General features: G+C 66.9%; 109 protein-coding genes, 1 tRNA gene, 1 other RNA gene, 3 pseudogenes and 1 riboswitch (1 of these 115 only partly in view). Of the genes and pseudogenes, 75 read left to right on the top strand and 39 right to left on the bottom strand.

What is annotated here, in order from left to right; genetic code table 11:
* The 4 genes and pseudogenes from AC1DGI_RS05375 to AC1DGI_RS05360 all read left to right on the top strand — a co-directional run.
* Positions 1-538 carry the final stretch of an RHS repeat domain-containing protein gene (locus tag AC1DGI_RS05375; RefSeq protein WP_476898023.1) on the top strand. Its footprint begins 2,531 nt before the window's first position, so 538 of the gene's 3,069 nt are visible here — the last part of the coding sequence; its start codon lies beyond the left edge, outside the window; it ends in the stop codon at positions 536-538.
* Between the two features lie 727 nt (positions 539-1,265).
* A pseudogene (locus AC1DGI_RS05370) lies at positions 1,266-1,415 on the top strand (hypothetical protein); the annotation flags it as partial.
* 213 nt (positions 1,416-1,628) lie between these two features.
* Entirely contained in the window at positions 1,629-2,570 is a 942-nt protein-coding gene (locus tag AC1DGI_RS05365; RefSeq protein ID WP_476898022.1) for a DUF2599 domain-containing protein, read from the top strand.
* Positions 2,571-3,169: 599 nt separating this feature from the next.
* Positions 3,170-3,361 (top strand): annotated as a pseudogene (locus tag AC1DGI_RS05360) (Tn3 family transposase); the annotation flags it as partial.
* A gap of 283 nt (positions 3,362-3,644) precedes the next feature.
* On the opposite strand, the gene AC1DGI_RS05355 reads toward AC1DGI_RS05360, so the two are convergent.
* The 4 genes from AC1DGI_RS05355 to AC1DGI_RS05340 form a co-directional block, all read right to left on the bottom strand.
* Positions 3,645-4,256: a recombinase family protein gene (locus AC1DGI_RS05355; protein WP_441399815.1), complete on the bottom strand. Its 612-nt coding sequence runs from the start codon at positions 4,254-4,256 to the stop codon at positions 3,645-3,647.
* Between the two features lie 101 nt (positions 4,257-4,357).
* The gene (locus tag AC1DGI_RS05350) at positions 4,358-5,560 is read right to left on the bottom strand and encodes a TniQ family protein (RefSeq protein WP_441399816.1); all 1,203 of its coding nucleotides are present in this window, start codon (positions 5,558-5,560) and stop codon (positions 4,358-4,360) included.
* Positions 5,557-6,474, bottom strand: coding sequence for a TniB family NTP-binding protein (locus AC1DGI_RS05345; RefSeq protein WP_441399817.1), 918 nt, complete (start codon positions 6,472-6,474; stop codon positions 5,557-5,559). The genes AC1DGI_RS05350 and AC1DGI_RS05345 overlap by 4 nt, the downstream gene beginning before the upstream one ends.
* Positions 6,468-8,141 (bottom strand): Mu transposase C-terminal domain-containing protein, encoded by a 1,674-nt coding sequence (locus AC1DGI_RS05340; protein ID WP_476898021.1) that lies wholly within the window; start codon positions 8,139-8,141, stop codon positions 6,468-6,470. The genes AC1DGI_RS05345 and AC1DGI_RS05340 overlap by 7 nt, the downstream gene beginning before the upstream one ends.
* 355 nt (positions 8,142-8,496) lie before the next feature.
* On the opposite strand from AC1DGI_RS05340, the gene AC1DGI_RS05335 reads away from it, so the two are divergent.
* The gene (locus AC1DGI_RS05335) at positions 8,497-9,378 is read left to right on the top strand and encodes a hypothetical protein (RefSeq protein ID WP_476898020.1); all 882 of its coding nucleotides are present in this window, start codon (positions 8,497-8,499) and stop codon (positions 9,376-9,378) included.
* Positions 9,379-9,581: 203 nt separating this feature from the next.
* Here the strand turns inward: AC1DGI_RS05335 and AC1DGI_RS05330 are convergent, their stop codons facing one another.
* The 3 genes from AC1DGI_RS05330 to AC1DGI_RS05320 all read right to left on the bottom strand — a co-directional run bounded on the left by AC1DGI_RS05330 (position 9,582) and on the right by AC1DGI_RS05320 (position 11,612).
* Positions 9,582-10,031 carry an HNH endonuclease gene (locus AC1DGI_RS05330; protein ID WP_476898019.1) on the bottom strand — a complete coding sequence of 150 codons (450 nt, stop codon included), beginning with the start codon at positions 10,029-10,031 and terminating at the stop codon, positions 9,582-9,584.
* A gap of 845 nt (positions 10,032-10,876) precedes the next feature.
* Positions 10,877-11,011, bottom strand: coding sequence for a hypothetical protein (locus AC1DGI_RS05325; protein ID WP_476898018.1), 135 nt, complete (start codon positions 11,009-11,011; stop codon positions 10,877-10,879).
* A gap of 451 nt (positions 11,012-11,462) precedes the next feature.
* Positions 11,463-11,612, bottom strand: coding sequence for an HNH endonuclease (locus AC1DGI_RS05320; RefSeq protein WP_476898205.1), 150 nt, complete (start codon positions 11,610-11,612; stop codon positions 11,463-11,465).
* A gap of 599 nt (positions 11,613-12,211) precedes the next feature.
* On the opposite strand from AC1DGI_RS05320, the gene AC1DGI_RS05315 reads away from it, so the two are divergent.
* The 14 genes and pseudogenes from AC1DGI_RS05315 to ssrA all read left to right on the top strand — a co-directional run bounded on the left by AC1DGI_RS05315 (position 12,212) and on the right by ssrA (position 22,242).
* Positions 12,212-12,844: a hypothetical protein gene (locus AC1DGI_RS05315; protein WP_476898017.1), complete on the top strand. Its 633-nt coding sequence runs from the start codon at positions 12,212-12,214 to the stop codon at positions 12,842-12,844.
* Positions 12,845-12,872: 28 nt separating this feature from the next.
* Positions 12,873-13,220, top strand: a pseudogene (locus AC1DGI_RS05310) (CpaF family protein); the annotation flags it as partial.
* The gene (locus tag AC1DGI_RS05305; protein ID WP_476898016.1) at positions 13,220-14,074 is read left to right on the top strand and encodes a type II secretion system F family protein; all 855 of its coding nucleotides are present in this window, start codon (positions 13,220-13,222) and stop codon (positions 14,072-14,074) included. The pseudogene AC1DGI_RS05310 and the gene AC1DGI_RS05305, both read left to right, overlap by 1 nt.
* Before the next feature lie 8 nt (positions 14,075-14,082).
* On the top strand, positions 14,083-15,012 hold the full coding sequence (locus tag AC1DGI_RS05300) for a type II secretion system F family protein (protein ID WP_476898204.1): 930 nt from the start codon (positions 14,083-14,085) through the stop codon (positions 15,010-15,012).
* A 66-nt stretch (positions 15,013-15,078) separates the two neighbouring features.
* The gene (locus tag AC1DGI_RS05295) at positions 15,079-15,327 is read left to right on the top strand and encodes a hypothetical protein (RefSeq protein ID WP_476898015.1); all 249 of its coding nucleotides are present in this window, start codon (positions 15,079-15,081) and stop codon (positions 15,325-15,327) included.
* An 84-nt stretch (positions 15,328-15,411) separates the two neighbouring features.
* Positions 15,412-15,825 (top strand): TadE family protein, encoded by a 414-nt coding sequence (locus tag AC1DGI_RS05290; protein WP_441401056.1) that lies wholly within the window; start codon positions 15,412-15,414, stop codon positions 15,823-15,825.
* Entirely contained in the window at positions 15,806-16,306 is a 501-nt protein-coding gene (locus AC1DGI_RS05285) for a hypothetical protein (RefSeq protein WP_476898014.1), read from the top strand. Before AC1DGI_RS05290 ends, AC1DGI_RS05285 begins: the two co-directional genes overlap by 20 nt.
* Positions 16,307-16,374: 68 nt before the next feature.
* Complete coding sequence (locus AC1DGI_RS05280) at positions 16,375-16,785, top strand: pilus assembly protein TadG-related protein (RefSeq protein ID WP_476898013.1); 411 nt, start codon at positions 16,375-16,377, stop codon at positions 16,783-16,785.
* Positions 16,786-16,863: 78 nt separating this feature from the next.
* A complete protein-coding gene (gene prfB, locus AC1DGI_RS05275; protein ID WP_476898012.1) occupies positions 16,864-17,979 on the top strand; it encodes a peptide chain release factor 2 in 1,116 nt (371 codons plus the stop codon).
* A gap of 158 nt (positions 17,980-18,137) precedes the next feature.
* Positions 18,138-18,881, top strand: a complete 744-nt coding sequence (gene ftsE / locus AC1DGI_RS05270; protein WP_441402574.1) for a cell division ATP-binding protein FtsE — start codon at positions 18,138-18,140, stop codon at positions 18,879-18,881.
* Positions 18,878-19,792: a permease-like cell division protein FtsX gene (ftsX, locus tag AC1DGI_RS05265; protein ID WP_476898011.1), complete on the top strand. Its 915-nt coding sequence runs from the start codon at positions 18,878-18,880 to the stop codon at positions 19,790-19,792. Before ftsE ends, ftsX begins: the two co-directional genes overlap by 4 nt.
* A gap of 25 nt (positions 19,793-19,817) precedes the next feature.
* On the top strand, positions 19,818-21,224 hold the full coding sequence (locus tag AC1DGI_RS05260) for a peptidoglycan DD-metalloendopeptidase family protein (protein ID WP_476898010.1): 1,407 nt from the start codon (positions 19,818-19,820) through the stop codon (positions 21,222-21,224).
* Between the two features lie 62 nt (positions 21,225-21,286).
* Positions 21,287-21,757 carry an SsrA-binding protein SmpB gene (gene smpB, locus AC1DGI_RS05255; RefSeq protein WP_056738075.1) on the top strand — a complete coding sequence of 157 codons (471 nt, stop codon included), beginning with the start codon at positions 21,287-21,289 and terminating at the stop codon, positions 21,755-21,757.
* Between the two features lie 116 nt (positions 21,758-21,873).
* Positions 21,874-22,242, top strand: a transfer-messenger RNA (tmRNA) gene (gene ssrA / locus AC1DGI_RS05250).
* Positions 22,243-22,370: 128 nt separating this feature from the next.
* Here the strand turns inward: ssrA and AC1DGI_RS05245 are convergent.
* Together AC1DGI_RS05245 and AC1DGI_RS05240 are read right to left on the bottom strand one after the other, a co-directional pair.
* A complete protein-coding gene (locus tag AC1DGI_RS05245; RefSeq protein ID WP_441400484.1) occupies positions 22,371-22,505 on the bottom strand; it encodes a hypothetical protein in 135 nt (44 codons plus the stop codon).
* A gap of 50 nt (positions 22,506-22,555) precedes the next feature.
* Positions 22,556-22,927 (bottom strand): hypothetical protein, encoded by a 372-nt coding sequence (locus AC1DGI_RS05240; RefSeq protein WP_476898203.1) that lies wholly within the window; start codon positions 22,925-22,927, stop codon positions 22,556-22,558.
* Between the two features lie 181 nt (positions 22,928-23,108).
* Here AC1DGI_RS05240 and AC1DGI_RS05235 point away from each other — a divergent pair, with 181 nt between their 5' ends.
* Entirely contained in the window at positions 23,109-24,527 is a 1,419-nt protein-coding gene (locus AC1DGI_RS05235; RefSeq protein WP_476898009.1) for an MFS transporter, read from the top strand.
* Between the two features lie 27 nt (positions 24,528-24,554).
* Here AC1DGI_RS05235 and AC1DGI_RS05230 read toward each other — a convergent pair whose 3' ends face one another.
* The 10 genes from AC1DGI_RS05230 to AC1DGI_RS05185 all read right to left on the bottom strand — a co-directional run bounded on the left by AC1DGI_RS05230 (position 24,555) and on the right by AC1DGI_RS05185 (position 33,961).
* On the bottom strand, positions 24,555-24,926 hold the full coding sequence (locus AC1DGI_RS05230) for a fluoride efflux transporter FluC (RefSeq protein ID WP_441400487.1): 372 nt from the start codon (positions 24,924-24,926) through the stop codon (positions 24,555-24,557).
* The gene (locus AC1DGI_RS05225; protein ID WP_441400489.1) at positions 24,923-25,381 is read right to left on the bottom strand and encodes a fluoride efflux transporter FluC; all 459 of its coding nucleotides are present in this window, start codon (positions 25,379-25,381) and stop codon (positions 24,923-24,925) included. Before AC1DGI_RS05225 ends, AC1DGI_RS05230 begins: the two co-directional genes overlap by 4 nt.
* Positions 25,382-26,095, bottom strand: a complete 714-nt coding sequence (locus AC1DGI_RS05220) for a metal-dependent transcriptional regulator (RefSeq protein WP_441400491.1) — start codon at positions 26,093-26,095, stop codon at positions 25,382-25,384.
* A 10-nt stretch (positions 26,096-26,105) separates the two neighbouring features.
* Complete coding sequence (locus tag AC1DGI_RS05215) at positions 26,106-27,401, bottom strand: Nramp family divalent metal transporter (protein WP_476898008.1); 1,296 nt, start codon at positions 27,399-27,401, stop codon at positions 26,106-26,108.
* Positions 27,402-27,498: 97 nt separating this feature from the next.
* Positions 27,499-28,257: a class I SAM-dependent methyltransferase gene (locus AC1DGI_RS05210; RefSeq protein ID WP_441400503.1), complete on the bottom strand. Its 759-nt coding sequence runs from the start codon at positions 28,255-28,257 to the stop codon at positions 27,499-27,501.
* 95 nt (positions 28,258-28,352) lie between these two features.
* On the bottom strand, positions 28,353-29,771 hold the full coding sequence (locus AC1DGI_RS05205) for an aminotransferase class V-fold PLP-dependent enzyme (protein ID WP_476898007.1): 1,419 nt from the start codon (positions 29,769-29,771) through the stop codon (positions 28,353-28,355).
* A gap of 34 nt (positions 29,772-29,805) precedes the next feature.
* Positions 29,806-29,919: riboswitch (SAM riboswitch) on the bottom strand.
* Between the two features lie 103 nt (positions 29,920-30,022).
* A complete protein-coding gene (gene hisN, locus AC1DGI_RS05200) occupies positions 30,023-30,835 on the bottom strand; it encodes a histidinol-phosphatase (RefSeq protein WP_441400497.1) in 813 nt (270 codons plus the stop codon).
* An 82-nt stretch (positions 30,836-30,917) separates the two neighbouring features.
* Complete coding sequence (rsgA, locus tag AC1DGI_RS05195) at positions 30,918-32,033, bottom strand: ribosome small subunit-dependent GTPase A (RefSeq protein WP_476898006.1); 1,116 nt, start codon at positions 32,031-32,033, stop codon at positions 30,918-30,920.
* Positions 32,017-33,405, bottom strand: coding sequence for a 3-phosphoshikimate 1-carboxyvinyltransferase (gene aroA / locus AC1DGI_RS05190; RefSeq protein WP_476898005.1), 1,389 nt, complete (start codon positions 33,403-33,405; stop codon positions 32,017-32,019). The genes rsgA and aroA overlap by 17 nt, the downstream gene beginning before the upstream one ends.
* A gap of 7 nt (positions 33,406-33,412) precedes the next feature.
* Complete coding sequence (locus AC1DGI_RS05185; RefSeq protein WP_441403398.1) at positions 33,413-33,961, bottom strand: DoxX family protein; 549 nt, start codon at positions 33,959-33,961, stop codon at positions 33,413-33,415.
* A gap of 273 nt (positions 33,962-34,234) precedes the next feature.
* On the opposite strand from AC1DGI_RS05185, the gene AC1DGI_RS05180 reads away from it, so the two are divergent.
* Positions 34,235-35,068 (top strand): sigma-70 family RNA polymerase sigma factor, encoded by an 834-nt coding sequence (locus tag AC1DGI_RS05180; RefSeq protein ID WP_476898004.1) that lies wholly within the window; start codon positions 34,235-34,237, stop codon positions 35,066-35,068.
* On the top strand, positions 35,065-35,337 hold the full coding sequence (rsrA, locus tag AC1DGI_RS05175; protein WP_476898003.1) for a mycothiol system anti-sigma-R factor: 273 nt from the start codon (positions 35,065-35,067) through the stop codon (positions 35,335-35,337). Before AC1DGI_RS05180 ends, rsrA begins: the two co-directional genes overlap by 4 nt.
* A 92-nt stretch (positions 35,338-35,429) precedes the next feature.
* On the opposite strand, the gene AC1DGI_RS05170 is transcribed toward rsrA, so the two are convergent.
* From AC1DGI_RS05170 to AC1DGI_RS05150, 5 genes are all read right to left on the bottom strand, one after another.
* Positions 35,430-35,504, bottom strand: a complete 75-nt coding sequence (locus AC1DGI_RS05170; protein ID WP_369299106.1) for a 50S ribosomal protein bL37 — start codon at positions 35,502-35,504, stop codon at positions 35,430-35,432.
* A gap of 94 nt (positions 35,505-35,598) precedes the next feature.
* On the bottom strand, positions 35,599-36,210 hold the full coding sequence (locus AC1DGI_RS05165) for a PadR family transcriptional regulator (RefSeq protein ID WP_476898002.1): 612 nt from the start codon (positions 36,208-36,210) through the stop codon (positions 35,599-35,601).
* Positions 36,210-37,037 (bottom strand): DUF4097 family beta strand repeat-containing protein, encoded by an 828-nt coding sequence (locus AC1DGI_RS05160; protein ID WP_476898001.1) that lies wholly within the window; start codon positions 37,035-37,037, stop codon positions 36,210-36,212. The genes AC1DGI_RS05165 and AC1DGI_RS05160 overlap by 1 nt, the downstream gene beginning before the upstream one ends.
* A 127-nt stretch (positions 37,038-37,164) precedes the next feature.
* Positions 37,165-37,764 (bottom strand): GDSL-type esterase/lipase family protein, encoded by a 600-nt coding sequence (locus AC1DGI_RS05155; RefSeq protein ID WP_441402671.1) that lies wholly within the window; start codon positions 37,762-37,764, stop codon positions 37,165-37,167.
* 118 nt (positions 37,765-37,882) lie between these two features.
* Positions 37,883-41,686 (bottom strand): multifunctional oxoglutarate decarboxylase/oxoglutarate dehydrogenase thiamine pyrophosphate-binding subunit/dihydrolipoyllysine-residue succinyltransferase subunit, encoded by a 3,804-nt coding sequence (locus AC1DGI_RS05150; protein ID WP_476898000.1) that lies wholly within the window; start codon positions 41,684-41,686, stop codon positions 37,883-37,885.
* A gap of 260 nt (positions 41,687-41,946) precedes the next feature.
* Here AC1DGI_RS05150 and AC1DGI_RS05145 point away from each other — a divergent pair, with 260 nt between their 5' ends.
* The 7 genes from AC1DGI_RS05145 to AC1DGI_RS05115 all read left to right on the top strand — a co-directional run bounded on the left by AC1DGI_RS05145 (position 41,947) and on the right by AC1DGI_RS05115 (position 49,829).
* On the top strand, positions 41,947-43,434 hold the full coding sequence (locus AC1DGI_RS05145; RefSeq protein ID WP_476897999.1) for a GuaB1 family IMP dehydrogenase-related protein: 1,488 nt from the start codon (positions 41,947-41,949) through the stop codon (positions 43,432-43,434).
* A 267-nt stretch (positions 43,435-43,701) separates the two neighbouring features.
* Positions 43,702-45,069 (top strand): hemolysin family protein, encoded by a 1,368-nt coding sequence (locus tag AC1DGI_RS05140; RefSeq protein ID WP_476897998.1) that lies wholly within the window; start codon positions 43,702-43,704, stop codon positions 45,067-45,069.
* Entirely contained in the window at positions 45,066-46,127 is a 1,062-nt protein-coding gene (locus AC1DGI_RS05135; RefSeq protein WP_441401789.1) for a hemolysin family protein, read from the top strand. Before AC1DGI_RS05140 ends, AC1DGI_RS05135 begins: the two co-directional genes overlap by 4 nt.
* A 103-nt stretch (positions 46,128-46,230) precedes the next feature.
* Positions 46,231-47,196, top strand: a complete 966-nt coding sequence (locus AC1DGI_RS05130) for a metal ABC transporter solute-binding protein, Zn/Mn family (protein WP_476897997.1) — start codon at positions 46,231-46,233, stop codon at positions 47,194-47,196.
* Positions 47,197-47,269: 73 nt separating this feature from the next.
* The gene (locus AC1DGI_RS05125; RefSeq protein ID WP_476897996.1) at positions 47,270-48,085 is read left to right on the top strand and encodes a metal ABC transporter ATP-binding protein; all 816 of its coding nucleotides are present in this window, start codon (positions 47,270-47,272) and stop codon (positions 48,083-48,085) included.
* On the top strand, positions 48,086-48,970 hold the full coding sequence (locus AC1DGI_RS05120) for a metal ABC transporter permease (RefSeq protein ID WP_476897995.1): 885 nt from the start codon (positions 48,086-48,088) through the stop codon (positions 48,968-48,970).
* A 79-nt stretch (positions 48,971-49,049) separates the two neighbouring features.
* Positions 49,050-49,829 (top strand): hypothetical protein, encoded by a 780-nt coding sequence (locus AC1DGI_RS05115; protein ID WP_476897994.1) that lies wholly within the window; start codon positions 49,050-49,052, stop codon positions 49,827-49,829.
* A 13-nt stretch (positions 49,830-49,842) separates the two neighbouring features.
* Here AC1DGI_RS05115 and AC1DGI_RS05110 read toward each other — a convergent pair whose 3' ends face one another.
* On the bottom strand, positions 49,843-50,319 hold the full coding sequence (locus AC1DGI_RS05110) for a Fur family transcriptional regulator (RefSeq protein ID WP_441403602.1): 477 nt from the start codon (positions 50,317-50,319) through the stop codon (positions 49,843-49,845).
* Between the two features lie 106 nt (positions 50,320-50,425).
* On the opposite strand from AC1DGI_RS05110, the gene AC1DGI_RS05105 reads away from it, so the two are divergent.
* Positions 50,426-51,082 carry an MBL fold metallo-hydrolase gene (locus tag AC1DGI_RS05105; protein WP_476897993.1) on the top strand — a complete coding sequence of 219 codons (657 nt, stop codon included), beginning with the start codon at positions 50,426-50,428 and terminating at the stop codon, positions 51,080-51,082.
* On the opposite strand, the gene AC1DGI_RS05100 is transcribed toward AC1DGI_RS05105, so the two are convergent.
* A complete protein-coding gene (locus AC1DGI_RS05100; RefSeq protein ID WP_476897992.1) occupies positions 51,083-52,177 on the bottom strand; it encodes a PLP-dependent cysteine synthase family protein in 1,095 nt (364 codons plus the stop codon). It abuts the gene before it with no gap.
* A 48-nt stretch (positions 52,178-52,225) separates the two neighbouring features.
* Between AC1DGI_RS05100 and AC1DGI_RS05095 the strand changes: the two genes are divergently transcribed.
* On the top strand, positions 52,226-53,107 hold the full coding sequence (locus AC1DGI_RS05095) for a sulfurtransferase (RefSeq protein ID WP_476897991.1): 882 nt from the start codon (positions 52,226-52,228) through the stop codon (positions 53,105-53,107).
* Here AC1DGI_RS05095 and AC1DGI_RS05090 read toward each other — a convergent pair.
* Complete coding sequence (locus AC1DGI_RS05090) at positions 53,104-54,585, bottom strand: HNH endonuclease (protein WP_476897990.1); 1,482 nt, start codon at positions 54,583-54,585, stop codon at positions 53,104-53,106. The two genes, AC1DGI_RS05095 and AC1DGI_RS05090, sit on opposite strands and share 4 nt — an antisense overlap.
* Positions 54,586-54,648: 63 nt before the next feature.
* Between AC1DGI_RS05090 and AC1DGI_RS05085 the strand changes: the two genes are divergently transcribed.
* On the top strand, positions 54,649-54,879 hold the full coding sequence (locus AC1DGI_RS05085; RefSeq protein ID WP_476897989.1) for a hypothetical protein: 231 nt from the start codon (positions 54,649-54,651) through the stop codon (positions 54,877-54,879).
* Positions 54,880-55,000: 121 nt separating this feature from the next.
* Here the strand turns inward: AC1DGI_RS05085 and AC1DGI_RS05080 are convergent, their stop codons facing one another.
* Positions 55,001-55,324 (bottom strand): LysE family translocator, encoded by a 324-nt coding sequence (locus tag AC1DGI_RS05080; protein WP_476897988.1) that lies wholly within the window; start codon positions 55,322-55,324, stop codon positions 55,001-55,003.
* Between the two features lie 285 nt (positions 55,325-55,609).
* Between AC1DGI_RS05080 and AC1DGI_RS05075 the strand changes: the two genes are divergently transcribed.
* Positions 55,610-56,779, top strand: coding sequence for an NAD(P)-dependent alcohol dehydrogenase (locus tag AC1DGI_RS05075; RefSeq protein ID WP_476897987.1), 1,170 nt, complete (start codon positions 55,610-55,612; stop codon positions 56,777-56,779).
* Positions 56,776-57,204, top strand: coding sequence for an HIT family protein (locus AC1DGI_RS05070; protein ID WP_441401997.1), 429 nt, complete (start codon positions 56,776-56,778; stop codon positions 57,202-57,204). The genes AC1DGI_RS05075 and AC1DGI_RS05070 overlap by 4 nt, the downstream gene beginning before the upstream one ends.
* A 12-nt stretch (positions 57,205-57,216) precedes the next feature.
* Here the strand turns inward: AC1DGI_RS05070 and hrpA are convergent, their stop codons facing one another.
* Complete coding sequence (gene hrpA, locus AC1DGI_RS05065) at positions 57,217-61,239, bottom strand: ATP-dependent RNA helicase HrpA (protein WP_476897986.1); 4,023 nt, start codon at positions 61,237-61,239, stop codon at positions 57,217-57,219.
* Between the two features lie 87 nt (positions 61,240-61,326).
* Complete coding sequence (locus tag AC1DGI_RS05060) at positions 61,327-61,494, bottom strand: hypothetical protein (protein WP_476897985.1); 168 nt, start codon at positions 61,492-61,494, stop codon at positions 61,327-61,329.
* Between the two features lie 81 nt (positions 61,495-61,575).
* Here AC1DGI_RS05060 and AC1DGI_RS05055 point away from each other — a divergent pair, with 81 nt between their 5' ends.
* Positions 61,576-62,541, top strand: a complete 966-nt coding sequence (locus AC1DGI_RS05055; protein WP_476897984.1) for a GlxA family transcriptional regulator — start codon at positions 61,576-61,578, stop codon at positions 62,539-62,541.
* On the opposite strand, the gene AC1DGI_RS05050 is transcribed toward AC1DGI_RS05055, so the two are convergent.
* Both AC1DGI_RS05050 and AC1DGI_RS05045 read right to left on the bottom strand, forming a co-directional pair.
* Positions 62,538-62,831 carry a protealysin inhibitor emfourin gene (locus AC1DGI_RS05050; protein ID WP_476897983.1) on the bottom strand — a complete coding sequence of 98 codons (294 nt, stop codon included), beginning with the start codon at positions 62,829-62,831 and terminating at the stop codon, positions 62,538-62,540. The two genes, AC1DGI_RS05055 and AC1DGI_RS05050, sit on opposite strands and share 4 nt — an antisense overlap.
* 39 nt (positions 62,832-62,870) lie before the next feature.
* Positions 62,871-63,917 carry a M4 family metallopeptidase gene (locus AC1DGI_RS05045; protein ID WP_476897982.1) on the bottom strand — a complete coding sequence of 349 codons (1,047 nt, stop codon included), beginning with the start codon at positions 63,915-63,917 and terminating at the stop codon, positions 62,871-62,873.
* Positions 63,918-64,028: 111 nt separating this feature from the next.
* Here AC1DGI_RS05045 and AC1DGI_RS05040 point away from each other — a divergent pair, with 111 nt between their 5' ends.
* Positions 64,029-65,006 (top strand): cation diffusion facilitator family transporter, encoded by a 978-nt coding sequence (locus tag AC1DGI_RS05040; RefSeq protein WP_476897981.1) that lies wholly within the window; start codon positions 64,029-64,031, stop codon positions 65,004-65,006.
* A gap of 60 nt (positions 65,007-65,066) precedes the next feature.
* Here the strand turns inward: AC1DGI_RS05040 and AC1DGI_RS05035 are convergent.
* A tRNA-Arg gene (locus AC1DGI_RS05035) sits at positions 65,067-65,139 on the bottom strand.
* 194 nt (positions 65,140-65,333) lie between these two features.
* Between AC1DGI_RS05035 and argS the strand changes: the two genes are divergently transcribed.
* The 25 genes from argS to AC1DGI_RS04910 all read left to right on the top strand — a co-directional run bounded on the left by argS (position 65,334) and on the right by AC1DGI_RS04910 (position 94,417).
* The gene (gene argS / locus AC1DGI_RS05030) at positions 65,334-66,998 is read left to right on the top strand and encodes an arginine--tRNA ligase (RefSeq protein ID WP_476897980.1); all 1,665 of its coding nucleotides are present in this window, start codon (positions 65,334-65,336) and stop codon (positions 66,996-66,998) included.
* A gap of 5 nt (positions 66,999-67,003) precedes the next feature.
* Positions 67,004-68,458: a diaminopimelate decarboxylase gene (gene lysA, locus AC1DGI_RS05025; protein WP_441401844.1), complete on the top strand. Its 1,455-nt coding sequence runs from the start codon at positions 67,004-67,006 to the stop codon at positions 68,456-68,458.
* The gene (locus AC1DGI_RS05020; RefSeq protein WP_476897979.1) at positions 68,459-69,796 is read left to right on the top strand and encodes a homoserine dehydrogenase; all 1,338 of its coding nucleotides are present in this window, start codon (positions 68,459-68,461) and stop codon (positions 69,794-69,796) included.
* Positions 69,797-70,903 (top strand): threonine synthase, encoded by a 1,107-nt coding sequence (gene thrC / locus AC1DGI_RS05015; RefSeq protein ID WP_441403154.1) that lies wholly within the window; start codon positions 69,797-69,799, stop codon positions 70,901-70,903.
* Between the two features lie 2 nt (positions 70,904-70,905).
* Entirely contained in the window at positions 70,906-71,892 is a 987-nt protein-coding gene (gene thrB / locus AC1DGI_RS05010; protein WP_441403155.1) for a homoserine kinase, read from the top strand.
* 309 nt (positions 71,893-72,201) lie between these two features.
* On the top strand, positions 72,202-74,391 hold the full coding sequence (gene rho / locus AC1DGI_RS05005; RefSeq protein ID WP_476897978.1) for a transcription termination factor Rho: 2,190 nt from the start codon (positions 72,202-72,204) through the stop codon (positions 74,389-74,391).
* 66 nt (positions 74,392-74,457) lie between these two features.
* Positions 74,458-75,531 carry a peptide chain release factor 1 gene (gene prfA / locus AC1DGI_RS05000; RefSeq protein WP_441403607.1) on the top strand — a complete coding sequence of 358 codons (1,074 nt, stop codon included), beginning with the start codon at positions 74,458-74,460 and terminating at the stop codon, positions 75,529-75,531.
* A gap of 29 nt (positions 75,532-75,560) precedes the next feature.
* Positions 75,561-76,463 (top strand): peptide chain release factor N(5)-glutamine methyltransferase, encoded by a 903-nt coding sequence (gene prmC / locus AC1DGI_RS04995; protein WP_476897977.1) that lies wholly within the window; start codon positions 75,561-75,563, stop codon positions 76,461-76,463.
* A gap of 15 nt (positions 76,464-76,478) precedes the next feature.
* Positions 76,479-77,195, top strand: a complete 717-nt coding sequence (locus tag AC1DGI_RS04990; protein ID WP_441403006.1) for an L-threonylcarbamoyladenylate synthase — start codon at positions 76,479-76,481, stop codon at positions 77,193-77,195.
* Position 77,196: 1 nt separating this feature from the next.
* On the top strand, positions 77,197-78,108 hold the full coding sequence (locus AC1DGI_RS04985) for a glycosyltransferase (protein WP_441403005.1): 912 nt from the start codon (positions 77,197-77,199) through the stop codon (positions 78,106-78,108).
* 6 nt (positions 78,109-78,114) lie between these two features.
* Positions 78,115-79,050 (top strand): glycosyltransferase, encoded by a 936-nt coding sequence (locus AC1DGI_RS04980; RefSeq protein ID WP_476897976.1) that lies wholly within the window; start codon positions 78,115-78,117, stop codon positions 79,048-79,050.
* 149 nt (positions 79,051-79,199) lie between these two features.
* Positions 79,200-81,068, top strand: a complete 1,869-nt coding sequence (locus AC1DGI_RS04975) for a polysaccharide biosynthesis protein (RefSeq protein WP_476897975.1) — start codon at positions 79,200-79,202, stop codon at positions 81,066-81,068.
* Entirely contained in the window at positions 81,065-82,090 is a 1,026-nt protein-coding gene (locus tag AC1DGI_RS04970) for an MraY family glycosyltransferase (protein ID WP_441401222.1), read from the top strand. The genes AC1DGI_RS04975 and AC1DGI_RS04970 overlap by 4 nt, the downstream gene beginning before the upstream one ends.
* Positions 82,091-82,171: 81 nt before the next feature.
* Positions 82,172-82,657 carry a Cg1360 family ATP-synthase-associated protein gene (locus tag AC1DGI_RS04965; RefSeq protein WP_441401224.1) on the top strand — a complete coding sequence of 162 codons (486 nt, stop codon included), beginning with the start codon at positions 82,172-82,174 and terminating at the stop codon, positions 82,655-82,657.
* A gap of 413 nt (positions 82,658-83,070) precedes the next feature.
* Entirely contained in the window at positions 83,071-83,871 is an 801-nt protein-coding gene (gene atpB, locus AC1DGI_RS04960) for a F0F1 ATP synthase subunit A (RefSeq protein ID WP_441401226.1), read from the top strand.
* A 77-nt stretch (positions 83,872-83,948) separates the two neighbouring features.
* Positions 83,949-84,167, top strand: coding sequence for an ATP synthase F0 subunit C (gene atpE / locus AC1DGI_RS04955; protein WP_211882710.1), 219 nt, complete (start codon positions 83,949-83,951; stop codon positions 84,165-84,167).
* A 53-nt stretch (positions 84,168-84,220) separates the two neighbouring features.
* Positions 84,221-84,772: a F0F1 ATP synthase subunit B gene (locus tag AC1DGI_RS04950; RefSeq protein WP_441401228.1), complete on the top strand. Its 552-nt coding sequence runs from the start codon at positions 84,221-84,223 to the stop codon at positions 84,770-84,772.
* On the top strand, positions 84,772-85,596 hold the full coding sequence (locus AC1DGI_RS04945) for a F0F1 ATP synthase subunit delta (RefSeq protein ID WP_441401230.1): 825 nt from the start codon (positions 84,772-84,774) through the stop codon (positions 85,594-85,596). The genes AC1DGI_RS04950 and AC1DGI_RS04945 overlap by 1 nt, the downstream gene beginning before the upstream one ends.
* Positions 85,597-85,683: 87 nt before the next feature.
* The gene (gene atpA / locus AC1DGI_RS04940; protein ID WP_441401232.1) at positions 85,684-87,321 is read left to right on the top strand and encodes a F0F1 ATP synthase subunit alpha; all 1,638 of its coding nucleotides are present in this window, start codon (positions 85,684-85,686) and stop codon (positions 87,319-87,321) included.
* Positions 87,322-87,396: 75 nt separating this feature from the next.
* Positions 87,397-88,290, top strand: a complete 894-nt coding sequence (locus AC1DGI_RS04935; protein WP_476897974.1) for a F0F1 ATP synthase subunit gamma — start codon at positions 87,397-87,399, stop codon at positions 88,288-88,290.
* Positions 88,291-88,372: 82 nt separating this feature from the next.
* A complete protein-coding gene (atpD, locus tag AC1DGI_RS04930; protein WP_441401326.1) occupies positions 88,373-89,827 on the top strand; it encodes a F0F1 ATP synthase subunit beta in 1,455 nt (484 codons plus the stop codon).
* A gap of 1 nt (position 89,828) precedes the next feature.
* Positions 89,829-90,113 (top strand): F0F1 ATP synthase subunit epsilon, encoded by a 285-nt coding sequence (locus tag AC1DGI_RS04925; RefSeq protein ID WP_104172348.1) that lies wholly within the window; start codon positions 89,829-89,831, stop codon positions 90,111-90,113.
* 10 nt (positions 90,114-90,123) lie between these two features.
* Entirely contained in the window at positions 90,124-90,555 is a 432-nt protein-coding gene (locus AC1DGI_RS04920; protein WP_476897973.1) for a DUF2550 domain-containing protein, read from the top strand.
* A gap of 5 nt (positions 90,556-90,560) precedes the next feature.
* The gene (locus AC1DGI_RS04915) at positions 90,561-91,931 is read left to right on the top strand and encodes an alpha/beta hydrolase (protein WP_476897972.1); all 1,371 of its coding nucleotides are present in this window, start codon (positions 90,561-90,563) and stop codon (positions 91,929-91,931) included.
* Positions 91,928-94,417 carry a rhomboid family intramembrane serine protease gene (locus AC1DGI_RS04910; RefSeq protein ID WP_476897971.1) on the top strand — a complete coding sequence of 830 codons (2,490 nt, stop codon included), beginning with the start codon at positions 91,928-91,930 and terminating at the stop codon, positions 94,415-94,417. The genes AC1DGI_RS04915 and AC1DGI_RS04910 overlap by 4 nt, the downstream gene beginning before the upstream one ends.
* 114 nt (positions 94,418-94,531) lie before the next feature.
* Here AC1DGI_RS04910 and AC1DGI_RS04905 read toward each other — a convergent pair whose 3' ends face one another.
* Both AC1DGI_RS04905 and nucS read right to left on the bottom strand, forming a co-directional pair.
* On the bottom strand, positions 94,532-94,735 hold the full coding sequence (locus AC1DGI_RS04905; RefSeq protein ID WP_011692441.1) for a cold-shock protein: 204 nt from the start codon (positions 94,733-94,735) through the stop codon (positions 94,532-94,534).
* A gap of 328 nt (positions 94,736-95,063) precedes the next feature.
* Positions 95,064-95,759, bottom strand: coding sequence for an endonuclease NucS (gene nucS / locus AC1DGI_RS04900; protein ID WP_441401317.1), 696 nt, complete (start codon positions 95,757-95,759; stop codon positions 95,064-95,066).
* A 112-nt stretch (positions 95,760-95,871) separates the two neighbouring features.
* Here nucS and AC1DGI_RS04895 point away from each other — a divergent pair, with 112 nt between their 5' ends.
* Together AC1DGI_RS04895 and AC1DGI_RS04890 are read left to right on the top strand one after the other, a co-directional pair.
* On the top strand, positions 95,872-96,252 hold the full coding sequence (locus AC1DGI_RS04895; protein WP_476897970.1) for an ATP/GTP-binding protein: 381 nt from the start codon (positions 95,872-95,874) through the stop codon (positions 96,250-96,252).
* Positions 96,253-96,287: 35 nt separating this feature from the next.
* Positions 96,288-97,088: an alpha/beta hydrolase gene (locus tag AC1DGI_RS04890; RefSeq protein WP_476897969.1), complete on the top strand. Its 801-nt coding sequence runs from the start codon at positions 96,288-96,290 to the stop codon at positions 97,086-97,088.
* Positions 97,089-97,130: 42 nt separating this feature from the next.
* On the opposite strand, the gene AC1DGI_RS04885 is transcribed toward AC1DGI_RS04890, so the two are convergent.
* On the bottom strand, positions 97,131-98,309 hold the full coding sequence (locus AC1DGI_RS04885) for an AI-2E family transporter (RefSeq protein WP_476898202.1): 1,179 nt from the start codon (positions 98,307-98,309) through the stop codon (positions 97,131-97,133).
* A 348-nt stretch (positions 98,310-98,657) separates the two neighbouring features.
* Between AC1DGI_RS04885 and AC1DGI_RS04880 the strand changes: the two genes are divergently transcribed.
* From AC1DGI_RS04880 to AC1DGI_RS04845, 8 genes are all read left to right on the top strand, one after another.
* Positions 98,658-100,472, top strand: a complete 1,815-nt coding sequence (locus AC1DGI_RS04880) for a hypothetical protein (protein WP_476897968.1) — start codon at positions 98,658-98,660, stop codon at positions 100,470-100,472.
* 35 nt (positions 100,473-100,507) lie between these two features.
* Positions 100,508-101,506: a co-chaperone YbbN gene (locus AC1DGI_RS04875; protein WP_476897967.1), complete on the top strand. Its 999-nt coding sequence runs from the start codon at positions 100,508-100,510 to the stop codon at positions 101,504-101,506.
* Positions 101,506-102,606: an NADH:flavin oxidoreductase/NADH oxidase gene (locus AC1DGI_RS04870; RefSeq protein WP_441400346.1), complete on the top strand. Its 1,101-nt coding sequence runs from the start codon at positions 101,506-101,508 to the stop codon at positions 102,604-102,606. The genes AC1DGI_RS04875 and AC1DGI_RS04870 overlap by 1 nt, the downstream gene beginning before the upstream one ends.
* Positions 102,607-102,734: 128 nt before the next feature.
* Positions 102,735-103,565 (top strand): ABC transporter ATP-binding protein, encoded by an 831-nt coding sequence (locus AC1DGI_RS04865; protein ID WP_476897966.1) that lies wholly within the window; start codon positions 102,735-102,737, stop codon positions 103,563-103,565.
* Positions 103,547-105,118 (top strand): transporter, encoded by a 1,572-nt coding sequence (locus AC1DGI_RS04860; RefSeq protein WP_476897965.1) that lies wholly within the window; start codon positions 103,547-103,549, stop codon positions 105,116-105,118. Before AC1DGI_RS04865 ends, AC1DGI_RS04860 begins: the two co-directional genes overlap by 19 nt.
* Before the next feature lie 24 nt (positions 105,119-105,142).
* Positions 105,143-105,925, top strand: coding sequence for a glucosamine-6-phosphate deaminase (gene nagB, locus AC1DGI_RS04855; RefSeq protein ID WP_476897964.1), 783 nt, complete (start codon positions 105,143-105,145; stop codon positions 105,923-105,925).
* Between the two features lie 60 nt (positions 105,926-105,985).
* Positions 105,986-106,297, top strand: coding sequence for a DUF3039 domain-containing protein (locus tag AC1DGI_RS04850; RefSeq protein ID WP_476897963.1), 312 nt, complete (start codon positions 105,986-105,988; stop codon positions 106,295-106,297).
* 143 nt (positions 106,298-106,440) lie between these two features.
* Positions 106,441-108,228 (top strand): DEAD/DEAH box helicase, encoded by a 1,788-nt coding sequence (locus AC1DGI_RS04845; RefSeq protein ID WP_476897962.1) that lies wholly within the window; start codon positions 106,441-106,443, stop codon positions 108,226-108,228.
* A gap of 64 nt (positions 108,229-108,292) precedes the next feature.
* On the opposite strand, the gene AC1DGI_RS04840 is transcribed toward AC1DGI_RS04845, so the two are convergent.
* The 3 genes from AC1DGI_RS04840 to AC1DGI_RS04830 form a co-directional block, all read right to left on the bottom strand.
* Positions 108,293-108,640, bottom strand: coding sequence for a hypothetical protein (locus AC1DGI_RS04840; RefSeq protein ID WP_476897961.1), 348 nt, complete (start codon positions 108,638-108,640; stop codon positions 108,293-108,295).
* Between the two features lie 79 nt (positions 108,641-108,719).
* On the bottom strand, positions 108,720-109,364 hold the full coding sequence (locus tag AC1DGI_RS04835) for an isochorismatase family protein (RefSeq protein ID WP_476897960.1): 645 nt from the start codon (positions 109,362-109,364) through the stop codon (positions 108,720-108,722).
* Positions 109,365-110,693: a nicotinate phosphoribosyltransferase gene (locus AC1DGI_RS04830; protein ID WP_476897959.1), complete on the bottom strand. Its 1,329-nt coding sequence runs from the start codon at positions 110,691-110,693 to the stop codon at positions 109,365-109,367.
* Positions 110,694-110,787: 94 nt separating this feature from the next.
* On the opposite strand from AC1DGI_RS04830, the gene clpS reads away from it, so the two are divergent.
* From clpS to AC1DGI_RS04810, 4 genes are read left to right on the top strand one after another with little or no spacing between them, the layout of a single operon-like run.
* The gene (gene clpS / locus AC1DGI_RS04825; protein ID WP_441403104.1) at positions 110,788-111,171 is read left to right on the top strand and encodes an ATP-dependent Clp protease adapter ClpS; all 384 of its coding nucleotides are present in this window, start codon (positions 110,788-110,790) and stop codon (positions 111,169-111,171) included.
* Positions 111,164-111,724: a DUF2017 domain-containing protein gene (locus AC1DGI_RS04820; RefSeq protein ID WP_476897958.1), complete on the top strand. Its 561-nt coding sequence runs from the start codon at positions 111,164-111,166 to the stop codon at positions 111,722-111,724. Before clpS ends, AC1DGI_RS04820 begins: the two co-directional genes overlap by 8 nt.
* Before the next feature lie 53 nt (positions 111,725-111,777).
* Positions 111,778-112,848, top strand: a complete 1,071-nt coding sequence (gene murI / locus AC1DGI_RS04815) for a glutamate racemase (RefSeq protein WP_476897957.1) — start codon at positions 111,778-111,780, stop codon at positions 112,846-112,848.
* Positions 112,845-113,642 (top strand): MBL fold metallo-hydrolase, encoded by a 798-nt coding sequence (locus AC1DGI_RS04810; protein ID WP_476897956.1) that lies wholly within the window; start codon positions 112,845-112,847, stop codon positions 113,640-113,642. The genes murI and AC1DGI_RS04810 overlap by 4 nt, the downstream gene beginning before the upstream one ends.
* The last annotated feature ends 271 nt before the right edge of the window (positions 113,643-113,913 follow it).

Genomic DNA, 113,913 nt, shown 5'->3' with positions numbered 1-113,913 from the left:
CGACAGCGCACAGGCCCCGGCTGYGACCTACGCCTACGACTCCTGGGGCCAAACCACCAGCACCGGCGCCCAGGCAGCCACCAACCCCTGGACCTACGCCGGCGGCTACAACGACACCGCCAGCAACCGCATCAAATTCGGCGCCCGCTACTACAACCCCTACCGCGGCCGCTTCACGCAACCCGACCCCTCCGGACAGGAAGCCAACAGGTACCTTTACGCAGGCTGTAACCCCATCAACGCAACAGATTCCACCGGACTCGCGTCCGAGGGCGGCACCATATTCGGCGCAGTGGTCGGTGCGCTCGTGGGGGCTACTTTTGGCATCATTGTCGGTGTGGCCGTCACACCGTTCACCTCACCTTTGGGTGGGATCGCAATAGGGACGGCGGTGGGAGGTTGCACAACTGCTGCCGTTGGCGTTGGTTCAGCGAACGCCTTTGACGGATCAAGCACCTCTGCATCCAGTATCGGCGCGAGTTGCCTGGGCGGTCTCACCGCTGGGTTGGGCCCGATCATTCGAAACGCGATTACCTGAAACAAGGCTGATCCGTGAACGATTCCGCTGCACTGAAAGGTACGAGATGCCCCGAGCCCAAGGACTTCGCAAGTTAGCTGCTGCAACAGGCCTAATATTCCTGGCTAGCGTCGTTTGTGCCGTCATAGTGCGAATGATGCTTCCGCAGACAGGGCCAGTAATCCATCTAATTCCCGTGATACTGGGCGTTGCCATCATAGTGCCGATGGTGCTGGGCTACCTACGAAAAGGGTAGATGACTAAGGAGGAAGCGCAGTTGAAACGCGCGATGCGGCGCCTGCTGTGTCATCTCGTGCGCAGTAAGCTGACGCCTTTTACAGCTTCACGTGGCCCAGCCCAAGATTCTCTCGGATCCGGCCCGTCACGAACAATGGAACAGGATCCGGCGCTAACGGCCCTCGCTCATGTTGGGGGCGTAAAGACGCCGTTGATGGCCGGCTGAACGGTTCCCGTGTTTTCGAAGCGGCATTGACACTTGAGATGCCCCGGCCCCGGGAAGTGTCAGCCGCCGGTCACGAGTCCGGCCAGAGCCTGCCGGAGGGAGTGTGGTGCTAGTTGCAAACGGAAGTGCTTTCCGGATAGGGCCGCTATCTGGGGTGGTTTGTGAAAAAGTTAAATTTCCGACGCTAGCGCGGTTTTCCGCAAAAATGGGCATCCACCGACTTGCAATCTGGACAGTTTGTGCTTGGCAGGTGAGATCCCGGAACTTCACCAAAGAATGATTCCCGTGAACGAACTCGTCGAAGCCGCCGACGAAAAGATGCTGCCTAAGACTATCTTCCGCTACGGGCGCGTGGACCTGCTCACGTTCAACGGCACTATCATCGAAACCGGCACAGACTCCTACCGACTTGCACACAGCCTTAGATCGAACTGATAGACCGCTAATAAGTCACGAACTTGCTGAGGACGAACCAGAATAGGCGGACTGCAAGTTCCGGCGAAGGAATTCCGGTCCTAAAAATGACTCGTCTGAACCGGAAATCCAGCAGATCTGAGACGGCCATTCGGTGTGACAAGTCCTCGTCAAACAAACATGTTATGGTGACTCGACTCGGCACAGGGGGTGCCGAGTTCAATTGGGGGAACTATGACATTACGAAGGAAAATCACGTCACTGACCGTTGGAGCCATAGGCTTCGCGCTGTTGCTCGGGCAAGCCGGACCGGCCGGCGCCGCTCCCGACGACAACGCTCTTAGGGCTATTGCAGCTGTTTCTCCAAACGTCCAGTCCCTTGGCAAACAGGGCATTCGCGATAAGAAGGTGGAGGTGCCGACCGATTCGTCGGGTGTTGTGAAGATAACTGGCCAGAAGGGCCAGTCCCTTTCGATCGGGCTTCCCTTTGCAGAGAAGTCGGCGACAGCGCGACCCATTGGAAACGGGGTAGTGTCCTACGACAATGGCAACGGCTCAGCTACGGTCCCCATCCCACAGGACGACAATTCCGTCGCCATTCACACAATTATCGAATCGTCGGCAGCGCCCTCCCGATACCAGTATCGAGTCGACATACCCGCGGGAGCCGCGATGAAGCCGAATGAGGATGGAAGCGTTGCGATCTCGAGAGCGGATGGTACGTTCTTCGGTGGCTTTGCCAAGCCATGGGCAAAAGATGCGGCTGGCGTCGCTCTGCCTACTCACTACGAAGTCCAGGGACGGCAACTCGTACAGGTCGTCGACCATTCCTCCCCAACCGTCAAGTATCCGGTGGTGGCAGACCCCTGGGCTGGCGTGGACCTGATCGACGGACTCCCGTGGATCACCTACGCTTCACAAGGAGGAGTGGTAAATCTCAACCCAACGGGCTGGGGGCGGTTCTACAACGGATTCGCAACCCACAACGCACACGTGGACGAGTTGCGCACCAAATTGGGTCGAATTGGTTGGAACCTCACGGGTACAATCCAGGAGCAATACCTGTGTCACGTAGTGGGCAATGTCTTCGAACCCGGCACCTACAACCTCGAGTCATGGCGACCGTGGATGTACTGGGGCGACCAGTTGAACCTGACGTACCGTTGTAACCCCTAAGCAGGATCAAGAGTAAGCAGGAGTTGCGAAAATGTCCAAGGCTGCGAAGGTACTTTTCATAGTCGCCGGAGTGTTAGGCGCAATCATGCTCCTTGTGGTTGCCTACATCTGGATCGGCTCGCAAGTGTTTGGGATAAACACCTCCCGACTTGATCCATCGCAAGGGCCGTCCTGGCCTATGGAAGTGATTGTTTGGTCCTTCGTCGGCGCGGTAATAGCCGCTGCCGCCGGAATCAGCCTGTCCATCGCCTCACGGCGAGCGTCGGCTAAGTCGAGGGCTTAGTCTGGGCGAACCATACTGAGCGGATAAGCCTGCGGGCGGTGTTCCAAGGCGGGACACCGCTCGCGGCTAAGCACGGAGGCATCAGGCACAGCTTCTGCAAAAACTGAACCAACCTCCGAGGACTGGGGCTGGGCTGTGGTCGGCCTTCCTGCCCGTCTACGCCAGCGCTTTTCTCGCTACACGCTAACTCCTACCAATTAATCGCTGAGCGCCACGAGCAGCTGCCACCCGACGGAAGACTGTCGCAACGTCCTTGGCCCTGCTTTCTGGACCGCATCAAGGCCGCACCTGGGTACCAGTCGGGCCGTCTCGGTGGGCTCCAATCAAGTTGACACAATCGGTCTACCTCGACCGCACCGTCGCCACCCTGACCAGCAACAGCGGTGACATCGACCCGGACCTCCTGCGGTTCCTTTCACCGCTGGGCTGGGAACACATCAACCTCACCGGCGACTACATCTGGCCCCGCGCCAAATACAGGCCACTACGACGCCCGGCAAAACCTTAGCGTCGCATATTTCACTTTTTCACAAGCCTGTGAGCCCCTATCTGAGGATGCCGCCGGGGGTGACGGTGAGACCTGCCGGCCGAACCGCAGACGTACTGTGGAGGGTTTATCCAATAAGACCGTTCGAGCGTTCGTTGATCATCAGCGGTTTCTGCGGCGGAGCCGCCTAGCAATTTACGGCCCCCAGGGCTGGGTCGCCTTGGTGGGTATTAGGGCTCCAATCGTTCTATTCGGCGCGATCGCATTGTGGACTGCCAGGGAAAAGTGTTGACGTCCACCTGCGCTAGCGCGCCAGCAGCTTCTGCCCGTCCGGGCGCAGTTCGCCGGTTGGTGAGACGTGTCGGTAGAGGGTTTGGCGTGTGATGCCGAGTTCGGTGCAGAGCTCGCTGACTTTCGTGTCCAGTTTTCCCATTGAGGCCATGGCGAGCCGGAGTTTGGCGGGGGTCATCTTGTAGGGCCGGCCGCCCTTACGGCCGCGGGCACGGGCGGCGGCGAGTCCTGCGATGGTCCGTTCGGAGATGAGTTCGCGCTCGAACTCGGCGAGGGCAGCGAAGATTCCGAAGACGAGCTTTCCGGAGGCGGTGGTGGTGTCGATGGCAGCGCCCTGCCCGGTGAGGACCTTGAGCCCGATGCCGCGTTCGGTGAGGTCATGGACGATGTTAACCAGGTGCCGCAGGTCCCGGCCGAGCCGGTCGAGCTTCCACACCAAAAGGGTGTCCCCGGCGTTCATGCCCTTCAGGCAGGCTGCAAGTTGAGGACGGTCGTCCTTCTTGCCTGAGGAGTGGTCCTCGTAAAGTTTCAATGGGTCGACGCCCGCGACCAGGAGCGCGTCGCGCTGCAGATCAGTGCTTTGCGACCCGTCCGCCTTGGACACCCGCATGTATCCGACCAGCATGGTCCAGACCCCTTGTCATTTATACGTTCGTTTAAGTGACAACGTGATTCCCGATTCGACCGGAATCGAAATATGTCACAAAACCCGTTATTTATTCTATGTCAGGCAAAGGGCCCCCGCTCATCAATGTGTGACAGGAAGTCGAGGGGTATCTGAAGCTCGGTGAAGGTTTGCCGGAGACCGCGCACGGATTCTTCACTCCGGCATCCGTAGCGTGCGAAGTTGAAGAGCTGCTGCGCGACGGCCGGCTCTTCTTTGGCTGCCTTGATGCAGACTTCCAGTGCGTCCGTTGCTTGTTTCCAGAGCTCATCGAGAGTGGGCTTCTCTTGAACGGCGGCGGTTGCTGTCAGTGGGCCGGGCCGGGTTCCGTCGCCGATCCGGGGGTTCGGTTCGGGGCGCAGGAGGTGCGCGGAGGTTCCCAAGGCAACCAGTGAGCCGGCTTCGATCAGTTCCATTGCGGCGGCTGCTGCTTCGAGCAGCTGCTGCTGGACCGGCCAATGGAGGGTTTCGAACGGTTGCCACGAATACAGGCCGGCCCGGAACGGGTGTCCGCAGTGTTCCCAGACACGACGCACGTCGTCCAGTTGTCGGCCATATCGTCCCTGGGCTGTGGTGAGTTCGTCCAGGAGGGTCCGCAGCAGCCGGAACCAGGTGCCCGCGTGAACCGGATACCGGGGCAGATTGACGGAACCGGTGGTTATCGCCTGCCAGGTCCGCCGGTCCATGAGGGACAACGACTCCGGAAGCCCCCGCTCGCCATGGGCTGGGGTTTTCCACAAAACGTAGTCAGGAGGGTGTCCTTCGTAGGTTTCAAGCCGGCGCCCATGTACCGGGCAGCTGGCCATGAGCGGCAATTGCCAGAAGAGCAGTAGCGTCGGGCCGGATTCCAGGCAGTCCGGGCATCCCCGCCGCGCCCCGGAGTCCGGGAGCCATGGCAACCACTTCCGCGGAGTATAGATAATGCGCCGCTTGGGCGGCAGGAGCACCGAGAGCTGGTGCGCATAGGTTTCGTAGGCGTCGGGGGCAGGGGCGAGTCCGTCGAAGAGCCATGGCACCCAGCCGGCCATGGTCATGGCGTTTACGCGGTGTTGGTCAAGACCGGTGCGCTTGGCGAGCTCTTCGAGCAGGTGCATCGGAGGGTTCAGATCCAGCTCGGGGTCGCTGAGTTCGCGGTGGCCGAGTCCGTGTTCGAGCAGCTCGTAGGAGTACATCCCGTAGCTGGCTGCGATCCGCCGGAGCCAGGAGGACAACGATTCCGTTTCTGCAGGGGCCGGGTGCAGAGGCCAGCGTTCCGGCGGCCTCATCTGAGTTCGCGTTCGAACTTCCGGCGCCGCACGCTGGGACCGTCGTATTCGGCCAGGGTCAGCGTCCGGTGGTTGATGGATTCTTCGCCGCTGTCCACGGCGGCTACTGCGGCTTCGGTCAGGAGCGAGGTGAGCTCCCCGATGGTGCCCTCGCTGCGGGTCAGGAGGTAGCGGGCCATGTCATCGGTCGCCAGATTCGAGCGAGTGCGCAGCGGGAAGGAGGAGCCGAAGCTGGCCAGCAGGGACGACAGGTCTGCGTTGGCCTCCCACAGGGGCAGGGTCATGGGCTCAAACCGGTTTTCGAGCTGGTCATCGGAGCGGACGGCGAGATAGGCCTCCCGGGTCCCGACCCCCACCAGCGGGATCCGCAGCTCGTTTCCCAGGAAGCGCAGCAGGTTCAGGAATTCGCGCCGGACATCGGCGCGGCCGGCCAGCACATTGTGCAGTTCGTCAATCACCAGGATCCGCACACCGACGCGGCGCAGCACGGCGAGGGTGAGCTGTTCCAGGTCAGCTACGCGCCGGCGCGGTCCCGTGGGCGCGCCGAGCGCGGCGAGGACGGCCGTGTAGAACCGCGGGATGGACGGTTCGGAGGGCATCTGGACACACAGGACGGGAATGTGTTCCTGATCCGCGGTGGAGTGTGCCGGGTGCTGCCGGCGGAACCGTTCGATGATCATGGACTTGCCGTTGTTGGTCGGTCCGATCAGCAGAAGGTTGGGCATGCGCTGTTTGCCGGGCCAGTCATAGAGTGTTTCGAGCCTGGTGAGCGTCTGGACCGCCAAGGGGTAGCCGATCCAGCGGTCCGCCCGGATGCGCCGGATCCGTTCCTCCGCCGGCAGTCGAGCCATGGCTTGGGCCCAGGGCTGGAGATGGGAGAGATCCGGCGGCGGGTAGTCATCGATATTCACCACTGCTCGACCTCGTCAAAAGGACGGGCTGGCGCCACATCATTCGTGGGTGGGAGCATTTCATCAGGTGGGGCCGTCGGGTTCTTCACGGGTCCGGAGGCCTGGAGGTGGCGCCGCCGCTGCAGCTCCCGGCGTGATCTGCGGGTTGCCCGTTGCGCCGTTGAAGTGATCTCACGCATCTGATCAACCATGCGGAACAATGCTTCCTCGTTGACCTGGTCATGTCCCTGCTGACGGAGCCGCGCCAGCGCCTGCCGGTGTTCCCACAACGTCACCGCCGGGTAAGAAACCGTGCGGTACGGGACTTCCGCATAGGCCGTCCCTTCCGGTTCCAGCACCCAGACCCTGCTGATGTCCCGCGGGTCCCGCCGGATGATGAACGTTTCCTCCCCGTCCCGCCGCGCGATCCATGGCTTGAGCACGTTCGCGAAGTAATGGACATGGTCGATGACGAAACCGGTGCGGGTGATTCGGCGCCGGATGACCGGCAGGAAATCGATGAGAAACGCTGCGGGGTGCGCAACAACAGGCTGCGCGCCGAACTCTCTCACGCCCTCTCCCCAGCGCCCGGCGGGTGTCTGGTTCAGGGATCCGTGAATACTGCCGTGGTAGCCGGCGACCGCTAAGGCCAGCCAGCGTTCCAGCTCCGTCAACGTCAGGGCGGCCATTCTGTCGGCATCGTAACCGCCCCGCTGTCCCGGGTTAGAGAAGGTTGTCCCGGGCAGTTCATGGACCCGCTGCATCACCGTGCCGACGATCCGCTCCACGATGCCGCCGTAGTGCGGGCGCCCAAGTGGCCGGTAGCTGAGTTTGATCCCGTGCTGCTCGCAACCGCGGCGCAACGCCTTGCTCTTGAACTCCGCAGCGTTGTCCAGGAACAACGCCTTGGGCTTGCCGCTCATCGGCCACGCCGCGTCCACGCCCAGGGCTTCCAGCCACGGCCGCTTGTCGCAGGCCATGTGCGCAATACACAGGCCCACCGACACCGCAGACGGTGCCTCCAGGGTCACGACCATTCCCAGCAGGCACCGGCTATAAACATCGATGGCAACCGTCAGGTAGGGCCGGCCGATGGGCTGCCGGTCCCGGTCATCGACGATGATCAGGTCAATCACGGTGTGGTCGATCTGGACCTGGTCCAACGGGGCCACGATGTCCGGAACCTTTCCGCCGGCCGACTGCAAGGCCCGGGCGGCCTCGCTGCCCTCACGCCTGCGCCTGACTTCCACCGGATGCAGCGCCTCGATCCGGTGGGCGACAGTATTCCTTGCCGGCGCGGCCAACCCCAGCGTCTTGCATTCGCGCACAATTTGGCGATGCACAACCGCCAAGGACGGCTTTTGCTTCGTCAGGTAAGTCTTCCGGATGACTTCACGAATTACGGCCTCCACAGGCTCCGGCAGGCGCCCGCCTCCCCGGCCGCCGGCGGACCGGCCCGGGGCCAGGTCCGTCAGCAGACCGGTGCCCTTTCGGCGCCGGCCGATCAGGGTGTAGACCTGCCGTCTCGACAATCCCAACTCTTCGGCCGCGCTGTCCGCCGCCCCGTGGGTGACCGTGACCATGGCCGCCAAAGGTGCAATGACCTCGTCCTGCCGGCGCAGGCGCTCCCACGCCTCATCCGACATGCCCACCAGACCCCGTTCCAAGATCTGGGGGTCATCCGATGTCATGACTGGCGCCGACGGTGCAGACGACTGTTGACCATGATTCAGGCTAGTGCAGGCGACTTCTGATGGAAATGCCAACAGTGCAGGTGACTTCTGACAAACGGATGTCAACAGTCCTGTGCACCCGGGCCATACTTCCGCATGAAGTGGTGCATGCGAGTTCTGAAAACGACAGATGTGTCTCGCAACCGAAGTGTCTTTTATCCCATGGGTTGAGAGACATTGTGCGAGACCTATGCATATCGCAGGACAAAGATGGGGGTTCTCACTGCCCTGGCCGGCCTAGCAGCTAACTGGACGGAGTCTTTAGGAGGATCAGAATGATGGGCATTTGACCCGCTACTGATTAGATGGAGCGATGACCACGCAACCTGCTAATAACGACGGTAAATCTCAGGACAATAATCCCGACGGCCAGGGACTAACTCTGTCTTGGGGTTGGCTTTCAATTGCCCTCGGAGTTTTGGCCTCTGGCTCCCTTGGAACTTTGGTGGTCGTGACTAGCATCAAGAATTTGGACACATTGTCCACTGTGGCCCTTGCGCTAGCTGTTATATCTTTTGCTGCTCAGCTGATCGTTACGACTGTGCAGAGTTATCAGTCCTCGCAGGTGAATGCGGACACGAAGTCGGCATTGGCTGATATGCGCGCTACGACCTCATCGCTGCTGACGAACCAGCGGGACCAGTTCGACAAGGTGCTACACGCAGCTCTGACAACCGCCATACCGGCGGCGGTTCAGGACGTGGAGCAAAATGACGATTCCGTTAGTGATGACGCCCTGTCGGCTGACCGCATCAGCGAACTGGAAGATCGCCTCACTGTCCGGTTCAACGAAGCGCTGGGATCATTCAAGGGGATTTCGTCGGTCAAAGCGCAGGTGCCCGCGCCTTCACGGGATTCAAAATTCTCGGAGCTGTTGAGTACTTACCCTGATCAGGAAGAAGGTGAGCCGGTAGTGGAGTCGCTGAAGAAGATGAGTGCGAGGGCCCTAGCTGCTATGGGTCAGGTCGGCAGTATTCTACAACGCAGTCCTCGTGCCGATCTCACTCTTCGGTTCAGGCGCACCCCTGCGGGACTCGGTCCGGGGCTGAGGGAACTTGTCGGCGCCGGGATGCTGAGGGAGGGGGAGGAAGAGGGCATTAGCCGGGCTGTGGTCCTCCAATTGACACCTGTAGGACTCATAGCCCTTCGGCTTCTTATGGGCGCTGGTGACAAACCGGACTGGGTAACGGTATGAATTGCCGGAAAGGGCTACTGGCGGCGCAGCCGCCACGCTCAAGGTTGTCCTTCCCGGATAAGAGCTGATAGGCGCGCTGCTTGTGGTGGCCGCGTGCTGTCGTAAGAAGAATGAGAGCGGCAAGGTCTCCTAGGCAAACCAAAGTGAGACCCGGGGGAGGGACCCCTGTCTTTATTCCGGTCCGCCCCGGTGGTCATAGCGCGTTACTCCGCGTACGGGTTAGAAGGCTTGCGGTTCTTCGCTCGGGAGGTCAGCGGCTTTCTCTTCATGGCTTGACCACCAAACAGTTCAGCTACCGCCGGAAATGCTGCCGGTCCAAGATCGTGTTCAAAGGGCTTTCCATCCAGCCCATAAGCGAAGGGTTGGCCGCCCGGTTCAGCGCGGCCCACAGGGAGGCCATTGAGCATGGCCCATGCCATCACACCCGGCTGCATGTGCGGTATGCGGGACAGATCTTGAAGAATGGTAGTGGGGTTGTCTTGAGACCTCCAGTGCTCAAGTTCGCTGTTTCGCCGTTGGGTCATCGGCATCAGGTGGTCCGGGCGCACACACAGGGAGTTCCGGCAGACGTGGTCCAGCGTTAGGCCAGGGCGGTGGCCTCCAACGAAGTAGCCGTATGAAAACCGGTGGGCAAGCCACTCAGGGTTGCCCACTGTGATGAGGCCATAACCGGGGCGTGGCCGGCTGTCAGGCCCTGGCTTTGCCTTGTTGCGGCGTCCGGTCCACGGCCAACACCCGAGGAAACCTGCATGGCCCTCCTGGGTAGGTGTGATCTCGGAGCGGAACTTCTCCAACGTGCGCGCTATAGCTTCCGGTGTGCGAACGGGTTCCCTAAGTAGGAGGGGCTCGTGCCAGCGGCAGTACCCCTGGCGCGAGTGGCCCCGGTCAAGGCGAGCGGTACAGTCTGACGCTTTGCACTTCGGCTTCTTCCTTCGCTGTTGCCGGTAGTGCTTCTCGCATAGGCCATTGGCGTAGTGAGCGGGTGGAGTTACATGCCGAGGGAGTGTGCTGAGGCAGATGGTGCAACGTCTGGGGTACTTCGCTTTCGGCCTAGCCACTGTCCTACCGATCTGTCCTATATAACTCCGACCAACGATCTTACCCGCACCTCGCTTAACCCAAGAACTGGGCGATCTTGAGAACGAAGCCCACTTTTTGGCGGGGATGGAGTTAGGGCATCCGGGTCTTTTTTGTTGCTGTCGTTACGGGTGGCCCCGGAGCCCCCAGCGGAGGGGCTGACGTGGGGTTGGCCGGGCCGGGCACCGTCCCGTGGCCGACCCGCTCTGTGACCGCTCGACCGGGCACTTCCCGTTACCACTGAAACGGCAGAGCCCCGCACCGAAGATGCGGGGCCCTGTTGGTTGAGCTAGCTACGATTGGTTGCGTTTCCAGCTCCGCGATTCAACGCTATAGATCGCCGTGAACGGGCGGGGGTGCTCTCTGGAGCCCCAGAAGAATCGCTCCTCGCCTTCCATGGGCTCGTCGTCCCGGATGCCCACTACTTACCTTTGCCCTTCTGGGCAAGGGCACTCGCAGCGGCGGTCTTGGAGGCGGCGCTGGTGCGCCCATCCCTCAGGACCTTGCTGGCAGCGGTAGCGGCTTTGGAACTGGTCTGCTTCGGGTTGGAAGCCATTGGTACTATCCCTTCACAAGCGGGATGCACAACACACCGGGGCCGACACGCCGTTCGGTTTTGAACCGACGCGTTCAACCCCTGTAGGGTTCTTGTTATATCTTCCGGATATTTCAAGCCCTCAGTCGTGCAACATTGAAACCTTACTCAGGTGCCGTGTTGCACCTGAGGTCGCTTGTTACCTTTATTCTATCGACTGGAACCGACACTTCCCATCCCGGGATTACATCCGTGTAGTTTCCCGGCGGGTTCCCGTAGGTAATCCACAGGGGCCACCCTGTCAATGTCTTGATTTCTGGGGCTAGGTGGATAAGCTGTCCACACCCTGTGGACTGCTCATGCACAAAATAAACCCCGGCGTGTCGCGTGTGCTCGGCGTGTCGTTTGCCAAGAGAGTGCTCGCATGCCTACCGCCAGGGAGCTTGGCGAAGATTCAACGCACGTGAGCGGGTCATCGACGCGTAGTCAGTCCTGAGGATTTGGACCTGTTGCAGGGGCCGCAAAGAATCTGAAGGTTCTCGGCATTGCTGCTGCCTCCCATTTTCAGGGGGATGATGTGGTCGTACTGTAGCTCCGCTGTCGAGCCACAGGCTCGGCACATACCCTCATCGCGAGTCCAGATGTACTGCTTGAGGTCGTCGGGGATCGCCCTCCGAACCGAGGAATTCCGGGGCGTCGCGCCCACAGCGACCGTAGCCTGTGCTCGGTCGATGTGCAGTCGAGAACGCTGCTCTCGCGACACCAGCAAGGCGTAAACCTCGTCTCCTGTGAGCCTATCGTTCTCCCAGTACATCCTGTTCCCAAACATCCAGTAGCACCTACCGGCCAGGGTGGTGACTTTCAGCGGGCGTCGGCGTTGGAAATCCATACGCTCTGCGAACTCTTCTCGCGTCCATTTGCCTAACTCATAGACGCTCTTGCCGATGGTGAGTATTGCTCGCCCTCGTCCCGTAAAGAAGCTCACCCGCTCCTGCGAGTACGTGACGTTATCGGCCCTTCGAAGCATCCCCAAATACCTGTCTGATCAGTCAGCCGGAGAGGCTGACTGCCACCGGTCTGAATGAAGTTGAGCCTACTACTCGGCCTGAGAAAGTCACGAAAGTTCTGAACTGTGCCTGAAGCTGGTCCGGTAGATCGAAGTTTAGGGGACGCAGCAAAGTTGCTTCCGCCACCACGAACGCCGTGTGCTTTGCTATGTCTATGGCCGACCTTCTCGCACTGCTTGCAATCATCGTGACCGTCCTAATCGGGCTCGGGGCTATCGCGGTCACTATATGGCTGGATAGGAAACGACATCCCAAGCGTGAGTTCGCGTACTCCGTACAAGCAGCTCCACTTGTTAGCTCCGGGGCAAAGGGACTTGAGGGGTTGACTGTTTCCTACCAAGGGGAGCAAATCGACCGACCATATCTCGTTAACCTGGAGATCAGTTCCAGAGGTCGAGCTGACATATCTTCGTCAAGCTTCGATGCCGGTAAGCCCGTCCGCATAGACCTGCAAGTCCCGATCTTGGCTGAGATTGACCAGCGGGCAACCCTGCAGACCGTTGACGCACGTCTGGAACTGGTGGACGAGTCTCTTATTGAACTGGCACCTTCACTCCTGCCCAAGGGTATGACCCTGCGGGCGTCTTACATCTGCGAAGGTAAGCCAAGCCCGAAGTACAAGATTCCTTTGCCAGACATAACTATTCGCGAGGGGCAGGCCAACACTTTTCTAGGCTATTTTGCCTCCGATCAGCCCCACTGGGCTGCTACAGGGGCCCTGGTTTCTGTGGTCAGCTTCTTGGTCTCGGTGCTCATCTTTGTCTTCTCGCCGTCCCTCCACCCCTGAGCTATGGAGTGTGCATGAACATGTTCCGGGAATGCCTGGCATGTGTACCGTCCATGCGAACTCGGCCCACGACGCGGTCACCAAGATCTGCACGCTGCCGTTACTCGCCGGGGAAAACATCTCATCCGCCTTCGTTGTCCCCACCGTCGCCTCCTGCATCGACCTGGTGGTCCACTGCAGCCGGCAGGCGAACGGACGCCGGCAGGTCACGGAGATCCTCTCGCTGGGTCGCCGGGTGGAAAACGGTGTGATCGAATCGTCCATGGTGTTCGACATGGCCGCCGGTCAGCTCGAACCGAGGGCGAATTCAATGCCTGCCGCGGAGAAGTTCGCGCGCTCCGGGTACGACGTCGCGGCGCTGCTGGAGGCGCGCTAATGGCGCCGCTGTTGGGGGTACTCGGGGGTGCCGGACTCCTGCTGGTCTGGTGGTCGGCCTGGGAACGGCCACCGGCGCCTGAACGCCGGCACAGAGCCGGCCGGCTGGAGGACCTGCTGCGGGCCGCCGGCATCGAAAAAGTCAGCAGGCTCGGCCTGATCGCAACATGCTGCGGGGTGGGTGCCTTCGTGACGCTCGTGTTCTTCGCCGGCACCAGGTCCTGGCCGATCTCCGGCTGCTTCGGTCTGTTTAGCGGCTGGTTGCCGCTGGGCATCGTGAAGTGGCGGGCCCGGAAGCGCATGGCCGTGCTCCGCGAGTTGTGGCCGGACGTCGTGGACCACCTGCGCTCGGCGATCCGGGCGGGCTTGTCGTTGCCGGAGGCGCTGATCCAGCTGGGTGAGAAGGGGCCCTCCGAGTTGCGCCCGCTGTTCCGTGACTTCGGTGCCGACTACCGGTCCGGAGGCCAGTTTGACCCGGCATTGAACCGGCTGAAAGAACGGCTCGCCGATCCCGTGGCGGACCGGATCGTTGAAGCGCTCCGGCTGACCCGGGAGGTCGGCGGCTCGGACCTTGGCCGCCTGTTGGGGACCCTCGGCGAATTCCTGCGCGAGAACGCGCGTACCCGCAGTGAGCTGGAGGCTCGGCAGTCGTGGACAGTCAACGCAGCCCGGCTCGCAGTGGCCGCGCCGTGGATTGTCCTGGTGCTCCTGGCGAGCCGGCCCGAAGCTGTGGCGGCCTACGACTCGCCTGTCGGCGCCGCAGTCCTGGTCGGCGGATTGCTCGTCTCGCTTTTTTCCTACGCCGTCATGCTGCGTATCGGGGCCCTGCCGCAGGACGAGCGGGTACTCCGGTGAGCGGGCTGATGGCGAGCGCGGTGGCCTGCGGAGCCGTCCTGGGCGGCGGTCTCTGGCTACTATTGGTGCGCTTGCCGTTCCTTCGTCCCATTAGCTTCGCGGAGCGGATCGGACCACAGCTAAGATCGCACGCCACGGAATCCCGTCTGTTGCGCCCGGCTCCCGCAAACGTCACGCCCTTCGGCCCACTGGAGCGGATCCTGCGTCCGGTGTTCCGCGACTGGGGCCGGGCGGTGGGCAGGCTTAGCCCTGGTTCCTCGGCACTGAACCGGAGGCTTGCCCGGGCCGGCGGCACGAAGTCCTCGATGGACTTCCGCGCGGAGCAGCTGATTTGGGCGGTCGGCGGATTCGTGGCCGCCGCGGTGGCCGTGTTGTTGGGAGGAGCCGTCGGACGGTTCAATCCGTTGTTTGCGGTGCTGATCGTGCTGGGCGCAGGCCTCGCCGGATTCCTGCTGCGCGATTACACGCTCGGTGGCCAGGTCAGGAAGCGGGAGGCCCGCATGATGGCGGAGTTCCCCAGCGTGGCCGAACTCATGGCGCTGGCTGTCAGCGCGGGCGAGAGCGCTACCGGCGCTCTGGACCGGGTCTGCCGAAGGACCCAGGGGGAACTGTCAAAGGAGTTCGCCAAGGTGCTGGCCGATACCCGAGCAGGCAAGCCGCTGGCCGATGCCCTGCAGGAATTTTCGTCCCGCACCGAACTCGGACCGCTGGTGCGCTTTGTGGACGGGCTCATCGTGGCCGTGGAACGCGGGACTCCGCTGGCGGAAGTCCTGCGCGCGCAGGCCCAGGACGTTCGTGATACGGCGAAGCGTGACTTGATGGAGTCCGCCGGAAAGAAGGAAATCGGCATGATGGTGCCGCTCGTCTTCGGTGTGCTGCCGCTGACAGTGGTGTTTGCCGTCTTCCCGGGGCTGGCGGCAATCAGCCTGGGACTTTGAGTATCCGCATAAGGGAACGAGTAGAAAGCGCAACGTTTAGACAAACATTTAAAAAAAGGGGAAACAGTGAAGACACTTGGTATCCGCACGATATTAATGGCCAGCCTGGCGGGCCTGCTCTTCGGGCGCTCCGGCAGCCCCGGCACGCGAGACCGGGGGCCGACCCGAGGCCAGGACCCTGGCGAGCGCGGCGACGTGCCGGGCTGGGTGATGATCACGCTGATGTCGGCCGTCCTCGTCGCCGCGTTGCTGGCGCTCGCGGGACCGGCACTGGAGGGGCTCTTCAACCAGGCCATGCAAAGAGTCGGGCAGTAGGCGGTGGCTGCCGCCGGCGCGTCCGCGCGGGAGGCGGTGGAAGGACCGGCCGGACCCGTCGTGGAAGTTGCGGCCTGCCCGGACTTGGAGCGTGCGGACGGGCCTGATCCGGGTGCGCCCGTAGTCCCCGGCCGGGAATACGGCTCCGCGGTGGTGGACTTCGTCCTGGTCGGCGCCCTGCTTACGCTTTTCTTCCTGGCCGTTGTCCAGCTCGCCCTCGTCCTGCACGTCCGCAACACGCTGATTGACGCCGCCGCCTCCGGCGCCCGGTACGGCACGCTGGCCGACCGCGGTGCCGCCGACGCCAAAGAGCGCACCACGCAGCTGATCGGCGTCGCCCTCACCGCGGAGTTCGCCCGGGACGTCAGCACCACTGAGACGACCTACCGGGGCATCCGCACCCTCGAGGTGACGGTCCGCGCCCCGCTGCCGGTCATCGGACTGATCGGCCCGCGCGAAATGCTGGAGGTGAAGGGCCATGCCGCCATCCAACCCTAGATCCAGCCCAGGCGCCGCCCACGGCGCCCACGGCGTCCACGACCATGACGCCGGCCCAATCGGAGACGACGCCGAACGGGGGAGTGCCGTCGTCGAATTCACCTTCCTTTCACTCCTCCTGATGGTGCCGGTGGTCTACTTCATCATCACGGTCGGCCAGCTCCAGGGCGGTTCGTTCGCGGTGGTCGGCGCTGCGGAGCAGGCCGCCAAGGTCTACGTCGCCCAGCCCGACGCGGCCAGCGGCCGGGCCGCCGCCGAACAGGCCGTGCAACTGGCGCTCGCCGACCACGGGCATCCGGCGGAGAATGCCAGCCTGGAGACCAGCTGTGATCCCGCCGACTGTTCCGCGGCCGGGACCGCCGTGACCGTCACCGTGCACCTCACGGTGCCGCTGCCGTTCGTGCCCTTCGGCGACGCGCTGCGGCTCGACGCCGGACACCTCAGGGCCAGCGCCACCCAGATCGTCGGGCGGTTCCGATGACCGCGGGACCACCCGGTTACAAAAGTACCCGCCAACGCCGCAGTCGCCGTTCTGAGGACGGCCAACTGATGGTGCTGATCATCGGCTACGTACTGCTGGCCCTGCTGATCACCACGGTGGTCACGGCCGCGTCCAGCGTGTACATCGAACACAAGAAGCTGCTGTCGCTCGCCGACGGCGCCTCGGTGGCCGCTGCGGACAGCTTCACCCTGGGTCAATTGGAGAGCGCCTCCGGCCGCCCCACCGCCGTCCTCAGCGCCGGCAGGGTGCGCAGCACCGCGGCGGACTACCTGAACCGCGACGGCGCGTTCGCCCGGTTCAGCGCCCTCTCCGTCGCCCCGGCGACGGGCAGCCCGGACGGTTCCACCGCCGTCGTCGTGCTCAGCGCCGCCGTCCACCCGCCGATCGTCAGCTTCCTGGTCCCGGACGGCATCCGGATCGAGGCGACGTCGACGGCGCGGTCCCGGCTCACACGCTGACCGGGCCCGCTCCGCCCCCGCACTCCGAATACCCGCGCTCCTGGTGGCCCGCCGCGGATAGCGTAGGCTTGAAAAACCATGGCAAACATTGATTTTCCCGCAGAAATCCGCGCGCTGCGCTCCACCTACACCTCGATCGAGAACGTTTCCAACGTCGAGGCGCTGAAGGAAGACATCGCCGAATTGAGCGAACGCGCGGGTGAGCCGAACCTCTGGGACGACCCCGCGGCCGCGCAGGTCATCACCTCAAAGCTCTCGCACAAGCAGTCCGAACTGGAACGGCTGAACAGGCTGGCCGCCCGGATCGACGACCTGGAAGTCCTCGTGGAACTGGGCCAGGACGAAGACGATGCCGCCTCCATGGGGGAAGCCGCGACGGAGCTGGAATCGATCCGCAAGGCGCTGACCGACCTCGAGGTGGTCACCCTGCTCTCCGGCGAATTCGACGAGCGCGAAGCCGTGGTAACCATCCGGGCCGGCGCCGGCGGTGTCGACGCGGCAGACTTCGCCGAGATGCTGCTGCGGATGTACCTGCGCTGGGCCGAACGCCACGGCTACCCGACCACCATCATGGACACCTCGTACGCCGAAGAGGCCGGGCTGAAGTCCGCCACCTTCGAGGTCAAGGCCCCCTACGCCTTCGGCACGCTCAGCGTCGAGGCCGGCACTCACCGGCTGGTGCGGATCAGCCCGTTCGACAACCAGGGCCGCCGCCAGACCTCGTTCGCCGCCGTCGAGGTCATCCCCCTGATCGAGCAGACCGATTCCATCGACATCCCGGACAATGAAATCCGTGTCGACGTCTTCCGCTCCTCCGGCCCGGGCGGTCAGTCGGTCAACACGACAGACTCCGCCGTGCGCCTGACCCACATCCCCACCGGCACCGTGGTGTCCATGCAGAACGAGAAGTCGCAGTTGCAAAACCGTGCGTCCGCCTTGCGCGTGCTGCAGTCCCGGCTCCTGCTGCTGAAGAAGGAGCAGGAAGACGCCGAGAAGAAGGCGTTCGCCGGCGACGTCAAGGCGTCCTGGGGCGACCAGATGCGTTCCTACGTGCTCAACCCGTACCAGATGGTCAAGGACCTCCGCACCGAACACGAGGTCGGCAACACGTCGGCGGTGTTCGACGGCGAAATCGACGACTTCATTGACGCCGGCATCCGCTGGCGGACCGACAACCGAAACGCCGAGAAGTAACGGCCCAATCCCGCGACACACCCCCGGGTTCCTGCGCCGGCGTTGTTACCCGTGCGTATAGTCGAGAGGCCGGTGCTCTACTTCCCCCAAAAGAAAGCCCGCGCCCCGGCGGCAGAACTGGTCTGAAAAATGCCCGGCCCTGCAGGGCACTTAGGGCCATGATCCGTTTCGAAAATGTCACCAAGGTCTACGACCAGAAGGCGCGGCCGGCGCTGGATTCGATCAACCTGGAAATCGACCGGGGCGAGTTCGCCTTTCTCGTGGGTGCGTCCGGCTCCGGCAAATCGACCTTCCTGCGCCTCGTGCTGAAGGAAGACCGGGCCTCCTCGGGCACCGTCTATGTCGCCGGCCAGAACGTGGCCAAGATTTCCAGCTGGCGGGTGCCGCGGCTGCGCCGGGGGATCGGCGTCGTCTTCCAGGACTTCCGCCTGCTGCCCCAGAAAACGGTGTTCGCCAACGTCGCCTTCGCCATGCAGGTCATCGGCCGGAGCCGCAGCGTCATCCGCGAGACCGTCCCGGAGGTCCTCAAGACCGTCGGCCTCGAAGGCAAGGAGAACCGGCTGCCGCACGAACTGTCCGGCGGCGAGCAGCAGCGCGTGGCGATCGCCCGCGCCGTCGTCAACCGTCCCGGCATCCTGCTGGCCGACGAGCCCACCGGCAACCTGGACCCGACCACCTCCATGGGCATCATGGGCGTCCTCGACAAGATCAACCAGAACGGCACCACCGTGGTGATGGCCACCCACGACGACGACATCGTCAACGAGATGCGCAAACGCGTGGTGGAGCTCAAGAACGGCGTCGTGATCCGTGACGAGGCCAAGGCCCTGTACACCTCGATGATCCCGGTGGTGGGGCAGTCCCGCCGGCTGCGGGACGCGAGCGGGGAGGGCCAACTGTGAGACTCGCCTTTGTCCTGTCCGAAATCGGCAGCGGCCTGCGCCGCAACGTGTCCATGGTGGTCTCCGTCATCCTGGTCACCTTCGTGTCCCTCACTTTCGTGGGCGCCGCCGGCATGCTGCAGCTGCAGATCAACCAGATGAAGGGGTACTGGTACGACAAGGTCCAGGTGGCCATCTTCCTCTGCAGTGACGGCTCGACGGCGCCCGGCTGCGCCACCGGTCCTGCCACCCCGGAGCAGCAGGACAACCTGCGGAAGCTGTTGCAGTCCCCGTCCGTGGCCCAGTACGTCAACGACTTCCAGTTCGAATCAAAGGACGAGGCGTACAAGCACTTCAAGGAACAGTTCTCCAACTCGCCAATCGTGGACTCGGTCACCCCGGACCAGCTCCCGGCGTCGTTCCGGATCAACCTGAAGGACCCGGAGAAGTACCAGGTGATCAGCGAGAACTTCTCCTCGCAGGCCGGTGTGGAATCCGTCATCGACCAGCGGCAGTTGCTGGAACGGCTCTTCTCCGCGATGAATGCAGCCTCCCTGGTGGCCGTCAGCGTCGCCGGGGTGATGATTGTCTGTGCCATCCTGCTGATCGCCACCACCATCCGGCTCTCCGCCTTCAGCCGCCGCCGGGAAACCGGAATCATGCGCCTGGTGGGCGCGTCCAAGACCGTGATCCAGCTGCCCTTCATTCTGGAAGGCGTGATCGCGGCCGTGATCGGCGCGGCCCTGGCGTCCGGCACCCTTTGGGCCGTGGCGCACTTCTTCCTGGGCCAGGTCCTGTCCCAGCAGTATCCGGACACCGCCTTCATTTCCCCCGCCCAGACGCTGATGCTGGCACCGGCCCTGATCGGCCTGGGCGTCCTCTTGGCAGGGACATCATCACTCCTGACACTCCGCCGCTACCTGAGGGTTTAGCTTTGCGCAACGAAGAGGAATGCTCATGACACCGATGGACCGACGCACCGCCCCGGCACGAAACACGGCGACGGTCCGGCAGGCCGTCCGCCGCAGCCGTCTGATCGGTGCCGCCGTGGTGCTGGTCCTGGCCGCAAACCTGTGCGGTTTTGCCCCGGCGGCTTCGGCCGACACCCTCGAGGACCAGCAGGCGGCCCTTAACGCCGAGGCAGCGCGCGTCCAGCAGTCACTGGAGTTCGTGGATGCGAAGATCGCCAAGGCCGCCGGCGACCTGGTGCTCTACCAGGGGCAGCTTCCGGGCGCCCAGCAGGCGCTGCTTGACGCGCAGGGCCGCGTGGCCGGTGCCGTCAAGGAGGTGGAGGCCCTCGCCGCGCGCGTCGATCTGGCGCAGCAGAACAAAGCCAAGATCACCCAGCAGCTGGAAACCGATCAGCAGAAAATCACCGACACCAAAAAACTGATCGGGCAGATCGCCACCCAGGCCTACAAGTCCGGCGGCGTGCCGTCCAACCTGGCGCTCTTCTTCGGCTCAAACAAGGGCGGCAGCCTGACCGACACCATTGACCTGGCGGACCAGGCACTACGCAGCCAGAACTCCGCGATGGACAAGCTCACCCAGCAGAACGCCACGAACGTGAACTCGCAGGCCCGCCTGCAGGCCGTTGAAGCCGAGATCACGGACCTCAAGGCCAAGGCCGACGCCGCATTGGCCCGCGAGAAGGCGGCCCGCGACGAGGCCGAAAGCAAGAAGGCCCAGGTGGACAAACTCATCGCCGACACCACCCGCCTGAACGGTGAACTCCAGGCCGCCAAGCCGGGCATCCAGAGCCAGCTTGCCCAGGTCAAGGCCCAGCAGGACGCGGTCGCGGCTGAAATCGTCGAACGTGACCGCAAGCTGCGCGAAGCCTGGGAGGCCGAGCAGAAGCGGATCGCCGAGGCGGCCGCCGCGGCGGCGCGTGCCCAGGGGCAGGCCGCCCAGCCGTACGTTCCTGCGCCCCCGGGCCCGGTGTCCGCCTTCGGCCTGCGCAGCCCGTTCAACGGCATTCCGATCACCTCGGGCTTCGGCTGGCGCGCGACGCCGCCGGGCACCATCGATTTCTACGGCCAGGGCGGCTACATGCACACCGGCATCGACTTCGGTGCCCCGTGCGGTACCCCGGTCTACGCTCCGGCCGCCGGCACCGTCTTCTCCGCCGGGTGGGGCAACGACGGCGGCGGCAACCACGTGAAGATCTCCCACGGCGTCGTGCAGGGCAACTCGCTGACCACGATCTTCTACCACAACACCTCGGTGGTGGTCTCGGCGGGCCAGCAGGTCAGTCAGGGCCAGTTGATCGCCTACTCCGGTACCACCGGCAATTCCACCGGCTGCCACTCGCACTTCGAGACGTGGGTCAACGGCAAGGCAGTGGACCCGATGGGTCTGCTCTAAACTTGAGTACTCCGCGCCACCCCGGCCGGAGCCAGCCATCAACAGATCCGAGGAGTTCTACAGTGCCGAAAGAAAGTGGCCGGAAGGTAGTGGCCACCAACCGCAAGGCCCGGCACGACTACCACATCCTGGACACCTACGAAGCGGGCATCGCGCTCATGGGCACCGAAGTGAAGTCCCTGCGCGAAGGCCACGCCTCCATGGTGGACGGCTTCTGCACCTTCTACAACGACGAGTTGTGGATGGAGGGCATCCACATCCCCGAGTACCACCAGGGCAGCTGGACCAACCATGCCGCCCGCCGGCGTCGGAAGCTGCTGCTGCACCGCGAGGAGCTGACCAAGATCTCGCATAAGATCCGCGAATCGGGCTTCACCATCGTGCCGTTGCAGCTCTACTTTGTGGACGGCCGCGCGAAGGTGGAAATCGGCGTCGCCCGCGGCAAGAAGGAATACGACAAGCGCCAGACCCTGCGCGAGCAGCAGGACAAGCGCGAGGCCCTGCGCGTCATGCGCGAGCGGAACCGGGCCTGACGTTCCGCCCTGGCGCCGGGAAGATTTCCGGCAGTCCGTGCGTTATGCTTAGTGATCCGGGAAGGAACCGCAAGGTTCCAGTCCGGCTTGATTGAAAGTGTTTGACAACAAAATACGGGGATGATCGGTTTCGACGATGTTAGTCGCGACAGGTGAAGCGGGCCGAGGATGCAGAATTATCTCGTAAACGCTGTCTGCAAACCAATAAGTGCCGAATCAAAACGCACTGACTTCGCTCTCGCTGCCTAAGCAGTAAGACAGTCCGTCAGCCCGAGGTTGCTATTGCCCCGGATCCTGGCGTCATTTAGATAGCCACTGCTGTTTACCTCCGTCATCGGGGTGAACGGGACTCTTAGATGACTGGGCCCGGATCAGCCACCTGTTCGCAGGATGGCTGGGGCCGAGAAAATCCGACGCGAACTGCGCCCGGAGAAGCCCTGACAACACGACATCGGACGGGGGTTCAATTCCCCCCATCTCCACATACGGAGCCCCGGCAACGAGGCTCCACCCCGTAGCAAAAAGGCCGGAAGCATCAGCTTCCGGCCTTTTTGCTGCGCTCTGCCCGGCGCGCCGGGCGCCGCCCCGCCGGGCACGGCGTCCCGCGGGGCCGTCAGCGCTTCTTGATGTGCGCCACCGGGTCGGTGTGCTCATCCACGATGTGTTTAGCCTTTTTATCGGCCCGTTTTTCCTTGATGGTTTTGATCGGCTTCTTGGTCAGATGCCGGTGCGGCGACTTGTCAGGCATGGCGCGCTCCCTAAAAGATGGGGGCCCGGGATGAGCCCGTGCTTTTAAGGCTACGCCTCGGGTACCGCGACGTCCACGATGCCGACGAAGCGGCTCCCCACACCCTCATATTCACTCCGGACCAGCCCCGCGCCGGGGGTTGGCAGCTCGTATGGGGCGTGGTGGGCGCAGCAGACATGGGTGAATTCCGGCCACCACTTCTTCGGCCTCGCCATTTCGGAGAATCCGCACACGGCGCAGGTCAGCTGGACCCAGACCGGTCGTTTGCCGGTCCGGTTGGCCCTGGACTGGAGGAGCCAGGCCGGCGGAGTGTCCAGCAGTTCGCCAAGTTCGGCGTCGGACAAGCGGGATGGAATACCGTGACGGTGGGCCATTTCCAACGGAATATCAAGGGCCTGGGCAGCTTCACGTCTCGTAACCATCATTCAATTTTACGGGATCCCCGGCGCGGGCCCGGCCGCCGCCGGACCGGTCAGAGCCGGTGCTAGGCTCATTCCAAACCCGGCGCCCCCGCCAGGCAGACAACCAGACGGACAGCCTCCAGGAAAAAACAGGCAGCGGGCCAGGCGGACTGCCGGGTCGGCACTGAGGAAGGCAACAGCCATGCCCCGCACCCCCGCCGCGGCCTTAACCGGCCTCGAGAAGCGCGTGCTGTACGTGGCCATCGTTGCGTCCTTTATCGCCTTCCTGGACGGCTCGGTGGTCAACCTTGCTCTCCCGGCCATTGGGCGTGAACTCGGCGGCGGCTTGGTGGTCCAGCAATGGGTGGTGGACGCTTACCTGCTGACCCTCGGGGCGTTGATCCTCGTGGCCGGCTCCCTCTCCGACCAGTTCGGCCGGGTACGGATCCTGCAATGGGGCCTCGCCGGCTTCACCGCCACCTCCGTGCTCTGCGGCCTCGCCTGGAGCGGCGAGTCGCTCATTGTGGCGCGCGGCCTGCAGGGGGTAGCCGGCGCCCTGTTGGTACCCAGTTCGCTGGCCCTGATCGTCACGGTGTTCAGCGGCCCGGCCCAGTCCGCGGCGATCGGCAAGTGGTCCGCGTGGACTTCCGGAGCCATCATCGCAGCCCCGCTCCTCGGCGGTATCTCCGTGGACGTCTTCACCTGGCGGCTGATCTTCTTCCTCAACATCATTCCGGCCGTAGCGGTGTGGCCGGCGCTCCGCCGGCTGCGCACCCAGGACCTGGAACGCGCACCCGGCAGCACCATCGACGTCACCGGCACGATCCTGGCGATCATCGGCCTGGGCGGGATCGTGTACGCGTTCATCGAGCGCGGCGCGCTTGGCTGGGGCTCACCCCAGGTCTGGGTGCCGCTGGTCTTCGGCGTGGCCGGCCTGGCCGGTTTCCTGCTGCATGAGCGGCGCACCCCGGCGCCGATGATGCCGCTGCGGCTCTTCGCCATCCGCAACTTCGGCTGGGGCAACATCGCCACCGCGGTCATCTACGGGGCGCTGAACCTCGGCTTCTTCGTCCTGGGCCTCTTCCTGCAGCAGGTCGCCCATCTGGGTGCGACCGCCGCGGGCTTCGCCCTGCTGCCTTCGACCCTGATCCTGCTCCTGCTGTCCGCACGGGCCGGCGCCCTGTCCGGCCGCTTCGGTCCGCGCTGGTTCATGACGGCGGGGCCGCTGCTGTGCGCGGCGGGCTTCCTCATGCTGTTGGGCATCGGTCTGCCGCTGCAATACTTCGCCCAGGTGTTCCCCGGGCTGGTGGTCTTCGGCGTCGGATTAGCCGTGACCGTGGCGCCGCTGACCGCGGCGATCCTGGGCGCCGTGCATCCGGAAGAGGCGGGGATCGGGTCGGCCGTGAACAACGCCGTCTCCCGCATCGCGGGGCTCGTGACCATCGCCTTCGCCGGGCTCATCACCGGACCGGTGATCACGACGTCGGGCCTGCACGCCACCGCGGCAGTCACCGCCGCGCTGTTCATCGCCGGCGCCGTCGCGTCGGCCGTCGGGATCCGCAACCCGCCCCGGGAAACCGGGCGAACCGGAGCCGGGGGAGCGGACCCCGCAGCCCCCTGACCGGCCGGTCACGCCGGATCGGCCGGCTTACCCGACCAGGACGACGCCGAAGGCAGCGGCGGCGAGGCCCGCCGCCAGGTTGACGCCCAGGTTGAGCGCCGCGGCACGATATCTCGCTTCGCCGATGAGCCTCACGGTGGCCGTGGTCCAGGAGCTGAAGGTGGTCAGGCCACCGGCCAGGCCGCTCGCGACGGCGGCTTGCCATTCCGGCCCGGCGCCGAGGTGCGGTGTGATCCCAAGGGACAAGCCGATGATGAAAGAGCCCGTGACATTGACGGTCAGGGTGGCCCAGGGCCAGTGCGGATGCGGACCGTGCCGGTGTGCGAACCAGGAATCCACCGCAAACCGCAGCAATGCGCCGGCCACCCCGAAAATCCCTACCAGCAGCGCCGTGATCACCGCGCGCCGCCTCGAACGCCGGCCAGTGCGCCGGCCAGGGTCTTGCCTGACTTCCAGCCGGCTGCCGCCGCGCCGAGTCCCATTACCAGCGACAGCGCCAGATAGGCGAGCCAGACGGCGTGGAAGCCGTCCCGGATCTGCTGGTCCAGCGAGAGGGCCAGCGCCGAAAACGTGGTGAAGGAGCCGAGCAGCCCGGGCCCGAGGCCGGCCCGGAGCCAGAAAGCAGTCCCCGGCCGGGCGATCCAGAAGGTGGTCAGGGCGGCCAGCACGAAGCTGCCGGCCACGTTGATCGCCAGCGTGGTCCACGGCACGGTCCCTGCCGATTCAGGGAAGGCCAGACCCGCGCCGTACCGCAGCTCCGTGCCGACCAGGCCGCCCACGGCCACTGCCGCCCACGCCCGCCAGCCCGGAACGCCGGACACCGCGGCGGGGCTTAGCCCAGGCGGTGTTCTCATTCAGTGCCCCGTGACACGGCAGCCGGGGTGGGGGACGTCGCTGTGCACCCAGAGCGCGGCGGCAACCTCGTCGGCGAGGTCAACGTCGCGCAGTTCCCGGCGGTTGCCGACGCGGACGATCAGCGGGCCGCCGAACGGTTTGCGGCCCCTCACCTCGACTTCGGCGTCCAGGTCGATCCGTTCGGCGGCGAGGTAGCGCAGCAACTCCGGATTTTCGTCGCTGATCCGGGTGATCCGGCCGGTGTGGCCGTCGTCGAGTTCACTCATCCGGTAGGCCGGCGGCATCAGCACCGAGCCGTCCGCGGCGGGAATCGGATCGCCGTGCGGGTCCCGGACCGGGTTCCCCAGCTTCGCCGCCATCCGCTCGATGAAGGTCTCAGAGACGGCGTGTTCAAGGAGTTCGGCCTCGTCATGGACCTCGTCCCAGCGGTAACCGAGTTCCTGAACGAGGAAGGTCTCGATCAGCCTGTGCCGGCGGACCATCGAGAGCGCCAGCCGGACGCCGTCGTCGGTCAAGGTGACGGAGCTGTACGGCTTGTGGTCCACCAGGCCCTGGTCCTTGAGCTTGCGGACCATTTCGGAGACGGATGAATTGGCCACGCCCAGACGCTGGGCCAGCTGCGTGGAGGTGATGGGCTTGTCCTGCCACTCCGTGAAGGAGTAGATGACCTTGACGTAGTCCTCGATCGAGGAGGAGGGCGGACTGGTCTTCACAGCCCCAAGCCTACCGTCCGGCTGCGCCGGAGAACGTGAGCCACAGCAGGACCACGTTCAGTACGACCACGAGGATCACACTGACGATTGCGGCGGTGCGCAGCGCCAGGCCGTCCGCGAACCGTCCCATCAGGGGCTTGCTGCTGGTCAGCACCACGAGCGGGACCAGGACGAACGGGATCCCGAAGCTAAGGACCACCTGGCTGAGGACCAGTCCCATCGTGGGGTCGAAGCCCACGCCGAGCAGGACGACTGCTGGAATCAGGGTGAGCAGCCGGCGCATCAGCAACGGAATCCTGATCTTGAGCAGGCCCTCCATGATGGTGCCGCCGGCGTAGCAGCCCACCGAGGTGGACGCCAGACCGGAGGCGAGCAGGCCGACGGCGAAGACCACGCCGACCACCGGGCCGAGGCTGGCGGTGATGGCGGCGTGCGCGCCCTCGATGGTGGCGGTGCCTGCTTCCCCGGCCAGGGTCGACGCGGCCAGCAGCAGCATGCCGATGTTGACGATGCCCGCGACGGCCAGCGCCACGATGACGTCCCAGCGGGTGGCCTTGACCAGCCGGGCCACGGCGTGGGGCGGGACGTGCAGGTGCGGGTTCGGGCGGTGCCGGTCCCGGGAAAGCGCCGAGTGAACGTAGATGGCGTGCGGCATCACGGTGGCGCCCAGCATGCTCGCGGCCAACAGCACCGTATCGGGTCCCTGGAAGCCGGGCACGAGGCCGGACAGCACGCCTCCCGGGTCGGGCGGCCTGATGACGAGCCCGGCCAGGAACCCGACCGTGATGATGCCCAGCAGGAACATGATGACGAACTCAAAGGGTCGCTGCTGGTTGCGGCCCTGCACAGCGAGCAAGGCCATCGACATGCCGCCGACAATGATCGCTCCGAGGGGGAGCGGCAGTCCGAAGAGCAGATACAGGGCCACCGCGCCGCCCACCACCTCGGCGAGGTCGGTGGCGGCTGCCACGATTTCGGCCTGGACCCAAAAGGCGCGGCGCCAGGCCGGCCTGAGCCGCTCGCCAAGGATCTCCGGAAGGCTCTTGCCGGTGACGATGCCGAGCTTGGCGGACTGGTACTGGACCAGTACGGCCATGACATTGGCGACGACCAGGACCCAGACCAGCAGGTATCCGTACTTTGCCCCGGCGGTGAGGTTGGCGGCCACGTTGCCGGGATCCACGTACGCGATGGCAGCCACGAACGCCGGGCCAAGCAGGCCCACGAGCGCGCGGCGTCGGCCCCGGACCTTGCGGGCAGGCGGCTGCCCTGCGGGCGGGGGTTCGTGTCCGGCGACGTCCAGCACTGCGGGCTCCGATGGAAGTTCCTGCTGCCTACACCTGAAAGTTAGGCTCACCGAAATAATAGCCGCGGCTGAATGATCTCCGCAATGCGGTGCGTACTCAGGCCTTGGCGGCGCGCCAGGTCTGCGTCAGGTAGGGCAGCGGCAGAATCTCGCCGACCCCATGCCCTAGGTGCACGTGGAGGTACCAGTCGAGGTTGCCGAGCACCTTGGCGCGGGTGTCCTCGCCGGCGCGCAGGTAGTAGCTGCGGGACTTGGCCAGTTCCAGGATGTCCTGCGTGCTCACGGGCTCCTCCCAACGGGTCAGGTGGCTCTCCAGTCCGGTGAATTCGGGGCCGAGCGGGGGTTTGAAGTGCGGTTTGTGGACGTCGCCGGCGTGCATGATCCGGGACAGCCGGTGGACCCAGGGGACTGAGGTGTCGAGCTGGTTCCAGATCAGGCCCAGAACCCCGTGCGGGCGCAGGATCCGCGCCACTTCGGTGCTGGCCAGGAGCGGATCGCACCAGTGCCAGGCCTGCGCCACGGTAACTAGGTCGTACGACTGCGCGGCCAGGCCAGTGTGTTCGGCGGTGCCTTCGACGGCGGTGACGCCCGGCAGGGCCCGGCGCAGCTGCTCGAGCATGTCCAGGGACGGATCGACGGCGACCGTGCGCAGCCCCCGTTCAACCAACAGCGCCGTGAACTTTCCGGTGCCGGCCCCCAGATCGACGGCGTCGCGGGCCGCGGCCGGGACCAGCCAGTCGGCCGAGTCCTCCGGGTAGCCGGGCCGGACCCGGTCGTAATGCTCGCCGCCGTCCTGGAAGCTCCGGCCGAGCTCGCGCCGCCGGTCATGGTGCAATTTGGGGCCGCCGCGTGCCACGTGCGCTCTCCTTCGGCAGCTGAAGCTGGATACCTACCGAATTTACCGCACGCAGCAGGCGGCGGTGCCCCAGCTCCCGGTGCCGGCCTGGTGTGCTAGTCGAGGGTGCAGGGGGCGGCGCCGGCCGTGCCCGGCGTGTTGGGTGCCCACTGCGGGTAGCTGCGGGTGTCGTTGGCCGGCACCCAGCGGCCGGCGTCGACGACATAGTCCCAGCCGAGGCCGTTCCGCCGCAGCTCCTGCAGCCCGTCGAGCAGCCGCCGGGCGTCATCGAGCCGGGACCCCAGGCCAAGGCTGGCGCGCAGCGACCCCGCGGGCAGCCCGAGCCGCTTCAGCAGCGGGTGCGCGCAGAACCGGCCGTCGCGCAGGCCGATTCCGTGTTCCGCGGACAGATACGCGGCGACCAGGCCGGCGTCGTAACCGGCGACCGAGAAGTTCACGACGCCGATCGTCCCCGGGCCCGCCGACAGGGCGGTGTCCTCGAAGATGTGGTGCACGCTCACGCCGTCGATCTGTCCCAGCCCCTCGACCAGGAAGGTGCGGATGGCATCTTCATGGGCGTGCCACTGCTGCTCGTCGAGTGCCTCGATCACCTGGCCGGCACGGGCCAGCGCGGCGGCGCCGAGGACGTTCGGGGACCCGGCCTCGTGGCGGGCCGGCCCGGTGGTCCAGCTCACGCTGTCCAACCGGGCGTCCCGCACCGCACCGCCGCCGGCCAGGTGCGGCGTTCCGGCGTCGAGCCAGTCCGGCCGGCCCACCAGTACACCGGCGCCGAACGGGGCGTAGAGCTTGTGGCCGGAGAAGGCAAGGTAGTCGACGTCGTCCGCGGCGATGTTGATGCGGCGGTGCGGGGCCAGCTGGGCGGCGTCGACCGCGATCCGGGCGCCGAATTCGTGCGCGAGGGCAGCCAGCTCACGGATCGGCAGGATTTCGCCGGTGACGTTGGAGGCGCCGGTGACGGCCAGCAGGTTTACCCCGCCCCGGGCGAGTTCCGTCCGGAGCCGCGCCAGGGTGAGGGCCAGCGTGGGGGCCGCCACGACGCTGCGGTGCGGGACGCCCTGCCAGGGCAGCAGGTTGGCGTGGTGCTCGATGTCCAGGTAAAGCACCTCGCCCGTGTGCCGGCCGCCGGCGACAGGCAGGCAGCCGGCCAGCAGGTTCAGCGAGTCGGTCGTGTTCCGGGTGAAGATCACCGAATCGTCCGGACGGCCGCCGACAAAGCCGCGGACGATGTTGCGGGCATTTTCGTACACCGAGGTGCTCAGCTGGGACGCGTACCCCGCGCCCCGGTGGACGCTGGCGTAGTACGGCAGGATTTCGTTCAGGTAGGCGGAAACCACGGAGAGTGCCGGGGCCGAGGCGCCGTAGTCCAGGTTCGCGTAGCGGACCTCGCCGCCCCGGATCAGCGGGGCCAGGATTTCGGCACCGGAGACCGCAGACAGCGGCCGGCGGCCGGCGTCGAAGCGTGTCTCCGAAAGTTCCGGGCCGGCGGGGTGGGTGGGGATGGTGGCAGTCGTCATGGGACCTCGCTCGAAAAGGACCCCGCTGACAGGGGATCCGCGCTTGCCGTGTCCGCTCCGGACCGGCCAGGTCGTCACCCGGGGCACCCCGCCGCGAATGGAGGGTTGCCGGCCAGCAAACCGGGGTTTAGCGCTGGCACTCGTGACCTGTGTCGAGCCTAGGACATGGCCGCCGCACGGAAAAGGATGGCCGCAGTGTGTTGCAGTGTGTTACGCCATCCGGCCGCCGGTCCCGCCCGCGGCACGGTCCCTCAAAGCAGGTCGTCGAGTCCCGGGTTCAGGCGCTTGAGGACCTCCGAGTGCAGGATCGAGTTGGTGGCCAGCGCGTTGCCGCCAAAGGGGCCATCCTCGCCCTCAAGCGAGGTGAAGCGGCCGCCGGCCTCCGTCACGATTGGAACCAGGGCCGCCATGTCGTAGAGGTTGAGTTCGGGCTCGCAGGCGATGTCGACAGCGCCTTCGGCTACGAGGCAGTAGGACCAGAAATCGCCGTAGGCGCGGGTGCGCCAGACTTCCTCGGTCAGGCCGAGGAACTCGTCAAGGTTCCCGCGCTGCTTCCAGCCGCCCAGGCTCGAGTAGGACAGCGACGCGTCCGCGAGCCGGGACACGTTGGAGACCTTCAGCCGGGTGGCGGCCGCCAGCGAGCGGCCCATGTACGCGCCGGCGCCCTTGGCAGCCCACCAGCGCTTGCCCAGCGCCGGTGCGCTGACGACGCCGACCACGGGTTCGCCCTCATCAACGAGGGCGATCAGGGTGGCCCAGACGGGGACGCCGCGGACGAAGTTCTTGGTGCCGTCGATCGGGTCGATGATCCAGCGGCGCGAGCCGTGGCCGGAGCTGCCGAACTCCTCGCCGAGGACGGCGTCACGCGGGCGGGACCGGGACAGCTGGCCGCGGATGGCCTCCTCGGCGGACTTGTCGGCGTCTGTCACCGGGGTGAGGTCCGGCTTCGTCTCGATCCGAAGGTCGAGCGCCTTGAAGCGGCTCATGGTCTGGGAATCCACGGAATCTGCCAGTACATGGGCAAGGCGCAGGTCATCGTTGTAGCTCGAAGCGGGTTGACTCATGGTTCCAAACTACCGTCAAAACCGGCCGCGGACGGGGAGGCCACGTCGCCGCCCGCCGCGGAGAAGCTGTGGCGATGTGTTGTTAGGAGACGCTTCCGAGTTCCTTGGATTCCTGGGCTTCCATCCGCGGATCGGTGCCGAGCAGCCGGCGCAGCGACGCGAGCCGGGCCGGACCGGACGGCCCGGCGTGGCCGGACAGCACCCACGCGTCCACCCCACAGTTGACCGCCGCCGCGTCGTGCTTGCAGCCCCGCTCGCAGTCCTCGGTGCCGGGCGCCAGATCCGGGAAGGAGCGCAGAATCCGGTCCGGGTCCACGTGGGCCAGCCCGAAGGAACGGATGCCCGGGGTATCGATGATCCAGCTGCCTGCGGGTGCGTCGTTGACCTTCAGCGCCAGCGCGGAGGAGGACGTGTGGCGGCCACGGCCGGTGACCGCGTTGACGCCGCCGGTGGCCCGTTCGGCCCCGGTCAGCGCGTTCACCATGGTGGACTTGCCGACGCCGGAGTGGCCCAGCATGACAGTGACCTTGCCGTCCAGGCAGGCCCGCAGCTGCGAGACCGCGGCCTTGTCCAGCCGGGCAGACAGGCCGTCGTCGGAGCGGGCGTCGATGCCGGACGCGGCCGAATCCGCAGTCCTGGATATGATCACCGGAAAGTCGAGGTGCTCGTAGTTGGCGAGGAGTTCGGCGGGGTCTTTGACGTCCGCCTTGGTGACAAGCAGCAGCGGCTCGATCCCGGCGTCGTAGGCGGCCACCAGGGCGCGGTCGATGAAGCCGGTGCGCGGTTCCGGGTTCGCCGCGGCCACGACGACGACGAGCTGGTCGGCGTTCGCGACGACGGCACGTTCGATCGGGTCCGTGTCGTCGGCGCTGCGGCGCAGCAGGGTCCTGCGGTCCTGGATCTTGACCAGCCGCGCCAGCGAGTCGGTCTCGCCGCTCACGTCGCCGACGAGCGAGACGAAATCCCCGGCGACCACCGGATTGCGGCGCAATTCCCGGGCGCGGGCGGCGATGACCGTGCGTTCATCTTCGGTGCCTTCGCCCACGACGGCGGTGTAGCGGCCGCGGTCCACGGTGATGATCCGCCCGGTGACGGCGTCGTCATGGCTGGGCCGATCCTTGGTGCGGGGCCGGGAGCCCTTCTTGTTGGGCCTGATGCGGACGTCGGACTCGTCCCAGGAGTCAGTGCTGCGGGCCAACTGCGGCGTCCTTCTGTGCGGTGGTTCCCTGGCCGAGCATGGCTGCCCACAGTTGTGGGAAGTCGGGCATGGTTTTGGCGGTCGTGGCGATGTCCTCGACCTCCACGCCGGGCACGGCGAGCCCGAGGATGGCGCCGGCCGTGGCCATGCGGTGGTCCGCGTAGCTGTGCACGACGCCGCCGTGCAGGGCGGCGGGCCGGATGCGGAGTCCGTCGGCGGTTTCTTCGACATCCCCGCCCAGGCGGTTGATCTCGGCCGCGAGGGCCGCGAGCCGGTCAGTTTCGTGGCCGCGCAGGTGGGCGATGCCGGTGAGCGTCGAGGGAGTCGTGGCGAGGGCACACAGGGCGGCGACGGTGGGCGCGAGTTCGCTGGTCTCGGCGAAGGTGGCGCCCTTGATCTCCGGGCCGCCGGTGACGGTCAGGGTCCCGTCCGCGAAGCTGACGCTGGCGCCCATGGTCGCGAGGATACTGCGCCAGAGGTCGCCGACCTGGGTGGTCTGCGCCGGCCAGTTGGGAATGCGGACGGTTCCGCCGGTGGCGAGGGCCGCGGCCAGGAAGGGGCCGGCGTTGGACAGATCCTGCTCGATCCGCCGGTCGAAGCCGGGGATCGGGGCCGGGGAAACAATCCAGTGGTTGGCGACGGAGTCGTCGATGCTGACGCCCACCTCGCGCAGCACGGCCACGGTCATGGCAATGTGGTCCAGGCTCGGTACAGGCTTTCCGACATGTTCGAGATGGAGCCCCTCGGTGAAGCGGGCACCGGCCAGCAACAGGGCCGAGACAAACTGGGATGAGGCGCTGGCATCGATTACGAGGTGACCGCCGCGGACCGCGCCCGTGCCCTCGACCGTGAACGGCAGGGACGACGCCGGGCCACCGTCGGGCGCGCCGACCGCCACGCCGAGGCCGGCCAGGGCCTCAATGATGGCGCCCATCGGGCGTTTGCGGGCGTGCGGGTCGCCGTCGAACAGGGTCCTGCCGCGGTGCAGCGCTGCCACCGGCGGCACGAAGCGCATGACCGTGCCGGCCAGCCCGCAATCGACGGCCGTGTCAGTGGTGGGGGCGTCCAGGTCAACGGGGGTGATTTCCAGGTCCGGGCCGTAGGCGCCGTCGCCGGGCACCTCGGTAATGGTCGCCCCCAGCTGCCGCAGGGCCCCGATCATCAAGGCCGAGTCCCGGGAGTGCAGTGGTGCCCGCAACCGCGACGGGCCGTCCGCGAGGGCTGCCAGGATCAGGTACCGGTTGGTCAGCGACTTGGAGCCCGGGACGGTGACGGTGGCGTCGACAGGACGATCCGCGAACGGCGCACGCCAGAGCGGGCCGCCGTCGGCCGGGAGGGACGAGGCCGTGGCGGCGGGGGTGGTGCCAGTCATTGCCGTCTTAGGCTCCGACTGCGTGGTCGACGGCCTTGCGGACGGCCTTGTCGGCTTTCTTCAGTTTCTTGCCGGTGGTCTTCCGGGCGTCGGAGGCCAGGTGCGCGGTGGTCTTCCGGGCATCGGCAGCGAGGTGCTCGGCACGCCAGGCCAGCCCCGGCTTGCCGGCAGTGTCGACCGAAGCCAGCAGCACGCCTCCGGTCAGGGAAACGTTCTTCAGGAGCCGCTTGCGCCGGGCGTCGCGGCCCTCCTTGGAGGAGATATCCGCGCTGCGCCATTCGACGAAGCCGTTGAGTGCGGAGATCAGTGCCAGGACTGTGGCGGCGAGGCGGGCGGACTTGCCGAGGGCGAAGCAGACGCCTGCGCCAACCTGCGTCCCGCCGATCACACGGGCCAGGACCTTCTCGTCGGTCTGGAACGGCAGGGCATCAGCGGCACGGCGCAGCAGGGGAGACAACTGGGTGGCAGTGTCATCCGCATTCCGGAGCTTGTCCAAGCCTGCGAGCACGAAACTGGAGGCGAGCATGGGGCGGGCGAGAAAGCGGACAACTGACATGAGTTTCCTCCTGGATGAGTGAACCGCGGACGCTGTGCGGGAGAACCGGTTCTAGTCTTGCACTTTTGCGGAATATTTGCCCATTGTGCGGGGTTGTTCAGGTAGTGCCGAAACGTGGCGCAGAGCCCGCATAGTTGGAGCATGAAGGAAGGCGGAGATTTGGTTCTGCTGAGTGAAATCGGGCAGCTGAAAGCTGTTCCCGCCGACCCGTGGGCTTTGGCCCTGACGGGAGCTTTGAGCGCGCGTCCGCGGGTGACAGTAGACTTGACCGCAATGAGCACCAAGGATCCGGCCACTGCGGCCATGCACCATGTCGCCGGCAACGACGACGGCCAGCGCGCCACGACAGCTGCTGAAATGCGGGCTGCTGCGTCCACCACCGTGGACGATACAGCCGTGGACGATACAGCCGTCGGCGATATCGTCGCGGAACGAACGGCCGCTGAGACCGTGGCGGCCGACGGCACCGGAAAGCCGTTGGACACCGACGCCGAGACCACGGACGAGCGCCGCATCCGCTTTGAGCGGGATGCGATGCAGTACGTTGACCAGCTGTACTCCGCGGCCATGCGGATGTCCCGGAACCCCGCGGACGCCGAGGACCTGGTGCAGGAGGCGTACACCAAGGCGTTCTCCGCGTTCCACCAGTACAAGCCGGGAACGAACCTCAAGGCCTGGCTGTACCGGATCCTCACCAACACGTACATCAACCTCTACCGCAAGCGCCAGCGTGAACCGCTGCAGTCCAACTCGGACACCATCGAGGACTGGCAGCTGGCCCGGGCAGGGTCGCACACCTCCGCGGGGCTGCGCTCGGCTGAGGCCGAAGCGCTGGACCACCTGCCGGATTCGGACGTCAAGCGGGCGCTGCAGTCGATCCCGGAGGAGTTTCGGTTGGCGGTCTACTTCGCCGACGTCGAGGGCTTCGCCTACAAGGAAATTTCAGACATTATGAACACCCCGATCGGCACCGTCATGTCCCGGCTGCACCGCGGCCGGAGAATGCTGCGGGACATGCTGGCCGACTATGCCGCAGAGCGGGGATTCAAGGCCGCGGGCGACCCCGCCGCGGCGGCCGAACGCAAGAATCAGGAGAACAGGAAATGAGCGACTGCCAGGGACTGGGCGACTGCGACGACACCCGGATGCAGCGCATCTACGAGTACCTCGACGGCGCCCTCACGCACGACGACATCGCCGAGATCCAGGATCACCTGGACGAATGCCCGGAGTGCCACGAGCAGTACGACCTCGAATGCGTCATCCGCGTCATGGTCAAGCGCTCCTGCACCGAGGCTGCGCCGGAGAACCTTAAGAATTCGATCCTGGACCGGATCCACTCGATCCGCCCGGTTGAGGCCGACGCCGGGGCCTGAGCGCCTTCGCCCGGCCACGAAACGGCGAAAGACCCCGGAATCCGTGAGGATTCCGGGGTCTTTCGCTTAAAGCTGTCAATCCAAGCCGTGGCTTAGGTGTTGGGGCGCTTACCGTGGTTCGCGCCGCCACGCTTACGGTCACGACGTTTACGTGCACGTTTGCTCATAGCTGGCCTCCTTAATCTTGGTACTCAAAAGAGCTGCCCTCAAGTCTCCCACATCAGCGGACCCGCCGCGAACCGGGGCAGCCGGCGGACCGTCTCATCCGAGCAATGAGTTCCGGATGGAGATCCGGGCCTGGTCCAGCACCGTCTTGACGGTCTCAAGCGTGACCGGGGTGACGGGGCCGGCGCCCGCATGCCGGCGGAGCTCGACGCGGATGTCGTCCCGAAAGGACTGCACCAGCATCTCCGCCTCCCGCAGCCTGCGGTCGCTGTCCTTGGAGTAATGGGATCCAGCCGGGGTGGCGGCGTTCTTGGCGGTGGTCCGGGCGGCCTCGGCCGTCGCGGCCAGGTCCGCGCGCAACCCTTGCATGTTCACCCGGATGTCCTGCCGCAGCTTGTCGGCGAGCCGGCGGACCGAGGCGGAAATGTCGTCCTCGACGCCAGCCAGTTCCTCCCGCCGACCGTTGAGCTCCACCAGGCCCGCAGCTGTAATGCTGTAGTTGGTCCGCCGGCCCTCCGTGCGGGTTGCCACGAGGCCCTCTTCCTCCAGCTTGGCCAGCCGCGGGTAGATGGTGCCGGCGCTGGGGGAGTAGGTGCCGCCGAAGCGCTCGCTAAGGGCCTTGATCAGCTCGTACCCGTGTTTGGGGCCGGTCTCCAGCAGGGCCAGCAGGTACAGCCGCAAGGCGCCGTGGGCAAAGACCGGCGACATCACTGCCCCGCTTCGGTGTCTGCGGCCGGCCCGCCGTGGAAGATCGAGGTTTTTCCGGAGACCGAGTTGGTGCGCACCAGCATCAGCTTGGCGTCGGGTCCGGCGATGGTCTGTACAGTCCCGCCGGGCTGGGCGTACTTCTGGTCGTCGATCACCACCGCGCCGCTGGCCGACTTCGCGATGATGTCCACGCCGACGTCGTGCGGCACCCGGATGGTGACGTCGCCGGAGACCGAGTTGGCGCCGAAATCCCGGGTGAAGCCGTACAGGTCAAAACTCAAGTCGCCGCTGACGGTGTTGGCCCGGACGTTGCTGAAGTCGCCGGACGCCGTGACCTCCCCGGAGACACTTTTGGCCGTCAGCACGCCGTGGTGGTTGCGGGCGATTACCTCGCCGCTGACGGTACTCACCGCGAGTTCGCCGGCGGTGCCGTCCGCCAGCACCGAACCGGAGACGGTGTTCAACCGGGTGTGGCCGGTGACGCCGGAGACCATGCCGTCACCGCTGACGCTGCCGGTCTCGACGTCGACGCCGGCCGGCAGCCCGATGCTGATGACCACGGAGTTGGCCGAGTTGTTGCTGACCGTGCCCATGAGGTTCTTGAACCAGCCCTGCGGGCCGTGCAACTGGTGCCGCACCTCAAGCCGGCCGTCGGTGAAGCTGACCGCCAGCGGGTCTCCTTCGATCTCGGAGACCTCGATACGGGCCACGTCCTCGTCATGGGTGACAATGTCGAAGCGGCCGCGGACAATGCCGAGCTTCAGCGAGCGGACGCCGTCGACGTCGATGGTCTGGGGACCGGTGACGGTCCACGCGTTCTGTTCCATGGTTCCTCCGGATGCGGACGATGCGATCCCGCCGGCGGCCTGCCTGCGATATATCGCGACTATGGAAACACGATATATCGCGCCCATGAAACAGTCAAGATATATCGCGAACCTGTCCCGGCGGTGCTTATGCCGGGGCGTCCATCCCGAGCCACTGGAACCAGCCGCGGTGCAGCACCAGCCATGCCATCAGGCCGTAGCCGGCTTGGCCGGGCGTGCCGCCGTTGGCCGCGAGGTCCTGGCGCCACTGTTCGTGGTTCAGCAGCGGCGAGAAGGTGTCCACGTACAGGTGCTTGCGGCGCGTGGTGACATCGGCGAAGGCCGTGTTGAGCTCGCCCAGCCGCCGGTTCTGGATTGGATCCAGCGTCGGCGGGGGCCCGACCACGAAGACCTCGATCCTGTTCTGGGATGCCGAGTCCAGGATGTTGGCCAGATTGAGCCGGCTGCGCGCCGTGGAGAGCCCGAATTCGATGTCGCGTCCGGACAGGCCGATCACCAGTCGGTTCTCGTGCTGCGGCGCGAAACGCCGCCCCGCTTCCCCGAGCCAGCGTTCGGCGAGGCCCTCGGTGCCTTCCTGCGGGCAAGGCAGCGAGTAGCTTTCCAGGGTCAGGCCGTCCTGCGGCGTGCGGGCCAGCACCCGCCCCAGCCAGCCCAGCGCCCGGGGGTCGCCCAGGCCGGCCAACAGCTCATCTCCAACGGCTGCGATCCGCAGCTTCCGATCTTCCACGAGTACCTCTTCATTCCCAATGCCGGTTCTGTGCCGTGCTCCCGGACTCGGCCGCTGACTTAAACAAAGCTGCCCGGCCGGAGTCGTGATGTTCGACGTCCGGCCGGGCAGCCTGGCGCTACTTACGTGCGAATGCCTGTTTGAGCAGGGTATCCTGCTCGGCGGCATGGCGCTTCATCGACCCGGCCGCGGTGGCCGCCGAAGCCGGCCGGGACACGAGGCGCACCCGGCGGTCCAGCGCATCCGGCAGGTTCAGGCCGATGAACGGCCACGGACCCTGGTTGGCCGGCTCGTCCTGCGCCCAGACCACTTCGGCGTTGGGGTACTTGGCCAGCTCGGCGGCGATCTCGGCGGCGGGCAGCGGGTAGAGCTGCTCGACCCGGACGAGCGCCGTCGTCGTGTCGCCGGTCTTCTGCCGGGTGGACAGCAGATCGTAGTACAGCCGCCCGGAGACCAGCAGCACGCGTTCGACGGCGCCGGCATCGAGCTGCTCGTGCTCGGGGATCACCGGCCGGAAGGTGCCCGTGGTGAAGTCCTCCACCGAGGATGCCGCGGCCTTCAGACGCAGGAGCTGCTTCGGCGTGAAGATGATCAGCGGCTTGCGCGGCCTGCTGTACGCCTGGCGGCGGAGCAGGTGGAAGTGCGAGGCCGGCGTCGTGGGGTTGGCCACGATCATGTTCTCYTCGGCGCACATCTGCAGGAAGCGCTCGATCCGTGCGGAGGAGTGGTCCGGGCCCTGGCCCTCGTAGCCGTGCGGCAGCATCAGTACCAGCGAGGAGCGCTGGCCCCATTTCTGCTCGGCGGAGGAGATGAACTCGTCGATGATGGTCTGCGCGCCGTTGACGAAGTCACCGAACTGCGCCTCCCACAGCACCAGGGCGTCCGGGCGTTCGACCGAATAGCCGTACTCGAAGCCCATGGCCGCGTATTCGGACAGGAGCGAGTCGTAGATCCACAGCTTGGCCTGGTCATCCGAGAGGTTGGCCAGCGGCGTCCACTCGTCACCGTTGGCGCGGTCATGGAAGACGGCGTGGCGCTGCACGAACGTGCCGCGGCGCGAGTCCTGGCCGGCGAGCCGGACCGGGACGCCCTCCATGGTGAGCGAACCGAAGGCCGCAAGCTCGCCGAAGCCCCAGTCGATGCCGCCTTCGCGGGACATCAGCTCACGCTTCTCGAGCAGCTGCTTGAGCTTGGCGTGCACCGTGAAGCCCTCGGGGAACTCAAGGTGTGCCTTGCCGATCCTGGCCAGCACCTCGGCGGAGACCGCGGTGGATTCCGGGACGCGTACGCCCGAGTCGGACTGCTGGGCAGAGGGGCGCTCAAGATCGGAGACCGCGGCGGAATCGGCGGTGATGATCGGGATCGGCGACGTCTGCGCGGCGTGGGTTTCGGCGAAGACGCGCTCGAGGCGTTCCTGGTAATCGCGGAGCAGCTGCTCGGCTTCTTCCTCGGTGATGTCCCCGCGGCCGATCAGCGACTCCGTGTAGAGCTTGCGGACCGAACGCTTGGCTTCGATCAGGTTGTACATCAGCGGCTGGGTCATCGACGGGTCATCGCCCTCGTTGTGGCCGCGGCGGCGGTAGCAGACCATGTCGATGACGACGTCCTTGTGGAAGCGCTGCCGGAACTCGTAGGCGAGCTGGCCGATGCGGACCACGGCCTCCGGGTCATCGCCGTTCACATGGAACACCGGCGCCTGGATCATCTTGGCGACGTCCGTGGAGTAGGTGGAGGAACGCGAGGAGGACGGTGCGGTGGTGAACCCGACCTGGTTGTTGACGACAACGTGGATGGTGCCGCCGGTGCGGTAACCGCGCAGCTGCGAGAGGTTCAGGGTTTCCGCGACGACGCCCTGGCCGGCGAAGGCAGCATCGCCGTGCACCATGATCGGCAGCACGGGGAAGGCCTCACCCTGGTCCAGGCGGTCCTGCTTGGCCCGGACGATGCCTTCGAGGACGGAGTCGACGGCTTCCAGGTGCGAGGGGTTGGCGGCGAGGTAGACCTTGGTCTCCTTGCCGCTGTCCGAGGTGAAGGTGCCCTCGGTGCCGAGGTGGTACTTCACGTCGCCCGAGCCCTGGACGGAGCGCGGGTCCTGGGTGCCCTCGAATTCGCGGAAGACCTGCGCATAGGTCTTGCCGGCGATGTTGGTGAGGACGTTGAGCCGGCCGCGGTGGGCCATGCCGATGGCGACTTCGTCGAGCCCGTCGTCGGCGGCGTCGGAGATGATGGCGTCCAGCAGCGGGATCAGCGATTCGCCGCCCTCCAGCGAGAAGCGCTTCTGACCGACGAACTTCGTCTGCAGGAAGGTCTCGAAAGCCTCCGCCGCGTTGAGCTTGGAGACGATCCGGAGCTGTTCGTCACGGCTCGGCTTGGAGTAGGGGTGCTCAAGCTGGTCTTGGAACCACTTGCGCTCGGCCGGGTCCTGGATGTGCATGTATTCGATGCCGGTGGTGCGGCAGTACGCATCGCGCAGGACGCCCAGGATGTCGCGGAACTTCAGCATGGGCGCACCGCCGAAACCGCCGGTGGGCCACTCGCGGTCCAGATCCCAGAGCGTGAGGCCGTAAGTGAGGACGTCGAGGTCCGGGTGCTTGCGCTGGACGTATTCGAGCGGATCCGTATCCGCCATCAGGTGGCCGCGGACTCGGAAGGAGTGGATGAGCTGCTGGATCCGGGCGACCTTGTTGATCTCGTCCGCCGGGTCCACCTGCAGGTCGAGGCTCCAGCGTACGGGCTCGTACGGGATGCGCAGCGACTCGAAGATCTCGTCGTAGAAGTTCTGCGCGCCGAGCAGGAGCTGGTGCACCAGCTTGAGGAACTCGCCGCTGCCGGCACCCTGGATGACGCGGTGGTCATAGGTGGAGGTCAGCGTGAGCACCTTGCTGATGGCGTTCTGCGCGATGATCTTCTCGCTGGCGCCCTGGAACTCGGCCGGGTAGTCGAGTGCGCCGACGCCGATGATGGCCGCCTGGCCCTTGGAGAGGCGGGGGACCGAGTGCACGGTGCCGATGCCGCCGGGGTTAGTCAGCGAGACCGTGGTGCCGGCGTGGTCGTCGGCGGTGAGCTTGCCGGCACGGGCACGCTTGATCAGGTCCTCGTAGGTGTGCCAGAACTCGGAGAAGTTGAGGGTCTCCGCCTTCTTGATGTTCGGGACCATGAGCAGGCGGCTGCCGTCGGGCTTGGGCATGTCGATGGCGATGCCGAAGTTCACGTGCGCCGGCTGGACGGCGACAGGCTTGCCGTCGACGACGTCGTAGTAGACGTTCATCGAGGGGAACTGGGCCAGCGCCCGGATGACGGCGTAGCCGATCAGGTGCGTGAAGGAGACCTTGCCGCCGCGGGCGCGGGCCAGGTTGGAGTTGATGACCACACGGTTGTCGATCAGCAGCTTGGCGGGGATGGCCCGGACGCTGGTCGCGGTGGGCACCTCGAGGCTGGTCACCATGTTGGCGGCAATGGCCTTCGCCGGGCCGCGCAGGACGGAGACAACGTCCTGCTCCGGGGCGGTGGGAGCCTTGGTGTTCTTGGGCAGCTGGGCCGGGATGGGCTGGGTGCCGGCGCCGGGTTCGGCGTTCTTCGAGCCGTCGCGGGCCACGGTTGCCGGGGCCTTCTGGGGAGCGGCGGCGGGGGAGGGTGCGGCTGCGGCGGGGGCTGCCGGCGCGGGCGCCGGGGCGGCAGGCGCGGCAGGCGCTGCGGCGGCGGGGGCCACCACCGGGAGCTCACGGGTGGAGGGGTTCGCGACGGCAGTAGCCGAGGCGCCGTTGGTCGAAGAACCGTCACTGGCATCGAAGGATTCGAAGAGCGGCCACCACTTGGCGTCTACCGTGTTCTTGTCCTGCTGGTACCGCTCGTACAGTTCGTCAACGAGCCACTCGTTTCCGCCAAATTCCTCGGGTAGACGGTGGCTAGGCTGCTCTGGCACTTGAAATACGCCTCTTCCATGAGTTTGATTCCCGCTGGTTTCCACGGTGCCGCAGCACGTCAATCGAACCAGTTCTCCGCGTCCAGTGAACCCAGACCTTTGCCAGTCTAGTGAGGATTCCGGCCAAACTGCCAATAAGGGTGACTCAAATCATCGAGCTGCCGTGAAGGCGTACCGTCCGGGCCGCCGGGGCCGCTGCGGGGCCGCCGCCGGGCTCGCCTAGAATCACTCCTGAGAACCCCCTTTATCGAGGAGTTGCCGTGCGTTTCCTGAGTGAGCCGACCACTGATCTGACCTATTCCGACATCTTCCTGGTGCCGTCCCGCTCCGACGTCATTTCGCGGCACGACGTCGATCTGGCGGCGGACGACGGGACCGGTTCCACTGTCCCGTTGGTCGTGGCGAACATGACGGCGGTGACCGGCAAGCGGATGGCGGAGACGATGGCGCGCCGCGGCGGCCTGGCCGTGTTGCCGCAGGACGTGCCGCTGGACGTGCTTCGGAGTGTTACCGCCTGGATCAAAGCCCGCCATGCCGTGTTTGAAACACCGGTCAGCCTGCTCGCCTCGAATACCGTCATCGACGCCCTGCACTTGATGGGGAAGCGGCCGCACGGCGCCGTGGTGGTGGTCGACGACGCCGGGGCCGTTGCCGGCGTCGTCCGCGCCGCCGACTTCGAAGGTCAGGACCGCTTCGCCTCGCTTGCCTCCGTGATGCGCCAGCAGCCGCTCATCCTGGACGCCGCGGAGTTCGACGCCGCCCCGGACACCGGTCTGGAGGCCGGCGCTGCGGCCGGCGCGGTCGCGCCGCTGCGCCGGGCCTTTGATGCCATGGACGCGGCCGGCACCGACTTCGCCCCCGTCCAGCGGGACGGCGTGCTGGCTGGCCTCCTGACCCGCAAGGGCGCCCTGCGCTCCACCCTGTACCGGCCCGCCCTCGATGCCGGCGGGAAACTGAAGGTGGCGGCCGCCGTCGGCATCAATGGCGACGTGGCCGGCCGGGCGGCCGAGCTGCTCGCGGCCGGCGTCAACGTGCTGGTCCTGGACACGGCCCACGGCCACCAGCAAAAAATGTTCGATGCCCTGGCCGCCGTCCGGAGCCTGGACCCGGGAGTGCCGGTCGTGGCCGGCAACGTGGTTACCGCCGACGCGACCCGCGAGCTGATCCACGCCGGGGCGGACATCGTCAAGGTCGGCGTCGGGCCCGGCGCCATGTGCACCACCCGGATGATGACTGCGGTGGGACGGCCCCAGTTCTCCGCCGTGCTGGAATGCGCTGCCGCCGCGCGCGCTTCCGGCGGCCGGGTCTGGGCCGACGGCGGGGTCCGCTATCCCCGCGACGTCGCTCTGGCGCTCGCCGCCGGCGCGAGCCAGGTCATGATCGGCTCCTGGTTCGCCGGCACGCACGAGAGCCCGGGTGACCTGCAGGTCGACGCCACCGGCCGCCAGTTCAAGGAGAGCTTCGGGATGGCTTCCGCCCGGGCCGTGCAGAACCGCAACCAGCGCGAGGGCGCCTTCGAAAAGGACCGGAAGGCGCTTTACGAGGAGGGGATTTCCACCTCGCGGATGTATCTGGACCCCGCCCGCCCGGGCGTGGAGGACCTGCTGGACATGATCACCGCCGGGCTGCGCAGTTCCATGAGCTACGCCGGCGCAGCCGATCTGGCGGTGTTCCGGGAGCGGGCCGTCGCCGGCATCCAGTCGGCGGCCGGGTACGAGGAGGGCCGCCCGGTCCCGCAAAGCTGGTGACCGGCCCTCCTGTAGACTGACATTCTTATGGACAGTAAATCTAGGTGCCGGCCTGGGGGCTGTCAGCGAGGAACGCAAACCGTTCCCGCCCAGTCCACCCGCAGCGCCGGCAAACCCCGTTCACGCGCCCATTACTCCCCGGCTGCACGGCAGCGTTCTTTCCACGAACACGGAGCCTTCCCGAAAACAGGGTCCGCCGCGGCAGACCACCCTCCGCCGGAACGCTCTCACCGGCAGGAACCTCCGCGTTCCGAAGCGGGCCGCTAAATGGAGTGGCTACTGCTCGGAGCTGGAATGCTCCTCATCTTCGGTACCGGCTTCTTCGTTGCCGTCGAATTCTCCCTGGTTGCGCTCGACCAGGCCACGGTGCAGCGCGCCGTGGACAACGGCGATACCGCCGCCGGCCCGTTGCTCAAGTGCCTCAAATCCCTCTCCACCCAGCTCTCCAGCTGCCAGCTCGGTATCACCCTGACCACGCTGCTTACCGGCTACGTGATTGAACCGTCAGTGGGCAGCCTCCTCCGGGGCCCGCTGACCGTCGTCGGCCTGCCCGAAGCCGCCGCGGCGTCGGTCTCGCTGGTACTGGCCATGGCGCTGGCCACGCTGCTGTCCATGCTGATCGGTGAACTGGTCCCGAAGAACATGGCCATCGCGCTGTCTTTTCCGATCGGCAAGGCCCTGGCCCGGCCCCAGCTGGTCTTCACCGCGATCTTCAAGCCGGCCATCATCGTGCTCAACGGCTTCTCCAACAAGGTCCTGAACGTCTTTGGCCTCGAGGCCAAAGAGGAGATTTCCGGTGCCCGCACCCCGGCCGAGCTGGCCTCGCTGGTGCGCCGCTCGGCAGCGATGGGGACGCTGGACGAACGGACCGCCAACTTCATCTCCCGCACCCTGAAATTCTCCGGCCGGACGGCGGCGGACGTGATGACGCCGCGGATCCGGGTGGAGACCATCGACAGCCACCAACCGGTTTCGGACATCGTGGAGGCCGCCAAACGCACCGGCTACTCTCGCTTCCCCGTGATCGGTGAGTCTTCGGACGACATCCGCGGCGTAGTGCACATCAAGAAGGCCATCGCGGTGCCGGCCGACCGGCGGCCCAAGCTGGAGGCCGGCGCGATCATGACCGAGGTCCTCCGCGTACCCGAAACCATTCATCTGGACGGCCTGCTCGCCGAGCTGCGGGAAGGAAACCTGCAGCTCGCCGTCGTGCTGGACGAGTACGGCGGCACCGCCGGCATCGCCACCCTCGAGGACCTGGTCGAGGAAATCGTCGGGGAAGTGGCCGACGAACACGACAAGGTCCGCCCCGGGCTGCTGCAGAGCGCCTCGGGGGACTGGTACTTTCCGGGCCTCCTGCGGCCGGACGAACTCTCCGAACAAATCCCGGGCCTGTCCGTGCCTGACGAAGCGACGTATGAGACGGTCGGCGGCTACGTCATGAGCCAGCTCGGTCGCATCGCGGCCGTGGGCGACACCGTCGACGTCGCGGGCGGAAGGCTTAGTGTGACCCGCATGGACGGCCGCCGGATCGACCGCATCTGCTTTACGCCTGCCCCGCCGGAGCACGAACAGCACCAGCAGCCGGGCGGCAACGGCGGCCGCATCGACGCCGGAAAGTCCGGTGCCGCATGAACGACTGGCTAGGAATCTTCTGGCTCGCCGTGCTGCTGGTGGGCAACGCGTTCTTCGTGGCGGCCGAATTCGCCGTCATGTCCGCACGCCGCAGCCAGATCGAGCCGCTTGCCGAGTCCGGGTCCAAACGGGCCCAGACCACGCTGCGGGCGATGGAAAACGTCTCCCTCATGCTGGCCTGCGCCCAGCTCGGCATCACGGTCTGCTCCCTGTTGATCCTGCAGGTGGCCGAGCCGGCCATCCACCACCTGCTGGCGGTCCCGCTGGGGGCGCTCGGCGTGCCGCTGGAAATCGCCGACGTCGTGGCGTTTGCCATCGCGCTGCTGGCCGTCACCTTCCTGCACGTGACCTTCGGCGAGATGGTGCCGAAGAACATTTCGGTGTCGGTCGCGGACAAGGCCGCGCTGCTGCTCGCCCCGCCGCTGATCTACATCGCCCGTGCCGTCAAGCCGGCGATCGTGGCGTTGAACTGGTCCGCGAACCATATCCTGCGACTGATGCGGATCGAGCCGAAGGACGAGGTCACCTCGTCCTTCACGCTCGAGGAGGTCCAGTCGATTGTGCAGGAATCCACCCGGCACGGCCTGGTGGACGACGACGCCGGCTTGATCACGGGTGCGCTGGAATTCTCCGAATACACTGCGTCCCAGGTCATGGTTCCGCTGGAGAAGCTGGTGATGCTCAAGGCCCCCACCACCCCGGTGGAGTTCGAGAAGGCCGTGAGCCGGACCGGCTTCTCCCGCTTCCCGATGCTTGACGAGGAAGGCATGCTGTCCGGCTACCTCCACATCAAGGACGTGCTGTCGATCCCGGAGGCCGGCTATTCCCACCCTATTGCCGAGAGCCGGATCCGCTCGCTGGCCAACCTGGCAATGGAGGATGAGATCGAAGAGGCGATGTCCGTCATGCAGCGCACCGGCTCGCACCTGGCCCGGGTGATCGGCCCTGACGGGCACACCCAGGGCGTGCTCTTCCTGGAGGACGTGATAGAGCAACTGGTCGGGGAAATCCGGGACGCGACGCAGGCCACCGGCTACCGCAGGTTCGGGCAGGAGTAAGGCAAGACGGCGGTGCTCGGGGCCCTAAATAGGAATGATTCCCATTTAGGGTTAGACTCGTCATATTGCTAACGCTTCTCAATAACAGATCCGAGGTCTTTCCGTGCGCCGTTCCGCCGCCGCAGTTCTCCTCGCCGGCCTCAGCAGCCTCCTGCTGACGGCCTGCGGTCCGACGTCGACGGCGGGCGGCGAGCGGTCGGGCGCCAACGGCGGGGTGGTTGAGGTTGTCGCCTCCACCAGCGTCTATGGCGACATCGTCAGTGTCATCGGCGGCGACAAGGTGCACGTCAGCTCGATCATTACCCGCCTCAGCCAGGATCCGCACTCCTACGAGGCCACCACCCAGGACAAGCTGGCTGTCTCCAAGGCCGCGCTGGTGCTGGAAAACGGCGGCGGCTATGACGACTTCCTGCACAAGCTCGCCGAGGACACCGGCCTGGACCAGAAGAACCTGCTCAACGCCGTCGACGTCTCGGGGCTGGCCACCGCGCCTGCGACGCCGGCAACGTCCGGCACGGAGGGGCACAGCCACGCCGCCGCGGGCTTCAACGAACACGTTTGGTACAGCCCGGCCGCGATGAGCCGGCTGGCCGACGCGCTGGCGGAGAAGCTGGGCACCCTGGAGCCGGCATCGGCCGGGGAGTTCCGGACCAATGCGGCGGCCCTGAAAAAGGAGTTTGCCGGCCTGGACGCCCGGCTCTCGTCGCTGAAGGCAACGGCGGCCCACAGCGGCGTGGCCGTCACGGAGCCGGTTCCGCTTTACCTGCTGGAAGAGGCGGGCCTGGAGAACCGGACGCCGCCGGAGTACACCGCAGCCATCGAATCCGGCACTGACGTGCCGCCCGCCGTGCTGCGGTCCGCCATCGACGTCGTGAAATCCGGCGGGATCCGTCTGCTGGCCTACAACCCGCAGACGGAAGGACCGCAGACGCTCGCACTCAAGAACGCAGCAGCCGCCGCCGGCGTCCCCGTGGTGGACTTCAGCGAGACGCTGCCGGAGGGCAAGAGTTACCTGCAGTGGATGTCCGGCAACGTGGACAACCTGGCCAAGGCCCTCGGCCAGCGCTAGCCGGGCCTAGTCGGGCCTAAGACAAATCGGAACCGCGCGGCCGTCCGGCCCGCAGAAATTGAGGAAGACCCAGTTGACACCCGTAGTAAGCCTGCGCGGGGCCGCCCTGAAGTTCGGCAAACGGACGCTCTGGGAGAACCTGGACCTGGACATCAACCCGGGCGAATTCTTCGCCGTGCTCGGCCCCAACGGCAGCGGCAAGACCACGTTTCTCAAAGTTCTGCTCGGCCTGCAGGAGCTGACCTCCGGCACCGCCTCCCTGGACGGCGAGCCCATCGCCCGAGGCAACCGGCGGATCGGCTACATTCCGCAACAGGAATCTTTTGATCCGGACACGCCGCTGCGCGCCCGGGACCTCGTGGGCCTCGGCGTCGACGGCCACCGCTGGGGGATCCGGATCGGGGGCGCCAAGGTGAACCGCAAGATCGACCGGCTCCTGGACCAAGTAGGCGCCCTGGATTACGCCAAGGTGCCGGTGGGCCAGCTCTCCGGCGGGGAACAGCAACGGCTGCGGGTGGCCCAGGCCCTCGCGACCGAGCCAAAAGTCCTGCTCTGCGATGAACCGCTGCTGTCCCTGGACCTGCAGCACCAGCAGGCCGTCAGTTCCCTGATTAACGCACAGTGCCACCAACAAAAGAGTGCCGTGGTGTTCGTGACGCACGAGATCAACCCGATCATGGAATACGTGGACCGGGTCCTCTACCTGGCCGGCGGCCGCTTCCGGGTCGGGCCGCCCGCCGAAGTCATGACCACAGAGGTCCTCTCCAAGCTCTACGGCAGCCCCGTTGAAGTGATCCACGCCAACGGCCGGATGATCGTGGCGGGCATTCCCGACGCCGTCACACATCACCACGAGGACGCGCACGCCGTCGCCGGGGAAGTGGGCTGAATGGACCTGGACAACCTCCTGCATTCAATCTTCAATTTCGAGAACTACGGCGAACTGCTGGCCCTGGTACAGAACTCCATCTGGGCCGGCGCGGTGCTGGGCCTGCTGGGCGGCTTGGTGGGCACCTTTGTGATGAAGCGCGACCTGGCCTTCGCCGTGCACGGTATTTCCGAGCTTTCCTTTGCCGGCGCGGCCTTTGCCCTGCTGGTCGGCGCCGACGTGGTCCTCGGTTCACTGGCCGGCTCGGTGGTGGCGGCGCTCCTGCTGGGACTGATGGGGGTCCGGGCCCGGGACAAGAACTCGACCATCGGCGTGATCATGCCCTTCGGCCTTGGCCTGGGCATCCTTTTCCTCTCGCTCTACGAGGGCCGCGCGGCGAACAAGTTCGGCTTGCTCACCGGGCAGATCGTGTCCGTCGGCACCGTGCAGCTGCAGGTGCTCGCCGTCGCTTCTGTGATCGTCATGCTGGCTCTCGTGGCCATCTGGCGGCCGCTGACCTTTGCGAGCGTGGACCCCGCCGTCGCAGCCGCCCGCGGAGTTCCGGTGCGCGGCCTTGCCCWGGGCTTCATGGTGCTGCTGGGCGTGAGCGTGGCGCTGTCCATCCAGATTGTCGGCGCCCTGCTGGTGCTGGCGTTGCTGATTACCCCGGCGGCTGCGGCTTTGCGGGTGACGTCGTCGCCGCGGCTGGTTGTGGCCCTTAGCGTGCTTTTCGCCGTTACGGCCACGGTGGGCGGCATCCTGCTGGCCCTCGGCGGCAGGCTCCCGATCAGCCCGTACGTCACGACGCTGTCCTTTTTGATCTACGTGGTGTGCCGGGCGATCGGCGGCCTCAAGGCCAGGCGCGGCCTGAACGGCCGGGTGCTGCCGCCGGCGCTGGCCGCCTAGACGCCCGCCTAAACGGCCGCCGGTCCCGGGGCCCGGGTTACCGCCCGGGTTGTTTGCTCGGAGCGTCATCGCCGCGGCCGTGTCAGGCTCAGTGGAGCGCATCGAGGGTCTGGTCAATCCCGTGTTCAGCAATGCCCGGCCCGAGGCCGAGCAGTTGGTGGAATCCACCCGCGGCTGGACCTCGGGCTCATGGCAGCTCGACCTCAGCACCGACTTCCCGGAGATCGCCAACGTCACCGCCTCACAGCATGGACAAGCCCCCACGGCCCGCTACCGAATCTCGTGGAGCGACGCGCGCTGGACCCTGGTGATGGGCGAGCCGAAGAACCCGCCAAGCGGCGGCGCGAAACCCGCCGGCCCGGGCGCACAGCCCACCGGCCCCGACGCCGACCCGATAATTGTGGCGGGGGCGTCCAGCCTGCCGACGACGTCGACCCCGGCGCCTGCGGTGTGTCCGGCCAGCATGGCTGGAGCGGGGGTAGCGCCTGGACCCGCGTACGGGGCCGTTGCACTGACCTGCCGCACCTTTACCTCAACGTGGGGCACTGTGCGCGGCCAAAACATGTACTGGCTGACGGCCACGCCGGTCCACCTGGGCTTCGACCCGATGCACGGCGCGTTGACCATGGTGGTCCGGATGCCATGCGGCGTGCTGAACGTGCCCGTCGCCGTGGACGATTTCGGACTGGTTCCCGACCCTGCCAGGATGACGGACTCGGCGGACGGCTGCGCCGGCCCGGACGCGGACCACCGAAACTGGACCAGCGCCTATTTCAAGGAACCCGTGGTGTACCACCTCGACTCCTCGGAGCTGGTGCTCACCAATCAGCTCGGCCAGATCCGGTTCAAGCAGGACTGAGCCGTAAGCGCCGCTAGCGTCCGGCCTGCAGCGCCGTGCACTCGGGGCACAGCCCGAAGATCTCGACGGTGTGCTCGACGGCGGTGAAGCCGTGCTCGCTGGCGATCCGCGCCGCCCAGGCCTCCACGGCGGGCGCTTCGACTTCGACGGCCTTGCCGCAGTTGCGGCAGAGCAGGTGGTGGTGATGCCCGGTGACCGCGCAGCGCCGGTAGACCACTTCGCCGTCGGCGTTCCGCAGCACGTCCACCAGGCCGTCATCGGCGAGGGATTGCAGGATCCGGTAAGAAGTGGCGAGGGAAACCGAGGTGCCACGCTCCTGCAAGATGCGGTGCAGCTCCTGGGTACTGACGAAGTCGTCGAGCTCATCCAGGGCGGCGCTCACTGCCAGCCGCTGCTTGGTGACCCGCTGTTCCTTGCCCGGCAGTTCCTTCGTGCCGGCGACGGCCTCGGCCGGCGCCTGGCTGCCGCCGGTTGTGGCGCCGTTGGACATTGGGAGAACTCGCTTCGCTGGGGGTCATGTTGCGGGTAGTGGCAGGGTCCCAGATTACCAGCCGGGCACCGTGGACGCCGCGTCGGAGGGACCATAGGCTAGCCGGATGAAGCTGACAAAATTCACCCACGCCTGCATCCGCCTCGAAAAGGACGGTCGGGTGCTGGTGCTGGACCCGGGAACCTTTTCCGAAACCGAGCAGGCCCTCGCCGGTGCGGCCGCCGTGCTGATCACGCATGAGCACGCGGACCATATCGACGTCGACGCCGTCTCCGGCGCCCTGCTGGCCGACCAGGAGTTGGAGCTCCACGCTCCCGGCGGGGTGGCGGCGCAGCTGCGCGAAAAGGGACCCGCGGCCGCGGAGCGGATCCACACGGTGGCCGCCGGTGACACTTTCGATGCGGCCGGCTTCGCCATCCGGAGCTTCGGCGGCCAGCACGCCCTCATCCATCCGCAGATCCCGGTGGTCGCCAACGTCGGCTACTTGGTCGACGCCAACGTGTACCACCCCGGGGATTCGTTCGCGATCCCGGACGGCATCGACGTGCAAACCCTGCTGGTCCCGATCCATGCCCCGTGGAACAAGGTGGGCGAAGTGGTGGACTTTGTGATTGGGGTCCGCGCGCCGCGGGCCTTCCCGATCCACGACGCCCTGCTGAACGATATGGGACGCGGCCTGGTGGAGGCACACGTGACCCGGATCGGCGCCAGGTACGGCACGGAGTACCGGCACCTTGCCAGCGGCGAGTCAGTGGAGGTCTAGCTACCCGGGCCAGACCCCGCTGGCAAAGAACTCGCGGATGGTGTCCTCGTGCGGGGCCGGATCAAGACCCTGCGACTTCAGCCACTCGGGGCTGTAATAGTTGCCGGAATAGCGGTCGCCGGCGTCGCACATCAGCGAGACGACGCTACCGCGGCGCCCCTCGGCGATCATGCCGGCGATGAGCTGCCACACGCCCCAGAGGTTGGTGCCCGTTGACGGGCCGGCGTGCAGCCCGGCATGCTCGCGCAGGTGGCGCATCGCGGCCACCGAGGCGGCGTCGGGCACCTGGATCATGTGGTCGATCACGGACGGCACGAAGCTCGGCTCCAGCCGCGGCCGGCCGATGCCTTCGATCCGTGACGGCTGGGCTGGGGCGTGCGGCGCTGTGCTGCCCTCCCGGCTCGCCAGCCAGCCGGGAAAGAACGCGGAATTCTCGGGGTCGACGACGGCGAGCCTGGTCTCGTGGCGCTGGTAGCGGAGGTAGCGGCCGATCGTGGCGCTGGTCCCGCCGGTGCCGGCCCCCACCACGATCCAGCGCGGGATCGGGTGCTCTTCGAGCGCCAGCTGGCCGAAGATGGACTCGGCGATGTTGTTGTTGCCGCGCCAGTCGGTGGCCCGCTCGGCGTAGGTGAACTGGTCCATATAGTGACCGCCGGTGCTCCGGGCCAGGTCCTCGGCAGCCGCGTAGACCTCGGAGGCGTGGTCTACCAGGTGGCAGGTGCCGCCGTACTCTTCGATCAGCGCGATCTTCTCGCGGCTGGTGGTACGGGTCATCACGGCGATGAACGGCAGTCCGAGCCGTTGGGCAAAATAGGCCTCGGAGACGGCCGTGCTGCCGCTGGACGCTTCCACGATGGTGGTGCCCTCGCGGATCCAGCCGTTGACCAGCCCGAAGAGAAACAGCGAACGGGCCAGCCGGTGCTTGAGGCTGCCCGTGCGGTGCGTCGATTCGTCCTTGAGGTACAGCTGGACGCCCCAGCGCTCCGGCAGGGGCACCGAATAGAGGTGGGTGTCGGCTGATCTGTTGTATTCGGCGTTGATCCGGCGGATGGCTTCGTCGGCCCAAACCCGGTCCTGCTGGCGCACATTTGTCACTGCACCAGCCTACCTGCGGCGGCGCAGGCCCACGATTAGAGTGGGCGGATGGACACCCTAATGACTGTTGCCGAACTCAAGGACCGGATGGACTCCGGCGCACGGACGGTGTTGTTGGACGTCCGTTGGGCGCTAGGCGACCCGTACGGCCGGGAACACTACCTGGAGGGGCACCTCCCCGGGGCGGTTTTTGTGGACCTCGCGGCCGAACTTGCCGGCCCGGCGGATCCAAGCCGCGGACGACACCCGCTGCCTCCGCTGGAAGAGTTCCAGCTGTCCGCACGCTCCTGGGGGCTCCGGAACGGCGACGTGGTGGTGGCGTACGACGACAGCGGCAACCTTGCGGCCGCCAGGCTTTGGTGGATGCTGCGGGATGCCGGGTTCCCCGCGGTCAGTCTGCTCGACGGCGGTCTAGCCGCCTGGCGCGCCGCCGGCTTCGACGTCGACAGCGGCGAATCGGCCGTGGAGCGCGGCGACGTCGTCCTGGCCGAAGGGTCCATGCCGGTGATTGGTGCCGTCGAGGCAGCCACCTGGTCCGGGCGGGGCCTGCTTCTGGACGCCCGTGCCGGCGAACGGTACCGCGGCGAGATCGAACCCGTGGACCCGCGCGCCGGACACATCCCAGGCGCCGTCAGTGCCCCGACGGCCGCGAACCTGGCGGATGACGGGCGTTTCCTCCCCGCAGCGAGCCTGCGCGAACGATTTACCGGCCTGGGCGTGCAAGCGGGGCTGCCGACAGCCGTGTATTGCGGCTCTGGGGTGACCGCGGCCCACGAGATCGCGGCTCTGGAGATCGCTGGCTTTCCTGCAGCCCTCTACCCGGGGTCGTTCTCGGAATGGTCAAACAACGCAGCCAATCCCGTCGTGACCGGCGCGGGCCCTGAGGGGGACGGGTCCGAGGGCGGACGTCCGGAGGGGAGCCCCTCCTAGGCCGCAGGCCTCGCTGTCAGTCGTGCGCCCATCGCCAGCTTTGCCCGATGTCTTAGTTTCCACTTGAGTTTCGGCCCCTCAGGCGGCGCCAGCTGATCAGCCGCTTCGCCCCGCCCGACCCATTGTGGAGACGGTCGTTCGGCACCAGTTCCGGGGAGGGGTGGTGCGGTGGAGTGGTAGGTGTGGCCGGTGGGGGTGGTGAGTTGGAGGGTGTGTCTTCGGTGTCCGCGCGTCGGTACTAGGGGCCGGGCGGTCCAGCCGGGGGTTTCTTTGGTGTGGTTGCAAGCTTCGCAGAGTCCGGCGCCGTTGCCGCCGCTGGTGGTGCCGCCGTTCTGCCAAGACACGATGTGGTCCAGGTGCCGGATCGGGGCGTCGCAGTACGGGGTCCGGCAAGTGTGGTCGCGGGCCTCGATGAACCGGCGCAGCCCGGGCGGGAAGATCCGGGCGCGGGAGTCCATCCTTACGAGCTCGCCGGTGCCGGGGGCGGTGTAGAGCCGGCGCAGCCAGGTGTGAAAGCCGCCCTCGTCGCCGGCACCTCCGTTGACCTCATCGCCGCCCGCGCCCGCGTCGCGGAGCAGCGTCCGGGCCCAGCCGGCGGGGACGATGCCGTAGCCGGGGAGCCGGGCGGGTTCGCTGTCGGCCTGGAAGAGGGTGCAGTCGGTCATGACGAGCTGGATTTCGATGCCGCTGATCCCGCCGGGTGTGCCCGTGGTGCGTTCGACCAGCGCGTCGGCCATCAGCTGGCCCCGGGTGCGCTTGTCCCCGGCGGAACGTAAAGCGTCGGCGTGCCGGGTCAGGGCAGCGTGCACGGCGACGCCGGCCGCGACCGGGAGCAGGGCGGTGAGGTAGCACATGGTGTCCGGGGCCGGGCGGAGGCTGACATGACGTTCGGCCTCGGCGTGGGCGGCACGCTGGGTGACGGAGCGCGGGTCGCGCCGGTAGGCGGCGGCCCGGGCTGCGGCGACGATGGCACGGTCGCCCGCCCCGTCGAACCCACCGGTGTCGGGGGCGAGTTCGTCGTCGACGGCGGTCCGGTCGGCGGCGGTCAGGCACGCGGTTTCGCGGACCAGGAGCGTGGCGCGCCATTCGTTCAGCTGCCCGGTTTCCAGGGCGGCCAGGGTGTGGGGCATTTCGGTGACGAGGGCTTTCGCCAGGCCCAGGAGCCGGCCACCCCGGGCCGGGGATTCGCGCCGGGCCAGGGCGAGCTGCGCCCCGACCCCAGTCCCGAGCTGCTCGGCGGGGATCCCGGCGTCGGCCTGTTCACGCCGCTGGGCCAGGTCGAAAGCGACCGCGTGGCAGGCCTGCCGGGCGGCGAGGGCGGACTTCAGGTCCTCGAGTTGGCGTGTTTCGTCGATGAGCGCGGCGGCGCCGGCCGGGGCGGGGAGGCCGGCCAGGACCCGGGCGAGCTCCGCGACCGTCACGGCGCGTGCCGGTGCCGTGTTGGCCGAATCCATGTCCTGCGGCTCAATGACCTCCATACCTCAAGTGTCCCTGCGGGCTATGACATTAATGGCTCGGCGGAGTCGTTCTAACGCTTTGGGATGCACCGGGCCCCCTTCAGGGCCGGACACAACGCCCCGAACGCTGCCGAGGATCACGGCTACCTCAAGACGGGTCCGCACGGTGGCCAGCGCAGAGCCGAACTCGATAAGCCGACGGTCCAGTCCGGCGGTCCCGGCAGGGTCCTGCGCCGTACGAACTTCCAGGAGCGTGCGGTCGCACAACGCGAGCACGTTCCGGAGTTCCTCGTTGCCGCGCCCGACTACCGATGAAGCCGCTGATGAAGCGAGGTCTCGCCGCTGCTTGCCGTCCATGCATCAAGTCTCGTCGAGGGGTCTGACAATAACGGCTGGCCGACCCCGGCGTACTCCCGCAGGCCGACCGCAGCAGGGCTTAGTGAACCGGGTCCAGCGCAAGTTTCAGGCCAAAGCCGGCCAGGACGGTGCCGGTGATGCCGTCGATTATCCGGACGGTGCGCGCCCCCTTCAGCGATCTGGAAAGGAAGCCGGTCGCAAAGACCAAAGCGCTGAACCAGATCATGGCCAGAATGCAGTGCACGCCGGCCAGCAACATCCCCATCAGCAGGGGAGAGGTTCCGGCGGGGATGAACTGCGGAATCGTCGCGATGTAGAAGACGCCGACTTTCCGGTTGAGCAGGTTGGTTCCAGCTCCCGTCAGCCAACCCCTCAACAGCTGATGTCCCGCCGGGTTGGCCACCTGAACCCCGGCTACGGACGCCCCGACTTCCGGCTGCGTAGGTGCGTCGCTGTGCCGCCAACTCTTCCAGCGCAGGGAGCGGCCCAGCCAGACCATGTGATGGACGAACGCAGCACCAGGCCGTGTCGATGCCCGGCACCAGGGTCAGTAGTCCCGCGACGACGGCGAATGCGAGCAGCTTGATAGACGGTCAACCTCCAAGGATAGGACGGCGCCCGCCGGCTAATTCCCCACGCAAGCCCCGCCAAGTGGCCTAGTGCCCGGTCCCGGGGGTAGCGTCGGACCATGACCCCAGGACGCCCCGTACCGCCGCCCCTCGCCAAGCCGCTTCCCGACGTGAGCAACTCAAACGACGTCGGCAACTCCGCAACAGCCGCCCCCACGCTCGCGGCCGCCTACGGCGCCACATCCAGTGACAGCACCCTCGTCCCGCTCACAGTGGCCCGGCGCTCGCCTAAGCAGGACGACGTCGAGATCGCCATCGAGTTCTGCGGCCTCTGCCACTCGGACGTGCACGCGACCCGCGGCGAATGGGGCGCACAGAACTACCCCCTCGTCCCCGGACACGAAATTGTCGGTCGCGTCGCCCGGGTCGGCTCGGCGGTTGACGACTTCGCTGTCGGCGACCGCGTCGGCGTCGGCTGCCTGGTCGATTCCTGCCGCGAATGCGACAGCTGCCTTGACGGCCTCGAGCAGTATTGCGAAAACGGCGCAACCGGCACTTACGGCGCCAAGGATCCGCGCAACGACGACGCCATCACCCAGGGGGGCTACTCCACCTCGATCGTCGTGGACCGCAACTACGTCCTCCGCGTCCCCGAGGGCATGGACGCGGCTGCCGCGGCACCCCTGCTGTGCGCCGGCATCACCACCTACTCGCCGCTGAACCACTTCGAGGTCGAGGAAGGCGACGTGGTCGGCGTCGTGGGCCTCGGCGGCCTCGGCCATATGGCCGTCAAGATCGCCAAGGCCATGGGTGCGCAGGTCACCGTCTTCACGACGTCGGAGCGGAAGTTCGCGGCGGCCCGCGAGTTGGGCGCGGACCGCGTCGTCCTCTCCACGGACCCGTCCGCGATGGAAGATGCAGACCGCACCATCGACGTCATCATCGACACCGTTGCCGCGTCGCACGACCTCAATCCGTACTTCCGCACCCTGCGCGTGGACGGCGCGCTGTTCCAGCTCGGCCTGCCGTCGGAAGCGATGCCGCCGGTCAATCCCGGTTCGCTGATCCGGCGCCGGCTCGCATATGCCGGTTCGCTGATCGGCGGCATCGCCGAGACCCAGGAGATGCTCGACTTTTGCGCCGAGCACGGCGTGGTGTCCGACGTCGAGGTGGTCCGCGCGGACCAGCTGAACGAGGCCTTCGACCGCATGGTGGCCGGCGACGTGAAGTACCGTTTTGTCCTGGACGCCAGCACCCTGGGGTCACCGGCAGAAAAGGCGGATGTATGAGCACCCTGTTTACCAAGATCATCAACGGCGAGATCCCGGGCCGCTTCGTCTGGCGGGAGGACGACGTCGTTGCCTTCCTGACGACGGGGCCGCTGGCCGACGGGCACACGCTCGTGGTCCCCACCGAGGAAGTGGACCGCTGGACGGATGCCCCGCCGGAAGTACTGGGCCGGGTGATGGAGGTGGCCCGCAAGATCGGCGCCGTCCAGGTGCAGGTGTTTGCCGCCGCCCGCGCCGGCCTGATTGTGGCCGGCTACGAAATCAACCACCTGCACGTGCACGTGTGGCCCTCCAATTCGATGGCGGACTTTGATTTCGGTTCGGCGGACCAGCACCCGGACCCGGCCCGGTTGGACGCGAATGCGGACAAGCTGCGCGAGGGGTTGCGGGACGCCGGCCACGCGGCGCACGTACCCGAGGCCTAGCGTCGGGGAAGGCTAGACCGGCGCCAGCGCCTTGTTCAGCACGGCCCGGATCCGCTTTTCGGACACCGAATAGGCGGTTCCGAGCTCGACGGCGAAGAGGCTCACCCTCAACTCCTCAATCATCCAGCGGACGTGGGTTAACTCCGTGCCAGCGCGCCGGCCAGGCAGCAGCGCGGACACCGCGTCGTCGTAATCGTCCTCAAGGGCCTGGATGACAGCCATGTGTTGCGCGTCGCGCTGGACGTTGCCGGGAAGTTTTTCCAAACGTTTCTCGATGGCCGCGAGATAGCGGGGGAGCTGACTGAGCTGGGCGTAACCCGTGCGTGCCACAAAACCGGGGAAGACCAGCTGCCGGAGCTGACTTCGGACGTCGTTGAGCGCACTGATGAGCGCCAGGCTGGTGGTGCCCGTGAGCTGCTTCTCAATCCGCCGCGTGCTCGCCAGGATGCGCTCGACGACGGCAGTCACCGTGAAGACCGTGTCGATCAGTTCGGCGCGGACCTGCTCGTACAACGCCCTGAACGACGCCTCGTCCCACGGGAGCGCTGCCGGGGTGAGCTTGTCGATCGCGGCCAGGGCACAGTCCGCGATCAGGGCCGAGACGGAGCCGTGCGGGTTCTGGCTGAAGGTCAGTTTCTCGGTGTTGTTCAGGTGCTCCAGGACATAGCGGTCCGGCGGGGGCACCTTCAGTGCCAGCAGCCGGATGACCCCGCCACGCATGGCCTGTTCCTGCTCGGAAGCGGTCTGGAAGAGCCGCAGCGACACGGAGGCTCCGTCGTCCACCAGTCCGGGATAACCCGTGACGGTGTGACCTTTTACGGTGCCCTGGACCTGGCGCTGCACCGTGCCGAACGTCCAGTCCTTCAGTCCGGACACCTCGGTGAAGCCCGCCGGTGAAGCTGCGGCCGGCCCGGCAGCGGCCGACGCCGCGCCGGTCTTACCGTTAGATGTGCCGCCAGCGTTCGCCTTGCCGCCGGCTTTCGGCGCCGCCGGACCCACCGTGGACGGGGTGGCGCCGAGGGATTCGGCGATGGCGCGGCGGGTGGCCGGTGCCAGCTTCTCCTGGAGGGCCGAGAGGTCCTTGCCTTCGTCCAGCACCTTGCCGCGGGAATCGACCACGCGGAAACTCACCCGCAGGTGCGGCGGGACGGCCTCCCAGTTCCAGGAGCCCGGCGGGATGACCTGGCCGCGGATCCGGCGCAGAACCAGTTCCAGGGAGGGCTCCAGTTCGTCCGCGGCGGGGTCGAAATCGGCCTCCAGCGCCGCGACGGCCTGGCGCGCGACGTCGGGCGCGGGGACGAAGTTCTTCCGGACCTGCTTGGGCAACGACTTGATCAGCGCCGTGACCAGCTCGACCCGCTGGCCAGGGATCAGCCAACGGAAGGCGGCGTCGTCCAGCTGGTTCAGGAACAGCACCGGGACCTCGGCGGTGACGCCGTCGGAGGGATTCGGCGGCGACCCGGGCGCGACGGGATGGAACTCGTAGCTCAGCGGCAGCTCAAACCCCTTGTGCAGCAACGTCTTCGGGTATGCCGAATCATCCAGTGCAGCGGCGTCCTCGCTGATCAGCAGCGACTGGTCGAAGTCCAGCAGCGTGGGGTCCTGCTGGCGGGCTTCCTTCCACCATTTGTCGAAGTGGCGCTCGGAAACCACTTCCTTGCCGATCCGGGCGTCGTAGAACTCGAACAGGGTCTCGTCATCCACCAGGATGTCGCGGCGCCGCATCCGTGCCTCAAGCTCCTCGACCTCCTGGAGCAGGGCGCGGTTGCGGTGGAAGAACTTGTGATGGGTCTGCCAGTCGCCCTCCACCAGCGCGTGCCGGATGAACAGCTCACGGCAGAGCTCCGGATCCACCCGGCCGTAGTTGACCCGCCGGTTGGGGATGATGGGCACGCCGTAGAGGGTGACTTTCTCATGCGCCATCACCGAGCCCATCTTCTTGGACCAGTGCGGTTCGCTGTAGCTGCGCTTTATCAGGTCCGGCGCCACCTGCTCGGCCCAAAGGGGATCGAACTTCGCGGCGACGCGGGCCCAGAGCCGGCTGGTTTCGACCAGTTCGGCGGCCATCACGAAGGTAGGGGATTTCTTGAACAGGGCGGAGCCGGGGAAGATCGCAAAACGGCTGCCGCGGGCGCCGGCGTACTCGCGCTTGCGTTCGTCGAGGATGCCGATGTGGCTCAACAGCCCGGAGAGCAAACTGATGTGGATGCCCTCGTGGTTGCCCACCGGGTCCGTCAGGCGCTTGTTGTCCAGGCTGATGCCCAGCGGCCGGGCCAGCTGGCGCAGCTGGGCGAAGAGATCCTGCCATTCCCGGACGCGCAGGTAGTTGATGAACTCGTTGCGGCAGAGCCGACGGAAGGCGGTGGAGGAGAGCTCCTGCTGCTTCTCCTGCAGATAGTTCCAGAGGTTCAGGAACCCGGTGAAATCCGAGTTCTCGTCCCGGAACCGCGCGTGCTTCTCCGCGGCGAGCTGCTGCTTGTCGGTCGGGCGCTCGCGCGGGTCCTGGATGGTGAGCGCCGCCGCCAGGATCATCACCTCGCGGACACAGCCGCGTTTGCCGGATTCGACGATCATCCGTCCAAGCCGCGGATCCACCGGGAGCTGAGCGAGTTGCTGTCCGACGGCGGTCAGGCCGCTGCCGCTCCGGCCGGAACCAGGCCGGCGGCCGTGGCGGCCCTCGGCGTCGTCGGTCTGCCCTTGCGGGCGCGCGGGGCTGAGGGCGCCGAGTTCGCGCAGGAGGTTGACGCCGTCGTTGATGGCTCGGGAATCCGGCGGTTCCACGAAGGGGAAGTTTTCGATGTCCTTCGGATTGCGCGCCACGCCCATTGCGGTCATCTGCAGGATGACGGCGGCGAGGTTGGTGCGCAGGATCTCCGGATCGGTGAACGGCGGCCTCGACTCGAAGTCCTCCTCCGAGTAAAGCCGGATGGCAATGCCGTCGGACACGCGGCCGCACCGGCCCGAGCGTTGGCTGGCCGAAGCCTGGGAGACCCGTTCGATCGGCAGGCGCTGGACCTTGGTGCGGTGCGAGTAGCGCGAAATGCGGGCGGTGCCGGTGTCGATGACGTACTTGATGCCGGGCACCGTGAGTGAGGTTTCGGCGACGTTGGTGGCCAGCACGATCCGGCGCTTGTTGCCGGGGTGGAAGACCTTGTGTTGCTCCTGCAGGCTCAGCCTGGCGAAGAGCGGGAGGATCTCGGTGCCGGCCAGCCGCCGGTTCGTCTGGATCCGGGCGTGGAGTGCGTCGGCGGCGTCGCGGATTTCGCGCTCGCCGGAGAAGAAAATCAAGATGTCGCCCGGAGCTTCAAGGGCAAGTTCGTCGACGGCGTCGCACACGGCGTCCAGCGGGTCGCGGTCCTCTTCGAGCTCGTCGTCGGAGGCAGTGCCTTCTCCTCCGTCGTCGCCGGCGCCGGCACCGCCGGCCGGCTGCGAGAGCGGCCGGTAGCGGATCTCCACCGGGAAGGTGCGGCCGGATACTTCGATGATGGGGGAGGGCTTTTCCTCGCTGCCGAAGTGCTTGGCGAAGCGCTCGGGATCGATGGTGGCCGAGGTAATGATGACCTTCAGGTCCGGGCGCTGCGGGAGGATCCGTTTGAGGTAGCCGAGGATGAAGTCGATGTTGAGGCTGCGTTCATGCGCTTCGTCGATGATGATCGCGTTGTATTTGCGCAGCAGCTTGTCGCGCTGGATCTCGGCCAGCAGGATGCCGTCGGTCATGAGCTTGACCTTGGTGGAGCGGCTGACTTCGCCGGTGAATCGGACCTGGAAGCCGACTTCCTGGCCAATCTCGACGCCGAGTTCTTCGGCGATGCGCTCGGCGACGGTGCGCGCGGCGAGCCGGCGCGGCTGGGTGTGGCCGATCAGGCCGTTATCGCCCAGGCCCAGCTCCAGGCACATCTTGGGGATCTGGGTGGTCTTACCGGAACCGGTCTCGCCGGCGATGATGGTCACCTGGTTGGCGGCGATGGCGGCCATCAGGTCCTCGCGGCGCTCGGAGACCGGCAGCTCGGCGGGGTAGGAAATATGCAGTGTCATGGCTGGAAACAGTCTACGGGCCGCGCGGCAGGTCATAGGGTTGCCCGGTCCCTGTGCGGGGCCGGGCAGCGTGTGGGGTGGCGTGGTTTAGAAAATCCGCAGGGTGTAGCTGGTGCTGGGAAGGTCGCGGGCCATCCAGTACTCATGCGAGCGGACGGGGGGATTGTGGCCGAGCCCGTCTTTCGTGAGGCTGCGCAGGGTGGCGGCGACGGCGGCGAGGACCAGGACGATGAGGGCGATTCCGATGAGTTCCATACCTCTATGGTTCGCCGGTGGAAGAGGCAAAAGAAGTGGCAGAAATGCCCAAAAGGCTATAATTTCTGCCACACTGGAAGCATGATCAAATCAGTGGCGATGATCGTGGTCCCCAACTTCTCGATCTTCGAGTTCGGGACCGCCTTCGAGGTGTTCGGTATCGACAGATCGGACCGCGACGCCGGCGTGCCCGCCTTCGATTTCCGCATCTGCACTCCGGTGCCGGGCGATATTCCGATGAAGTCGGGCCCGTCGATGCAGGTGGAACTCGGGCTCGAGGCGGCGGCGGACGCGGACTTGGTGATCATGACCCCGTTCGGCAAGGACGCGGATGTTCCCGAGTCTGTCCTGGATGCGTTGCGGGCGGCGCATGCCCGGGGCGCCTGGGTCATGTCGATTTGTTCCGGGGCTTTCGCACTGGCCCGGGCCGGGCTGTTGGACGGCCGCCGCTGCACCACGCACTGGCATTACTCGCAGGAGCTCGCCGCCCGCTATCCGGCCGCGCTGGTCGACGAAAACGTGCTCTACGTCGAGGACGACCGGATCATCACGAGCGCCGGCACCGCGGCGGGCATCGATGCCAGCCTGCACCTGGTCCGGGTCGAGTTCGGCGCCAACGTGGCCGCGAGCATCGCCCGGGACATGGTGGTTCCGCCGCACCGCGACGGCGGCCAGGCCCAGTACATCGACCGGCCGATGCCGAGGTGCGGTTCGCAGCCAATGGAAGAGCTGCTGGGGTGGATGGTCCGGAACCTGGACGAGGACCACGCCGTCAACGAACTGGCGGCTCGGGTTCACATGTCGCCGCGCACGTTCGCGCGGCGGTTCAGGGCTGAGACCGGTGCCACGCCGGCGGCCTGGCTGAACTCGCAGCGGGTGCTCCGGGCCCAGGAGCTGCTGGAGACGACAGACCTCAATATCGACGAGATCGCCCGGGAGGCCGGGTTCGGCCACTCGGTGTTGCTGCGGCATCATTTCGCCAAGGTGCTCGACACCAGCCCGCAGTCCTACCGGCGGACCTTCCGCGGACACCTGGCCGCGGTCTAATCCGGCTGGCCCTCCCGCCCGGTCGACTCGGAGGCAGCGCGCGTGGTCTCAACGAGGATCCGCCACGGGCCGATGAGGTCCTGCTCCAGCAACGTGGCGCGGCGCTCGCCGGCCCGAATCCGGAAGACGAACCGGTCAGGCTGGGCGGTATCCGGAGTGGGCAGTTCGTCCCAGGGACACGCCTCGACCAGGGGCTGCCACCGGTTCCGGTCATCCGGAGTCACCGCCTGCACGCTCCAGACACGCTCCATCCCGGCGATGCCGCCGGTGCGCTGGACGGTGATTTTCACGGGGTGGTTTTCATTCGGTGATCCTTCGGCCGGTGCCGTCTAGAGCCTCACTTTGACAGTGTCCCACGCCTGCCGCACGGCGTCATGCTCCGCCGATTTGGCTCCGTAGAGCTCCTTGGCGGACGCCGCGGTGGCCTTGGCGAAGGTGCTGAAAGTCGCGGCTGCAGGCAGTGACCCTCCGGTCAGGGTGTCGTACCAGATGCGTCCCGGCGTCTCCCAGGCGTTGCCGCCCAGGGCCGTCGCGACAAGGCAGAAGGCGCGGTTGGGGATGCCCGAGTTCAGGTGCACCCCGCCGCTGTCGGCGCTGGTGTGGACATAGGAGTCCATCGAGTCCGGTTGCGGATCCTTGCCTAGCACGTCGTCGTCGTAAGCGGTGCCGGGTGCCTTCATGGAGCGCAGCGCCATGCCTTGGACCTGGTCCGTAAAGAGGCCCTCGCCGATCAGCCAGCTAGCCTCCACGGCGGACTGCTGCTTCACGTACTGTTCCACCAGGGCGCCAAAGACGTCGGACAGCGATTCGTTCAGCGCTCCCGCCTGGTTGCGGTAGGCAAGACCGGCGGTGAACTGGGTGACGCCGTGCGTAAGCTCGTGGCCGATCACGCTCAGCGAGGCGGTGAAGCGGTTGAAGACCTGGCCGTCGCCGTCGCCGAACACCATCTGACGGCCGTCCCAAAAGGCGTTGTCGTAGCGCTGGCCGAAGTGCACGGTGGCATCCAGGGGCAGGCCGTTGCCGTCTATCGAGTTGCGGCCGAACGCCTCCGCATAGAGCCGGTGCGTGCTGCCGAGTCCGTCGTAGGCCTCATCCGCTGCCGGATCGCCAGTAAGCGATTCGCCCTCTTTGCGTACCAGCACGCCCGGCAGGTTCTCCGAGGCCTTCGCGTCGTACACGGTTCGCAGCGGCGGCCCCGGCGTGAGCTGCCGCAGCCCCGGCGGCGTGACCGGCGCGGCGGCAACGCGGGCCGCCTGGAAACTCTTGACGTGCTGCAGCGCTTCCTTCGCGGCGCGGGCCGCCAGTTGGAGGCGCGGTTCCTGACGTTGCGCCGCCAGCCGGCGCAACAGGTAGGGAGGGATGATGGAGCAGTACATGTGAGACCCCTTTGCTTCTGCCGATGCGCACAGCCTATGAGAGGGCCCGGACATTTGGCAGGCCCGGCGCCCAAGAGCCTTGCTGGCTGCCGCCGGTTGTACGGTGGGCCAATGGCGCAAACGGAGAAGCGAAAGAAACCCGGCTCGACCCTGCTGACGGTCATCATCGCGTTCGTGGTGAATGTTCTCGTAGCCGCGGCGAAGTCCGCGGCTGCAGTCCTCACCGGCTCGGCCTCGATGACCGCCGAAGCGGCCCACTCCTGGGCTGACACCGGAAACCAGGTGTTCCTTTTCCTGGCTGAGCGACGATCTGCCAAGCCCCGGGACCTGGCCCACCCCATGGGCTATGGCCGGGAAGCGTATGTCTGGTCGATGTTCGCGGCCTTCGGACTCTTTACCGCCGGTGCCGTGGTTTCCATCATGCACGGCGTCCAGCAGATCCTCGCCCCGGAGCCGGCGGCCGACTTCGCGGTGGCCTACGCGGTCCTGGCCGCCGCCTTCGTGCTCGAGGGGATCTCCTTCATCCAGGCGTTCCGCCAGACCCGGGCGGCCGCGCACCAGCTGGAACGGCACACCTTGGAGCAGGTGATGATCAGCTCCGATCCCACCCTGCGCGCGGTTTTCGCGGAGGATGCCGCGGCCCTGATTGGCTTGGTTGTCGCCTTTGCAGGCGTGTTCCTGCATCAGGTCACCGGTTCCCCGTTGCCCGACGCGGTGGGGTCGATCGTCGTCGGCGTGCTCCTGGCGGTGGTCGCCGTCGTCCTGATCGACCGCAACCGCCGCTTCCTGGTGGGCCAGGGCGTGACCCCCCGCATCGAGCGGTCCCTGGCCCGCCGGGTGTTGGAGCACGGGGATATCGCCCGGCTCACCTACCTGCACCTGGAATTCGTAGGCCCCCGCCGGCTGTATCTGGTGGCGGCCGTGGACCTGCAGGGCGATCTCCCGGAACATGAGGTGGCCGTCGCGCTGCGCCGGATCGAGCGCGAGCTGGAAGACCACGAAACGGTGGAAGAGGCCGTGCTGACGCTGTCGACCCCGGACGAACCCGACTTGGACTTCGACGCCGGGGAGACCCGCGCCAGCTCCTGAGCGGCAGCAGCGGAAAACAAAGAACCCCGCCACTTCAATGAAGTGACGGGATCTTTTCTGTGCCCTCGATTGGAATCGAACCAACGACCTTCTGCTCCGGAGGCAGACGCTCTATCCCCTGAGCTACGAGGGCAATCAGGGATCCTGCCGTTTCCGGCGGGACGTCCTAGAGCTTAGCAGGAAGGTGGGCCCCAACGGAAAATCGCGTTGCCCGCGGCGCCCGCGGCAGTCCCGTCGGCGCCCGGGCCGGCACCGCAGCCGGCACCGCAGCCGAACATGACGGCGCCGGAATTCCGCGCTGCTGCGGGCCGCCGGTAGGCTAGAAGCGTGACCCCAGAAGAACTCTCCCTCGCCATATCCGCCTGCCTGAAGGACGCCGTTGCCGCCGGTGAAATCGGACTCGCCGCCACCGACATCCCCGAAGCGGTGCGCGTGGAGCGGCCCAAGAACAGGGAGCACGGGGACTGGGCCACCAACATCGCCCTCCAGCTGGCGAAGCTGGCCGGAACGAACCCGCGTCAGCTCGCCACCCTGCTGAGCGCAAGGCTGGCCTCGATCGAGGGAGTCTCCGCCGTCGACGTCGCCGGGCCCGGGTTCCTGAACATCACCGTCGACGCCGCCGCAGCCGGTGTCCTCGCCAAGGCGATCGTCGAGGCGGGGCCCGCCTACGGAACCAACACCGCGCTCGCCGGCCGCACGGTCAACATGGAGTTCGTCTCGGCCAACCCCACCGGACCGCTGCACATCGGCCACACCCGCTGGGCCGCCCTGGGCGACTCTATTGCGAGGGTGCTCCGGGCCTCCGGGGCGGACGTCACGGCTGAGTATTACATCAACGACGCCGGCTCGCAGATGGACGTTTTCGCGCACTCGGTCCTGTCCCGGCTGCACGGCCGCGGCGTCCCGGAAGGCGGCTACCCGGGCGAATACATCGAGGACCTCGGCCACGAGGTCCTGACGCAGCACCCCGACATCAGGGAACTCACCGACGTGGCCGCGCTGCCGGTGATCCGTGGTGCTGCCTACAAGGCGCAGCTGCATGACATCAAGCAGACCCTCGCGGAGTTCGGCGTCGAGTTCGACGTCTTCTTCTCCGAGCAGGAACTGCACGACGCCGGCGCCATCGCGGACGCCGTCGCCCGGCTTCGCGAGCAGGGCCACGTTTTCGACGACGGCGGCGCGGTGTGGTTGCGCACCACCGACTTCGGCGACGACAAGGACCGCGTGATGATCCGTGCGAACGGGGAGCCGACATACTTCGCTGCCGACGCCGCCTACTACCTCTCCAAGAAGGACCGCGGCTTTACCGAGAAGATCTACCTGCTCGGTGCCGACCACCACGGCTACATCAACCGGCTCAAGGCGATCGCGGCCGCGGCCGGCGATGATCCCGAGGTCAACATCGAGGTACTGATCGGCCAGCTGGTCTCGGTCAACGGCGCCAAGCTGTCCAAGCGGGCCGGCAACATCATCGAGCTCAAGGACCTGATCGCCTGGCTGGGCAAGGACGCCGTCCGGTACTCCCTGGCGCGCTTCCCGGCCGACTCCCCGCTGACCCTGGACCCGGAACTACTCAAGAAGCACAGCAACGAGAACCCGGTGTTCTACGTCCAGTACGCGCACGCCCGATCCCGCGGCGCGGCGCGCAACGCCGTTGCCGCCGGCGTCGAGCGCATGGTCCACGGGAAAGAGGCCTTCGACGCCGCGCTGCTGGACCACGCGACCGAAAACGAGTTGCTCTCGCACCTGGGCAGCTACCCCTCGATCGTGGCCAAGGCCGCCGAGCTGCGGGAGCCGCACCGCGTCGCCCGCCACCTGGAAGTCATCGCCGGGGCCTACCACCGCTGGTACGACGCCTGCCGCATCGCGCCGCTGGGCGGGGAAGACATCACCGACCAGAACCGCACCCGGCTCTGGCTCAACGACGCCACCAGCCAGGTGCTCGCCAACGGACTGGACCTGCTGGGCGTTTCGGCGCCGGAACGGATGTGAATGCCATGACCGCGACCTCGGACAACAGCAAGGCAGCCTCCCCGCTGGCCCCGGACTGGCTCGCCGTCCCGGACGATCTCAACGCCCTGCACGAACCGATGTGGGCTGCCGGCGTGGCGCGCACCGGCGGCGGCGAACTCGCCATCGACGGCATCCCGGTCAGCGAACTGCAGCGGCAGTTCGGCACGCCGCTGTTCGTCATGAGCGAGACCGACTTCCGGGCCCGCGCCCGGGCCTTCCAGGACGCGTTCAACGAGGCGTTCGCGGACATCTGCGGGGGAGTGGACGTCTACTACGCCGGCAAATCCTTCCTGTGCACCGCCGTCGTCCGCTGGGTCGAGGAGGAAGGCCTCCGGCTGGATACCGCCTCCGGCGGCGAACTCGCCGTCGCGGCGATGGCCGGTATTCCCGGCGCTGCCGTCGCCCTGCACGGCAACAACAAGTCCGACGCCGAGATCCACCGCGCCCTCGACATGAAGCTGGGCCGGGTCGTGGTGGACAGCCTCGCCGAACTGGAGCGGGTCGCCGCCATCGCCTCCAACCGCGGCGAAACGGCGAAGGTCATGCTGCGGCTGACCCCCGGCGTGCACGCGCACACCCACGAATTCATCGCCACCGCGCACGAAGACCAGAAGTTCGGCCTCTCGATGGCCGGTGACTCGACCGACCGGGCCGGGCTGTCCGCCGCCGAGGAAGCCGTGGCCGCCGCGGCAGGCCATGACAGCATCGAACTGCTGGGCCTGCACTGCCACATCGGCTCCCAGATTTTCGAACCGGACGGCTTCGCCCTCGCCGCACAGAAGCTGCTCGACTTCCTGGCCGCGATGCAGGCCAAGTACTCGATCGTGCTGCCGGAGTTGGACCTGGGCGGCGGGTACGGCATCGCCTATACCTCAGTGGACACCCCGCGGCCGCCTGCGGAGATCGCCCGGGCGATGGCTGCCGTGGTCCGCGCCAAGGTGGCTGAACTGGGCATCACCGCGCCGCGGATCTCGATCGAGCCCGGCCGGGCGATCGTGGGCACCAGCACGTTCACGCTGTACGAGGTGGGGACCCTGAAAACGGTGCGCGTGGACGCAGCGGAAAACGTTACGTACCCGCGCCGGTATGTGTCGGTGGACGGCGGCATGAGCGACAACGCACGCCCGGTGCTGTACGACGCGGATTATTCCGCGATTCTCGCCTCCCGGGCCTCCGACGCGGCCCCGCAGCTGTCCCGAGTGGTGGGCAAACATTGCGAGAGCGGCGACATAGTTGTTAGAGATGTATATCTGCCCGAGGACGTGGCAGCCGGTGATCTGCTCGCTGTACCGGGGACCGGCGCCTACTGCTGGGCTCTGTCAAGCAACTACAACTATCTGGCCCGGCCGGGCGTTGTCGCGGTGCGCGATGGATCAGCCCGGCTCATCGTCCGCGGCGAAACCGAACAAGATCTGCTCAACCGCGACATGGGAGTCTGAATGACGGAAATGCGAACCCTGAAAGTGGCCCTGCTGGGCTGTGGCAATGTCGGGGCCCAGGTTGCGCGGATTCTGATTGACGACGCCGAGACCCTGGCGTCGCGCGCAGGCGCCCGCCTCGAGCTGAGCGGCATCGCCGTGCGCAACCCCGATGCCCGCCGCGACGTCGACCTGCCCCACGAGCTGTTCACCACCGACGCCGACGCTTTGGTCAAGGACGCCGACCTGGTGATCGAGCTGATGGGCGGGATCGAACCGGCCCGGACCCTGATCCTCACCGCGATCCGGCACGGCGCCTGCGTAGTGACCGGCAACAAAGCGCTGCTGGCGCAGGACGGTCCGACCCTCTACGAGGAAGCCGACAAAGCCGGCGTGCAGCTCTCCTACGAGGCCGCCGTCGCCGGGGCCATCCCGATCCTGCGCCCGATCCGGGACAGCCTCTCCGGCGACCGGATCACCCGGGTGCTGGGCATCGTTAACGGCACCACCAATTTCATCCTGGACCAGATGGACACCACGGGCGCGCAGTTCACCGATGCCCTCGCCGAGGCCCAGCGCCTCGGCTATGCCGAAGCGGACCCCACCGCCGACGTCGAGGGCCACGACGCCGCCGCGAAGGCCGCGATCCTCGCCTCGCTGTCCTTCCACACGCGCTTCGCGCTCGAGGACGTGTTCTGCGAGGGCATCAGCGCCGTCACCGCCGCGGACATCGCCGCCGCGAAGGACGCCGGCTTCGTGATCAAGCTGCTGGCCATCGCCGAGAAGCTCACCAACCCCGCCGCAGGCAAGGAAACAGCCGGGGGTGCAGAGGGTGTTTCCGTCCGTGTCCACCCCACCCTGCTGCCTCGCGAGCACCCGCTGGCCGCGGTGCACGGCGCGTTCAACGCCGTCTTCATCGAGGCCGAGAATGCCGGCGAGCTGATGTTCTACGGGCAGGGCGCCGGCGGCACCCCGACGGCCTCGGCCGTGCTGGGAGACCTGGTCTCGGCTGCCCGCCGGGTCGTCCTGGGCGGACCGGGGCGCACCGAAACGACCACCGGACATGTCCCTGCGCTGCCCATCGACGCGGCGGTCACGAGCTACTACATCGGCCTCGACGTCGCGGACCAGCCCGGCGTCCTGGCCCGGATCGCGCAGCTCTTCGCCGAGCACGGCGTCTCCATCGAAATCATGCGGCAGACCATCCACCGCGACTCCGCCGCCAAGGCCGAGTCGGCCGAACTGCGGATCGTCACGCACCGCGCGAGCGAAGCCGCGCTCGCAGCAACCGTCGAGGCCGTCAAGGGCCTGGACGTCATCAATTCCGTCACATCCGTACTCCGGGTAGAAGGGGTCTAAGTGGCTCACCAATGGCGCGGAGTCATCCGCGAATACGCTGAACGCCTGCCGGTCACCGAGGCCACCAAGGTCATCACCCTGGGAGAGGGCGGCACGCCGCTGGTGCACGCACAGAAGCTCTCCGAGCTCACCGGCTGCACCGTCTACCTCAAAGTCGAGGGGATGAACCCGACCGGGTCCTTCAAGGACCGCGGCATGACCATGGCCATGACCGCGGCTGTCGCCTCCGGGGCGAAGGCCGTGGTGTGCGCCTCCACCGGCAACACGTCAGCCTCCGCAGCGGCCTATGCGACGTCCGCCGGGCTGCAGTGCGCCGTGCTGGTGCCCGAGGGCAAGATCTCGATGGGCAAGCTCAGTCAGGCGATCGCGCACGGCGCCACGCTGCTGCAGGTGGACGGCAACTTCGACGACTGCCTCGACATCGCCCGCAAACTGGGCGAGTCCTACCCGGTGTTTCTGGTCAACTCGGTCAACCCGGCCCGGATCGAGGGGCAGAAGACCGGCGCCTTCGAGGTCGTTGACGTGCTCGGCGACGCCCCGGACATCCATGTGCTTCCGGTCGGGAACGCCGGCAACATCAGCGCGTACTGGAAGGGCTACAAGGAGTATGCGGCGCCTTTCGAGTCCGCCACCGCCGGACAGTTGGCCGCCGTCGCCACGAAGACGCCGGTGATGTGGGGCTTCCAAGCCGCGGGCGCCGCCCCGTTCGTAGCCGGCCACCCCATTACGGAGCCGGACACCATCGCCACCGCCATCCGGATCGGCAACCCCGCCTCCTGGGACACCGCCGTCGCCGCCCGGGACGAATCCGGCGGCGTGATCGAGGCCGTCACCGACGAGGAAATCCTCGCCGCGCACCGTTGGCTCTCCGCCCGTGAAGGAGTGTTTGTGGAACCCGGTTCCGCCGCCGGCGTCGCGGGGCTGATCAAGAAGCACGCCGCAGGCGAGGTTCCTGAAGGCAAAATCATCGTGATCACGGTGACTGGCCATGGACTCAAGGATCCGCAGTGGGCCCTCCGCACCGAAGACGGCAGCGAGGTTCAGCCGGTTAAGGTTGCCAACGACGTCGTCACGGTGGCCGCCGAACTGGGACTGGAAGAAAAATAGCCTTGGAAACCACCCTCACCGTCCCGGCCGAATCTCCCGCCGACACCCCGGCGGTTCCGGCCGGGCTGGCGGTCACCGTCCGGGTTCCGGCCACCAGCGCGAACCTGGGCCCCGGCTACGACAGCCTGGGGCTGGCCCTCTCGCTGCACGACACGCTGACGGTGGAAACCCTGGAGAGCGGCGAACTTGAATTCGAGCTCAGCGGCGAGGGTGCGGACACACTGCCGCGGGATGCGAGCCACCTGGTGGCCCGGGCCCTGACCGAGGCGCTGCACCAGCTGGGCTTCCGGCACGACGGTCTGCGGATCACGGCCGACAACGTCAACCCGCACGGCCGGGGCCTCGGTTCCTCGGCCGCCGCGGTGGTTGCCGCTGTCACCGCCGCGAACGCACTGGTCCCTGCGGCGTCGCGCCGCGGAAAGGACTGGATCCTGCAGCTCACGTCCAAGATGGAAGGGCATCCGGACAACGTCGCACCCGCTATTTTCGGTGGATTGGCGCTGTCCTGGCAGGACAGTGACCAGTACAGCAGCACCTGCGCGCGAGTGGATCCCGCCATCGTCCCGGTGGTCGCGATCCCGGACTTCGAACTGTCCACGGAAGCTGCCCGGGCGCTGCTGCCGGCCTCTGTTGGGCATCACGCCGCGGCCATGAACTCGGGCCGGGCTGCGCTGCTGATCCATGCGCTGACGCAGCAGCCTGAATTCCTGCTGCCGGGGACCGAGGACTACCTGCACCAGAACTACCGCGCACAGGCCATGCAACCGAGCGCCGGGCTGATTGCGGCGCTGCGGGGTGCCGGCCATGCCGCCGTCGTCTCCGGTGCGGGGCCCACCGTGCTGGTCCTCGCCGCCGACGAAAAGGAAGCGGCCGACGTCGTCGAGTTCATCGGAGCTTTCACTGCAGCCAACACGCCGGAGGTCCACTGGCGTGTGATGAAGCTGGCCGTGGACACTGAAGGTGCTAAAGTGGAAATACACCGGCGGTAACACGCAAGCTTTTAGTAAGACCGCGATGTTGGCCAAGTTGCCCTCTCTCATCTTTCACTGCGCAATATTTTCCGGTGCCACCTGCTTTCGGTCTGACGCAGGAAGCTGCAGAACTTCTCTGTACCCCTGAAGTGTCAGCCGACCGTTCATCAATTTCGGGACGCGTCTTGGTGTAGCAGTATCCGGCCCTGCTGGCCGAAATCCATCCGGCAAGGCCACAAATCCCGGCTGTAGATCTGAACTGCAGCCCAGATCAAATCACCGCGTCCAGCTCCTAGCCTGGACGCCGTCGAGGGGGAAGGATCCTTCGTGACCGAAACCACTGAGCTGTCTCCAGCTGTGGAACTATCATCTTCTGCTGCCGAACCGGCAGCACCCGCCAAGAGCAGCGGCCTCGCAGGCCTCAAGCTCGCCCAACTCCAGGCCCTGGCCAGCCAGCTGGGGATCTCCGGGGGTTCCCGGATGCGCAAGGGCGATCTGGTGACCGCCATTTCCGCCCATCGTGCCGGTACCCCGGTCAGCAAGGCCCCCGCCCGGGCCGCCGAGAAGGCTAGCGACAACGGCACGGTTGCCCAGTCGGCTCCGGCCGTAGCTCCGGCCGCCGTCGCGTCCGAGGCTCCGGCCCAGGAAAGCCCGCGGGCCCGGACCCGTGGCCGCAGCCGCCGCGCCGGCAGCGACGGCGTCGTGAGCACCGCCGCTGAGGCACCCGCCGCAGCTCCGATGGAGGCGCCGGCCGCCCCGGTCGAAGCCACCCAGGCCGAACAGGCCGCCGAAGGCAGCGACCGCACCCGCCAGCCGCGAACCCGCAACCGCCGCCGCGGCGAGGCCGCAGGCCAGACCGCAGCCCAGGGGGAGAACGCGGCAGCACCCGCCGCCGAAACCCACACGGAGCAGCCCGCCGCCGAGCAGCGCCAGGAGCGCCAGGAGCGCCACGCCGAACAGGGCAGCGACGACGGCCAGCGCCGCGAGAACACCCGCGGCCGTGGTGGCCGTGAGGACAACGCCACCGGCAGCCGCGACAACAATCGCGACAACGCCGCAAGCAGCCGCGACAGCAACCGCGACAATAACCGCGATAACGACGACAGCGACGGCGGCAGCCGCCGTAACCGCCGCAACCGTCGCGACCGCAACGATCGCAACGACCGCTCCGGCGGCCAGGACAACCGCGACAACAACTCGCGCAACGACCGCTTCCGCGACCGTAACGAACGCCGCCGCGGCCGCTCCCAGGGCCCCGACGTCGACGACGTCGAGGTCACCGACGACGACGTGCTGCTGCCCGTCGCCGGCATCCTGGACGTGCTGGAGAACTACGCGTTCATCCGTACCTCCGGTTACCTGCCGGGCCCGAATGACGTCTACGTGTCCCTCGCCCAGGTCAAGAAGTACAACCTGCGCAAGGGCGACGCCGTCGTCGGCGCCATCCGCGCTCCGCGCGAGGGCGAAAACCAGCAGAGCAATCAGCAGCAGTCCGCCCGCCAGAAGTTCAACGCCCTGGTCCGCGTCACCTCGGTCAACGGCAAGACCCCGGAGGAGCTCAAGGACCGCGTCGAGTTCGCGAAGCTGGTTCCGCTGTACCCGTCCGAGCGCCTGCGCCTCGAGACCGACCCCAAGAAGATCGGCCCCCGCGTCATCGACCTGGTGGCCCCGATCGGCAAGGGCCAGCGCGGCCTGATCGTTTCGCCGCCGAAAGCCGGCAAGACGCTCATCCTGCAGTCCATCGCGAACGCCATCACCACCAACAATCCTGAGGTCCACCTCATGATGGTGCTCGTTGACGAACGTCCCGAAGAAGTCACGGACATGCAGCGCACCGTCAAGGGTGAGGTCATCGCCTCGACCTTCGACCGTCCCGCCGACGACCACACCACCGTGGCCGAGCTCTCCATCGAGCGCGCCAAGCGCCTCGTGGAGATGGGCATGGACGTCGTGGTGCTGCTGGACTCGATGACCCGTCTGGGCCGCGCCTACAACCTGGCGGCACCGGCCTCCGGACGCATCCTGTCCGGTGGCGTCGATTCCGCCGCACTGTACCCGCCGAAGCGTTTCTTCGGTGCAGCGCGCAACATCGAAAACGGCGGCTCGCTCACCATCCTGGCCACCGCGCTCGTCGAGACCGGTTCCAAGATGGACGAGGTCATCTTCGAAGAGTTCAAGGGCACGGGCAACATGGAACTGCGCCTGTCCCGCCAGCTCGCGGACAAGCGCATCTTCCCGGCGGTGGACGTCAACGCGTCCGGTACCCGCCGCGAAGAGAACCTGCTCTCGCCGGAGGAAGTCAAGATCATGTGGAAGCTGCGCCGTGTCCTCTCCGGACTCGAAACGCAGCAGAGCCTTGAGCTGCTGACCAACAAGATCCGGGAGACCCAGAGCAACGTCGAGTTCCTCATGCAGGTGCAGAAGACGACGCTTGCGATCTACGATCGCAAGCCACCCGGCTCCGGCAGGCCCGAAGCCACTCCCGGGGCGGAAAAATCCGTGCGGCTTCGTCGTTAAGTCGCCAGCCGCGGTTCAGTTTTTGTGTCGTAACTAGACTTGGTTCCAAGTCGAAAGAGGTTTGAAATGTTTGAGTCCGTACAGGGGTTGTTGGATGAGCATGCTGCCATCCAGGCCCAGCTTGGGGATCCTGCTGTTTATGCTGACCAGAAGCTGGCCCGGAAATTGGGGCGGCGCTCGGCCCAGTTGAACGGCATTGTCGAGGCTTACCACCGCTGGGAGGCCATCAGCGATGACCTCTCGGCCGCGAAGGAAATGGCGGACGAGGATCCGGAGTTTGCCGCCGAGGTGCCCGAGCTCGAGGCCGCCCTGGACACGGCGGCGGCCAAACTGCGCCGGCTGCTGATCCCGCGCGACCCGGACGACGCCCGCAACGTGATCCTCGAGGTCAAGGGCGGCGAAGGCGGCGACGAGGCCGCGCTGTTCGCCGCCGACCTGCTCCGGATGTACACCCGTTACGCGGAATCCCGCGGCTGGAAAACCGAGCTCATCTCCGCCACCGAATCGGACCTGGGCGGTTACAAGGACGTCCAGATGGCCGTCAAGGGCAGCTCCAACGATCCGGCCGAGGGCGTTTACGCGCGGCTCAAGTTCGAAGGCGGCGTGCACCGCGTCCAGCGCGTTCCGGTGACCGAATCCCAGGGCCGCATCCACACCTCGGCGGCCGGCGTGCTGGTGCTGCCCGAGGTGGACGAACCCGAAGAACTCGAGATCAACCAGAACGATCTGAAGATCGACGTCTACCGTTCCTCCGGCCCCGGCGGACAGTCGGTCAACACCACCGACTCGGCCGTGCGCATCACCCACCTTCCCACCGGAATCGTGGTGGCAATGCAGAACGAGAAGTCCCAGCTGCAGAACCGTGAGGCCGGTATGCGCGTGCTGCGGGCCCGCATCCTTGCCCACCAGCAGGAGCAGATCGACGCCGAGAACTCGGCCCAGCGCAAGTCGCAGATCCGCACCATGGACCGTTCCGAGCGCATCCGGACCTATAACTACCCGGAAAACCGGATTGCCGACCACCGCACCGGCTACAAGGCGTACAACCTCGACCAGGTCATGAACGGCGACCTGGAGCCGGTAATCCAGTCCGCCATCGAGATGGACGAACAGGCCCGCCTCGACGCCATCGGCGACTAGTCCGGCCTGCCCGTCGATGACACCTGACAATGACACCTGAGTCCGGACCGAGCCTCGCCGACGCCGTCCGCGACGCCACCGCCGTGCTGGCCGCCGCCGGGGTGCCCAGCCCCGAGGTCGACGCCGAACTCCTCGCCGAGCACCTGCTTGGCGGGGGCCTCGGCCGGCTCCGCGCGATGATGCTGGGTGATTCCCGGGCACCGGAGGGCTACGAGGAACTCGTGGCCGAACGGGCACAACGGATCCCGCTGCAGCACATCACCGGCGTGGCGCATTTCCGGTACCTTGAACTTGCAGTGGGTCCGGGGGTGTTCATCCCGCGCCCGGAAACGGAATCCGTGGTGCAGTTGGTGATTGACTGGCTCAGGGACCGGGACGCAAGCAGCGACCAGTCGCGCACGGCGGCACGGCCCAGGGTCGTGGACCTGGGCACTGGCTCGGGCGCGATTGCGGGCTCGATCGCGTACGAGGTCCCCGGCGCCGAGGTCCACGCCGTGGAGTTCAGCGAGTTCGCCCACGCCTGGGCGGCCAAGAACCTCCTGCCGCTTGGCGTCCAGCTGGTGCGCGGCGATCTGCGCACCGCACTGCCTGAACTTAACGGCAGCTTCGACGTCGTCGTGTCCAATCCGCCCTACATCCCCGCCGAAGCGGTCCCCAACGAACCTGAAGTGGCGCTGCACGACCCGCCCGAGGCGCTGTACGGCGGGGGAGCGGACGGAATGGAACTTCCGACGGCGGCAGCGGCTTCCGCCGCCCGGCTGCTGGCCCCCGGGGGCTACTTCGTGATGGAGCACGCCGAGGTCCAGGCAGGCTGGATCGCCGCGATGCTGGAGCGCTCCGGACTCTGGACCGGCGTGGCAACGCACCTGGACCTCAACGGCCGGGAACGCGCCACCAGCGCCGTGCGTCGAACCGAACCACACCAGCACTGATGAAAGGATAGGCCAGTGACGACTAGCTACGATTGCGCGGACGCCGAACAGCGTGCCGCCGGACTCGAACACGCCCAGCGGGCCATCCGCGAACACAAGTGCGTGGTCCTCCCCACCGACACCGTGTACGGCATCGCCGCGGACGCGTTCTCCCCGCAGGCCGTGACGCTGTTGCTGGCCGCCAAGGGCCGCAGCCGGAAGATGCCGCCGCCGGTGCTGATTCCGCGGCTGAATGCCCTCGACGGCCTCGCCACCGATGTCCCGGCCGAGGCCCGCCGCCTGGCCGAGGCGTTCTGGCCCGGGGGCCTGACGCTCATCCTGCATGCCCAGCCCTCGCTGGACTGGGACCTGGGCGAGACCAGGGGCACCGTGGCCCTGCGCCTCCCGGCCGACGACGTGGCCCAGGACCTGCTCACCCTGACCGGGCCGTTGGCGGTGTCCTCCGCCAACCGGACCGGCCAGGCGGCCGCGCAGAGCGCCGCCGGGGCCGAGGCGCAACTGGCGGAGTCGGTGGAGGTCTACCTTGAGGGCGGCCACCGGCCGGTCGAAGGAGACGGGGCCGAGCCGTCCACCATTATCGATGCCACCGCCCTGCCGCTGCGCGTGGTCCGCCAGGGCGCTATCAGCCTGGAGCGGCTGCGTGAGGTGGTGCCAGGCGTGCTCGGCGCCGGCGAAGAGGCACCCGGGACCGGTGCGGAACCCGATGCCCCCGACGAATCCCCAAGGAACTGACATGCAGCCCAAAGTCGCCGTCGCGGCAGTAACTTTTGACCGCCACGAGGAGCTCGCCCTGCTGCTGAAGGGGCTGGCCGAGCAGACCGCACCGATCCACTCGATCGCCTTGGTGGACTCCGGCACCGTCCCGGCCACCGACGTCGTCACGTCCGGGGGAGCGGACAACATCAACTACCTGCGGTCCGAGGCGAACCTCGGCGGGGCCGGCGGCTTTGCGTACGCGATCCTTGCGGCGATGGCGAGCGGCGCCGAATGGATCTGGATGATGGACGACGACGGCCATCCCGAGGACGCCAGCTGCCTCGCCGAGCTGCTGAAGACCGCGGGCGAGCACCAACTCGACATCGTGAGCCCGCTGGTGGCCGCCACGGCCGACCCGAACCGGCTGTCCTTCAACTTCAGGATCAACGGCCTGCTCACCAACGACCGCTCGCGGCTGGCACCGATGGGCTACCTCCCGGACATGGTGCACTTCTTCAACGGCGCGCTGATCCGGACCGAGGTGTTCTACAAGATCGGCATCCCGGATGTGAAGTTCTTCATCCGCGGAGACGAAGTCGACTTCCTCTCGCGCGTGAAGAAGGCCGGCCTGAAATACGGCACGCTCGCCACGGTGGCTGTCCAGCACCCCGCCACCTGGACCGAGATGAAGCCGGTCTTCGGCGGGTTCATCACGCCGGTCATCCCCGAGGGCGAGTTCAAACGCTACTGCTACTTCCGCAACCGGGGCTACCTGACCCGCAAGTACCGGAACCTGCGCTGGTTCGGTGCGGACATCATCGGCTTCCCGTACTACTTCCTGAAGACCGGGGACCTCAAAGGCCTGGCGCACTGGTTCCGCGCCTACTCCACCGGTTTCCGCGGCAAGGGCTTCGGCTCACCCGCGGAACTGATGTCCGCCAACAGCTAGGCCGCCGTGGAAGACCTGTACGCCGTCGTCGTCACCTATAACCGTGCCGACTTTTTGGACAATCTGCTCAAATCCTTTGCCCGGCTCGACACCGGTCCCGCCAGGATCATCGTGGTGGACAACGCCAGCAGCGACCACACGGCCGACGTCGTGTCCCAGGCGCGCACTGCCGGCGGCCCGCCGATCGTGTACGAGCGGCTGAGCGAGAACGTCGGCGGTGCAGGCGGATTCTCCCGCGGCGTGGAATTGGCGCTGGAATCAGGTGCGGGCTGGCTGTGGCTGATGGACGACGACGTCGAGGTCCTCCCCGGCGCGGTGGATGCGCTGGAGAAGTTCACGCAGGATTACTCCTGCATCATCGGCCGCCGGTACGACGCCAACGGCAACCCCTTCTTCTGGCAGCACCACTTTGTCGAGGCGCTGGGCGTCTTCCTCCCGGTTTCGCGCGATGTTTTCCGGCATTCGGAGGTCTTCCGCACCAACGTGGGAAATTTCGAAGGCATGCTGATCAAGGCCTCGGTGGCCCGGACCATCGGGCTGCCGGATCCGCGCTTCTTCATCACCTGGGACGACGCGATCTACGGCTGGCTCGCAGCGCTGCAAACCCCGGTGGTCTACGTTAACGCGTTCGTCATCAAGAAGGTCCGGGCGCAGCGCCAGGTGGACCTGGGGCTGCGCCATCTCAACGATTCGTCTGACCTGAGCCGCCGTTACGTGATGCGGAACCGCGGGCACGTCGCCCAGTACCTGAGGGCCCACGGCAGGTTCCACCGGGCCGGTTTCGGCGCCGGGACGGCCCTGACGTTCCTGAAGGAAATCGCCCGGCTCATCCTTGTCGAACGGACCTTGAAGGGGACTGGCGCACTCTGGCAGGGGTGGCGGGAATCGCGCGCGATCCTGGCCGACCGCGGCTGGGAACCCATGCCCGCGCTGCCGGATTGACGCCCGGCCGGGGCCGCAGACCAAGGCTGCTGAGGCTGAAGCGATTACTATCGTTCTAGGCCCCGACGCCGTCCGACAGTCTTGCGGCGGGGAATTTTGTGAATCAGGCGGATGGCCGCCGTGGTACTGGAAGTCGGTTGCAAGCTCTGTTGATTACGAAATCTGAAACGCGCGATGCCGCGGCAGCCCGGGACGAGAAGCCCGCCCTCTGGATCTGGATCCAGCTCTTCCTCGACTCCATGTCGTGGGTGGTGGCGATCGTCCTGGCCTTGCTGCTGCGCTACGAGATGGGGATCCGGGCGGAACAGTTCGCCGGCGCCTTCGTCATCGCCGCGATCGCCGTCGTCGCCCAGATACTCGCCGGCTATGCCCTGGCCCTGTACCGGGGACGCTACCCGTTCGGCAGCTTCCAGGAGGCCCGGGCACTCGTCTTCGTCACCGTGATCGTGGCCGCCTCAATTACCGCGAGCCTGCTGGTGCTTTACGAGGCCATCAACATCGGCCGCAGCGTGGGCTTGATCGCTTTCCCCTTTGCCTGCCTCTTCATGGGCGCGGCCCGCTACGCCAAGCGGCTCTACGTCGAAGGCAGGACCCGGCCAGGCGACGAGGCGCAGAACACGCTGATCTACGGCGCGGGATTCCTGGGCAATTCGCTGCTCACCCGGATGCTGCAGGATCCGGAGTCCCCGTACTTCCCGGTCGGCCTGATCGATGACGACCCGGCCAAGAAACACCTGAGGCTCTCCGGCGTCCAGGTCCTCGGCCGCGGAGACGACCTCCCAGCGATCATCCGCCGAACCCGCGCCACGGTCCTGGTGCTGGCGTTCGCCCACGTCGAAGCCCCCGTGGTCCGCCGCATCTCGGACGCCGTGGCCGGCCTGAACATCCGGGTGCTGGTGCTGCCGCCGCTGCGGGACATGCTGGGCGGCGGCGCACCCGACGGCTTCTCCGATTTCCGCGACGTGGCGGTCGAAGACCTGATCGGCCGGCGGCCCGTGGACATCAAGGTCGACGAAATTGCCGGCTACATCAAGGACAAGCGGGTGCTGGTGACCGGGGCAGGTGGCTCGATCGGCTCGGAACTCTGCCGCCAGATCGTGCAGTTCGCACCCGCGGAACTGATCATGCTGGACCACGACGAGACCGGCCTGCAGCACACCCAGATCTCCATCACCGGCCGCGGCCTGCTGGCCGGCCGGGATACCGTGCTGGCCAACATCCGCGACGGCGAGGCCCTGCTGGACATCTTCGAGGACCGGCGCCCGGAAGTGGTGTTCCATGCGGCCGCCCTGAAACACGCACCGCTGCTCCAGCAGTACCCGGTCGAGGCCTGGAAGACCAACGTCTGCGGCACGCTGAACGTGCTCCGCGCCGCCCAGCAGTCCGGTGTGTCGCACTTTGTGAACATCTCCACCGACAAAGCGGCCAACCCCACCACCGCCCTCGGCCACTCCAAGCGCGTCGCGGAGAAGCTGACCGCCTGGATGGCCGGCCAGACCGCCAGCAAGTTCGTCTCCGTCCGCTTCGGCAACGTGATGGGCAGCCGCGGTTCGATGCTGCCGCTCTTCACCGAGCAGATCCGTGTCGGCGGACCCGTCACTGTCACCGACCCCGACGTGACCCGCTTCTTCATGACGATCCCGGAAGCCTGCCAGCTGGTGATCCAGGCCGGCGCCATCGGCACTGGCGGCGACGTCATGATCCTGGACATGGGGGAGCCGGTCAGGATCCTGGACGTGGCCCAGCGGATGATCGCCATGTCGGGCAAGAAAGTCGACATCATTTACACCGGGCTGCGGCCGGGGGAGAAGCTGCATGAGGAGCTGGTGGGAACCGGCGAATTGGACCAGCGCCCCCTGCATCCGAAGATTTCGCACACCCGCGCTTCCGAGCAGAACCCGGACAAGCTGGACCTCAACGTCTGGCTGGCCCGCTGCGAGGCAGAACAAGGCGCCAACATCGCCGAGATCCCCGACGACGAGGCCGACGAAACCGGACCGATCCGGGTGGCATCATGATTCCGCTGTTCCTGGTGGCGGGAATCACCCTGCTGGCCAGCCTGCTGCTTCCCCTGGCGGTCAAGCCGTGGCTGGTCCGGATGGGCGTGGTGGACATTCCGTCCGCACGGTCCTCGCACCAGAAGGCGACCATCCGCGGCATGGGCGTCGCCGCCGCGCTGGCCACCGCCGTCGGCTACCTGGCGGCCGTGCTCCTGCGCGTCGTCACCGTCGACCGGTCCGTGTTCGCCGTCGTGCTCACCATCATCGGCGCGTGTGCCGTCGTGGGCTGGATCGAGGATCTGCGCGGTCTGTCCATCCGCGGCCGGGCAGCAGCCCAGTTGGGGATCGGCGCCGTCGGCTCCGCAGCGCTCATCGTGCTCACGGCGCAGTCGTTCTGGTGGCTGCCGCTGGCGGCCGTGGCCATCGCGGCGTACGTCAACATCGCGAACTTCATGGACGGCGTCAACGGGATCTCCGGCCTGCACGGGGTCACCGCCGGCGGCGCCTATGCGGTGGCCGGCGTGCTGGCCGAACAGCCCTGGCTCACCGCCGGCGGCGCAGTGCTGGCCATGTCCTTCCTCGGCTTCCTGCCATGGAACCTGGGCCGGGGTTCGGTCTTCTTGGGCGATGTCGGCAGCTACCTGCTGGGCGCCTCGATTGCCGCCCTTGCCGTCGCGGGGTTCTTCAGCGGCGTCTATGTGGAATACGTGCTCACGCCGATCCTGGTCTACGCCGCGGACACCGGCTACACCCTGCTGCGCCGGATCAAGGCGGGGGAGCGCTGGTACGCGTCCCACCGCGAACACGTCTACCAGCGGCTCACGGACGTCGGTTTCTCGCATCTGCAATCGGCAGCCGTGGTCACGCTCTGCACTGTCGCCGTGATCGTTTTCGGCTTCATCGCGGCCACGGCCCCGCTGCCGGCCGTCGTCCTGTGCGTGGCTGGCAGCCTCCTCGTGTTGGGGCTGTACCTCGCGTCCCCGGACCTGATTCGACGGTTCCGGCGCCGGACCAAGGTCACCCGCCTCCCCGTGACCTAGCCGTGTTCTATCTCGTGTAGAATTCAGAGGCGGCCAATCGCCGCCTTCCTGCCCCTGACAGCTTCGACGATTGGGATACCCATGAGCTCCGACGCCGAGTCCGGACACACGTCCGGCACCGGATCCGTTGGTGCCTCTGGGCCCACAAAATCGCTCTGGCTGGGCTTGCTGGCGGTCAGCTCGGCGGCCGCCGCGGGCGCACTGCTGGTGACCGCTGTCATCGCCTACGTGTTCAACGGTGGCTTCGGTGCCCTGTCGAGCCTTTTCGGCGGCGCCGTGGTGATGGCGTTCTTTGCCATCAGCCTGGCGATCGGCCACTTCGTCGGACGCAACAACCCTTCCGGTGCGATCGGCATGTTTGTCGCCACCTACTTCGTGAAGGTCGTCGGCTTTGCCGTGGTGCTTTTTGTCATCGGCGCCCCCGCCTGGCTGCACGCGCGCTGGTTCCTGATCGGCGCCGTCGTGAGCGTGGTCGCCTGGCAGGCGGCCGAGATCATCGGCTTTGCCAAGGCGCGGCTGCAAATCTACAATGACCCCGAATCCCCGGAAGGCGGCCCTCGTGTTTAGCCGCAAGAACGCGTCCAATGACGGATCCCGGACCCCCCGAAGGACCGGCGGTGCTCCCGGCGTGTCGCAGGACGGCAACGACGGCGGATACAACGCCGGAATCGCTGTGTTTAGCTACATTGTTGGCGGAATCATCGTCTGGAGTTTGATAGGGTGGGGTCTGGATAATCTGTGGGGAACCCGCTGGATTGTGCTCGCAGGCGCTCTGCTTGGAGCCGCGGGAGGGTTCTATCTTTCCCATATGCACGGCCTCACCAGTCAACGAACTTCGACTGGCGAAGACGGCGCTGCAGGTGGCCCGTCCAAGGACGCGGAACAGTAATGCCAAAAAATTTCACAGGGGGAATGATTGACAGGAATGTCGCCGCTCCCCGCCCAACGCCCAATGATGGACACTGCAGAGAGGAAACGCGTTGATCGCGCTTGCGCTCCCGGCCCAAGATTCAGGAGAATTCACTCCTCCTGGAATTGAACAATTGCACCTGCCGGCTATTCTGCCCTGGGGTGCGGCCGAAGGATTCTCCAAGCAGATGCTGCTGGTAATCCTCTCGGTCGTCATTATCGCCACCTTCTTCGTGATCGCTGCGCGTAAGCAGCAGCTCGTTCCCGGCAAGCTGCAGTACGCCGGCGAAGCCGCCTACGGCTTCGTCCGCAACGGCATCGCCAAGGACATCATCGGCGGCAAAGACTTCATCAAGTACGTCCCGCTGCTGTTCAGCCTGTTCTTCTTCATCCTGGTGAACAACATCTACGGCGCCATCCCGGTCATCCAGCTCCCGAGCTTCTCGCACGTCGGCGGCGCCTATGTGCTCGCCGGCATCGTCTACGTGACCTGGATCGTCATCGGCATCAAGAAGAACGGCCTGAAGTACTTCAAGCTGGCCACCGTGCCGAGCGGCGTACCGATCTACATCCTCCCGATCGTGATTCCGATCGAGATCATCTCCAACTTCCTGGTCCGGCCCGTGACGCACAGCCTCCGTCTGTTCGCCACCATGCTGGCCGGCCACCTGATCGTAATGATCGCCGGTTCCGGCATCGAGTTCCTCGTGATGCAGGAGAACGTCCTGCTGAAGGGCGCCTCGGTGCTGGTCCTGGCGGGCTCGCTGGCGATGTACATGCTGGAGGCGCTGATCATGGCGCTGCAGGCCTACGTCTTCACGCTGCTGACCGCGATCTACATCGAAGGCGCACTGCACGCCGACAGCCACTAAGGCACCCACAAACTTCCCCTTGGGGATGAAGCAACCCAAACAACCTGCCACCTGGATGGCATCTTGAAAGGAAAACCATGAACGGCTCCATCAACGGCTCCCTCAACCTCATCGGCTACGGCCTCTCCGCTATCGGCGGTGGTATCGGTGTGGGTCTGGTGTTCGCTGCCTACATCAACGGCGTGGCACGTCAGCCGGAAGCCCAGCGCGTCCTGCAGCCGATCGCATTCCTCGGCCTTGCGCTGACTGAAGCCCTCGCCATCCTCGGCCTGGTCTTCGCGTTCGTTCTCAAGTAAACCTTCAGAACCCAGCGAACATCCAGAACCGAGTAGATAAGGACGGGTGAAATATGAAGCAGCTGATCATCTCAGCCGCCACCGAGGGTGATACAAACCCCCTCGTTCCCAACATCTGGGAGATGTTTGTCGTCCTCGTAGGCTTTGCTGTCCTCCTGTTCATCGTGACGAAGTATGTTGTCCCGATGTTCGAGAAGAACTTCGCAGAGCGTGCCGAGGCCATTGAAGGCGGCATTGCCAAGGCCGAAAAGGCTCAGGCAGAGGCTTCTGCAGCACTCGAAGAGTACAAGCAGCAGCTCACCGACGCCCGCACCGAGGCCAACCGCATCCGCGAAGAAGCCCGTGGCGAAGGCGCCCAGATCCTGGCGGATCTGAAGGAGAAGGCAGCTGCTGAGTCTGCCCGCATCACCGCGCAGGCACACGCGCAGATCGAATCCGAGCGCCAGGCGGCCGTCGTGTCGCTCCGCGCCGAGGTCGGCACGCTGGCTACCACGCTGGCGAGCCGCATCGTTGGYGAAGCGCTCACGGATGATGCGCGTTCGGCCCGTGTGGTCGACCGTTTCCTGGCAGATCTGGAGAACCAGAACGCAGGTGCAGCTAAGTAATGGCAGGTGTATCGAGCGAATCGCTGACCGCGGCACTCGTCGCGTTGGAGGCCAAGCTTCCCAACGCGTCGCTGCAGTTGGCTACGGAACTCTTCGGAATCCTGGGAACGGTGGACAGCTCGGCTGGTTTGCGCCGTGCCCTGACTGACCCGTCCCGCAGCGGTGACGAAAAGTCGGCGCTGGTCAAGCAGCTCTTCAGCGGAAAAGTTTCCGCTGAAGCTGTGGAGATCGCGGGCGGGCTGGCCAGTTCACGCTGGGCGTCGGCACGTGACATCGGCGATGCACTCGAGACTCTTGCCGCTTCGGTGGTAATTGCCGTTGCAGAAAACAAGTCGGCAGTCTCTGCCTCCGGCATCACCGGACTGGAAGCGCTGGAGAACGATTTGTTCTCCTTCAACCAGGCCGTCGATTCCAGCCACGAGGTTCAGCGTGCCCTGTCCGAGCCGCAGGCGAGCCAGGCCGCCAAGGTGGCCCTCGCCGACAAGCTCGTGCCCGGTGCAAGCGCGGAAGCGAAAGTCCTTATTGGACAGGCTGTTTCGCAGCCCCGCGGGCTCAAGGTCACCAAGCTGGTCAGCCGTTTTGCCGAGCTGGCAGCCAAGCGCCAGCAGCGCTGGATAGCTACGGTCAGTGTCACCCGTCCGTTGACGGAGGCCCAGGCCAGTCGGCTGCAGACAGGGCTCAACGCCCTGTACGGCCGCGAGCTCAAGATCAACATGAACGTTGACCCGGCTCTGATCGGTGGCATCCGGATCCAGATTGGCGACGAAGTGGTTGACGCTTCGGTCCTCGCCCGCCTGGGCCAGCTCCAGCGTCAGATTGCCTAGTCAGCCGGACAAGCACAACTTACCGACAAGAAACCCCGGTCATCGTGAGCAACGATGATCACGAAAACAGGAGAGCAGGGACTGCAGATGGCCGAATTGACCATCAACGCCGACGACGTCCGTAATGCGTTGAACGAGTTCGCGGCGTCCTACGAACCCGGAAACGCGGAGCGCGTAGAGGTTGGCCGTGTAACGACCGCAGGTGACGGCATCGCCCGTGTTGAGGGCCTTCCCTCGGTCATGGCGAACGAGCTGCTTCGCTTCGAAGACGGCACCCTGGGCCTGGCCCAGAACCTCGACGTCCGCGAGATCGGTGTCATCATTCTTGGTGACTTCACCGGCATCGAAGAAGGCCAGGAAGTGCACCGCACCGGACAGGTTCTGTCCGTTCCGGTCGGCGATGCCTTCCTCGGCCGCGTGGTTGACCCGCTGGGCCAGCCCATCGACGACCTCGGCGACATCAAGGCCGAAACTACGCGTGCCCTGGAACTTCAGGCGCCCGGCGTGACCCAGCGCAAGTCGGTGCACGAGCCGATGCAGACCGGTCTCAAGGCTATCGACGCCATGATCCCGATCGGCCGCGGCCAGCGCCAGCTGATCATCGGTGACCGCCAGACCGGCAAGTCGGCTATCGCCATCGACACGATCATCAACCAGAAGGCCAACTGGGCTTCCGGCGACGTGAACAAGCAGGTGCGCTGCATCTACGTCGCAATCGGCCAGAAGGCGTCCACCATCGCGGCTGTCCGCCAGACGCTGGAGGACAACGGCGCCCTGGAGTACACGACCATCGTGGCTTCCCCCGCGTCCGACCCCGCCGGCTTCAAGTACCTCGCACCGTACGCCGGCTCGGCCATCGGCCAGCACTGGATGTACGGCGGCAAGCACGTCCTCATCGTGTTCGATGACCTCTCCAAGCAGGCCGAGGCCTACCGTGCCGTGTCGCTGCTGCTGCGCCGCCCGCCGGGACGCGAAGCCTACCCGGGCGACGTCTTCTACTTGCACTCCCGTCTGCTTGAGCGTTGTGCCAAGCTCTCCGACGAGCTGGGCGCGGGCTCGATGACCGGCCTGCCGCTGATCGAGACCAAGGCGAACGACGTGTCGGCCTACATCCCGACCAACGTCATCTCCATCACCGACGGCCAGATCTTCCTGCAGTCGGACCTCTTCAACGCCAACCAGCGTCCCGCAGTCGACGTCGGCGTGTCCGTCTCCCGTGTCGGTGGTGCCGCGCAGGTCAAGTCGATGAAGAAGGTCTCCGGCACCTTGAAGCTGGAACTGGCGCAGTACCGCGACATGCAGGCCTTCGCGATGTTCGCGTCGGACCTCGACGCCGCATCGCGCCAGCAGCTGACCCGTGGCGCCCGCCTGATGGAACTGCTCAAGCAGGGCCAGTACTCGCCGTTCCCGGTCGAGAACCAGGTCGTCTCCATCTGGGCCGGCACCAACGGCTACCTCGACGAGGTACCGGTTGAAGACATCAACCGCTTCGAGACCGAGTTCCTGGAACACCTCAAGCACAAGTCCTCGATCCTGACGACGCTGGCGCAGACCAACGTCATGGACGATGACACGGCGGAGGCGCTGAAGACCGCGATTGTGGACTTCAAGAAGGGCTTCTTCGGCGAGGGCGACAGCTACCTGGTCGGCGCGGGTCACGAGGAGCACGCCGCGATCGGCGAGGACCAGGTCGATCAGGAAAAAATCGTCAAGCAGAAGCGCTAGTTTCGCTGGCAGGGACTGCCGGACCCCCTCGGGTTCCGGCAGTCCCGGCCACCGGGATCTTAGGAAAGGATAAGTATGGGAGCCCAGATTCGGGTCTACCGCCAGAAGATCAGCTCGACGACGTCGATGCGCAAGATCTTCAAGGCGATGGAACTGATCGCTACCTCGCGCATCGGCAAGGCCCGCGCACGCGTAGCGGCTTCACTGCCTTACGCAAACGCGATCACGCGCGCCGTTTCTGCTGTCGCAAGCCAGAGCGAAATCGACCACCCGCTGGTCACCGAGCCGGAGCAGATCCGCCGCGCCGCCGTCCTGGTCATCACCTCCGACCGCGGCCTGGCAGGGTCCTACTCGGCCACCGTGCTCAAGCAGGCGGAAGGTCTCGCCGAGCTGCTCATTGAGGAAGGCAAGGAAGTCAAGACGTACGTCATGGGCCGCAAGGCACAGGCTTACTTCGACTTCCGGAACCGCCCCTACGAACGGGTGTGGACCGGCAACACCGACGCACCGGAGTTCGAGACGGCGCGTGAAGTCGGCGAGGCACTCCTCGCAGACTTCGCCACGGCCTACGAAGAGGGCGGCGTCGACGAGATCCACGTCGTCTACACCCGCTTCAAGTCCATGGTGACGCAGGAGCCGACGGTCATCCGCCTGCTCCCGCTCGAGGTCGTTGAAGAGCAGGCCGCCTCCGAATCGGAGCTCCTGCCGCTTTACGAGTTTGAGCCGGAGACGGAGCAGGTTCTCGATGCCCTGCTGCCGCGCTACATCGAGTCACGTATCTTCGCCGCCATGTTGCAGGCAGCAGCTTCCGAGCTCGCAGCCCGCCAGCGCGCGATGAAGTCCGCCGGTGACAATGCCACGGACCTCATCAAGAAGTACACGCGTCTGCGCAACACTGCCCGCCAGGCTGAAATTACGCAGGAGCTTTCCGAAATCGTGGCAGGCGCCGACGCGTTGAACGCGTCCTAGCCGGCCCCCTTCGGACCCAGCTGTACCTGCACCAAAGAACAAACTTAACCGCCCACGCCATCTACTGAGTGAAGTGAGAGAGATGACTGCCACTGCTACCGAACACGTAGCCGCAACGTCCGGTGCATCCGGCCGTATTGCACGTGTTATTGGCCCGGTTGTCGACGTCGAATTCCCGGCTGACGCAATCCCCTCGATTTACAACGCACTCACCACGGAGATTACTCTCAACGGTGAGACCAAGACCATCACCTTTGAAGTTGCGCTGCACCTCGGCGACAACCTCATCCGCGCCATCTCGCTGCAGGCGACCGACGGCCTGGTCCGCGGCACCAACGTGGTTGACACCGGTGCCCCGATCTCCGTGCCGGTCGGCGACGGCGTCAAGGGCCACATCTTCAACGTCCTGGGCCAGCCCCTGGACGTCACGGAGGCCGAGCTCGAGACGACCGAGCGCTGGCCGATCCACCGCAAGGCCCCGGCCTTCGCGACGCTCGAGGGTTCCACCGAGATGCTGGAAACCGGTATCAAGGTGATCGACCTTCTCACCCCGTACATCAAGGGTGGCAAGATCGGCCTGTTCGGCGGTGCCGGTGTCGGCAAGACCGTGCTGATCCAGGAAATGATCACCCGTGTTGCCCGCAACTTCGGCGGCACCTCGGTGTTCGCCGGCGTTGGCGAGCGTACCCGTGAAGGCAACGACCTCTGGGTCGAAATGGAAGAGGCCGGCGTCCTCAAGGACACCGCCCTTGTCTTCGGCCAGATGGATGAGCCGCCGGGAACGCGTCTGCGCGTGGCCCTGTCCGCGCTGACCATGGCGGAGTACTTCCGCGATGTGCAGAACCAGGACGTGCTGCTCTTCATCGACAACATCTTCCGCTTCACGCAGGCAGGTTCCGAGGTTTCCACCCTCCTCGGCCGCATGCCGTCCGCCGTGGGCTACCAGCCCAACCTGGCTGACGAGATGGGCCTCCTGCAGGAGCGCATCACGTCCACCAAGGGCCACTCCATCACCTCGATGCAGGCCATCTACGTTCCCGCAGATGACTACACCGACCCGGCCCCGGCCACCACCTTCGCACACCTCGACGCGACCACGGAACTGTCCCGTGAAATCGCCTCCCGTGGTCTGTACCCGGCCGTTGACCCGCTGTCGTCGACGTCCCGCATCCTGGATCCGCAGTACATCGGACACGACCACTACAACACGGCCGTCCGGGTCAAGCAGATCCTGCAGAAGAACAAGGAACTCCAGGACATCATCGCCATCCTCGGTGTCGATGAGCTCTCCGAAGAAGACAAGATCGTCGTGTCGCGGGCACGCCGCATCCAGCAGTTCCTCTCGCAGAACACCTACACCGCAAAGCAGTTCACCGGCGTCGAAGGCTCCACCGTGTCCATCAAGGACACCGTGGAAGGCTTCACCGCGATCTGCGACGGCGACCTCGACCACATCGCAGAGCAGGCGTTCTTCAACGTCGGCGGCCTGGATGACGTTGAGCGCCAGTGGGCCAAGATCCAGGAACAGACCAAGTAATATGGCCGAGCTTGAGGTTGAGATTGTCGCAGCGGACCACTTCGTGTGGTCCGGAGCGGCCAAGATGGTCAAGGCCCGCACCAGCGATGGTGAAATCGGAATCCTGCCCGGCCACTCGCCCCTGCTGGCGATTCTGGCCGAAGGTGAACTGGCGATCGAGCCGGTGTCCGGTGACCGTATTGCTGTAGTTGTCGACGGCGGCTTCTTCTCCGTCGACAACAACAGGGTCGTCATTGTTGCTGACAACGCCCAAATGGGCGACGCGGCTACTGCGGGGATCCGCTAGCCCTACCTTGATGAACGTTACTGGTTTTCCGTTCATCGCACTGGCAACCGTGTTTGCGTTGCTGGTCTTTACACTGTGCCTATCCGGGGTGCGCCGCTTCAACTTGCGGCGCGCCCTGGGCACGGTGGACGCCTCCATCTGCGTGGCTGGAAACAGCTGGCAGATGGGGGTTTGTCGTTATCAGGACAATGACCTGGAATGGTTCCGGCTCGCCTCGCTCAGCGTGCGGCCGAAGCACACCTTCCGCCGCAGCTCGCTGGAGCTGACCGGCCGCCGTCAACCCACCGAATCCGAATTGGTCAAGGTGCAACCCGAGACCGTGATCGTCGAGCTGCGCTATGAGGGCCAGGATGTTCTGCTGGCCATGAGGTTCGACGCCTACACCGGCCTCTCGTCCTGGCTCGAGGCCGGCCCGGTCGTCGGCGTCGGCACCTGGCGCTAGTCCCGGTGGACTTCATCGAGGACATCAGGCTGGTCGACGGTCCGGTGGTGTGGACCGCCTGGCTGGCCGGCGCGGCCGGCATGGCCTACCTGTTGTGGCGGAGCGGCCGTCGCCACACGATCAGTGCCTCCGCAGTGGTGATTGCCGCGGCCCTCATGGTTTCGGCCGCCCTCGTGGCGGGGAGCCACCTGCTGCTGATTTACGTTCTCTCCGTCTTCCCCGAGGAGCTTCCCTGGGAGACCCTGGTCTGGAGCGTCCCGGCCGTGGCGGCGCTGCTGCTGTGGTTGCTCCGGCTGCACGGCATCTGGGGACGCAGGCCCTTCCTCGCGAGCATCCCGCGCCCCGCGTTGCCGGTGGTGCACCGCGTCCGTTCGACCGCCGTGGCGTCCGCCGCCCTGCTGGGTGTCGTGGCGCTTTCCGCGGTGCAGATCAACGCCTACTTCGGGCTGAACCACACCGTCAGCGACGTGACGGGGACCGCCTTGGCCCGGATCCCTGTTCTGGAGGACGCGCTCAAGCGCCAGCCGGGGGAGAGCACCCCGGAAAGCCTGTCCGTCTGGGCGCCGCCGGCGGGCCTGCCCGCTGAAGGGGCCCTCCGGAAGGCCAGCATTCCCGGCACGGTTTCCGGCTTCCGCAGCCGGGACGCCTATATTTACCTACCGCCGGCCTATCAGAGCTCACTCCGGCCGGCCCTTCCGGTGCTGGTGCTCTTCTCCGGCCAGCCCGGAGCCCCCGCGGACTGGCTGACCGGGGGCGCCCTGCGGAGCCGGATGGACCGCTTCGCCGCCGGCCACGGCGGTGTCTCGCCGGTGGTGGTCGTGGTCGATCCCAACGGCACCGCCGGCGGCAATACGCTGTGCATGGACAGCCGCATCGCCCAGGCCGACACCTTCCTGGCACAGGACGTGCCGGCGTGGATCCGAGGCACGCTCGACGTCGACCCCGACCCGCAGCAATGGGCCGCCGGCGGCTTCTCCTTCGGTGCCACCTGCGCCATGCAGATGGTGACCCGGCATCCCGACATCTACAGCGCGGCCCTGGCGTTTTCAAGCGAGAAGGAGCCGGCCATCGCCAAGGAGCGGCACAAGACCGTTGACGCGGCCTTCGGCGGCGACACCGCCGCTTTCGACCGGTTGACGCCGCTGCGCGTGATGCAGGACCGCCGCTTCGACGGCAAGGCGATCTACTTCGGGGCCGGCGACCGGGACCCGGAGTTTGTGGAGTACATGGCGCTGCTCGCCGGCGCTGCCCGGGGTGCCGGGTTCACCGTCGAAGCCCACAAGATCGCCAACGCCGGCCACTCCTGGGAGACCGCCTCCAGGGGCCTGCCGGGCGGGCTGGACTTTCTCGCGGCGCGCTGGGGGATTCAGCTGTGACCGCCCTGCGCGGTGTCTGGGTCCGGTTCCGGCAGCTTCCCTTCACGCTGTCGGTGCTCGCGGTCTTCCTGTTCACGGCGGCGGCCACCGGCAGCTTCCTGGACGGTCCGCCGGAGTCGATGCTGAACGTAGCCTCCGTCAGCGCCCAGGGGCTGCAGGAGGGCCGTTGGTGGACGATGTTCACCTCGCTGTTCTTTGCGACCAACCCGCTGGCGTACCTGGCGGCGTCGCTCATGATCTTGGTCCTGCTGGGGGCCGCCGAACGGCAGCTCGGCTCGGTCCGCACCGCCGCATTCTTCTTCGCGGGCCAGTTCGGGGCCGTGTCGCTGTTCCTGCTCGTTACCCAGCTGGCCCGCTTCGCCGGCGACGGCTGGCTGGGCCTGATGGTGGATGCCCCGCTGATCGGACCGTACGCGGCCATTCTCGCGGCGGTCCTGGCCGCCTGCGGGCTGCTGCCCACGCTGTGGCAGCGGCGGCTGCGGACCGCTGTGGTGTCCGGGGCCGTGTTGCTGGTCCTCTATGTTGGCCACCCGGAAACCGTCGTGGGCCTGGCCGGCGCCGTGGTCGGGCTGCTAGCGGGCTGGTGGTTGCAGGGGGACAAGGGCAACTTGCACCGGCACCGCTCCACCGGCCGCGAGACCCGGAATCTGCTGGCACTGACCGTCGCCATCTTCGCCGTCGGCCCGATCCTCACCGCTGCCGTACGGACCCCCACCGGACCGCTTGCGCTGCTGCGCGACGTCGTCCTCAATCCGCTGCCCACGCTGACCCAGCTGGAGCAGAACTGCGGCGGCGCCGTGGACGTCAGTTGCCTCGAGACCGGCCAGCCGGGCTTTGCCGGCCCGCTGGGCCTGGCGCTGGCGGTGGTGCCTGTGGTGCTGCTGCTGATTTGCGCGGACGGCATGCGGCACGGCAGGCAGCTCGCGCTTCGCATCGCCGTTTTGGTCCAGCTGGCAGTCACCGCCCTGGCCTCCGTCTACCTGGCGCTGTTTGCCAGGATCCCGCACTACCCCAACCGGCCGCACACCGCGCTGATGGGCTCCGGCTTTGTCCACGTCCTGCCGTTGGTGGCCGTGCCGCTGGCACTGGTGCTCCTCCTCGTCGCCAACCGGCATCTGTTCCGGGTCGAAACCACGCACCGGGCCCGCCGCATCCTGGGGCTGGCCATCGGGGGGACCTTCCTGGTGCTCGCGGGCGGCTACGCCGGGGCCTGGTTTGCCGCCGGCGGGCTGGACCGCGACGGCGGCTGGCTGGGTCTTGCCGCGGAATTGGCCCGGCAGTACCTGCCGCTGCCCATTCCCGGCGCCTACAGCCGCGTCTTCCTGCATCGCAACGCCGTCGAGGCCTTCCTGTTCGCCTACTCGGGGATCGCCTTCTGGGTGGTGGCGCTGGTCGGTGTCTGGCTGGTGCTGCTGCGCCGGTCGCACGGCAGCGACGCCGGAACCGCGGACCGGGACGTGGTGCGCCGGTTGATTAGGCAGGGCGGCGATACCCTGTCCTGGATGGCGCTCTGGGAGCCGAACAAATACTGGTTCAGCCCGGGGCAGCGGGGGGCTGTGGCGTACCAGCAGCACGGCAACGTGGCGCTGACGCTTGCCGGCCCGCTCGGTCCGGCCGAGCGGCGCGGGGAAACGGCGGCGCAGTTCCTGGACTATTGTGCCGAGAACGCCCTCATTCCCTGCTTCTACTCGTGCACCGACGAGCTCTGGCCCATGCTCCAGGCACGCGGTTACCGGCGGTTGGCGGTGGCGCAGGAAACCCAGCTCGGCCTGCGCGAGCTCACGTTCAAGGGCAAGGAATGGCAGAACGTGCGTACGGCACTGAACCGCGCCGCCAAGACCGGCGTGCACGCGGTCTGGGGCCGCTACGCCGATTTGTCCCCCTCGCTGCGTGCACAGTTGAGTGAACTGTCCGAAGAATGGGCCGCGCGCAAGCCGGTCCCGGAAATGGGGTTCACGCTGGGCGGCCTGGACGAGCTGGCGGACCGCGAGGTGCTGTGCTGCCTCGCCGTGGACGGCAAGGGCCGCGTTCAGGGCGTCACGAGCTGGCTGCCGGTGTACGACCGGGGGGTCCTGGTCAGCTGGACGCTGGACTTTATGCGCCGGCGCACCGACGCCTTCCCCGGGGTGATGGAATTCCTGATTGCCTCCGCAGTGGGGGAACTGCGTAATTCCGTGGAGACCATTTCACTTTCTGGCTCCCCGCTGGCCACGGAGGAATTGTCGGAGGAATCCGGAGACGATGCAAAGCCGGCCGAAGGACTCGCCGGAATTCTGGACGTGGTGGCCCGTGCCCTGGAACCGGTGTACGGATTCCGCTCCCTCGCCGTGTTTAAATCGAGGTTCAAGCCGGAATACCGCACCTTGTACCTGTACTACCAGGACCCGCTGCAACTGCCGGCAATCGGCCGCGCGCTGAGCCGGGCGTACCTTCCCGACCTTTCGGTACGCCAGAGCGCGCGCCTGCTGCGGACGCTCGTCAGCTAAGCCAATTGCGGGCGGAGAATTCGTTGCCGGGCAAAAAAGAAATGACCCCCGGCAACAAGGCCGGGGATCATTCTTAGAGCAGAGGCCGCCGGGGGGCAGCCTCGCCGGGGGAGCCTAGACCAGCGTGACGCCGGTGGCCTGGGGGCCCTTGGCGCCCTGGCCGATCTCGAACTGAACGCGCTGGTTCTCGTCGAGGGTCTTGAAGCCGCCGGTCTGGATCTCGGAGTAGTGAACGAAGACATCGCCGTCGGAGTCATCCGGGGTGATGAAGCCGAAGCCCTTTTCAGCGTTAAACCACTTCACGGTTCCCTGTGCCATTTAATTCTCCTCATTTGTGGATCTTGAGAAAGTCCGGCGCACTTTGCACCGGGCTTGGTCACTCTGCGAGAAGAACCTTGGCGTCCGTCCGGATCAACCGGGCGTTGGCGGCAGGAGCTTCGCGCTCGCAACATGTCTTGCGAGCATGAAAAACACCTACACAAAGACTGATACAAGAATTTCATGGGAGTTCCGCTAGGTCAACGGGCGCGGCGGATAATTCCGGAAATTTTATCCAAAGAGTGTGTGAACGACTTCGCCGCGCCGGAATGGACGGACGCGGCTGCCATTCCCCGCGGCGCAATTCGCCGCCAAGAGCGGGCTGCCGCTAGAAAAGCCGCGACTCGCTGTCGTCAACGCCGCGCATGGCGTCGTAGTCGAGGGTGACGCAGGAAATGCCCCGGTCGTTCGCGAGCACCTTCGCTTGCGGCTTGATCTGCTGGGCGGCGAAAATGCCGCGCACCGGGGCCAGCAGCGGGTCGCGGTTCAGGAGCTCAAGGTAGCGGGTCAGCTGCTCGACGCCGTCGATGTCGCCGCGCCGCTTCAGTTCGATGGCGACGGTGCCGCCGGCGGCGTCCCGGGCGAGGATGTCCACCGGGCCAATCGCGGTGAAGTACTCGCGGCGGATCAGCGAGAAGCCGGCGCCGAGGGTCTCGATCTGCTCGGCGAGCAGCCGCTGCAGGTCGGCTTCCACCCCGTCCTTGATCAGTCCGGGGTCCTGGCCCAACTCGTGCGAAGTGTCGTGCAGCTGCTCATGGATGTTGATGATCAGCCGGTCGTCGGTCTTCGCGGACTGCACGGTCCACTGTTCGACCACGCCGACTTCGACGTCGACCTCGTCCGGAGTGGAGACGCGGAGGCTGGCCGGCGGGCTCATCCAGTTCAGCGGCTTGTAGGATCCGCCGTCCGAATGGACCAGCACGGAACCGTCGGCCTTGACCAGCAACAGCCTGGTGGCGAGCGGAAGGTGGGCTTTGAGCCGGCCGACATAATCAACGGAGCAACGGGCTATGACTAAACGCACCCGGTCAACACTACCGCCACGGCTGACTGTCCACGCCACGCCGGGCTGTCGAGCCCCCCGTCGGCGGGCCAGGGATGGGCAGGGAGCGTCCTGGCTGGGGCAGAATGGAACCATGCCCCGATCCAACCGACCCCGCCGCGCTGCGTCGGCAAACGCCGCCCCCGGGAAAGGCGCGTCCGGGAAGGCCGCCGGGCGGACGGCAGGCGGCAAACACGCCGCAGGACCCGCGCCGGAACTGGACCTGGAGCGCGCCCGGACCGGAATCGCGAGGCGGGAAAGCGCTCCCGACGGCGAATGGATGGTCCGCTCGATCTCCGCCAGCCGGGCCGGGAAAACGTATGTCTGCCCGGGTTGCTTTGCCGCGGTCCCGCCGGGCACCGCGCACCTCGTGGTCTGGTCCGAGGACCACCTCTTTGKGCCGGCCGCGGGTCTCGCCGAGCGGCGGCACTGGCACTCGAACTGCTGGACCTCGCGCAGCTACCGCTACCGCTGAGCCGTCGCCCTTGCGGTGTCGCTAAGCTGGAGGGCATGACTTTTGACCCCGCGTCCTACGTGTTCAGCCAGCCCTCTGCGCCCACCGCGATCCGTGCCTCCACGGTGCTTCCGGCGCACCGCGAGAACGTGGAACTGCGCACCGAGGACGGGCACCGGCTGGTCGGCGAGTTGGCTGTCCCTGAGTCCGGCGAGATCAAGGCCACCCTGATCACGCTGCACCCGTTGCCCACGCACGGCGGGTTCATGGACTCCCACGTCTTCCGCAAGGCCTCCTACCGGCTGCCCGCCCTCGCCGGCATCGCGGTGCTCCGGTTCAACACCCGGGGGACCTCTTCGCCGCGCGGGACCAGCCAGGGTTCGTTCGAGGAAGGCGTCGGCGAGCGGCTCGACGTCGAGGCGGCGGTCCGCTTCGCCGTCGAGCGCGCACTGCCGAACCGCTGGCTGGTCGGCTGGTCCTTCGGCACCGAGCTGGCCCTGATGTACGGTGCCACCGAGCCCGTGGCCTCCGCGATCGAAGGGGCCATCCTGCTCTCGCCCCCGCTGCACCGGGCCACCGATGTTCACCTCAAGGAGTGGGCCGCCGCCGGCAAGCCGCTGAAGGTGCTGGTCCCTGAACACGACGACTACCTTCAGCCGGCCGCCGCGGCGGAACGCTTCAGCCTGGTGCCGCACGCGGCTCTTGTCGGCGTCGACGGCGCCAAGCACCTGTGGGTGGGGGAGAAGTACGCCGGGCGGGTGCTCAACGAGATCGTCGGCCGGGTGCTGCCGGGCGGAGCCGGCGCACCGGCCCTGCCGGAAACATGGGACGGCCCGGTCGCCAGCGCGCACCCCTGAGAAGGGCGGCCGCCCTGGGCGGCGCCCGCACCGGCGCCCTGGCTAGTGCTTGTCCTGGCGCGCGATGAAAATTTCCTTGACCAGCAGCATGATCGCCGCGGCGGTGGGGATGGCGATCAGGGCGCCGAGCACGCCGAGCAGGCTGCCGCCGGCGATCACGGAGATCACGGCGACCGCGCCGGGCACCGCGACGGCCTTCTGCATGATGCGCGGCGAGATGAAGTAGGCCTCGAACTGGAGGTAGGCGAAATAGCAGATCGCGTAGACGACCGCCGTCTGCCAGCCCGCGGTGAGGGCGATCAACGTAACCAGGACGCCGGCGATCATGCCGCCGACCAGGGGGATGAACGCCAGCAGGGCCACGACGAACGCCAGCAGTGCGGCGAACGGGACACCCAGAATCGACATCACGATGAAGGCGAAGGTGGCGTTGAGCAACGCGACGCAGACCTGGCCAATGACGTAGTTGCCTACCGAGCCGGTAATCTCCTCGGACAGTGCCTCGACCCGCGCCCGGCGCGAGCGCGGCGCCAGCCGGTAGCCCCACCGCTTCATCGCCGGCATCGCCGAGAGGAAGTACAGGCTCAGGACGAGGACGATCAGGGCGCCGAACAGGCCGTTGGCCACGGTGGAGCCGAAGCCCACGACGCCGCCGAAGATGCCGCTCATGGCCTCCGGGTTATTGACGAATTTCGCCAGTTCCTGGCTGATCCGATCGCGCACGCCGAACTGGTTGTCGACCGTGTGGAAAAAGTCGGAGTCGATGAAATCCTGGATCCAGTGCGGGGCCTCCTGGACGATCTGGGTCACCTGCTGGACGATCGTGGGAATCAGCGTGGCAAAGAAACCCGCGACGGCCAGGGCCAGGACGGAAACGGAGATGAGAATCCCGGCCGGACGCGGCACCTTCTTGCCTTCGAGCCAGCGCACCACCGGATCCAGGCCGAGGGCAATGAACAGGGCGGTGACGATCCAGAGCAGCAGCTGGGTGGTGTTCGAGCCGATCCAGTAGACCAGCAGGGCGGCGCCGACGCCAACGGTGCCCATGAAGCCGACGTACAGCGGGTGCTGGGCGGACATCCGGGGCCCGGGGCTGCCGAAGCGTGCCGTGCCGTCGCCGTCGAGATCGGCGCCGGCGTCGTCGTCTTCCTGCTCGGGAGGCATCTCGAAGCGCAACCGCGGCTGGGCACCGGGCAGCGGCTGGCGCAGCCGGCGGGCCATCGAGATGAGGAAGCTGGCGGCGGCCGCCCGCGGGGTCGAGAGCTGCGGTGCCGGCTCCTGCGGGCCGCCTGGCTGGCCGCCGGGCTCCTGGCTGGCTGCGTGTCCTGTGGGGGTCGAAGCCGCGGGTTCAGTCACTGCGTTTAGTGCCCTTTTTGTCTGGTAGTTCCCCGCAGATCCGCGGTGGCGGCCAGGGTGTGACGATCACCGCAAACACTATCAGCAGCCTTGCCAACTGGCGGATCGGCGGCCTCCGGAAACACGCCAGCGGGTGCCGGGCCGCGTCCGATCGCGCCCTCGATCTGACTGGCAGGTAACAAAACGGTTACTCTTAAAACTACGTGTCCGCTGATGATGGGTATTATTTTGCGTTTCAAGACTGCAGTTGCACTAGTGCTGCTCGGCCTCCTGACATTGCTGGCCGGCATCGGCCAGCAGACGATTTGGGCTCCGCCCGAGACAGTGACGGCCAGTGTGCCAGCTGGCGGTACCGCCGCGCCGCTGACCGTGTTCGACGAAAAACTGCGCACCCTGCACGGCGGCACGGTGAAGATCAACGTCACGGGCGAGGGCAGCTTCATGCTGGCGGCCGGCCGGCCGGACGACGTGGCGGCGTGGGTCGGCAAGACCGCCCACAACACCGTGTCGGGCCTCTCCGCGGACGGCAAGACGCTGCAGCTCCAGCACTCCGACGGCGAAGCCGCCGCTCCGTCCCCGGCAGGCTCGGACCTGTGGGTGACGACGGAGAACGCCAACGGTGAGCTGAACTACAACTGGACCCCGCCGGCGGACGGCGACTGGTCGCTGTTGCTGGCCGCGGACGGCACGAAGCCGGCCCCCTCGTCGATTTCGATGACGTTCCCCAACGACACGTCCACCCCCTGGGCCATTCCGTTCATGGTGCTCGGCGCACTGCTGATCCTGGCCGGTGCAGCCCTGCTGCTGCTCAAGCCCAAGACCGGCAAGACGCACGACGGCGACTCGGCCGACCGCACGGATGGCACCGGCGGCAGCCCGAAGGGCAGCCCGTTTGCCCGCCGCGCACGCGCCCAGGCCGCTGCACGGGCCAAAGCCCGCACCGGAAGCGCCACCGGCACGGGCACGGACACGGACACCGGCACAGGCACCGTCGAGCGCGTTGCTGCCGGTTCCGCCGTCCGGCGGGCCGCCGGCGCCGCGGTAGCGCTGCTGACAGCCGCCGCAGTGGCCGGCACCGGGGTCGCGGCGCAGGCCAGCCAGACTCCCTCGCCGACGCCGAGCGGTTCGTCCGCGGCCGCTGCCCCGGCCCCGGTGCTGCTGGATGCCCAGTTCCGCAGAATCCTCGAGCAGGTCGCCGGCGCTGTCGATGCCGGCGACGCGGCCAAGGACGCCGCCAAGCTGGCGTCGCGCGTTGGAGCGGCGGAGCTGGACGTGCGCACGCACAACTACAAGATCCGGTCCCAGGTGGGCAGCTACGAGGCGCGGATGCCGGTGCGCGCCACCAAGCTCCTGACCACCGTGGTGAGCAACAAGCGTGCATGGCCGCGGTCCGTGCTGGCCGTCACCCAGGGTGACGGCAACGTTGTTCCGCAACTGCTGACCCTTGTCCAGGCCTCCCCGCGGGAGAACTACAAGCTCGTTGGGGCCACCCCGCTGCAGCCGGGCACCACCTTCCCGGGCATCAACCGCGGCGGCACCGATACCCTCGCAGCCTCCGACAAATCCGGGCTGCTGTACAGCGGCGATGAAGCGTTGGCCGGACTGGGCGACCGCCTGACCACCGCCGACTCGACTTTCAAGGACAAGCTCACCGAGGGGCAGTCCTCGCCGTACATCGCGGATACCCTGGCGTACCAGAGCGACGTCGTGAAGTCCGGCACCAACGGCAACTTCGCCTTCACCCACAAGGTCGTGCCGGAGAACACCGTGGTGTTCCGCACCGCCGACGGTGGCGCGCTGGTGCTGGGCAGGCTGAACTTCGGTCTTGACGGCACGCCCAAGAACCCCGGCGACAAGCTCACCATCGGCGACGATGCAGCGGCCCTGGCCGGAGGCAAGGAGACGAGCACGGGCATGGTCCTGGACTACGCCGAATCCGTCGCAGTCTATGTGCCGCCGGCCGGTTCCAAGGATCCGATGAAGCTGGTGGCCGCCACCCGCGGTCTGGTGGGGGCAAGCTTCAAATAGGCCCCTGCGTGCGGCGTAGTGGATAGAGTGGGGCTATGACTTCGCCAGCTTCCCGCCCGGTTCCTCCGGCTGCCGCCAACCCGCTCAACCTGCGCGGCGCCGTCGATCTCTCCGCCCTGAAGCAGCGCCCCGCGCCGCCCGCCGGTGCGGGCGGCGGGGGGCCGGCCGCCCCGGGGGCAGCCGGCGGCGGCCCCGACCACAACGCCGCCGCGCCGCTGCGCGTGGACGTCACCGAGGCCAACTTCCAGGAGCTCGTAGATCTTTCCGCGCAGGTCCCCGTGGTGGTCGCTCTGTGGGCCGCTTACTCGCCGGGCTCGGCGCAGCTTGTGGACGTGCTGGAGCAGATTGTCGACAGCTACGAGGGCCGGCTGGTCCTTGGCGCCGCCGATATCGAGGCTTTTCCCCAGCTCGCGCAGGCCTTCCAGGTCCAAGCCGTTCCGACCGCCGTCGCTCTGGTCAAGGGCCAGCCCGTGCCGCTGTTCCAGGGCGGTGCCGAGGAGCAGCAGGTGCGGAGCCTCTTCGACGAACTCCTCAAGGTTGCCGCGGCCAACGGCGTGACCGGCCGGCTCGGGGCCGGCGGGCCACGCTCGGCGGAGCCCGAGGCTCCGCCGCTGCCGCCGCTGCACCAGAAGGCGTTCGACGCCATCGAGGCCGGCGACTACGCCGGTGCCGCGGCGGCCTACCGGCAGGCCCTGATCGAGATGCCGGCCGACGCCGAGGCCAAGGCCGGGCTCGCGCAGGTGGAGCTGATGGGCCGGCTCCAGGCCCTGTCCGCCGCCGAAACCGAGGCCGTCCGCGGCCGTGCCGCCGAGGAACCGGACAACCTCGAAGCCCAGCTCGCCGTCGCCGACCTGGACGTTGCCGGCGGTCACGTCGAGGACGGCCTGGGCCGGATCGTGACGTTCATCGGGCGGAACTTCGGACCGGAGCGGGAAACTGCCCGGGTGCGCCTGCTGGAACTCTTCGACGTGGTGGGAACCTCCGACGAGCGTGTTGCCAAGGCCCGGCAGAACCTCGCGCGGGTGCTGTTCTAATGGGCTCGGCCCTGTTCGCGCCGCTGGAGCTGCGCTCGCTCAGGTTGGAGCACCGCGGCTGGGTTTCGCCGATGTGCCAGTACAGCTGCGGGCCGGAGACCGGCGAGGCGGTGCCCAACGACTGGCACCTGATGCACCTTGGGTCCTTCGCGACCGGGGGAGCAGCCCTGATGCTGACCGAGGCGGCCGCCGTGAACGCCGCCGGCCGGATCAGCCCCCGGGATGCCGGCCTCTATAACGATGTCCAGGCCGAAGCCTGGGAGCGGATCGTCTCCTTCGTTCACCGCCACGGTGCCGCCAACGCCAAGATTGGCACGCAGTTGGCGCATGCCGGGCGCAAGGCGTCCTCCTACTGGCCGTTCTCCGGCAACAGCGGCACGGTGCCCGCCTCCGACGGCGGCTGGAACACCGTGGGCCCGGGCACCGGCGCCTTCGACGGCTACGCGCCGCCGTCGGCCATGACCGAAGACGAAATCGACGGCGTGATCGCCGACTTCGCCGCGGCCGCCGTCCGCGCCGTCGGCGCCGGCTTCGACACGATCGAGATCCACGGCGCCCACGGCTACCTGCTGCACCAGTTCCAGAGCCCGCTGGTCAACGACCGGACGGACCGCTGGGGCGGGAATGAGGAAGGCCGCAACCGGCTGACGCTGGCTGTTCTCGACGCGGTGCGGGACGTCATCCCCGATTCGATGCCGCTGCTGCTGCGGATCTCGGCCTCGGACTGGGCCGACGGCGGCATCGACGCGGAAGCGTCGGTACGGCTGGCCCGCACGGCAGGCGAACACGGGGTGGACCTCGTGGACGTCTCCAGCGGCGGGGCCGTGGCGCACCAGAAGATCCCGGTCGGCCCCGGCTACCAGACCGGATTCAGCGCCCGGATCCGGCGCGAAGCCGGGATCCGGACCGGCACCGTGGGGCTGCTGACCTCCGCGGGCCAGGCCGAGCATGCCGTGGCCACCGGCCAGGCGGACGGCGTCTTCATCGCCCGGGCCGCACTGCGCGACCCGCACTGGTGGCTGCGGGCGGCCTTTGAGCTGGGCCAGGAACTCGCGTGGCCGCCGCAGTACGAGCGGGCCATCCCGCGGCACACGTTCTAGTCCCGCCCGCCCGCGCTGCCGGTCCTGCCGGGCCCCGCTAGCCGTCCGGGATCGTCCGCTGGGATGAGGGCCTAAATTACCCCTTTCGGACGACCCTGCCCGGCGCCGGCGGCGGTTAGTCTAGCGATATGACTTTCGAGCACCCGCAACCGCCAGTGCCGGCGGCGCCAGCCAGCCCGGCCAGCCCGGCCAGCCCGGTTGACCCGGTCCCGGCGCTGGCCCTGCGCGGCCTGGCCAAACGCTTCGGCACGAAGATCGCCGTGGACGGCATCAGCCTCGACGTGCCGGCCGGCTCCTTCTACGGGATCGTCGGCCCCAACGGCGCCGGCAAAACCACCACCCTGTCGATGGCGACCGGGCTGCTGCGGCCGGATTTCGGCACCGCACTGGTCCATGGCGTGGATGTCTGGCAGCACCCGCTGGAGGCCAAGAAGCTGATGGGCGTGCTGCCAGACGGGGTACGGCTCTTTGACCGGCTCACCGGAGAGCAACTGGTGAGCTACGCGGGCCTGCTGCGCGGCATGGACCGGGCAGTGGTGGTGGCGCGGGTGGCCGAGCTGCTCGCTGCCCTGGACCTCAGCCAGGACGCCGGCACACTCGTGGTGGACTATTCCGCCGGCATGACCAAAAAGATCGCGCTCGCCTCGGCGCTGATTCACGCTCCCCGGCTGCTGGTGCTGGACGAGCCGTTCGAATCGGTCGACCCGGTCTCGGCCGCCAATATCCGAGACATCCTGGACCGATATGTCGCCTCGGGCGGCACGGTCATCGTCTCCAGCCACGTCATGGACCTCGTCCAGCGGATGTGCGACCACGTCGCCGTCGTCGCCGAGGGCCGGGTGCTGGCCGCCGGGACCGTCGACCAGGTGCGCGCAGGCGAGTCGCTCGAGGACCGCTTTGTCCAGCTGGTGGGCGGCCGCAGCCACGCGGAAGGGCTCGAATGGTTGCGCACCTTCTAAGGCTCAAGCTCACCCTGCTGCGCAACAGCCTCCGACGCAGCCCCTGGCAACTGGTGGGCATCGGCATCGGGGCGCTCTACGCCCTCGGCATCGTCGGGGTCGGTGTCGTCGGGCTGTTGCTGCTGCGCCAGGCTGACGTCACGACGGCGCAGACGGTGGTGGTGCTGGGCGGCGCCGGCGCGGTGCTGGGCTGGGCGATCATCCCGATTGTGGCCTCGGCCGCCGACCTGACCCTGGACCCGGCCCGGTTCACGACCTTCGCCGTCCCGATGCCGCAGATGCTGGCGGGCCTGGCCCTGGCCGGGCTGATCGGCACGCCAGGGGCCGCGACGTCGCTCGTGGCGCTGGCGACCGTGGGCACCTGGTCGCGAAGCATCCTGGGCGCGTTCGGGGCCCTGGTGGGCGCCGTCCTCGGGGTGCTCACCTGCGTGGTGCTCTCAAGGGTGGTGACCGCCGGCACCGTCAGCCTGGCCAGTTCCCGGCGTTTCAAGGACGTCAGCGCGGTCGCCTTCCTGATTCCGTTGGTGCTGACGGGGCCGATCGTGGCCGTCGTCGCCCGCGGCATCCGAGGCTCGGCCGGGTTCATCGTCGAACTGGCACGGTTCCTGGAGTGGACGCCGATCGGGGCCGCCTGGGCCCTCGGCGGCGAGCTCGCCGGCGGCCACTACGGTACCGCCGTGCTCAAGCTGCTCATCGCGGTTGCCAGCCTGGCCGCCTTGGTGTGGTGCTGGAAGGTGCTGCTGCAGCGCGCGCTCGTCACACCGCCCTTCGCGGGGAGCGCCAAGAAAAAGACCTCCGGCCTGGGGCTGTTCGGGGTGGTCCCGGGCACCCCCACCGGGGCGATTGTGGCCCGCTCGCTGAGTTACTGGCTGCGCGATCCGCGCTATGCCGGCTCGCTCGTGGTGGTACCGCTGCTCCCGGTGCTGTTGTGGTTCCAGGCCAGCCAGTCCGGCTTCTACGGGCTCCTGCAATTCGTCGGACCGCTGTCGGCCTTCCTGCTCGCCTGGTCCATCTCCTCGGATGTCTCCTACGACAGCACAGCCTTTGCCCTGCACGTGTCCGCCGGGGTGCGCGGCAGCCAGGACCGGCTCGGCCGGGCGGTGGCCTGCCTGGTCTTCGCGCTGCCCGTCGTGGTGCTGTTCAGCGTCGTCCCGATGTTCATCACCGGCGGCTGGCCGCTGCTGCCCTGCGTCCTGGGCCTGTCCCTGGGCGTGCTCTTCACCGGCCTGGGCCTGTCCTCGGTGGTCTCGGCCCGCTACACCATGCCCGTGCCGCTGCCCGGCGACAGCCCGTTCAAGAAACCGCCGGGTAACGTGGCGCAGACCTTGGCGGTGCAATTCGGCGGGATGGCCCTCCTGCTGGTCCTCGTGAGCCCGGAGCTGGTCCTGGTGGCGATGCAACTCGCGGGCGGCAGCCCGGTACCGGGCTGGATCTGCCTGGCGCTCGGCCCGGTGCTTGGCGGCATCCTCTTCGCCGCCGGCGTGCGGCTGGGCGGCAAGTGGCTGGACGCGCGCGGGCCGGAACTGCTCGCGCAGCTGGCCGTCAACCGCTGAACGTCACAACGAAAGGCAGGGACCATGGAAATCGTCATCCTTTCGGGAGGCAGCTCACGCGCCGCCCTCGCCGCCGACGCGGTCGAGGCCCTGGTGCGGAGCAAACCCGACGCCGTCCTGGGCCTGGCCACCGGCGCCTCGCCGTTGCCCGTGTACGAGGAGCTGGTGCGCCGGCACGAGCGCGGGGGCCTCGATTTCAGCCGGACCCGGGCCTTCACCCTCGACGAGTATGTAGGCCTCCCCGCCGGCCATCCGGAGTCCTACCGCGAAGTCATCCGCCGCGACTTCACGAGCCGGGTGAACATCAGCGAGGCCAACGTCCTCGGACCCGACGGGGAGGCCGCCGATGTTCCGGCCGCCTGCCGGGCGTTCGAGGACGCCATCAGCGGGGCCGGGGGCGTGGACCTGCAGCTGCTCGGACTGGGCGCTGACGGGCACATCGGCTTCAACGAGCCGGGATCCTCGCTGGCCTCCCGCACCAGGATCAAGACGCTGCTGGAACAGACGCGGCGGGACAACGCCCGTTTTTTCAGCAGCCAGGCAGAGGTGCCCCACCACGTGCTCACCCAGGGCCTGGGCACCATCCTGGAATCCCGGCATGTGATCCTTCTCGCCGCCGGGGCACAGAAGGCGCAGGCCGTCCGTGACCTCGCCGAGGGGCCGGTGGCCGCCATCTGTCCTGCATCGGTCCTGCAGCTGCACCCGCACGTCACACTCCTGCTGGATGAGGCGGCGGCTTCCTCGCTGCGACTCGCCGATTATTACCGGCACAGCTATGACGGAAAGCCGCGCTGGCAGGGCCTGTAACCGCGCCGCAGCCGTCCCGCCGTCGTCGTCGAGTCCGTGGCAGCGGCTAAGATGGGTGTCATGACCAGCATGACGGATCCACTCGAAACCGACCCGATGCGTGAGCTCTCCGGGGCCGGGACGTCGACGGCCACCATTGAGCGCGAGGAACTGCGCCAGGAGGTGGAACCGGGCGACCGGGAGCGCTTTTCGCACTATGTGCGCAAGGAAAAGATCATGGAATCCGCCCTGTCCGGGGAGCCCGTGATTGCCCTCTGCGGCAAGGTGTGGACGCCCGGCCGGGATCCGAAGAAGTTTCCGGTCTGCCCCGAATGCAAAGAGGTCTACGAGGGCCTGCGCCCGGGTGGCGACGGCGGGGTCTCCGGAAAATAGGGACTTGACTCCCGGTGCCGGCGCGGCTTGATCCGTTGCCGGCCTTCGCTGTTGTCCGGTTCATCCGAAAGAGATTGGTTGTTTTTGTGCTTACTTGGGTTTCTCCGGAACCGGCTGACGTATGCGGATGGGAGGCCCCGTAAGTGACTGAAACACTCTTTGGCGGACCTGTCCTGCCGCCCGCGTATCCCGAGCGGGCCGCCTGGGGCACGGCGCCCAAGCTCCGTGCCTGGCAGCAGGAAGCACTGGACAGCTACTTCAGCACCCATCCCAAGGATTTCCTGGCGGTCGCCACGCCAGGCGCCGGCAAAACCACGTTCGCCCTGCGGGTGGCGTCCATGCTGATCGACGCCGGGGTGGTGAAACGGGTAACCATCGTGGCCCCGACGGACCACCTCAAGCGCCAGTGGGCGGACGCCGCCGCCAAGGTCGGCATCGCCATCGACCCCAACTTCAAGAACGCCGACGGCCAGCACGGCCGCGGCTTCGTCGGCGTCGCGGTCACCTATGCGCAGGTGGCCAGCAAACCGATGCTGCACCGGGCCAAGACTGAGGCGGCACGCACCCTGGTGATCCTCGATGAGATCCACCACGGCGGCGAGGCATTGTCCTGGGGTGACGGTCTGCGCGAGGCCTTCGAGCCGGCAGCCCGGCGCTTGTCCCTTACCGGTACCCCGTTCCGTTCGGACACTTCGCCGATCCCGTTCGTCGAGTACGCCGAGGACCGCGAGGGCATCCGCCGCTCCAAGGCCGACTACACTTACGGCTACGGCAAGGCCCTCCGTGACCACGTGGTCCGCCCGGTAATGTTCATGGCCTACTCCGGCCAGATGCGCTGGCGCACCAGCGGAGGCGAAGAAATGGCGGCGTCGCTCGGTGAAGCGGCCGTCACCAAGGACATCACCGCCCAGGCCTGGCGCACGGCCCTGAATCCGACCGGCGAGTGGATACCGGCAGTGCTGGCCGGGGCGGACAAACGGCTCAGCGAGGTCCGGCGCAGCGTGCCCGACGCCGGCGGCCTGGTCATTGCCACCGATCATGAGGATGCGCGCGCCTACGCCGGCCAGCTGAAGAAGATCACCGGCGAGTCACCCACGGTGATTCTCTCCGACGACGCGAAGGCCTCGGACAAGATCGAGGAGTTTTCCGCCGGCGAGAAGCGCTGGATGGTCGCCGTCCGGATGGTGTCCGAAGGCGTGGACGTCCCGCGGCTGTCGGTGGGTGTTTACGCGACCTCCACCTCCACGCCGCTGTTCTTCGCCCAGGCGGTCGGGCGCTTCGTGCGTGCCCGCAAGCGCGGGGAGACGGCGTCGGTGTTCCTGCCCTCCGTCCCCCAGCTGATGGCACTGGCAAACTCGATGGAAGCCGAGCGGGACCACGCCCTGGACCGACCGGAGAAGGAAGACGCCGACGGGCTGTTCAACCCGGAGGACTCGCTTCTGGACGAGGCCAACCGCGAGGAGAAGGCCTCCGACACCCTGATGAAGGGCAAGTTCGAGGCGCTCGACTCGCAGGCCTCCTTCGACCGGGTGCTGTTCGACGGCGGCGAGTTCGGGACCGGCGGCGAGGTGGGGTCCGAGGACGAGTTGGACTTCCTCGGCATTCCAGGCCTGCTCGACGCCGAACAGGTGGGCACCCTGCTCCGCCAGCGCCAGCATGAGCAGCTCAGCCGCAAGAACAAGCGCTCGCCGCAGGGGGCGCCCGCAGTGCCCGACGCGCCCGCCGTGCCGGACCACCGGATGCTGATGGACCTGCGCACCGAGCTGGCCAAAAACGTCGCGGCCTGGTCCGCGCGGACCAGCACCCCGCACGGCGTCATCCACACGAAGCTGCGGACCGTGTGCGGCGGCCCGGCAGTGGCGCAGGCCAACGAGGAGCAGCTGCAGGCGCGGCTCCGGAAGCTCCAGGACTGGTTCATCGGCCGGAAGTAGCAGGGCGGCACGCAAAAGGGACCGGGTCAAAACCCGGTCCCTTTTCAGTTGGCGGCCTGTCCCTTTACTGGGCGGGGGCCGGGCACGCCTGGGAGAAGGCCTGCCCGGCCGAGGTGTACTTGGCCTTCAGGTCATCCACCTTGGCCTGGTCCGGGTCCTTCTTCGCGGACTCGTCCAGGTAGTCCACGATGGACTGCAGCGGACCCTGCAGCTCCGCGGAGGCCGTGGCCTCGATGGGCCGGATCTGGTTCGCCAGCCGGGTCATGCCGAACTTGTCCGAACTGGACGTCGGCGACGAGGTGATGGTCTTGATGCGGGCGCACGTTTCCTCGGTGGTCATCTTCGGGGCCGAGCAGSCGGCWGCGCCGAGCAGRGYCCCGGCAGCGATCAGGACGGTCAGGGTCTTCTTCATGRTGTACTCCGGGAATTTACGGGTCCGACGTTACTGGCAAGGATTCCGAGTCTACTGTGCGGCGCTGGGTGCCACGAGTTCAGGCGAGATCGACGCCGCCAAGCTCCATCTCCGCAAAGGCATCGTCGAGGTCTTCGGCGATCCCTACCGTGAGCCCGCGCGGCACAGTGACGGAGTAGCCGGCCTGGACGGCGTCCAACGCGGTCGCCTTCACGCAGTGGTCGGTGGCGATCCCCACGACCACAACCTCTTCGACGTCGTGGCTCTGCAGCCAGTCGTCCAGGCCGATGGCGTCGTCGTCCACGGCGAAGGCGCCGGGGCCGGCCGCGCCGCCCACGGGCAGCGAGCCGGGCGTGCGGTCGCCGGTGGGGACGGCGTCGTCCGGGGCGAGCAGCCCTTCGAAGCCCGAGTAGGCGGCCGTGAACTGCCCCTTGCGGAAGTAGGCCTGGACGTATTCGGTGTCCAGGTCCGGGTGCAGCTCGGCGCCGCGGGTGCCTGCGACGCAATGCGGCGGCCAGCTGTCGGTGTAGTCCGGCTCCTCGGAAAAGTGCGCGCCGGGATCGATGTGCCAGTCCTGGGTGGCCACGATGTGGTCGAACTGCCCGTGCCGGGCATCGACGTATTCGCTGATTTCGGCGGCGAGCGCGGCCCCGCCCTGAACCGGGAGAGCACCGCCCTCACAGAAATCGTTCTGCACGTCGACGATGATCAAGGCGCGTGACATTCAGTCCTCCTCGTAGATGGTGGGGATGGCTGCTTCGCCGCGCTGGAGCCGGTTGACCACTGCCGGGAGCTCCTTCATGCTGTCGGCGTGGCGCTGCCGGGCGCGCTCCACGCCCTCGGGTCCGGTCCAGCCCGGCAGCAGCTCGCCGTTCTTGATGAACTGCTGCAGCAGCTGCCGGTCGTTGCCGTCATCCTCCGGGGGGCGCCCGATGCCGACGAGCTCCTGGGTGGCGGTGCCTCGGTCGTTGAGTTTGCGCAGCGCGTACTTGCGGCCGCCCTTGCTGGCCTTGTTCTTCGCCGCCTTGGCCACCGGAACGAAGCTGCCGGCGTCGTCGGTGTGGCTGACCAGCTTGTAAACCATGCTCGCCGTCGGCGCTCCGGAGCCGGTCACCAGCGAGGTGCCCACGCCGTACGAGTCCACCGGGGCGGACTGCAGCGCGGCGATAGCGAATTCATCCAGGTCCGAGGTGACCATGATCCGGGTGTTTTCGTTGCCCAGCTGATCCAGCAACTGGCGGACCCACTGTGCCTGCGCGACGAGGTCGCCCGAGTCCAGCCGGACCGCGCCGAGCTTGTCGCCGGCCAGTTCGACGGCGGTACGCACGGCAGCCTCGACGTCGTAGGTGTCCACCAGCAGCGCGGTGCCAGCGCCCATCGAGGCGATCTGCGCCTCGAAGGCCTCCCGCTCGGTGTCATGCAGCAAGGTGAAGGAGTGGGCGGCCGTGCCCACCGTCTTGATCCCGTAGCGCCGGCCGGCCTCGAGGTTGGAGGTGCTGTCAAAGCCCGCAATCACGGCGGCCCGGGCGGCCGCGACGGCGGATTCCTCGTGCGTGCGCCGCGACCCCATCTCGATGCAGGGCCGGCTGCCCGCCGCCGTAATCATGCGGGAGGCCGCGGACGCGATGGCACTGTCATGGTTGAGGGTTGAGAGGACGTACGTCTCGAGGATGCAGGCCTCGGCAAAGGTGGATTCGACGATGATGATGGGGGAGTTGGGGAAGTAGGCGTCGCCCTCCGCGTAGCCCCAGATGTCGCCAGAGAAGGAGAAGTCGGCCAGGTATGCGAGGGTCTCCTCGTTGACCACCTTCGAACGGCGCAGAAAATCGAGCTCGGCGTCGCCGAAGCGGAAATCCGCGATCCCCTCCAGCAGCCGGCCGGTGCCCGCCACGATCCCGTAGCGCCGGCCGTCGGGGAGCCGCCGGGCAAAGGCTTCAAACACCGATTTGCGGTGCGCGGCGCCCGAATGCAGTGCGGCCTGGAGCATGGTCAGCTCGTAATGGTCGGTGTACAGAGACGTGCGGGGATGGTCCCAGCCAGCTGAGGTACTCACAAATTCACTCTAGTCCCCACCGGCTCCCTCGTCTCGCTTCGCTTCGCCGTGGGGCCCTCGCCGGCGTGGGCCCACCTCCCCATAGAATGGACAGATGACCCTCAGCGTTGCGCTCGGCCCTGACACCCAGGAGAGCACCCAGACCGGAACAGCGGCGTCGACCGACGTCCTGACCGCCCCGGACATCCCTTGGAACCTCGTGATCTGGAACGATCCGGTGAACCTGATGAGCTATGTGAGCTACGTGTTCCGCAGCTACTTCGGCTATTCCGAGGCGAAGGCCAACAAGCTCATGCTGGAGGTCCACAAGAAGGGCCGGTCGATCGTGGCGCACGGCAGCAAGGAACAGGTCGAGCAGCACGCGGTGGCGATGCACGGCTACGGCCTGTGGGCCACCGTGGAGAAGGCCAGCGGCGGCCCCGGCGGCGGCCGATCGGGCGGTACCGGATCGGGCAAGGGCAAGGGAAAACGTGGCTAAGGCATTTAAATATGGGCTCAAGGGCATCACGGGGTACCTGGAGCCGGCCGAACGAGACCTGCTGCGCAGCCTCTTCGACGACGTCATCTCCATGCTGGAGCCGGAGGAACGGGCCAACCAGGATCCGCTGGCCGCGCTCGTCGGACTCGACAACGAGGCCCGGGAGCCCTCCGACCGCGCCCTGAAGCGCCTGCTGCCCAACGTCATGAAGGACGACGACGCGGCCTCCCTCGAGTTCCGCCGCTACACCGAGCGCTCGCTGCGGGAGAGCAAGATCGGCGCGTTGAGGGCGGCGGCCCTGGGCCTGGACAAGGAGGAGCTGGTGCTGACCCCGGCCGACGCCCGGCACTGGTCCACCGCGCTCAACGACATCCGGCTGGTGCTCGCCGAACGCCTCGACATCCGGGACGACGCCGACGCCGAGCACGTCCACCGGATGCAGGACTGGTCGCAGGCCGAGGACGTGGAAAGCTACCTGGCCCTCGTCTACAACTTCACCACCTGGCTGCAGGAATCCCTGGTCCAGGCGATGCTGGCCTCGCTCGAGGCGTAAGGGCAGCGGCGCCGCTTGTGACCGATGAGACACGAGTTGCTCGCCACAATGTGATGGCTGCACCTGCGGCGAAGCCCTATCCTCGAATAATCATGACTTCAGCATCGAGCACGGATCCGGCAGCGGACGCTGCCGCGGAGACCGCAGCGGACAGTGCCGGGAATTCCGGGCTCGGGGAGCGCCCGATCGGCGTCTTTGATTCCGGCGTCGGCGGCCTGACCGTGGCGCGGTCCATCATCGACCAGCTGCCCAACGAATCCATCCTCTATGTCGGCGACACCGCGCACGGACCGTACGGGCCGCTGCCCATCGCCGAGGTCCGCGCCAATGCGCTGGGCGTGATGGACGAACTGGTGGATTCCGGCGTCAAGCTGCTCACCATCGCCTGCAACTCGGCGTCCGCCGCCGTGCTCCGCGACGCCCGCGAACGTTACACCGCCCGGTACGGCATCCCGGTGATCGAAGTGATCCAGCCGGCCGTGCGGCGGGCCGTGGCCGCCACCCGCAGCGGCCGGATCGGAGTGCTGGGCACCTCCGCCACCATCGGCTCCCGCGCCTACGAGGACACCTTCGCGGCGGCGCCGGACCTGGACATCACCTCCGTGGCGTGTCCGGCGTTCGTGCCCTACGTGGAGGCCGGCATCACCACCGGCCCCGAACTCCTCGCCGTCGCCCGCGAATACCTGGCACCGCTCACGGCCGCCGGGGTGGACACCGTGGTGCTGGGCTGCACCCACTACCCGCTGCTTACCGGGGTGATCTCCTTCGTCCTGGGTGAAGAAGTCACGCTGGTGTCCAGCGCCGAAGAAACCGCCAAGGACGTCTACCGTGCGCTGGCCTCCCGCGGCCTGGAGCGCACCAGCGCCGCCGCCCCGGAACACAATTTCATCGCCACCGGGGATGCTGCGCAGTTCGAGCACCTGGCCCGCCGCTTCCTCGGCCCGGAAGTCCTCAGCGTGCGCCATGTGGACCACGTCGCCGCGCAGTACCCCACCGGCAGCCTTGCCCGGATCACGCCGGAAATGATCGCCGCGGCCCAGGCCGCCGCCGGCCGGCCCCGGATCTCCAACTTTGTCGCCACCGATCGGCCGCGGCTGACCGGCCTGCGCGGGACCGGCCTGTGAAGCTGACCATTGTCGGGTGCACCGGATCCTTTCCCGGCCCCGGCTCGCCGGCGTCGTGCTACCTGCTGACAGCGCACGACGGCGAGCGGCGCTGGAAGATCGTGCTGGACCTGGGCAGCGGCGCGCTCGGCGCCATCCAGCGGTACACCGACCTCGAGGACATCGACGGGATCTTCCTGACTCACCTGCACCCGGACCACTGCATGGACCTGTGCGGACTGCACGTTGCGGTGCGCTGGAAGCCGGGCGGCTGGGGCGGCGGCCGGATACCGGTCTGGGGGCCCGCCGCCACCGCGGACCGGATGGCGACCGCTTACGGGCTGGACCTGGACCCGGGCATGCACGAGGAATTCGACTTCAGTAACTGGTCCGAGCGCAAGCCCGTGGCCATGGGCCCTTTCACCGTCACCCCGTACGCGGTGAACCACCCCGTCGAGGAGGCCTATGCGCTGCGCGTGGAGGTCACCGAGCCGGACAAGGACGGCACACCCGTCACCCGTGTGCTGAGCTATTCCGGGGACACCGACTCGTGCCTCGGCCTCGAGGACGCCGCCCAGGGCGCGGACCTGTTCCTCTGCGAGGCGGCCTTCGAGGAGGGCCGGGACGACGCCATCAAGGACGTGCACCTGACGGGCAAGCGCGCCGGCGAGGCGGCCGTCGCCGCCGGGGCGCGGCGGCTGCTGCTGACCCACATCCCGGTCTGGACTTCCCCGACCACCGTGATGGCCGAAGCCAAGGAAGTCTTCGGCCAGCACGTGGCCGTCGCCGTCGCCGGCGTGCACTACACCGTCTGAGCGGCAGCCCCCAGTAGGTCCCTCCCTCACGTTTCGCACGAAATCCGCAGACCCTCCCTCACGTTTCGCAGGAATTCCGGCGATCCTCCCTCACCCGATCTGCGGGAGGGGCGGGTTGGGGGCCCTCTACGTCAGGCTGGTTGTGAGTCAGTCAGTGATTGAAGAGGAGCAGGAGTAGCCATGACTGTTGGTCCGCGAGGTATTAGCCGCGATGAGATTCGAGAATTGGTGCATCAGTATTACGTGCAGCCGTACGGGACGAGGAAGGAAT

Source organism: Arthrobacter sp. 05N428_2, from assembly GCF_056397065.1.
The sequence above is the reverse complement of the archived record's forward strand: the minus strand, read 5'-3'. Positions and strand labels throughout refer to the sequence as shown.

Coding starts and splice junctions, on each gene's coding strand:
- AC1DGI_RS04920 (WP_476897973.1), top strand. CDS start 90,124: ATGAACGTTACTGGTTTTCCGTTCATCGCACTGGCAACCGTGTTTGCG.
- AC1DGI_RS05300 (WP_476898204.1), top strand. CDS start 14,083: ATGGCGAGCGCGGTGGCCTGCGGAGCCGTCCTGGGCGGCGGTCTCTGG.
- AC1DGI_RS05320 (WP_476898205.1), bottom strand. CDS start 11,612: ATGTGCCGAGCCTGTGGCTCGACAGCGGAGCTACAGTACGACCACATC.
- AC1DGI_RS05260 (WP_476898010.1), top strand. CDS start 19,818: ATGACACCGATGGACCGACGCACCGCCCCGGCACGAAACACGGCGACG.
- AC1DGI_RS05235 (WP_476898009.1), top strand. CDS start 23,109: ATGCCCCGCACCCCCGCCGCGGCCTTAACCGGCCTCGAGAAGCGCGTG.
- AC1DGI_RS05285 (WP_476898014.1), top strand. CDS start 15,806: ATGCCGCCATCCAACCCTAGATCCAGCCCAGGCGCCGCCCACGGCGCC.
- AC1DGI_RS05355 (WP_441399815.1), bottom strand. CDS start 4,256: ATGCTGGTCGGATACATGCGGGTGTCCAAGGCGGACGGGTCGCAAAGC.
- AC1DGI_RS05160 (WP_476898001.1), bottom strand. CDS start 37,037: ATGGAACAGAACGCGTGGACCGTCACCGGTCCCCAGACCATCGACGTC.
- AC1DGI_RS04935 (WP_476897974.1), top strand. CDS start 87,397: ATGGGAGCCCAGATTCGGGTCTACCGCCAGAAGATCAGCTCGACGACG.
- AC1DGI_RS04850 (WP_476897963.1), top strand. CDS start 105,986: ATGACCAGCATGACGGATCCACTCGAAACCGACCCGATGCGTGAGCTC.
- AC1DGI_RS05040 (WP_476897981.1), top strand. CDS start 64,029: ATGGCGCAAACGGAGAAGCGAAAGAAACCCGGCTCGACCCTGCTGACG.
- AC1DGI_RS04875 (WP_476897967.1), top strand. CDS start 100,508: ATGACTTCGCCAGCTTCCCGCCCGGTTCCTCCGGCTGCCGCCAACCCG.
- AC1DGI_RS05020 (WP_476897979.1), top strand. CDS start 68,459: ATGACGGAAATGCGAACCCTGAAAGTGGCCCTGCTGGGCTGTGGCAAT.
- AC1DGI_RS05135 (WP_441401789.1), top strand. CDS start 45,066: ATGAACGACTGGCTAGGAATCTTCTGGCTCGCCGTGCTGCTGGTGGGC.
- atpD (WP_441401326.1), top strand. CDS start 88,373: ATGACTGCCACTGCTACCGAACACGTAGCCGCAACGTCCGGTGCATCC.
- AC1DGI_RS05340 (WP_476898021.1), bottom strand. CDS start 8,141: ATGACATCGGATGACCCCCAGATCTTGGAACGGGGTCTGGTGGGCATG.
- AC1DGI_RS05240 (WP_476898203.1), bottom strand. CDS start 22,927: ATGGTTACGAGACGTGAAGCTGCCCAGGCCCTTGATATTCCGTTGGAA.
- ftsE (WP_441402574.1), top strand. CDS start 18,138: ATGATCCGTTTCGAAAATGTCACCAAGGTCTACGACCAGAAGGCGCGG.
- prfA (WP_441403607.1), top strand. CDS start 74,458: ATGTTTGAGTCCGTACAGGGGTTGTTGGATGAGCATGCTGCCATCCAG.
- AC1DGI_RS05165 (WP_476898002.1), bottom strand. CDS start 36,210: ATGTCGCCGGTCTTTGCCCACGGCGCCTTGCGGCTGTACCTGCTGGCC.
- AC1DGI_RS05110 (WP_441403602.1), bottom strand. CDS start 50,319: ATGTCCAACGGCGCCACAACCGGCGGCAGCCAGGCGCCGGCCGAGGCC.
- murI (WP_476897957.1), top strand. CDS start 111,778: ATGGCTGCACCTGCGGCGAAGCCCTATCCTCGAATAATCATGACTTCA.
- AC1DGI_RS05055 (WP_476897984.1), top strand. CDS start 61,576: ATGATCAAATCAGTGGCGATGATCGTGGTCCCCAACTTCTCGATCTTC.
- AC1DGI_RS04965 (WP_441401224.1), top strand. CDS start 82,172: ATGAGCTCCGACGCCGAGTCCGGACACACGTCCGGCACCGGATCCGTT.
- AC1DGI_RS05225 (WP_441400489.1), bottom strand. CDS start 25,381: ATGAGAACACCGCCTGGGCTAAGCCCCGCCGCGGTGTCCGGCGTTCCG.
- AC1DGI_RS05090 (WP_476897990.1), bottom strand. CDS start 54,585: ATGGAGGTCATTGAGCCGCAGGACATGGATTCGGCCAACACGGCACCG.
- AC1DGI_RS05075 (WP_476897987.1), top strand. CDS start 55,610: ATGACCCCAGGACGCCCCGTACCGCCGCCCCTCGCCAAGCCGCTTCCC.
- AC1DGI_RS04870 (WP_441400346.1), top strand. CDS start 101,506: ATGGGCTCGGCCCTGTTCGCGCCGCTGGAGCTGCGCTCGCTCAGGTTG.
- AC1DGI_RS05070 (WP_441401997.1), top strand. CDS start 56,776: ATGAGCACCCTGTTTACCAAGATCATCAACGGCGAGATCCCGGGCCGC.
- AC1DGI_RS05335 (WP_476898020.1), top strand. CDS start 8,497: ATGACCACGCAACCTGCTAATAACGACGGTAAATCTCAGGACAATAAT.
- prfB (WP_476898012.1), top strand. CDS start 16,864: ATGGCAAACATTGATTTTCCCGCAGAAATCCGCGCGCTGCGCTCCACC.
- AC1DGI_RS04860 (WP_476897965.1), top strand. CDS start 103,547: ATGGTTGCGCACCTTCTAAGGCTCAAGCTCACCCTGCTGCGCAACAGC.
- AC1DGI_RS05095 (WP_476897991.1), top strand. CDS start 52,226: ATGGACACCCTAATGACTGTTGCCGAACTCAAGGACCGGATGGACTCC.
- AC1DGI_RS04835 (WP_476897960.1), bottom strand. CDS start 109,364: ATGTCACGCGCCTTGATCATCGTCGACGTGCAGAACGATTTCTGTGAG.
- AC1DGI_RS05060 (WP_476897985.1), bottom strand. CDS start 61,494: ATGGAACTCATCGGAATCGCCCTCATCGTCCTGGTCCTCGCCGCCGTC.
- AC1DGI_RS05205 (WP_476898007.1), bottom strand. CDS start 29,771: ATGACGACTGCCACCATCCCCACCCACCCCGCCGGCCCGGAACTTTCG.
- AC1DGI_RS05280 (WP_476898013.1), top strand. CDS start 16,375: ATGGTGCTGATCATCGGCTACGTACTGCTGGCCCTGCTGATCACCACG.
- AC1DGI_RS05085 (WP_476897989.1), top strand. CDS start 54,649: ATGCACCGGGCCCCCTTCAGGGCCGGACACAACGCCCCGAACGCTGCC.
- AC1DGI_RS05245 (WP_441400484.1), bottom strand. CDS start 22,505: ATGCCTGACAAGTCGCCGCACCGGCATCTGACCAAGAAGCCGATCAAA.
- lysA (WP_441401844.1), top strand. CDS start 67,004: ATGACCGCGACCTCGGACAACAGCAAGGCAGCCTCCCCGCTGGCCCCG.
- AC1DGI_RS05045 (WP_476897982.1), bottom strand. CDS start 63,917: ATGTACTGCTCCATCATCCCTCCCTACCTGTTGCGCCGGCTGGCGGCG.
- AC1DGI_RS04885 (WP_476898202.1), bottom strand. CDS start 98,309: ATGGCCCGCCGGCTGCGCCAGCCGCTGCCCGGTGCCCAGCCGCGGTTG.
- atpE (WP_211882710.1), top strand. CDS start 83,949: ATGAACGGCTCCATCAACGGCTCCCTCAACCTCATCGGCTACGGCCTC.
- AC1DGI_RS05315 (WP_476898017.1), top strand. CDS start 12,212: ATGGCCGACCTTCTCGCACTGCTTGCAATCATCGTGACCGTCCTAATC.
- AC1DGI_RS04890 (WP_476897969.1), top strand. CDS start 96,288: ATGACTTTTGACCCCGCGTCCTACGTGTTCAGCCAGCCCTCTGCGCCC.
- AC1DGI_RS05305 (WP_476898016.1), top strand. CDS start 13,220: ATGGCGCCGCTGTTGGGGGTACTCGGGGGTGCCGGACTCCTGCTGGTC.
- nagB (WP_476897964.1), top strand. CDS start 105,143: ATGGAAATCGTCATCCTTTCGGGAGGCAGCTCACGCGCCGCCCTCGCC.
- aroA (WP_476898005.1), bottom strand. CDS start 33,405: ATGACTGGCACCACCCCCGCCGCCACGGCCTCGTCCCTCCCGGCCGAC.
- AC1DGI_RS04970 (WP_441401222.1), top strand. CDS start 81,065: ATGATTCCGCTGTTCCTGGTGGCGGGAATCACCCTGCTGGCCAGCCTG.
- AC1DGI_RS05325 (WP_476898018.1), bottom strand. CDS start 11,011: ATGGCTTCCAACCCGAAGCAGACCAGTTCCAAAGCCGCTACCGCTGCC.
- atpA (WP_441401232.1), top strand. CDS start 85,684: ATGGCCGAATTGACCATCAACGCCGACGACGTCCGTAATGCGTTGAAC.
- rsrA (WP_476898003.1), top strand. CDS start 35,065: ATGAGCGACTGCCAGGGACTGGGCGACTGCGACGACACCCGGATGCAG.
- clpS (WP_441403104.1), top strand. CDS start 110,788: ATGACCCTCAGCGTTGCGCTCGGCCCTGACACCCAGGAGAGCACCCAG.
- AC1DGI_RS04880 (WP_476897968.1), top strand. CDS start 98,658: ATGATGGGTATTATTTTGCGTTTCAAGACTGCAGTTGCACTAGTGCTG.
- AC1DGI_RS05350 (WP_441399816.1), bottom strand. CDS start 5,560: ATGAGGCCGCCGGAACGCTGGCCTCTGCACCCGGCCCCTGCAGAAACG.
- AC1DGI_RS05180 (WP_476898004.1), top strand. CDS start 34,235: ATGAGCACCAAGGATCCGGCCACTGCGGCCATGCACCATGTCGCCGGC.
- AC1DGI_RS04985 (WP_441403005.1), top strand. CDS start 77,197: ATGCAGCCCAAAGTCGCCGTCGCGGCAGTAACTTTTGACCGCCACGAG.
- AC1DGI_RS04865 (WP_476897966.1), top strand. CDS start 102,735: ATGACTTTCGAGCACCCGCAACCGCCAGTGCCGGCGGCGCCAGCCAGC.
- AC1DGI_RS05365 (WP_476898022.1), top strand. CDS start 1,629: ATGACATTACGAAGGAAAATCACGTCACTGACCGTTGGAGCCATAGGC.
- hisN (WP_441400497.1), bottom strand. CDS start 30,835: ATGAGTCAACCCGCTTCGAGCTACAACGATGACCTGCGCCTTGCCCAT.
- AC1DGI_RS05185 (WP_441403398.1), bottom strand. CDS start 33,961: ATGTCAGTTGTCCGCTTTCTCGCCCGCCCCATGCTCGCCTCCAGTTTC.
- AC1DGI_RS04905 (WP_011692441.1), bottom strand. CDS start 94,735: ATGGCACAGGGAACCGTGAAGTGGTTTAACGCTGAAAAGGGCTTCGGC.
- AC1DGI_RS05105 (WP_476897993.1), top strand. CDS start 50,426: ATGAAGCTGACAAAATTCACCCACGCCTGCATCCGCCTCGAAAAGGAC.
- AC1DGI_RS04925 (WP_104172348.1), top strand. CDS start 89,829: ATGGCCGAGCTTGAGGTTGAGATTGTCGCAGCGGACCACTTCGTGTGG.
- AC1DGI_RS05140 (WP_476897998.1), top strand. CDS start 43,702: ATGGAGTGGCTACTGCTCGGAGCTGGAATGCTCCTCATCTTCGGTACC.
- hrpA (WP_476897986.1), bottom strand. CDS start 61,239: ATGACACTGCATATTTCCTACCCCGCCGAGCTGCCGGTCTCCGAGCGC.
- AC1DGI_RS04945 (WP_441401230.1), top strand. CDS start 84,772: ATGGCAGGTGTATCGAGCGAATCGCTGACCGCGGCACTCGTCGCGTTG.
- prmC (WP_476897977.1), top strand. CDS start 75,561: ATGACACCTGAGTCCGGACCGAGCCTCGCCGACGCCGTCCGCGACGCC.